93 protein-coding genes and 1 pseudogene (1 of these 94 cut by a window edge) are annotated in these 113,586 nt (G+C 68.3%); 48 read left to right on the forward strand and 46 right to left on the reverse strand.

Annotation, left to right across the window (positions count from 1 at the left end):
- Positions 1-1,776, reverse strand: the 5' portion of a protein-coding gene (locus tag AC07WJ_RS11270) for an NAD(P)-binding domain-containing protein (protein ID WP_494934654.1). Its footprint begins 27 nt before the window's first position; the window shows 1,776 of its 1,803 coding nt (coding positions 1-1,776); the start codon lies at positions 1,774-1,776; its stop codon lies beyond the left edge, outside the window.
- 293 nt (positions 1,777-2,069) lie between these two features.
- Here AC07WJ_RS11270 and AC07WJ_RS11275 point away from each other — a divergent pair, with 293 nt between their 5' ends.
- Positions 2,070-2,483, forward strand: a complete 414-nt coding sequence (locus AC07WJ_RS11275) for a PaaI family thioesterase (RefSeq protein ID WP_494934655.1) — start codon at positions 2,070-2,072, stop codon at positions 2,481-2,483.
- Between the two features lie 19 nt (positions 2,484-2,502).
- Here the strand turns inward: AC07WJ_RS11275 and AC07WJ_RS11280 are convergent, their stop codons facing one another.
- Entirely contained in the window at positions 2,503-4,452 is a 1,950-nt protein-coding gene (locus AC07WJ_RS11280; protein WP_494934772.1) for a sigma-54-dependent Fis family transcriptional regulator, read from the reverse strand.
- Between the two features lie 272 nt (positions 4,453-4,724).
- Here AC07WJ_RS11280 and AC07WJ_RS11285 point away from each other — a divergent pair, with 272 nt between their 5' ends.
- The 5 genes from AC07WJ_RS11285 to AC07WJ_RS11305 all read left to right on the forward strand — a co-directional run bounded on the left by AC07WJ_RS11285 (position 4,725) and on the right by AC07WJ_RS11305 (position 9,564).
- The gene (locus AC07WJ_RS11285) at positions 4,725-5,699 is read left to right on the forward strand and encodes a GAF domain-containing protein (RefSeq protein WP_494934656.1); all 975 of its coding nucleotides are present in this window, start codon (positions 4,725-4,727) and stop codon (positions 5,697-5,699) included.
- Positions 5,700-5,842: 143 nt separating this feature from the next.
- Entirely contained in the window at positions 5,843-7,360 is a 1,518-nt protein-coding gene (adh, locus tag AC07WJ_RS11290; RefSeq protein WP_494934657.1) for an aldehyde dehydrogenase, read from the forward strand.
- Positions 7,361-7,479: 119 nt separating this feature from the next.
- Positions 7,480-7,860: a DUF779 domain-containing protein gene (locus tag AC07WJ_RS11295; protein WP_494934658.1), complete on the forward strand. Its 381-nt coding sequence runs from the start codon at positions 7,480-7,482 to the stop codon at positions 7,858-7,860.
- Between the two features lie 255 nt (positions 7,861-8,115).
- Complete coding sequence (locus tag AC07WJ_RS11300) at positions 8,116-8,607, forward strand: hypothetical protein (RefSeq protein ID WP_494934659.1); 492 nt, start codon at positions 8,116-8,118, stop codon at positions 8,605-8,607.
- A gap of 189 nt (positions 8,608-8,796) precedes the next feature.
- Positions 8,797-9,564, forward strand: coding sequence for a class I SAM-dependent methyltransferase (locus tag AC07WJ_RS11305; protein ID WP_494934660.1), 768 nt, complete (start codon positions 8,797-8,799; stop codon positions 9,562-9,564).
- A 32-nt stretch (positions 9,565-9,596) separates the two neighbouring features.
- On the opposite strand, the gene dosP is transcribed toward AC07WJ_RS11305, so the two are convergent.
- Positions 9,597-12,173, reverse strand: coding sequence for an oxygen-sensing cyclic-di-GMP phosphodiesterase DosP (dosP, locus tag AC07WJ_RS11310; protein ID WP_494934661.1), 2,577 nt, complete (start codon positions 12,171-12,173; stop codon positions 9,597-9,599).
- A 324-nt stretch (positions 12,174-12,497) separates the two neighbouring features.
- Here dosP and AC07WJ_RS11315 point away from each other — a divergent pair, with 324 nt between their 5' ends.
- The 3 genes from AC07WJ_RS11315 to AC07WJ_RS11325 are packed head-to-tail and all read left to right on the forward strand — an operon-like array spanning position 12,498 to position 17,999.
- Positions 12,498-13,301, forward strand: coding sequence for an ImuA family protein (locus AC07WJ_RS11315; RefSeq protein WP_494934662.1), 804 nt, complete (start codon positions 12,498-12,500; stop codon positions 13,299-13,301).
- Entirely contained in the window at positions 13,183-14,748 is a 1,566-nt protein-coding gene (locus tag AC07WJ_RS11320; protein WP_494934663.1) for a Y-family DNA polymerase, read from the forward strand. The genes AC07WJ_RS11315 and AC07WJ_RS11320 overlap by 119 nt, the downstream gene beginning before the upstream one ends.
- The gene (locus tag AC07WJ_RS11325) at positions 14,745-17,999 is read left to right on the forward strand and encodes an error-prone DNA polymerase (protein ID WP_494934664.1); all 3,255 of its coding nucleotides are present in this window, start codon (positions 14,745-14,747) and stop codon (positions 17,997-17,999) included. Before AC07WJ_RS11320 ends, AC07WJ_RS11325 begins: the two co-directional genes overlap by 4 nt.
- 305 nt (positions 18,000-18,304) lie before the next feature.
- Here the strand turns inward: AC07WJ_RS11325 and AC07WJ_RS11330 are convergent, their stop codons facing one another.
- The 3 genes from AC07WJ_RS11330 to AC07WJ_RS11340 form a co-directional block, all read right to left on the reverse strand.
- Positions 18,305-19,153 (reverse strand): acyl-CoA thioesterase, encoded by an 849-nt coding sequence (locus AC07WJ_RS11330; RefSeq protein WP_494934773.1) that lies wholly within the window; start codon positions 19,151-19,153, stop codon positions 18,305-18,307.
- A 108-nt stretch (positions 19,154-19,261) separates the two neighbouring features.
- Entirely contained in the window at positions 19,262-19,570 is a 309-nt protein-coding gene (locus AC07WJ_RS11335) for an EthD family reductase (RefSeq protein ID WP_494934665.1), read from the reverse strand.
- A gap of 101 nt (positions 19,571-19,671) precedes the next feature.
- Positions 19,672-20,376: a helix-turn-helix transcriptional regulator gene (locus AC07WJ_RS11340; protein WP_494934666.1), complete on the reverse strand. Its 705-nt coding sequence runs from the start codon at positions 20,374-20,376 to the stop codon at positions 19,672-19,674.
- Between the two features lie 106 nt (positions 20,377-20,482).
- Between AC07WJ_RS11340 and AC07WJ_RS11345 the strand changes: the two genes are divergently transcribed.
- From AC07WJ_RS11345 to AC07WJ_RS11360, 4 genes are all read left to right on the forward strand, one after another.
- Positions 20,483-21,754, forward strand: a complete 1,272-nt coding sequence (locus tag AC07WJ_RS11345) for an alkyl sulfatase dimerization domain-containing protein (protein ID WP_494934667.1) — start codon at positions 20,483-20,485, stop codon at positions 21,752-21,754.
- 171 nt (positions 21,755-21,925) lie between these two features.
- Entirely contained in the window at positions 21,926-22,690 is a 765-nt protein-coding gene (locus AC07WJ_RS11350; RefSeq protein ID WP_494934668.1) for an ABC transporter ATP-binding protein, read from the forward strand.
- Positions 22,687-24,222 (forward strand): permease, encoded by a 1,536-nt coding sequence (locus AC07WJ_RS11355; RefSeq protein ID WP_494934669.1) that lies wholly within the window; start codon positions 22,687-22,689, stop codon positions 24,220-24,222. Before AC07WJ_RS11350 ends, AC07WJ_RS11355 begins: the two co-directional genes overlap by 4 nt.
- 65 nt (positions 24,223-24,287) lie before the next feature.
- Positions 24,288-25,262, forward strand: a complete 975-nt coding sequence (locus AC07WJ_RS11360) for an alpha/beta fold hydrolase (RefSeq protein ID WP_494934670.1) — start codon at positions 24,288-24,290, stop codon at positions 25,260-25,262.
- A gap of 210 nt (positions 25,263-25,472) precedes the next feature.
- Here AC07WJ_RS11360 and AC07WJ_RS11365 read toward each other — a convergent pair whose 3' ends face one another.
- Both AC07WJ_RS11365 and AC07WJ_RS11370 read right to left on the reverse strand, forming a co-directional pair.
- Positions 25,473-26,747, reverse strand: coding sequence for an alpha-hydroxy-acid oxidizing protein (locus AC07WJ_RS11365; RefSeq protein WP_494934671.1), 1,275 nt, complete (start codon positions 26,745-26,747; stop codon positions 25,473-25,475).
- Between the two features lie 31 nt (positions 26,748-26,778).
- Positions 26,779-27,150: a hypothetical protein gene (locus AC07WJ_RS11370; protein WP_494934672.1), complete on the reverse strand. Its 372-nt coding sequence runs from the start codon at positions 27,148-27,150 to the stop codon at positions 26,779-26,781.
- 181 nt (positions 27,151-27,331) lie between these two features.
- Here AC07WJ_RS11370 and ettA point away from each other — a divergent pair, with 181 nt between their 5' ends.
- Entirely contained in the window at positions 27,332-28,984 is a 1,653-nt protein-coding gene (ettA, locus tag AC07WJ_RS11375) for an energy-dependent translational throttle protein EttA (RefSeq protein ID WP_494934673.1), read from the forward strand.
- 10 nt (positions 28,985-28,994) lie between these two features.
- Entirely contained in the window at positions 28,995-29,492 is a 498-nt protein-coding gene (locus AC07WJ_RS11380; RefSeq protein WP_494934674.1) for a GNAT family N-acetyltransferase, read from the forward strand.
- A gap of 11 nt (positions 29,493-29,503) precedes the next feature.
- Here AC07WJ_RS11380 and AC07WJ_RS11385 read toward each other — a convergent pair whose 3' ends face one another.
- Positions 29,504-30,622: a nucleotidyltransferase family protein gene (locus tag AC07WJ_RS11385; RefSeq protein WP_494934675.1), complete on the reverse strand. Its 1,119-nt coding sequence runs from the start codon at positions 30,620-30,622 to the stop codon at positions 29,504-29,506.
- A gap of 215 nt (positions 30,623-30,837) precedes the next feature.
- On the opposite strand from AC07WJ_RS11385, the gene AC07WJ_RS11390 reads away from it, so the two are divergent.
- The 3 genes from AC07WJ_RS11390 to AC07WJ_RS11400 are packed head-to-tail and all read left to right on the forward strand — an operon-like array spanning position 30,838 to position 33,242.
- A complete protein-coding gene (locus tag AC07WJ_RS11390; RefSeq protein ID WP_494934676.1) occupies positions 30,838-31,674 on the forward strand; it encodes a hypothetical protein in 837 nt (278 codons plus the stop codon).
- Positions 31,671-32,861, forward strand: a complete 1,191-nt coding sequence (locus AC07WJ_RS11395) for a hypothetical protein (RefSeq protein ID WP_494934677.1) — start codon at positions 31,671-31,673, stop codon at positions 32,859-32,861. Before AC07WJ_RS11390 ends, AC07WJ_RS11395 begins: the two co-directional genes overlap by 4 nt.
- Before the next feature lie 45 nt (positions 32,862-32,906).
- Entirely contained in the window at positions 32,907-33,242 is a 336-nt protein-coding gene (locus AC07WJ_RS11400) for a hypothetical protein (protein ID WP_494934678.1), read from the forward strand.
- A 90-nt stretch (positions 33,243-33,332) separates the two neighbouring features.
- Here AC07WJ_RS11400 and AC07WJ_RS11405 read toward each other — a convergent pair whose 3' ends face one another.
- Complete coding sequence (locus tag AC07WJ_RS11405; protein WP_494934679.1) at positions 33,333-35,627, reverse strand: DUF6165 family protein; 2,295 nt, start codon at positions 35,625-35,627, stop codon at positions 33,333-33,335.
- A 206-nt stretch (positions 35,628-35,833) separates the two neighbouring features.
- Positions 35,834-36,535, reverse strand: a complete 702-nt coding sequence (locus tag AC07WJ_RS11410; protein WP_494934680.1) for a GntR family transcriptional regulator — start codon at positions 36,533-36,535, stop codon at positions 35,834-35,836.
- 340 nt (positions 36,536-36,875) lie between these two features.
- On the opposite strand from AC07WJ_RS11410, the gene AC07WJ_RS11415 reads away from it, so the two are divergent.
- The 11 genes from AC07WJ_RS11415 to AC07WJ_RS11465 all read left to right on the forward strand — a co-directional run bounded on the left by AC07WJ_RS11415 (position 36,876) and on the right by AC07WJ_RS11465 (position 48,569).
- Entirely contained in the window at positions 36,876-37,745 is an 870-nt protein-coding gene (locus AC07WJ_RS11415; protein ID WP_494934681.1) for an isocitrate lyase/PEP mutase family protein, read from the forward strand.
- 11 nt (positions 37,746-37,756) lie between these two features.
- On the forward strand, positions 37,757-38,455 hold the full coding sequence (locus AC07WJ_RS11420; protein WP_494934682.1) for an isochorismatase family protein: 699 nt from the start codon (positions 37,757-37,759) through the stop codon (positions 38,453-38,455).
- Positions 38,456-38,523: 68 nt separating this feature from the next.
- Positions 38,524-39,687 carry an ABC transporter substrate-binding protein gene (locus AC07WJ_RS11425; RefSeq protein ID WP_494934683.1) on the forward strand — a complete coding sequence of 388 codons (1,164 nt, stop codon included), beginning with the start codon at positions 38,524-38,526 and terminating at the stop codon, positions 39,685-39,687.
- Between the two features lie 58 nt (positions 39,688-39,745).
- On the forward strand, positions 39,746-40,684 hold the full coding sequence (locus tag AC07WJ_RS11430) for a branched-chain amino acid ABC transporter permease (RefSeq protein ID WP_494934684.1): 939 nt from the start codon (positions 39,746-39,748) through the stop codon (positions 40,682-40,684).
- Positions 40,685-40,686: 2 nt separating this feature from the next.
- Positions 40,687-41,583, forward strand: coding sequence for a branched-chain amino acid ABC transporter permease (locus AC07WJ_RS11435; protein WP_494934685.1), 897 nt, complete (start codon positions 40,687-40,689; stop codon positions 41,581-41,583).
- Positions 41,567-42,325, forward strand: coding sequence for an ABC transporter ATP-binding protein (locus AC07WJ_RS11440; protein WP_494934686.1), 759 nt, complete (start codon positions 41,567-41,569; stop codon positions 42,323-42,325). Before AC07WJ_RS11435 ends, AC07WJ_RS11440 begins: the two co-directional genes overlap by 17 nt.
- A 4-nt stretch (positions 42,326-42,329) precedes the next feature.
- Positions 42,330-43,013: an ABC transporter ATP-binding protein gene (locus tag AC07WJ_RS11445; RefSeq protein ID WP_494934687.1), complete on the forward strand. Its 684-nt coding sequence runs from the start codon at positions 42,330-42,332 to the stop codon at positions 43,011-43,013.
- On the forward strand, positions 43,013-44,422 hold the full coding sequence (locus tag AC07WJ_RS11450) for an MmgE/PrpD family protein (RefSeq protein ID WP_494934688.1): 1,410 nt from the start codon (positions 43,013-43,015) through the stop codon (positions 44,420-44,422). The genes AC07WJ_RS11445 and AC07WJ_RS11450 overlap by 1 nt, the downstream gene beginning before the upstream one ends.
- Positions 44,422-45,789 (forward strand): FAD-dependent oxidoreductase, encoded by a 1,368-nt coding sequence (locus AC07WJ_RS11455; protein WP_494934689.1) that lies wholly within the window; start codon positions 44,422-44,424, stop codon positions 45,787-45,789. The genes AC07WJ_RS11450 and AC07WJ_RS11455 overlap by 1 nt, the downstream gene beginning before the upstream one ends.
- Positions 45,786-47,159 carry an MmgE/PrpD family protein gene (locus tag AC07WJ_RS11460; protein ID WP_494934690.1) on the forward strand — a complete coding sequence of 458 codons (1,374 nt, stop codon included), beginning with the start codon at positions 45,786-45,788 and terminating at the stop codon, positions 47,157-47,159. The genes AC07WJ_RS11455 and AC07WJ_RS11460 overlap by 4 nt, the downstream gene beginning before the upstream one ends.
- 15 nt (positions 47,160-47,174) lie before the next feature.
- Positions 47,175-48,569, forward strand: coding sequence for a dihydroorotase (locus tag AC07WJ_RS11465; protein WP_494934691.1), 1,395 nt, complete (start codon positions 47,175-47,177; stop codon positions 48,567-48,569).
- Here AC07WJ_RS11465 and prmB read toward each other — a convergent pair.
- Positions 48,542-49,492, reverse strand: coding sequence for a 50S ribosomal protein L3 N(5)-glutamine methyltransferase (prmB, locus tag AC07WJ_RS11470; RefSeq protein WP_494934692.1), 951 nt, complete (start codon positions 49,490-49,492; stop codon positions 48,542-48,544). The two genes, AC07WJ_RS11465 and prmB, sit on opposite strands and share 28 nt — an antisense overlap.
- Before the next feature lie 255 nt (positions 49,493-49,747).
- Between prmB and AC07WJ_RS11475 the strand changes: the two genes are divergently transcribed.
- Together AC07WJ_RS11475 and AC07WJ_RS11480 are read left to right on the forward strand one after the other, a co-directional pair.
- The gene (locus tag AC07WJ_RS11475) at positions 49,748-51,541 is read left to right on the forward strand and encodes a tetratricopeptide repeat protein (RefSeq protein ID WP_494934693.1); all 1,794 of its coding nucleotides are present in this window, start codon (positions 49,748-49,750) and stop codon (positions 51,539-51,541) included.
- A gap of 102 nt (positions 51,542-51,643) precedes the next feature.
- A complete protein-coding gene (locus tag AC07WJ_RS11480) occupies positions 51,644-52,534 on the forward strand; it encodes a 4-(cytidine 5'-diphospho)-2-C-methyl-D-erythritol kinase (RefSeq protein ID WP_494934694.1) in 891 nt (296 codons plus the stop codon).
- 136 nt (positions 52,535-52,670) lie between these two features.
- Here the strand turns inward: AC07WJ_RS11480 and queC are convergent, their stop codons facing one another.
- Both queC and AC07WJ_RS11490 read right to left on the reverse strand, forming a co-directional pair.
- Positions 52,671-53,408, reverse strand: a complete 738-nt coding sequence (queC, locus tag AC07WJ_RS11485; protein WP_494934695.1) for a 7-cyano-7-deazaguanine synthase QueC — start codon at positions 53,406-53,408, stop codon at positions 52,671-52,673.
- 3 nt (positions 53,409-53,411) lie between these two features.
- A complete protein-coding gene (locus tag AC07WJ_RS11490) occupies positions 53,412-54,419 on the reverse strand; it encodes a polyprenyl synthetase family protein (protein ID WP_494934696.1) in 1,008 nt (335 codons plus the stop codon).
- A 109-nt stretch (positions 54,420-54,528) separates the two neighbouring features.
- On the opposite strand from AC07WJ_RS11490, the gene AC07WJ_RS11495 reads away from it, so the two are divergent.
- From AC07WJ_RS11495 to AC07WJ_RS11515, 5 genes are all read left to right on the forward strand, one after another.
- Positions 54,529-54,765 (forward strand): putative signal transducing protein, encoded by a 237-nt coding sequence (locus AC07WJ_RS11495; protein WP_494934697.1) that lies wholly within the window; start codon positions 54,529-54,531, stop codon positions 54,763-54,765.
- Between the two features lie 108 nt (positions 54,766-54,873).
- Positions 54,874-55,623: a tRNA1(Val) (adenine(37)-N6)-methyltransferase gene (locus AC07WJ_RS11500; protein WP_494934698.1), complete on the forward strand. Its 750-nt coding sequence runs from the start codon at positions 54,874-54,876 to the stop codon at positions 55,621-55,623.
- Between the two features lie 339 nt (positions 55,624-55,962).
- Positions 55,963-57,099, forward strand: coding sequence for a helix-turn-helix transcriptional regulator (locus AC07WJ_RS11505; protein WP_494934699.1), 1,137 nt, complete (start codon positions 55,963-55,965; stop codon positions 57,097-57,099).
- A gap of 231 nt (positions 57,100-57,330) precedes the next feature.
- Positions 57,331-58,470 (forward strand): helix-turn-helix transcriptional regulator, encoded by a 1,140-nt coding sequence (locus AC07WJ_RS11510; protein WP_494934700.1) that lies wholly within the window; start codon positions 57,331-57,333, stop codon positions 58,468-58,470.
- Between the two features lie 321 nt (positions 58,471-58,791).
- Complete coding sequence (locus AC07WJ_RS11515) at positions 58,792-62,883, forward strand: autotransporter domain-containing protein (protein WP_494934701.1); 4,092 nt, start codon at positions 58,792-58,794, stop codon at positions 62,881-62,883.
- 104 nt (positions 62,884-62,987) lie between these two features.
- On the opposite strand, the gene AC07WJ_RS11520 is transcribed toward AC07WJ_RS11515, so the two are convergent.
- The 11 genes from AC07WJ_RS11520 to AC07WJ_RS11570 all read right to left on the reverse strand — a co-directional run bounded on the left by AC07WJ_RS11520 (position 62,988) and on the right by AC07WJ_RS11570 (position 71,611).
- The gene (locus tag AC07WJ_RS11520) at positions 62,988-63,278 is read right to left on the reverse strand and encodes a hypothetical protein (RefSeq protein ID WP_494934702.1); all 291 of its coding nucleotides are present in this window, start codon (positions 63,276-63,278) and stop codon (positions 62,988-62,990) included.
- Between the two features lie 5 nt (positions 63,279-63,283).
- A complete protein-coding gene (locus AC07WJ_RS11525; protein ID WP_494934703.1) occupies positions 63,284-63,628 on the reverse strand; it encodes a hypothetical protein in 345 nt (114 codons plus the stop codon).
- 332 nt (positions 63,629-63,960) lie between these two features.
- Positions 63,961-66,063: a glycine--tRNA ligase subunit beta gene (gene glyS / locus AC07WJ_RS11530; protein ID WP_494934704.1), complete on the reverse strand. Its 2,103-nt coding sequence runs from the start codon at positions 66,061-66,063 to the stop codon at positions 63,961-63,963.
- A 165-nt stretch (positions 66,064-66,228) separates the two neighbouring features.
- The gene (locus AC07WJ_RS11535; RefSeq protein ID WP_494934705.1) at positions 66,229-66,705 is read right to left on the reverse strand and encodes a DUF3828 domain-containing protein; all 477 of its coding nucleotides are present in this window, start codon (positions 66,703-66,705) and stop codon (positions 66,229-66,231) included.
- A gap of 18 nt (positions 66,706-66,723) precedes the next feature.
- Positions 66,724-67,191 (reverse strand): hypothetical protein, encoded by a 468-nt coding sequence (locus tag AC07WJ_RS11540; protein ID WP_494934706.1) that lies wholly within the window; start codon positions 67,189-67,191, stop codon positions 66,724-66,726.
- A 424-nt stretch (positions 67,192-67,615) separates the two neighbouring features.
- Complete coding sequence (locus tag AC07WJ_RS11545) at positions 67,616-68,113, reverse strand: DUF3828 domain-containing protein (RefSeq protein ID WP_494934707.1); 498 nt, start codon at positions 68,111-68,113, stop codon at positions 67,616-67,618.
- 64 nt (positions 68,114-68,177) lie between these two features.
- Positions 68,178-69,125, reverse strand: a complete 948-nt coding sequence (locus AC07WJ_RS11550) for a glycine--tRNA ligase subunit alpha (protein ID WP_494934708.1) — start codon at positions 69,123-69,125, stop codon at positions 68,178-68,180.
- Between the two features lie 147 nt (positions 69,126-69,272).
- Positions 69,273-69,437 carry a hypothetical protein gene (locus tag AC07WJ_RS11555; RefSeq protein WP_494934709.1) on the reverse strand — a complete coding sequence of 55 codons (165 nt, stop codon included), beginning with the start codon at positions 69,435-69,437 and terminating at the stop codon, positions 69,273-69,275.
- Between the two features lie 80 nt (positions 69,438-69,517).
- Positions 69,518-70,288 carry a hypothetical protein gene (locus AC07WJ_RS11560; protein ID WP_494934710.1) on the reverse strand — a complete coding sequence of 257 codons (771 nt, stop codon included), beginning with the start codon at positions 70,286-70,288 and terminating at the stop codon, positions 69,518-69,520.
- Between the two features lie 327 nt (positions 70,289-70,615).
- Positions 70,616-71,038 (reverse strand): OsmC family protein, encoded by a 423-nt coding sequence (locus AC07WJ_RS11565; protein ID WP_494934711.1) that lies wholly within the window; start codon positions 71,036-71,038, stop codon positions 70,616-70,618.
- Between the two features lie 135 nt (positions 71,039-71,173).
- The gene (locus tag AC07WJ_RS11570) at positions 71,174-71,611 is read right to left on the reverse strand and encodes a nuclear transport factor 2 family protein (RefSeq protein ID WP_494934712.1); all 438 of its coding nucleotides are present in this window, start codon (positions 71,609-71,611) and stop codon (positions 71,174-71,176) included.
- Positions 71,612-71,737: 126 nt separating this feature from the next.
- Here AC07WJ_RS11570 and AC07WJ_RS11575 point away from each other — a divergent pair, with 126 nt between their 5' ends.
- The gene (locus tag AC07WJ_RS11575; protein ID WP_494934713.1) at positions 71,738-72,448 is read left to right on the forward strand and encodes an ArsR/SmtB family transcription factor; all 711 of its coding nucleotides are present in this window, start codon (positions 71,738-71,740) and stop codon (positions 72,446-72,448) included.
- A 25-nt stretch (positions 72,449-72,473) separates the two neighbouring features.
- Here AC07WJ_RS11575 and AC07WJ_RS11580 read toward each other — a convergent pair whose 3' ends face one another.
- The gene (locus AC07WJ_RS11580; protein WP_494934714.1) at positions 72,474-73,193 is read right to left on the reverse strand and encodes a B3/B4 domain-containing protein; all 720 of its coding nucleotides are present in this window, start codon (positions 73,191-73,193) and stop codon (positions 72,474-72,476) included.
- A 154-nt stretch (positions 73,194-73,347) separates the two neighbouring features.
- On the opposite strand from AC07WJ_RS11580, the gene AC07WJ_RS11585 reads away from it, so the two are divergent.
- The gene (locus AC07WJ_RS11585) at positions 73,348-73,740 is read left to right on the forward strand and encodes a hypothetical protein (protein ID WP_494934715.1); all 393 of its coding nucleotides are present in this window, start codon (positions 73,348-73,350) and stop codon (positions 73,738-73,740) included.
- Here the strand turns inward: AC07WJ_RS11585 and AC07WJ_RS11590 are convergent.
- Both AC07WJ_RS11590 and AC07WJ_RS11595 read right to left on the reverse strand, forming a co-directional pair.
- Entirely contained in the window at positions 73,737-74,429 is a 693-nt protein-coding gene (locus AC07WJ_RS11590; protein WP_494934716.1) for an NAD(P)H-binding protein, read from the reverse strand. The genes AC07WJ_RS11585 and AC07WJ_RS11590 overlap by 4 nt on opposite strands.
- Positions 74,430-74,496: 67 nt before the next feature.
- Positions 74,497-76,188 carry an electron transfer flavoprotein-ubiquinone oxidoreductase gene (locus tag AC07WJ_RS11595; RefSeq protein ID WP_494934717.1) on the reverse strand — a complete coding sequence of 564 codons (1,692 nt, stop codon included), beginning with the start codon at positions 76,186-76,188 and terminating at the stop codon, positions 74,497-74,499.
- Between the two features lie 393 nt (positions 76,189-76,581).
- Between AC07WJ_RS11595 and AC07WJ_RS11600 the strand changes: the two genes are divergently transcribed.
- From AC07WJ_RS11600 to AC07WJ_RS11610, 3 genes are all read left to right on the forward strand, one after another.
- Positions 76,582-77,094: a transglutaminase-like cysteine peptidase gene (locus AC07WJ_RS11600; protein WP_494934718.1), complete on the forward strand. Its 513-nt coding sequence runs from the start codon at positions 76,582-76,584 to the stop codon at positions 77,092-77,094.
- Between the two features lie 102 nt (positions 77,095-77,196).
- Positions 77,197-78,045 carry a uracil-DNA glycosylase gene (locus AC07WJ_RS11605; protein ID WP_494934719.1) on the forward strand — a complete coding sequence of 283 codons (849 nt, stop codon included), beginning with the start codon at positions 77,197-77,199 and terminating at the stop codon, positions 78,043-78,045.
- A gap of 787 nt (positions 78,046-78,832) precedes the next feature.
- Entirely contained in the window at positions 78,833-81,175 is a 2,343-nt protein-coding gene (locus AC07WJ_RS11610; protein ID WP_494934720.1) for an autotransporter outer membrane beta-barrel domain-containing protein, read from the forward strand.
- Between the two features lie 157 nt (positions 81,176-81,332).
- Here the strand turns inward: AC07WJ_RS11610 and AC07WJ_RS11615 are convergent, their stop codons facing one another.
- The 3 genes and pseudogenes from AC07WJ_RS11615 to AC07WJ_RS11625 form a co-directional block, all read right to left on the reverse strand.
- Entirely contained in the window at positions 81,333-81,896 is a 564-nt protein-coding gene (locus AC07WJ_RS11615; RefSeq protein ID WP_494934721.1) for a dihydrofolate reductase family protein, read from the reverse strand.
- A complete protein-coding gene (gene rnhB / locus AC07WJ_RS11620) occupies positions 81,893-82,510 on the reverse strand; it encodes a ribonuclease HII (protein WP_494934722.1) in 618 nt (205 codons plus the stop codon). The genes AC07WJ_RS11615 and rnhB overlap by 4 nt, the downstream gene beginning before the upstream one ends.
- A 263-nt stretch (positions 82,511-82,773) precedes the next feature.
- A pseudogene (locus AC07WJ_RS11625) lies at positions 82,774-83,995 on the reverse strand (PA0069 family radical SAM protein).
- A gap of 162 nt (positions 83,996-84,157) precedes the next feature.
- Between AC07WJ_RS11625 and AC07WJ_RS11630 the strand changes: the two are divergent.
- From AC07WJ_RS11630 to AC07WJ_RS11645, 4 genes are all read left to right on the forward strand, one after another.
- The gene (locus AC07WJ_RS11630) at positions 84,158-85,192 is read left to right on the forward strand and encodes an ArsR/SmtB family transcription factor (protein ID WP_494934723.1); all 1,035 of its coding nucleotides are present in this window, start codon (positions 84,158-84,160) and stop codon (positions 85,190-85,192) included.
- A complete protein-coding gene (metF, locus tag AC07WJ_RS11635) occupies positions 85,192-86,109 on the forward strand; it encodes a methylenetetrahydrofolate reductase [NAD(P)H] (RefSeq protein ID WP_494934724.1) in 918 nt (305 codons plus the stop codon). The genes AC07WJ_RS11630 and metF overlap by 1 nt, the downstream gene beginning before the upstream one ends.
- Positions 86,110-86,160: 51 nt before the next feature.
- Positions 86,161-89,925 (forward strand): methionine synthase, encoded by a 3,765-nt coding sequence (gene metH / locus AC07WJ_RS11640; protein WP_494934725.1) that lies wholly within the window; start codon positions 86,161-86,163, stop codon positions 89,923-89,925.
- 217 nt (positions 89,926-90,142) lie between these two features.
- A complete protein-coding gene (locus AC07WJ_RS11645) occupies positions 90,143-91,723 on the forward strand; it encodes a glycosyltransferase family protein (protein ID WP_494934726.1) in 1,581 nt (526 codons plus the stop codon).
- 64 nt (positions 91,724-91,787) lie between these two features.
- On the opposite strand, the gene AC07WJ_RS11650 is transcribed toward AC07WJ_RS11645, so the two are convergent.
- From AC07WJ_RS11650 to AC07WJ_RS11660, 3 genes are all read right to left on the reverse strand, one after another.
- Positions 91,788-93,740, reverse strand: a complete 1,953-nt coding sequence (locus tag AC07WJ_RS11650) for a potassium transporter Kup (protein ID WP_494934774.1) — start codon at positions 93,738-93,740, stop codon at positions 91,788-91,790.
- Between the two features lie 335 nt (positions 93,741-94,075).
- Positions 94,076-95,035 carry a DUF2865 domain-containing protein gene (locus tag AC07WJ_RS11655; RefSeq protein ID WP_494934727.1) on the reverse strand — a complete coding sequence of 320 codons (960 nt, stop codon included), beginning with the start codon at positions 95,033-95,035 and terminating at the stop codon, positions 94,076-94,078.
- A gap of 659 nt (positions 95,036-95,694) precedes the next feature.
- Positions 95,695-96,396, reverse strand: a complete 702-nt coding sequence (locus AC07WJ_RS11660) for an SDR family NAD(P)-dependent oxidoreductase (RefSeq protein ID WP_494934728.1) — start codon at positions 96,394-96,396, stop codon at positions 95,695-95,697.
- Between the two features lie 220 nt (positions 96,397-96,616).
- Here AC07WJ_RS11660 and AC07WJ_RS11665 point away from each other — a divergent pair, with 220 nt between their 5' ends.
- Positions 96,617-97,249: a TetR/AcrR family transcriptional regulator gene (locus AC07WJ_RS11665; protein ID WP_494934729.1), complete on the forward strand. Its 633-nt coding sequence runs from the start codon at positions 96,617-96,619 to the stop codon at positions 97,247-97,249.
- Positions 97,250-97,459: 210 nt separating this feature from the next.
- On the opposite strand, the gene AC07WJ_RS11670 is transcribed toward AC07WJ_RS11665, so the two are convergent.
- The 6 genes from AC07WJ_RS11670 to AC07WJ_RS11695 all read right to left on the reverse strand — a co-directional run bounded on the left by AC07WJ_RS11670 (position 97,460) and on the right by AC07WJ_RS11695 (position 100,968).
- On the reverse strand, positions 97,460-98,032 hold the full coding sequence (locus tag AC07WJ_RS11670) for a hypothetical protein (protein WP_494934730.1): 573 nt from the start codon (positions 98,030-98,032) through the stop codon (positions 97,460-97,462).
- Between the two features lie 145 nt (positions 98,033-98,177).
- The gene (locus AC07WJ_RS11675; RefSeq protein WP_494934731.1) at positions 98,178-98,597 is read right to left on the reverse strand and encodes a PilZ domain-containing protein; all 420 of its coding nucleotides are present in this window, start codon (positions 98,595-98,597) and stop codon (positions 98,178-98,180) included.
- Positions 98,598-98,627: 30 nt separating this feature from the next.
- Positions 98,628-99,368 (reverse strand): aspartate/glutamate racemase family protein, encoded by a 741-nt coding sequence (locus AC07WJ_RS11680; RefSeq protein WP_494934732.1) that lies wholly within the window; start codon positions 99,366-99,368, stop codon positions 98,628-98,630.
- An 86-nt stretch (positions 99,369-99,454) separates the two neighbouring features.
- Positions 99,455-99,622: a hypothetical protein gene (locus AC07WJ_RS11685; RefSeq protein ID WP_494934733.1), complete on the reverse strand. Its 168-nt coding sequence runs from the start codon at positions 99,620-99,622 to the stop codon at positions 99,455-99,457.
- 300 nt (positions 99,623-99,922) lie between these two features.
- Positions 99,923-100,459: a nucleoside-diphosphate kinase gene (locus tag AC07WJ_RS11690; RefSeq protein WP_494934734.1), complete on the reverse strand. Its 537-nt coding sequence runs from the start codon at positions 100,457-100,459 to the stop codon at positions 99,923-99,925.
- A 203-nt stretch (positions 100,460-100,662) separates the two neighbouring features.
- Positions 100,663-100,968, reverse strand: a complete 306-nt coding sequence (locus tag AC07WJ_RS11695; RefSeq protein ID WP_494934735.1) for a hypothetical protein — start codon at positions 100,966-100,968, stop codon at positions 100,663-100,665.
- Between the two features lie 715 nt (positions 100,969-101,683).
- Between AC07WJ_RS11695 and AC07WJ_RS11700 the strand changes: the two genes are divergently transcribed.
- On the forward strand, positions 101,684-104,386 hold the full coding sequence (locus AC07WJ_RS11700; RefSeq protein WP_494934736.1) for an autotransporter domain-containing protein: 2,703 nt from the start codon (positions 101,684-101,686) through the stop codon (positions 104,384-104,386).
- A 253-nt stretch (positions 104,387-104,639) separates the two neighbouring features.
- On the opposite strand, the gene AC07WJ_RS11705 is transcribed toward AC07WJ_RS11700, so the two are convergent.
- The 5 genes from AC07WJ_RS11705 to AC07WJ_RS11725 all read right to left on the reverse strand — a co-directional run bounded on the left by AC07WJ_RS11705 (position 104,640) and on the right by AC07WJ_RS11725 (position 110,307).
- A complete protein-coding gene (locus AC07WJ_RS11705) occupies positions 104,640-105,629 on the reverse strand; it encodes an ABC transporter ATP-binding protein (protein WP_494934737.1) in 990 nt (329 codons plus the stop codon).
- 13 nt (positions 105,630-105,642) lie between these two features.
- Entirely contained in the window at positions 105,643-106,650 is a 1,008-nt protein-coding gene (locus AC07WJ_RS11710) for an ABC transporter ATP-binding protein (protein ID WP_494934738.1), read from the reverse strand.
- Entirely contained in the window at positions 106,647-107,549 is a 903-nt protein-coding gene (locus AC07WJ_RS11715; RefSeq protein ID WP_494934739.1) for an ABC transporter permease, read from the reverse strand. Before AC07WJ_RS11715 ends, AC07WJ_RS11710 begins: the two co-directional genes overlap by 4 nt.
- Positions 107,550-107,553: 4 nt before the next feature.
- Positions 107,554-108,507, reverse strand: coding sequence for an ABC transporter permease (locus AC07WJ_RS11720; RefSeq protein ID WP_494934740.1), 954 nt, complete (start codon positions 108,505-108,507; stop codon positions 107,554-107,556).
- A gap of 114 nt (positions 108,508-108,621) precedes the next feature.
- Positions 108,622-110,307 carry an ABC transporter substrate-binding protein gene (locus AC07WJ_RS11725; RefSeq protein ID WP_494934741.1) on the reverse strand — a complete coding sequence of 562 codons (1,686 nt, stop codon included), beginning with the start codon at positions 110,305-110,307 and terminating at the stop codon, positions 108,622-108,624.
- 515 nt (positions 110,308-110,822) lie between these two features.
- Between AC07WJ_RS11725 and AC07WJ_RS11730 the strand changes: the two genes are divergently transcribed.
- Positions 110,823-111,317: a DUF6653 family protein gene (locus AC07WJ_RS11730; protein ID WP_494934742.1), complete on the forward strand. Its 495-nt coding sequence runs from the start codon at positions 110,823-110,825 to the stop codon at positions 111,315-111,317.
- A 129-nt stretch (positions 111,318-111,446) separates the two neighbouring features.
- Here AC07WJ_RS11730 and AC07WJ_RS11735 read toward each other — a convergent pair whose 3' ends face one another.
- Complete coding sequence (locus AC07WJ_RS11735; RefSeq protein ID WP_494934743.1) at positions 111,447-113,033, reverse strand: ABC transporter substrate-binding protein; 1,587 nt, start codon at positions 113,031-113,033, stop codon at positions 111,447-111,449.
- Positions 113,034-113,586: the final 553 nt, after the last annotated feature.

Consider the following 113,586-nt stretch of genomic DNA (forward strand, 5'->3'; position numbering starts at 1 on the left):
GCCGTAGACGGGCGTGGCTATGCCTTCCTGCCGGGCCTTGATCTGCAGCGCCAGATATTGGGAATAATGGCGCGACTGGTGCAGGTTGCCGCCGTGGAACCACAGCGCCTCCTGCTGCGTCGGCTTCCACATGTTGCGCTGCTCGCCTTCCCAGGGACCGGGGTCCTTGGTGGTGGCCGAACCGAGGCCCCAGCACTTGCCGACCTTGTCGGCGACCTCGCGGGAGATGAGGTCGGCGGCCCAGCCGTTCATCGAGCCATAGCCGGTGGCATAGACGACGAGATCGGCCGGCAGTTCGGTGCCGTCGGAGAGAATGACGGCCTTGCGGGTCAATTCCCTGACGCCGACACCGCTTTTCAGCTTGATCCGGCCGTCGGCGACGAGCTCGCAGGCGCCGACATCGATGTAGTAACCGGAGCCGCGCCGGAGATATTTCATGAACAGGCCCGAGCCGTCATCGCCGAAATCGAGCATGAAGCCGGCCTTTTCGAGCCGGTCGTAGAATGCCGCGTCGCGGGCGCGGATGGCGTCGTAAACCGGCGTCTGGAATTGATGCATGATCCGGTAGGGCAGGGACGCGAAGATCAGGTCCGCCTTGCGGGTGGTGATGCCGGCTTCGACCGCCTTCTCGGAATAGAGCGAACCGAGGCCGAGCTCCATCAGCGAGTCCGATTTGACGATATGGGTCGACGAGCGCTGGACCATGGTGACGTCGGCGCCGCCTTCCCAAAGTGCGGCGCAGATGTCGTGGGCCGAATTGTTGGCGCCGATGACCACCACGTTCTTGCCGGCATAGGCCTCGGGGCCGGGATGCTGCGAGGAGTGCTGCTGCTCGCCCTCGAAGATGTCCATGCCCTTGAAATCGGGCCTATTGGCCTTGCCCGACATGCCGGTGGCGAGCACCAGCTGCTTCGGCCTCAGCACGATCTCCCGGCCGTCGCATTCGACCACGACCGTCCATTCCCCGGCCGCTTCGTCATAGGAGGCGCGCTTGGCGGTGGTCGAGCTCCAGTAGTTCAGCTCCATCACCTTGGCATACATTTCCAGCCAGTCGCCGATCTTGTCCTTGGGGGCGAAGACCGGCCAGTTCCTGGGAAAGTCGATATAGGGCAGGTGGTCGTACCAGACGGGGTCGTGCAGGCAGAGCGACTTGTAGCGCTTGCGCCAGCTGTCGCCGGCCCGGGCATTGCGCTCGATGATGATGGTGGGCACGCCGAGCTGGCGCAGCCGCGCGCCGAGCGCGATGCCGCCCTGGCCGCCGCCGACGATCAGGCAATAGGGCTGGCGCGAGAAGCCGAGCTCGGCCGCCTCCTCCTGGCGCTCCTCCATCCAGGTCTTGCGGTTCCTGGCCGCGCCATGCTTGGCGCCGAGCGGGCGGGCATGGCCGAGCGGTTCCTCGTGGCCCTTGAGTTCGGCCATGGTGGTGAGCAGCGTCCAGATCCGACCGTCCTTCAGTCGGATATGGCCGAAGCCGCGCGCCACCCCGGTTTCGAATTCGATCCAGCTCTCGGTCACGCCATCGGCGTGGGTCGCATCCTCGCCGGCGGCAATGGCGAAATTCGCCGGCTGGGTATGGCCGAGCTGGGCGGTGAGCATGTCGCGGACCTGGTCGCGGCCTTCGACGGTCTTGATGTTCCAGGTGAAGGCGACGAGGTCGCGCCAGTAGCAATCGTCCTGGAACAGGTCGACGGCGGCTTCGATGTCGCCCTTTGCCAGCGCCGCCGAGAACCTGTCGAGAAGCTGGGTGACCTGGCCATTGGGTGATGTGTCGAGCATTGTTTCCTCCTGCGGACCGAGCCCTTCGTTTGCCGAGGGCGGCTGCGGCGAGTTGCGCAAGCGCCGTGCCAGCAGCGGCGCGCAGGAGAACTCGCTGGAATAGTGAGACTTTCCGGGGAGGCAAGGCGCGTGCGCCCGCGGTCGCCACGTGGCAGGCTGTGGCGGATGCCACATGTGGCCTGCCGCGCCGCCGGGCGCGTGGCATGCGACCTAAGGCCGATGGTCTGCGGGCGCGGCAGCGGCCGCGCCAGGTGTTATCACCGCATGCCGGGAGCCGTGCCGAGGAGCCAGTCTTGACGCCATTGCCACACGCATTGATGTTCCATCCCTTCGCCGAGACGATCCAGCTGCGCATCGACGAGCAGGGCCCGGGTCACAGCATCTGCTCCATCACGATCGCCCCGGATCTTCATCACAATCCGCACCGGGTCACCCATGGTGCGGTGATCTATGCCCTTGCCGATACCGGCATGGGCGTGGCGCTCTACCCGACCCTGGAAAAGGGCGAGACCTGCGCCACCATCGAAATCAAGATCAGCTATTTTCGCCCGGTGCCCTCAGGCCTCATCCGCTGCACCACGGTCATGCTCAACCGCGGGCGGACCATCGCCAATCTCGATTCCCGGCTCCATGTCGACGACAAGCTGATCGCGCAGGCCAATGGCAATTACGCGATCCTGAAGCCGCGGGCGCAGGCCGCTTCATAGTGGGGCAGGGACTTGACATCTAGCGCGTGACGGCGAGGCCCTGGCGCTTCATCCGGCGGTAGACGGTGGTGCGGTCGACGCCCAGGCGGCGGGCGACTTCCGACAGGTTGCCGCGGCACGCGGCCAAGGCGGTTTCCAGCGCCTCGGGGCCTCTCGCGGGCCGAGGCCGTGGCAGCGCCGGCGCCGCGACCTTGTCGGTCCCTGCCGGTTTCGCGCGGCGGAACGGCGGCAGGTCGTCCGGCGTGATGACGCCGCTGTCGCCGAGCGCCAGGGCGACGTCGAGCACATTGGCCAATTCGCGAATGTTGCCGGGCCAGTCATGGCCGGCGAGCCTGAGGCGTGCCGCCGGCGCGAGCGTCACGTGGCGGTCCTGCGCCCGTGCCCGCTGCTGCACGAGGCGGTCGAGCAGCCAGTCGAAATCGTCGCGCTCGCGCAAGGCTGGCAGGTCCAGCACCGCCGCGTTCAGGCGATAATAGAGATCCTCGCGAAACCGGCCCTGCGCAACGAGATCGGCAAGATCGCGGTGCGACGCCGAGATGATCTTGACCCGCACCGGCCGGGGCCTCGAACCGCCGACCGGGACGATCTCGCGTTCGGCGAGCACGCGCAGCAGGCGCGACTGGAGGCCGAGCGGCATGTCGCCGATCTCGTCGAGAAACAGCGTGCCGCCGTCGGCCTCCTCGATCAGGCCCCTCTTGCCGCGCGCCAGCGCGCCGGTGAAGGCGCCGGGCGCATAGCCGAACAGTTCACTCTCGATGAGATGTTCGGGAATGGCCGCGCAATTCACCGCGATGAACCGCCCGTCGCCCGGGCGGCAGTCATGGACCGCGCGGGCCAGATATTCCTTGCCGGTGCCGGTCTCGCCCTGGATCAGGATGGGAATGTCGGTGACCGCGAGTTTCGCGGCGCGGGCCTGCAAGGCCTCCATGGCGCGATCGCCACCGCTGAGGCCGGCGAGCGATTTCGGCCAGGCCGGAATGGCGGTACGCCGGCCCGCCGGCCGCCGCTCCGGCTCGATGGCATGGGCGAAGACCGCGCTGGCATTGCGGGCGAAGACGACGCGCTCCTCGGTCGGCCGGGCGCGGGTGAAGCTCGGCAGGTCGTCGACGCTCATGTCGAAGAAGCGCGACAGCGGCTGGCCGATGAGCCCGTCGGTGTGGCGCCAGTCCATGCCGGTGACGCCGGCTAGCAGCATGGCGCCGCCATGGGTCATGCCGAGGATGCGGCCGGATCCGTCGAGGGCGACCGCGGCCTCCGGATCGACATCGAGGAAATCCGGCGAGCGGGAAAAGCGCAGCACCCAGTCGGAGCGCATCTGCGCCATCAGGTTGGCGAGCTCGATACGGCGGGCCGAGGCGGTGACCAGATGCAGCGCCAGGTTCTGGCTGACCTTGGGCTGGGGCGAGCGCAGCAGCGAGATGTCGAGCACGGCGGTCAGCTTGCCGCCGGTGTCGAAGATCGGCGCCGCGGTGCAGCTCAGCGGCGTATGGGTGGTGTCGAAATGGTCGCTCTGATGGATCGTCATGGCCTCGCCGGTGACGATGCAGGAGCCGACGCCGCAGGTGCCGGTGCGGGCTTCCGACCATTCCGACCCGAGATAGAGCCCGGCCTGGCGCAGGTGGTCCATGAAGACCTGGTCGCCCAGGAAATCGACCGTCACGCCCTTGGCGTCGGCGAGCAGCAGCACGTAGTTCTGGCCGGCGACCTGGCGGAACAGGTTCTCCAGCCCGGTGCGCGCGATGCCGATCAGCCGCTCGGATTGCTCGCGATGTTCGCGCAGCTGGGTGTCCGGCACGATATAGGCTTCCGTCGGCCGGGCCGGATCGAGCTTGTGTTCGTCGACACAGCGCAGCCAGGAGCGGACGACCGTGCCGTCGCGGGCCGAGGCCGCGCCCGAGAGAACACGCTCGATCTCCCTGATATGGTCGCTCTCCAGGCTTCTTGCAGACGACGTTCCCGAGCTCGCCATCATCCGCGATCTCCTCCCTGTCTCGTCATGCAGCTCTGTCGGTGGCTCCGTGAAGAGGAGCACCGCCTGCGCTTGGAACCAGAGAATAGCGAGCCCGGGCGGGGCCGCAAGGCGGCCCGCACGACCCCTGGGGCGAAGCGGGTGCGTCTATTGTCGCGATTGACTTTCCCCGAAATGTGGTCGGAAACTAGGCAAAACCGCATGTTGGCGATGAGACGTTTGACGTTCATCGCTCAAAACAACGCGGAATCGGGCGGAAACGGATGGCGGGCATGGTTGCAACGGGCAGGCCGCATCACGCCGATCTGATCTATTCGACGCTGAGTGACGGCGCCGCGACCGCGCAATCGGCTGTTGCCGCCTCCTGGTCACGGTCGCTGAAGACCCATGGTCTCGACCCCGATCACGGCCGCCCGCCGCGGCGTCTCGACCATGCCGCGTTCAGTGCGGCGCTGGAGCGGATGGAGCTGCTGGTGCGGCTGTCGCAGGCGACCATCGACCGGCTGTTCCAGGCGGTCGGCGAGGCCGGTTGCTGCGTCATGCTGACCGACCGGGACGGCGTGCCGCTCGACCGCCGGGGCGTCGCCGGCGACGATGCCGATTTTCTCAGGCTCGGCCTGTGGACCGGCATGGTCTGGAGCGAGGCGAGCGAAGGCACCAACGGTGTCGGCACCTGTCTTGCCGAGGCGCGCGCCCTGACCATCCACCGGGATCAGCACTTCCTGACGCGCAATATCGGGCTGAGCTGCACGGTGGCGCCGATCTTCGATGCCGAGGGCAAGCTCTGCGCCGCCCTCGACGTCTCCACCTGCCGGTCCGACCTGACGCCGGCCATGCTGAAACTGATCGCGGCCGCCACCAACGAGGCGGCACACCGGATCGAGGCGAGCCATTTCCGCGAGAGCTTCCGCCACGCGCGCATCCTGGTCGGTCAGGATAGCGGCCGCGGCACGGGCGGCCTGCTGGCGGTCGACCGGGAGGACCTGGTGATCGGCGCGAGCCGCGCGGCGCGCCTCGCCTATGGACTGACCGACGCCCATCTCGCCCGGCCGTTCCCGGCCGAGGATCTGCTGGCCGGCGAGCCGGCGAGCCCGGCCGAGGACCTCGCCGGGGCCGAGCGCGGCGCGGTGCAGCGGGCGCTGTCGAGAGCCCATGGCAATGTCTCCGCCGCCGCCCGGCTCCTCGGCGTCAGCCGGGCGACGCTGCACCGCAAGCTCGCCCGTCTCGGGCTGGAGCGTCCGCGCTGAGGCCGGCCGCGGATGGCTTTCCGATGTGTCGCAATCCTGCGACACATCGGGTGCGCAAACCGTTCGGGCCATCCTGACAGGCCGGGCACTCCCGCCGATCCTCCTCTTCGCTCCGCCGCGATGGCGCAAGTCTGGAGGAAACAATGAACAAGCCGGAACTCATCCGCACGACGGCGACGCCGTTCAAGGCGCGCTACGGCAATTTCATCAATGGCCGCTGGGCCGAACCGGTGGGTGGCCGCTATTTCGAGAACACCTCGCCGGTCACCGGCCGGCTGCTCTGCGAGGTCGCCCGGTCCGACGCGGCCGACATCGATGCGGCGCTGGACGCCGCCCATGCCGTCAAGGACAGCTGGGGCCGCACCAGCCCGGCCGAGCGGGCGGTGCTGCTCAACCGGATCGCCCAGGTGATCGAGGACAATATCGGGGTCCTGGCGCTCGCCGAGACGCTCGACAACGGCAAGCCGATCCGCGAGAGCACGGCGGCCGACCTGCCGCTCGCCGTCGACCATTTCCGCTATTTCGCCGGTGCGATCCGCGCCCAGGAAGGCGGCATTTCGGAAATCGACCACGACACGGTCGCCTATCATTTCCATGAGCCGCTCGGCGTCATCGGCCAGATCATTCCCTGGAACTTCCCGCTGCTCATGGCGGTGTGGAAGCTGGCGCCGGCGCTCGCCGCCGGCAATTGCGTGGTGATCAAGCCGGCCGAGCAGACGCCGGCCTCGATCCTCGTCCTTGCCGAGCTCATCGCCGACATCCTGCCGCCCGGCGTCCTCAATATCGTCAACGGCTTCGGCCTGGAGGCGGGCAAACCGCTGGCCTCGAGCAACCGGATCGCCAAGATCGCCTTCACCGGCGAGACCACGACCGGCCGGCTGATCATGCAATATGCCAGCCAGAACCTGATCCCGGTGACGCTGGAGCTCGGCGGCAAGTCGCCGAACATCTTCTTCAAGGATGTCGCCGCGGAAGATGACGATTTTCTCGACAAGGCGATCGAGGGCTTCGTCATGTTCGCGCTCAACCAGGGCGAGGTCTGCACCTGCCCGAGCCGCGCGCTGATCCATGAGAGCATCTATGACCGCTTCATGGAAAAGGCGCTGGCGCGGGTGAGCGCGATCACCCAGGGCGACCCGCGCGATCCCGCGACCATGATCGGCGCGCAGGCCTCCTCCGAACAGCTGGAGAAGATCCTGAGCTATTTCGACATCGGCCGCCAGGAAGGCGCCGAGGTCCTGGCGGGTGGTGCCCGCAACACCTTGCCGGGCGAGCTCGCCGGTGGCTTCTACGTCCAGCCGACCGTGTTCAGGGGTCACAACAAGATGCGGATCTTCCAGGAGGAGATCTTCGGCCCGGTCGTCTCGGTCACCACTTTCAAGGATGACGAGGAAGCCCTGTCGATCGCCAATGACACGCTTTACGGCCTGGGTGCGGGCGTGTGGAGCCGCGACGGCAATCGCGCCTACCGCTTCGGCCGGGCGATCCAGGCCGGGCGCGTCTGGACCAATTGCTACCACGCCTATCCGGCCCATGCCGCCTTCGGCGGCTACAAGCAATCGGGCATCGGGCGCGAGAACCATCGCATGATGCTCGACCACTACCAGCAGACCAAGAACCTGCTGGTCAGCTATTCGCCGAAGAAGCTCGGCTTTTTCTGACCCCCGCCGCCCGGCGCTTCCCCGCCGGGCGACCCTTCCCGGCATGGCCCCGCACCGCTCCGTGCCGGCGGCCGTGCCGGGCCTTTATTTGCCGTTCTCCGGCGGACGAGAGGTCCATCATGACCGAGGCTTCCCTCGATCGCGTCACCGCGACGCCGGCCGCGCTCGACCTGATCCGACGGCTCAGGGGCGAGCACGGCCCGATCCTGTTCCACCAGTCGGGGGGCTGCTGCGACGGCTCGTCGCCGATGTGCTATCCGCAGGCCGATTTCATCGTCGGCGACCGCGACGTCCTGCTCGGCGAGATCGGCGGCGCGCCGGTCTATATCAGCGCCTCGCAATTCGCCGTCTGGCGCCATACCCAGCTGATCATCGATGTCGTGCCCGGGCGGGGCGGCATGTTCTCGCTCGACAACGGTACCGAGCAGCGCTTTCTCACGCGCTCGCGCGCCTTCTCCGGCGACGAAATGTGCCGTCTCGACCCGCCGCGGGGCAGCTAGCTCGGACGCCGGAGGGGATTTCCCTGACGCGCGGGCGGTTCAATTGCCGGGACCTTCTGCAGCTATTGCCGAGCCTCGCCGGTCGTCTTTCCGGATAGGAGGGCTCGTTTCTTCCGTCAAGATTGCGCGGTTCGGCGCTCCAGACCAGCGCCACGACGGACGGTCGGGCCTCAAGCAAGACGATGGTCTTGCCCGGCCTCATCGTCCGCGGCCGGCGCCTTGGACGCCGGTTCGCAGCCTCAAGGAGACAGGGCCATGCGGTTGAACGGCGTTACCTTAGGAATTTTCGGGCTCGGCGCCCTGATCTTTGGTGGGCTGGAACCGGTGCGGGCGGCGCCGGTCGCCGACCCGGTCGCCGTCGCGCGCAGCGATATTAGCGCGCCCGGGGAAATGCAGCGCCGCCGGGCCGTCGCCGGCCGCACAGTGGTGCGCGGGCCGCGCGGCGGGGTGGCGGTCAGGAGCGGCGTCGCCGTCGGCCGTCCCGGCTATCGCCCGGGTTATCGTCCGGGCTTCGGTCCCGGCTACCGGCCGGTGCCGGTCAGGCCCGGCTATCGTCCGGGCGGCTGGGTCCGTCCGGGCGGCTACTGGTGGCGTCCGGGCGGGGCCATCGCGGCGGGCGCGGCGATCGGCTTCGTCTCGGCGGCGGCCGCGGGCGCCTATGCCGCCAGCCGGCCGCCGGCGCCGGGCTATTGCTGGTATTATACCGATCCGAGCAGGACCCGCGGCTTCTGGGACGTTTGCCCATGACGCTGCGGTCCGGCTGAATTCGGGGCGCGCCGCGGCTTGCCTGGCGCGCCCTGCACCCGGCCGGAGCGATCGACCGCCTGCCGTCCGGTCACAGTCTGGACAAGAAGTGACCCGAGGCTCGCTCGCCGTGAGCCGGCGGCCTGTCATTCCTCGATGGCGCCGTTGGGCCTTGACGGGGATCCTCTTGCAATGAGCCGTGAAGTGACGTCCGGTATGCCGCCCGCGCCGCAGAACATCTATGACGACGCGACTTTTTTCGAAGGCTACCGGGCTCTCAGGCGCGCGGATTCGGGCCTCAACGGCGCACTTGAAACACCGGCGCTGCGCCGGCTCCTGCCGGCCCTGAAGGGGCTTCATATTCTCGACCTCGGCTGTGGTTTCGGCGACTTTGCCCGTTTCGCCCGGGCGCAAGGCGCCGCCCACGTCACCGCCGTCGATATCTCGCAGCACATGCTCGACGAGGCCGCCAGCCTCACCGACGACGCCGCCATCACCTATCGGCGCGCCGCGATCGAGGACTATGCGGCCGACGGGCCGGCATTCGATCTCGTGATATCGTCGCTGGCGCTGCACTACGTCGCCGATTATCCAGCCGTGCTCGGCCGGGTCTTCGATGCGATGAAGCCGGCGGGCCACTTCATCTTCTCGGTGGAACATCCGCTGTGCACGGCGAACCCGGTGGGCTGGGTGCGCGACGACGGCGGCCATGCCCTGCACTGGCCGGTGGACCGCTATCGGGACGAGGGGAGGCGGGATACGCGCTGGTTCGTCGATGGGGTGATCAAGTATCACCGCACGGTCGAGAGCTACGTCAACGGGCTGATCGCGAGCGGCTTCCGGATCGCCCATCTGGGTGAGCCCGCGCCGACGGCCGCTGCCCTGGCCTCCCGGCCGGCGCTGCAACTGGAGTGCCGCCGCCCACCCTTCCTCTTGCTGGCGGCCACGCGGCCGACTTGATCCAGGTGGAAGCGCGGTGGGCGCGCTGCGGTTCAGGCCACCCGCGCGTGTGACCGCAGCCGTTCGCGGCGGCCGAGCCAGCTCTCCAGTTCGCTCGCGGGCAGGGCCGGCGCGAACAGGAAGCCCTGCAGGACATGGCAGCGCAAAGCTTGCAGGAAGCGCCGCTGGGCATCGGTCTCGACGCCTTCGGCAACCACGTTGAGCGCCAGGCTGTGGCCGATGCGGATGACCGCGGACGCCACGGCGCGGGCATTCTGGTCGGTCTCCAGGTCACGCATGAAACTGCGGTCGATCTTCAATTCCTCGATCGGCAGGCGGGTGATGGAGGACAGGCTGGAATAGCCGATGCCGAAATCGTCGAGCGACAGGCGAACGCCGAGCGCGTGCACGGCCTGGACCGTCGCCGCGGTTTCCGGACAGTCGTCCATCATGACACTTTCGGTGATCTCCAGCGTCAGTGCGCCGGGCGCGAGGCCGTGGCGCTCGAGGGCGCCGGCAATGAGCTGGGGCAGGCGGTTGTTGCGGAAATGCAGCGGCGACAGGTTGACCGAGACGATGGGGATGGCGATGCCACGGCGGCGCCATTCGGCCATCTGGCGGCAAGCCTCGCCCAGCGCCCATTCGCCGATCGCCTCGACCAGCCCGCATTCCTCGGCGATCGCGATGAACTTGGCCGGCGGCACCTGGCCGTGGACCGGATGGTGCCAGCGGGCGAGCGCCTCGACGCCGTGCAGGCCATCGTCCTCGGAGCGGATCTGCGGCTGATAATGCAGCTGCAGCATGCCATGGCACAGGGCGTCGCTCAGCGCGGCGCCGAGGATCAGGCGCTCCTGGGCGATCAGGTTCATGTCCTGGCTGAAGAAGCGATGGGTGCCGCGGCCCGCGGCCTTGGCTTCATACATGGCGGTGTCGGCATGTTTGAGCAGGGCCTCCTTGTTGGGCCCGTCACCCGGATAGAGGCTGATGCCGATGCTGGCCGAGACCGGCAGCGCCATGGCGTCGACCAGGATCGGCGCGGCGAGCGCCTCGAGGATCCGGCCGGCGACGCTTGCCGCGTGCTCGACGCCGCAGTCGAACAGCATGACGACGAATTCGTCGCCGCCCAGCCGGCTGACGATATCGCCGGCCCGCAGCTGGCCCTGCAGGCGCCGGCCGATCTCGATCAGCAGCGTGTCGCCGGCGGAGTGGCCGAGCGTGTCGTTGACGTCCTTGAAATTGTCGATGTCGAGAAACAGCAGGGCCACTTCCTTTTGGCCCGCGGCGGCGGCGGCGATCGACTGGTCGATCTTGTCGCCGAGCAGCAGGCGGTTCGGCAGGCCGGTCAGCGTGTCGTAATAGGCCAGCTGGTCGATATGGGCCTTGGCGTCGTGGCGCTCGATCGCCAGCGCGCAGAGATGCACGCAGGCCTCGACCAGGCGTTCGTGCCAGGCGCTCGGGCCACGCTTCTCGCGGAAATAGAAGGCGAATGTGCCGGCGACGCGGCCGTCCTTCAGCTTGATCGGGCTCGACCAGCAGGCGAGCAGGCCAAGCGGCAGCGGCAGCGACTTGTAGGGCTGCCACAAGGGGCTGGTCTCGATATCGTCGACCAGGACGGGCGCGCCGAGATAGGCGGCGGTGCCGCAGGAGCCGACGTCCGGGCCGATCTTCAGGCCATCGAGCGCCTGGGAGTAATGGTCCGGCAGGCTCGGCGCCGCCAGCGGATGCATCAGCCCGTTCGGGTCGATGGTGAGGATCGAACAGGCGACGCCGGGGGTGATCGCCTCGACCTGCCGGCAGATCAGGTCGGCGACCTCGATCAGCGGGCGATCATTGGCCAGGGCCTCCAGGACATGCTGTTGCAGCACCTGGGTCTGCTTGGTCTCGGTGATGTTGGCGATCACCGAAACCGCGTGCTGGAACCGGCCGGCCGGATCGAAGATCGGGTTGATGGTGGCCGAGAGCCAGATTTCCTTGCCCGACTTGGTGTAGCCGAGCACTTCCTCATGCAGCCCGCGTTCGCGGCTGGCGAGTTCGTTCAGGCGCGCCAGCGAGCGCGGGTCGGTGTGCTGGCCGCGCAGCAGCGCGGTCGGCGACTGGCCCATCACTTCCGAACGCTCATAGCCGAACATGTCGGTGAAGGCGCGGTTGCAATAGACGATCCGGCGCCGGCTGTCGGTGATGATCACCGCGCGGTCGGTCTCGTCGGCGACCAGCGACAGGAGGTAGAGTTCCTCGCGCCGTTTCACCTCTTCGGTGACATCCTTGATGAAGGCCGAGAAGAGCATCTTGCCGTCGGCCCGGATCCTGGACAATGACAGCGATCCCCAGGCCGCCGTGCCGTCCTTCCTGGCGATCGGCACCTCGACGGATTTGCCGACCAGCGTGTCGGCGCCGCCGGCGCGGTTGCGGTTGATCTGGCTGTCATGGGCGGGGCGCATGGCCTGGGGCACCAGCAGCCGGACATTCTTGCCGAGGACTTCCGCGCGGCTGTAGCCCCAGAGCTTTTCCGCCGCCGTGTTGAAGAAGATGACGTTGTTGAGCTCGTCGATGATGACGACGGCGTCGATCGCCTGTTCCAGGACAGGGATGAGAATAGCGCCGGAACTTTCTGCTATCTGGCTGCCGCGCATTGCAAGACCTGGAGAATTTTCGCACCGCCGCCGCGTCGCGGCACTGCGCTGAATTGAGCGATGGTGCCCAGTAACCGCCAAAAGTGTAAATATTCCATCATGCTCGCGGACGCTTTATCTGAGAGCTGTCAAGTATCTTTTTTACCTTAGGTAACCATAGTAAGCGTTTTTGCTCACCCTTGCGCTGCCTCTACCGCTGCGCCGCTCGGCCAAGGCCGGGCCTGCGCGTCAGGGCGGGCTTTCTGCTTTCAATCGGATGGTTTCCGCCGGCCTTGACTCTGTCGCGCCGGCGTTGTTTGATGAGAACGAAATAGGAACATGCATATGAGCGCGGCTCCGGAAACCGTCCGCGCGCTGAGGTTGAAGCTGGCGGCTCTGGAGCGGCCGGCCTGTCTCGGCGCGTCCGATCTTTTTGCCTTGGGCCTACCGGCGGTGGATGAGCCGCTGGGCGGCGGGCTCGAGCGGGCGGCGGTGCACGAGGTGTTCGCGCAAGCCGCGGTGGATGCGACGGCGGCGTCAGGCTTCGCGCTGGCGCTGGCGCTCAGGGCCGCCGATGGCGGCAGGATCGTCTGGGTGCGCCAGGACTTCGCCGATCTGGAAGCGGGCCGGCTCGATGCCAGCGGTCTCGCCGAGCTCGGCCTCGATCCGGGCCAGCTCATCCTGGTCAAGGCCAGGGATGCCGCCGATGTGCTCAAGGCGGGCGGGGAGGCGACGCGCTGCGCGGCGCTCGGCGCGGTGCTGATCGAGCCCTGGGGCGACGCGAAAGTGTTCGACCTCAGCACCACGCGCCGCCTGTCGCTGACCGCGGCGGCCTCGCGGGTGACCACCTTGATGGTGCGGGTCGCCGCATCGCCCGTGCCGAGCGCGGCCTCGACCCGCTGGTCGGTGCGCGCCGCGCCTTCCAGGCCGCTTGAAGCCAATGCGCCGGGCCTGCCGGCCTTCGCCATCCGTTTGTTGCGTCACCGTGCCGGCGTGTCCCCCCGGCAATGGCGTGTGGAGTGGGATCGTGATGTCGGTCATTTCAGGAGTGGAGACTGGTCCATCGCAGCGCCGCTACCTGGCCGTCTGGCTGCCGTTCCTGCCAGCCGACCGGTGGCGGAGGTTCAACCCCTCCGGCGCGCCGGTTGACCGGCCGCTGGTGTTCACCGAGAAGGTCAGGGGCGCGCTGCGGCTGGCCGCGGTCGACCGGCGGGCGCAGGCACTCGGGCTGACACCCGGCCTGACGCTCGCCGATGCACGGGCCCGCGTGCCCGACATCCTGGCGATCGAGAGCGATCCGGCCGCCGATGCGGCCTTCATGGCGCGGCTCGGCGAGGCCTGTGACCGCTACACGCCACTGGTCGCCTTCGATCCGCCCGACGGGCTGACGCTCGACGTCACCGGCTGTGCGCATCTGTTCGGCGGCGAGGCGGCGCTCAGGACCGATCTCGGTCGCCGGCTCGCCGGCATCGCGGTCCAGGCGCGGGCCTCGATCGCCGGCACGCCCGAGGCGGCGCGGGCGCTCGCCCGCTTCGGCCGGCTGGCCATCGTCGCGCCCGGCGGCGAGGCGGCGGCGGTCGAAGCGCTGCCGGTCGCGGCTCTCGGCCTGCCCGCCGAGACGATCTCGGCCCTGTCGCGGGCCGGGCTCAAGACCATTGGCGATCTTGCGGCACGGCCCTCGGCCCCGCTCGCCGCCCGTTTCGGCGCGGTCCTGGCGGCTGAGCTCAACCGGGTGCTGGGGCTGGAGGATATCCGCATCACGCCGCGCCGGCCGGTGCCGGCCTGCATCGTCGAGCGGCGCTTCGCCGAACCGATCGCACGCGCCGAGGATATCCAGGGCACGCTCGCCTTGCTGATGGCCAAGGCCGGCGCGCTGCTGGAACAGCGCGGCGAGGGCGGGCGCGCCTTCGAGGCGAGCTTCTTCCGGGCCGACGGCGCGGTCCGGCGCATCGCGGTGGAGACCGGTCGGCCGACCCGCGACCCCAGATCGGTGATGCGGCTGTTCGCCGAGCGGCTGGAGGCGCTGGCCGATCCGATCGATCCGGGTTTCGGTTTCGACCTGATCCGCCTGTCGGTGCCGGCGACCGAGCCCTTCGCGGTGGCCCAGACCAGCCTCGACGGCCATGCGGTCGAGGACGACGAGATGGCCGAGCTCATCGACCGGCTGGTCGCCCGTTTCGGCGCCGACCGGGTGCTGCGCTTCGCGGCGCGCGACAGCCATGATCCCGACCGCGCGGCCCATCTCGTCCCGGCGCTCGGCGCGGCGGCCGAAGAGGCGGCCTGGCGCCAGGCCGAAGCGGACGAGCCGCCGGCGCGGCCCTTGCACGTGTTCGACCCGCCGCAGCCGATCGAGGCCATCGCCGAGGTGCCGGACGGACCGCCCATGAGCTTTCTGTGGCGGCGCTGCCGGCATGACGTCACCCGCGCCGAGGGGCCGGAGCGGATCGCCGCGGAATGGTGGCGGCAGGCCGACCGGCCGGCGCGCGATTATTACCGGGTCGAGGATAGCGACGGCCGGCGTTTCTGGCTGTTCCGCAGCGGCTTTTATGGCGGCGCGGCCGGGCCGCGCTGGTTCCTGCACGGGCTGTTCGCATGACCGCTTACGCCGAGCTCGCGACCGCGACCAATTTCTCCTTCCTGCGCGGCGCCTCGCAGGCCCAGGACCTGGTCCTGAAGGCGATCGCGCTCGGCCATAACGGCATCGGTATTGCCGATCGCAACACGGTCGCCGGCGTGGTCCGGGCCTATGCGGCGCTCAATAAGGTGAAAGAGGCCATGGGCGAGGCGGCTCTGGCCGGTTTCAAGCTGGCGGTCGGGGCCAGGCTGGTCTTCGCCGACGGCTCGCCCGACATCATTGCCTATCCCGCCGACCGGGATGGCTGGGGCCGGCTCTGCCGGCTGCTCACCCTCGGCAATCGCAAGGCCAAGAAGGGCGAATGCATCCTTGTCCTCGACGACCTCCTGGCCGATCCCCGCGGGCTGTTGCTGATCGTCATGCCGGAACGCAGCCTCGACGGCCTGCCGGCGGTGCTGGCGCGGGTCGCCGAGGCGGCCGCCGGAGCGGTCTGGCTTGGCGCCGCCATGCACCGGCGCGGCGACGACCGGCGCCGGCTTGCCCGCCTGTTCCGGATCGGAGACGCCGCCGGCGTCGCCCTCATCGCGGTCAATGACGTGCTTTACCACGCGCCCGAGCAGCGCGACCTGCAGGACGTCATGTCCTGCATCCGCGAAGGCACGACCATCGAGGCCGCCGGCCGCATGCTCGAGGTCAATGCCGACCGGCACCTGAAGGAGCCGCGCGAAATGGCGCGGCTGTTCCGCGATTGCCCGGAGGCGATCGACGAGACCCAGCACCTGCTCGGCCGCGTCGCATTTTCGCTCAAGCAGCTCAAATATGAATATCCCGATGAACCGGTGCCTCCGGGCTGGACCGCGCAGGGTTGGCTGGAGGAGCTGACCTGGCGGCGGTCCAAGATCCGTTATCCCGAGGGGGTTCCGGATAAGGTCATAGGCCTGGTGAAGCAGGAGCTGCAGCTTATCCAGGAGCTTGATTACGCCCGCTATTTCCTGACGATTCACGACATCGTCCGGGTTGCCGAGGACAAGGGCATCCTCTGTCAGGGCCGGGGCTCGGCGGCCAATTCAGCGGTCTGCTACGTGCTCGGTATCACCGCCGTCGACCCCAATGAACACGACCTCCTGTTCGCCCGGTTCCTTTCGAGCAATCGCGGTGAACCACCTGATATCGATGTCGACTTCGAGCATGAGCGCCGCGAGGAGGTGATCCAGCATATTTACGAGCGTTATGGCCGCGACCGCGCCGGCATTGCCGCGACCGTCATCAGCTATCGGCCGCGCAGCGCCATCCGGGATGTCGGCAAGGCCATGGGGTTGACCGAGGACATCACGGCGCGCCTTGCCGGCATGATCTGGGGCAGTTGGGGCGAGGGCATCAGCGACGAGCAGATCCGCCAGGCGGGCCTCGATCCCGCGAACGCCACCGTGCGCCGGGCGGTCGACCTGGCGGTGCGCCTGCTCGGTTTTCCGCGCCATCTCTCCCAGCATGTCGGCGGCTTCGTGCTGGCGTGTGGGCGGCTCGACGAAATGGTACCGATCGGCAATGCCGCCATGGCCGATCGCACTTTCATCGAATGGGACAAGGACGATATCGACGAATTGCGACTGATGAAGGTCGATGTGCTGGCGCTCGGCATGCTCACTTGCATCCGCAAGGCCTTCGACCTCCTGCGGGAACACGAGAAGAAGGATCTCGGCCTCGCCGATGTCGAGCAGGATGACGGTGAGGTCTACGCCATGCTGCAGAAGGGTGATTCCATCGGTGTGTTCCAGGTGGAAAGCCGGGCGCAGATCAACATGCTGCCGCGGCTCAGACCCAAAAATCTCTATGACCTGGTCATTCAGGTGGCGATCGTCCGGCCCGGGCCGATCCAGGGCGACATGGTGCATCCCTATTTGCGCCGGCGGAGCGGCGTCGAGAAAGTGGACTACCCTTCGCCGTCACCCCTCCACGGGCTGGCCAATGAATTGAGGGGAGTGCTGGAAAAGACGCTTGGGGTGCCGTTGTTCCAGGAACAGGCCATGAAGCTTGCCATGGTGGCGGCGAAATTCACCGACGACGAAGCCAATGGCCTGCGCAAGGCCATGGCGACCTTCCGCAATGCCGGCACGATCCAGAATTTCGAGGAGATGATGGTCGGGCGCATGGTGGCGCGCGGCTATCAGCGCGATTTCGCCCAGCGCTGTTTCGAGCAGATCAAGGGCTTCGGCAGCTATGGCTTTCCCGAAAGCCATGCCGCCTCCTTCGCCAAGCTCGTCTACATCTCCTCCTGGATCAAATGCCATCACCCGGCGGCCTTTGCCTGCGCGCTGCTGAACTCACAGCCCATGGGGTTCTACGCGCCGGCGCAGATCGTCCGCGATGCCCGCGACCACGGCGTCGAGGCCCGGTCGGTCGATATCAACGAGAGCCGGTGGGATAATCATCTGCAGCGCCGGCCGGACAAGGCGCTGGCGCTCAGGCTCGGTTTCCGCCAGGTCGACGGTTTCCATAAAGACTGGGCAACGGCTCTGACGGATGCGCGCGGCGCGGGCTATGCCAGTGTCGAGGAACTCGCGGTGCGCGCCCGCCTGCCGAACCGGGCCATGCATGTGCTGGCCGATGCCGACGCCTTCCGTTCGATCGGGCTCGACCGGCGCGAAGCCCTCTGGGCGGTGCGCCGGCTGCCGGACGACCAGCCGCTGCCGCTGTTCGCCGCGGCCGATGCCCGCGAGCTCGGCGAGGAGGCGGATGTCGGCCTGCCGGTCATGCCGCTCGCCGAACATGTCGCGGCCGATTACCAGACCATCCGGCTGTCGCTGAAGGCCCACCCCATGGACATTCTGCGTGCGCGCTTCCAGGGCGAGGGGGTGACCAGCTGCGTCGACACCAATGCCAAGCCGGACGGCGCCTTCGCCAAGGTCGCCGGCGTCGTGCTGGTGCGCCAGCGGCCTGGCAATGGCAATGCCATTTTCATCACGCTGGAGGACGAGACCGGCATCACCAATATCGTGCTCTGGGCGCGCAAGTTCGAGCAGTTCCGCCGCCAGGTGATGGGAGCCCGCCTGCTGCTGATCGAAGGCCTGGTCCAGAAGAGCCCGGAAGGCGTCGTCCACCTGATGGCCGAGCGCATCATCGACCGCTCCGAGGAGCTCAAGCACCTCTCCGACACCCACAAGACCGAGCCGGTGGTCGGCCGCGCCGACGAGGCGCTGCACCCGCAATATCCGCGCATCTCCGGCCACCCGCGCAATGTCCGCATCCTGCCGAAGTCGCGGGATTTTCATTGAGGGGAGGGGGCGAGGGCGGCTGCGCCTTCGGCCGCAACCGGCCCAACGGAGAAAAGCGCTGATGAATCAACCCTCTCCCAGAGGGAGAGGGTGGCGCCGTCAGGCGCCGGGTGAGGGGCGTAGGCCCCGAGGACTGGTGCCGGCGCTCACGCCGCATACCGCCCTATCCGGAAATGGACGACCCCTCACCCGGCAGCTGACGCTGCCACCCTCTCCCTCTGGGAGAGGGTTGATTCGACTGCGCTTTTCGTCTTGGGGCCGGCCACAACCGGAGTCGCCGACCGACGCGCAAGGCACCCCCACCCTCACGCCTTGAAATAGGCGATCTGCTGGCTGGTCGCGAGCAGGCGGCCGGAGGGTGACCAGAGCTCGGCGGTCTGGTCGGCATAGGATTTGTGGAAGACGTGGGCGTCGGCGACGCCGAGCAGTCCGGTGATGGCTTCGGCCGCCAGATCCGCGGCATCGACGTGGAAATAGGTGGTCATCGACACGGTGCCGAAGGGCACGATGGCGCCCCGGACATGGAAGATGCGGCCGAAAAAGGCATCCGCCATGGCCGACAGCGACAAGGCGTCGACCCGGCGCGGGGGGCTGTCGGCGAGCCAGACGGCGGAGCGGGCGCCGGTCGGCGCCTCGTTCAAGGTCGCGGCGAAGTGCGGGCCGCCCGAGGCAAAGCGGAAATCATATTGCCGGGGCCAGCCCGAAAATTTGTCTCTCGGCAAGGACGGCAGTTGTTCGGCCGGTGTCACCTCCGGCATGGCGCTCGCCTGATGCGACCAGGACGGCCGGCGTTCGGCGAAGACGGCGGTGGCCGTCGCCACCACGCCTTCGTCGCCCTGGAGCAGTTCGATCGACCAATGCTGCGACGACCGGTTGGCACGCACCAGCCGGACCGCGATGTCGAAGCCGCCGCGCGCGATCGGCGCGCAATAGTTGACGGTCAGCGCCAGCGGTTCGCCGCGCCGCTCGTCATGTTCCAGCACCGCCCTGAGCATGGTCGCGGCGGTCGCCCCGCCGAACGGCCCGACAAAGGCCCAATAGAGGTCGCTGGTGGCGCCAGTCCGGCGGGTCCCGTCGGCCAGGACGCGGGTTGCCTGGTCGAACGGATGGAGAGCGGTGATGTCGGACGGCACGGCTGGACTCCTGCGGCGCATGACGCCGGCAGGGTCGGATGCTTCGCCGGTCATTTCAATGACCGGCGAGGTCATCGGCTTCGGCCGTTCGGAGGAGGGCTGGAAACGCTCGTGCTCCGCCCTGTCGCCTCACACCTCGCGATTGTCGAACAGCAACATGTCGACGCCGCCGGTCGCGAAGGTCTGGACGTCGGCGGCCGCCGCCCGCCCCTCGGGGCTCGCAAAGGCCTTCTGGATCGCCGCGACATCCTGGAAATGCAAGGTCGCGATCAGGTGGAAGCCGGAGGCGCCTGCGGGTGTCCCGACGGGGCCCTGGCTGACCTCGTACTTGCCGAGGCCGGGGATCTTCTTGGCGATCGGCACGTGCTTCTCGAAGTAATATGTGTCGAAAGCGGCCGTGTCCTTCGGCGTCTTGTACATCACCACCAGGCGCGCCATGGCATTCCTCCCGCGATCAGGGTTGTCGAGATGGTCCGGCTCTCGCCGCTGCCGGATGAGTGACGCATAACGGACGCCGCGTGTCACTACGGCCGTGCATCTCAGGCGCCGCTCGTGCCCGTCGCCTGGCGGTCGCCATCCTGCTTGAGGAAGTCGAAGGCGGTCCTGCCGGGCTCGGCGCGGAAGCGTTCGTCGAGGATGACGAGATCGGTCATGCGATCGAGCCGGAACACCCGGAAGGCGCCGCGGTCCTCGCACCAGGCGGCGAGCACCCAGACCGGACCGTAGAAGGCCATGACCAGCGGCCGCACCAGCCGTTCGGAAACGAGATCACCGGCGTCCCGGTAGCGGAAGCGGATCTTGCGGTGCTCCCGCATGGCCCGGCGCAGGCCGGCCTGATCGATCGCGATCGGCTCGCGATGGTGATCGGCGGGCGCCCACAAGGTCAGCGCATCCATTCGCCGCCCGAGGGCCTCCGGCAGCACATGGCGCACCTTGGCGATCACGTCGGCGGCGGCCTCGGCCAGTTCCGGATCGGCCCAGGATTGCACGATGCGGGCGCCCAGCAGCAGCGCCTCGACCTGGTCTTCGTTGAACATCAGCGGCGGCAGGTCGAAGCCCGGCCGCAGGATGTAACCGACGCCGGCTTCGCCTTCGATGGGAACGCCCCTGGCGACCATGTCGCGGATGTCCCGATAGATCGTCCGGGGCGAAACCTCCAGGATCCCGGCGATATCGGCGGCTCTCGCCGTCTTTCTCCGACGCAGGATCTGCAGGATCTCGAACAGGCGGTCGGCGCGGCGCATGGCGTGAGACCCTAGGCCATAGCCGCGGCTGTTGACAGTCTCCTGACACAACGCTGGCAAGGGGGCTCGGCTAAGGTCGTCGCGGCGACAATCGAGAATGGCGGCAATGGCGACGGATATGGCGGGACTGGTCGACCGGCTCTGGCAAGGCGAGGCGGCGATGGAGGAATGGAGCGCGGCGGTGGCGGGCGGCGTGATCCGCGAGATCGCCGACGACGTCATGGCCGTCTCGACCGGCTATCTCTTCGGCAACGTCACGGTCATCCGCACGGCCGACGGGCTGGTGATGGTCGATACCGGTAGCCGCGAAACCGCGGCCGAGACCCTTGCCGCGATCCGCCGCTGGGACGATAGCCCGGTCCACACCGTCATCTATAGCCATGGCCATATCGACCATACCTGGGGCGCGCGGCTGCTCGACCAGGAGGCCGAGGCAAAGGGCCGGCCACGGCCACGGATCATCGCGCATCGCAACGTCCTCGATCGCCTGACGCGCTACGATGCAACCCGGGGCCTGAACACCATCGTCATGGGGCGGCAGTTCAATGCATCCGACTATACCTTCCCGGGCGATCATCGGCGCCCGGACGAGGTCTATGACGACAGGCTCGACCTGGCCGTCGGCGGCGTCGAGCTCTCCCTGGTCCATGGCCGCGGCGAGACCGACGACGCCACCTTCGTCTGGCTGCCGCGGCAGCGCATTCTGGTCAGCGGCGACTTCGTCATCTGGGTGTTTCCGAACGCCGGCAACCCGCGCAAGGTCCAGCGCTACGCGCCCGACTGGGCCGCCGCGCTTCGCCGCATGCGGGCGCTGGGCGCGGATATTCTCGTGCCCGGCCACGGCCCGGTCGTCGCCGGCGCTGCGCGCGTCGCCGAAATGCTCGACGACGGTGCCGCCGTGCTGGAGAGCCTGGTTGGCCAGACCCGCGACCTGATGAACCAGGGGCGCTCGCTCGACGACATCCTGCACCAGGTCCGGGCGCCGCGGGCGCTTCTGGCGAAACCCTATCTCCTGCCGAAATATGACGACCCGGAATTCGTGGTTCGCGGCATCTGGCATCTCTATGCCGGCTGGCATGACGGCGATCCGGCCCATCTCAAGCCCGCGCCGGCGGCCGAGCTGGCTCGGGAGATCGCGACCCTCGCGGGCGGAGCCGCGATGCTCGGCCGGCGCGCGGAGGCGCTGGCCGCGGCCGGCCAGCTCCGGCTCGCGGTCCATCTGATCGAAATGGCCGCGACGGCGGATCCGGCCAGCCGCGAGCTCCAGCGGCTGCGCGAGGGCATCTATGCCCGCTGTGTCGACGCGGAGACCTCGCTGATCGGCAAGGCGCTGTTCGCGGTGGCCCGGCGTGACGCGGCGGCGCGCGCGGTGCCCTAAGGACGGGGCGCATCGGCCGATTTGCCCATCTCTTGCCGCGGCGAAGGGATAATCGGCGTCCGGCCGCCATATTCACCATGCGGCTTTACCGCATTTCAATCCCGCTCGGGTCCTCTGGCGGCCTCATCCCTCAAGCGTCCGGCCGAACGGCCGGGCCGAGGAGCCGCACCGATGTCGCCGCCCGCCCTGGTTCTCACCCGTCTCGTCAAGGCCTTCGACCGCCCGGCGGTCGATGGCCTCGACCTCACCGTGCGCGCCGGCGAGTTCTACGCCCTGCTCGGACCGAACGGCGCCGGCAAGACAACCACGCTGCGCATGGTGGCGGGCCTGCTGCGGCCGGATGCCGGCGGCATCTCGGTGTTCGGCATCGATGCGCTCGCCGATCCGGTGGCCGCCAAGCGGCAGATCGCCTGGGTCGCCGACGAACCGATGATCTATGATAAGCTGACGCCGCTCGAATATCTGGCCTTTGTCGCCGGGCTGTGGGGCAGTCCCCCCGCCGGCGCCGAGCGGCAGGCCCGCGCCCTGATCGCGCTTCTCGGCCTCGGCCCGCACGCCAATGAGCGCTGCGAGGGCTTTTCCAAGGGCATGCGCCAGAAGGTGGCGCTGGCCGGCGCGCTGGTGCACGAGCCGCGCCTGATCATCCTGGACGAACCGCTGACCGGGCTCGATGCCGGCTCGGCACGGCTGGTCAAGGACGTGCTGATCGCGCGCGTCGCCGCCGGCGCCACCGTGATCCTGACCACCCATATCCTGGAAGTCGCCGAGCGCATGGCCGAGCGCATCGGCGTGATCGCCCGGGGGCGGCTGGTCGCCGAGGGCACGCTGGAGGAACTGGCGCGCCATGCGGGACGCCGTTCCGGGCAGGCCGGCGGATCGCTGGAGGATGTCTTCCTCGACCTCGTCGCCGCGGATGATCCGGGGCTCGCGGCGTGACCAGCGCCTCGCTGCCGTGGTTCGCCCGCCACGAGCTGCGTCTGGCCTGGCGTGAATGGCTGTGGTGGCTGCGCGGCAAGCGTCACGGCGCGTTGCGCGCCGGGGTGATCGCGACGATCGCGCTCGGCGGCCTGCACATGGTCGCCGGCTTCAGCGTCGCGCCGCTGGCGCGCCTTGACGCCGGCGCCGATCCGGCCGGCCTGCTGATGGTGACCGCCGCCGCCGCCATGGCCTGGATGCTGATGCTGTCGCAGGCGATGGAATCGGTCACCCGGGTGCTCTATGCCCGCGGCGACGTCGACCTGATCCTGTCCTCGCCCGCGCCGGCCCGCACCGTCTTCGCCTTGCGCCTCGGCGGCATCGCCGCCGGCAGCACGGCCATGGCGCTTCTCCTGATCGGTCCCTTCGTCAACATGCTGGCGGTCAAGGGCGGTGCCCACTGGCTCTGGGCCTATGGCCTGCTGGCGGCGATGGGGACATCGGCCGCGGCGCTGGCGATCCTCGCCACGCTCGGCCTGTTCCGCGTCGTCGGGCCGAAGCGCACGCGCTTCGCCGCCCAGGTCATGGCCGCCATCGTCGGCGCCGCCATCGTCATCGGCCTGCAGGTCGCGGCCATCATGGGTCATCAGGGGCTCGGGCGCTTCGCCGTCCTGAGCAGCGAGGCGGTGACCGGCGGGTTGCCTGCGGCGGACAGCCCTTTGTGGTGGCCGGCGCGCGCCGCCCTGGGCGAGGCCTGGCTGACGATCGGCATGCTTGCCCTGGCCCTGGCGCTGCTGGCGCTGGTGATCGCCGCCGCCTCGCACCGCTTCGCCGGCCTGGTCATCGCCGCGGCGAGCACGTCCCGGGCGATGCCGGGCGCCCATGCCCGGTCGGTGCGCTTCGTCGCGGTCAGCCCGGTGCGGGCGCTGCGCGCCAAGGAGCTGAAACTGCTCGCCCGCGACCCCTGGCTGATGTCGCAGACGCTGATGCAGATGCTTTACCTGCTGCCGCCGGCCCTGCTCATGTGGCAGAGCTTCGGCGAGGGCAGCAATCCGGCACCGCTGATCGTGCCGGTGCTGGTGATGGCGGCGGGGCAATTGGCCGGCGGCCTCGCCTGGCTCGCCATTTCCGGCGAGGACGCGCCGGACCTGGTCGCCACCGCGCCGCTCGCGCCGCGCACCGTGCTGAACGCCAAGATCCAGGCGGTGCTGATCGCCGTGGCGCTGCCCATGGCGTCGCTGCTGCTCGCCGTTGCCCTGCTGTCGCCGGCCGCGGCCGCGGTCGCCGCTATCGGCATCCTGCTCGCCGCCGCGAGCGCGACGGCCATTCAGCTGATGTTCCGAATCACGGCCAAGCGCTCGGCTTTCCGCCGCCGGCAGACCGCCTCGCGGGTCGCCACCTTCGCCGAGGCCTTCGCCTCGATCGCCTGGGCGGCCGCGGCGGGACTGGCGGCCGCCGGCTCGCCGATCGCGCTGGTGCCGGCGCTGGCGGCGATCGCGGTCCTCGCCATCGCCAGGGCGCTGGTGCCCGGCCGGGACGGGGCAGGCCGGTAGGTCTTGCACTTTGCCGCGCCGGCCTGTTTGGTCTGGACGTGGCATCAGGCACGCGAGGCTGAGGCATGACCGACGGCGTTGATCCGGCTATCAGGCTTTCGGCCGTCAAGGCCAATGGCATCACCATTCGCTATGCCGAGGCCGGCCAGGGCCCGCTGGTGCTGTTCTGCCATGGCTGGCCGGAGGGCTGGGCGTCCTGGCGCCACCAGTTGAAGGCGGTGGCCGCTGCCGGTTACCGGGCCGTGGCGCCGGACATGCGCGGTTATGGCGGCACCGATGCACCCGCCGAGATCGAGCGCTACACGCTTCTCGACCTGGTCGCCGACCAGGTCGGCCTGGTCAAGGCGCTGGGCGAGACGCAGGCCGTCGTCGTCGGCCACGATTGGGGCGCGCCGGTCGCCTGGCATTGCGCCCTGATCCGGCCGGACGTGTTCCCCGCGGTTGTCGGCATGAGCGTGCCCTGGACGCCGCCCGGCCATGTCGATTTCCTGACCGCGCTGGAAAAGCTCGGGATCCGCGACTTCTACATTCAGTATTTCCAGGCACCGGGCGTCGCCGAAGCCGAGCTGGACCGCGATCCCGAGGACAGCCTGAGACGGCTCTATTTCACCGGCTCGGGCAACCAGCGCGACCGGACCAAGGGCATGACGCATCTCGGGGCCGGCGGCGTGCTCGGCAATACCGTGGATCCCGAGGCGCTGCCGGACTGGCTGCCCGCCGAGCATCTCGCCTATATGGCCGGCGAGTTTCGCCGCGCCGGCTTTCGTGGCGGGCTCAACTGGTATCGCAACTTGACGCGCAATTTCCACCTGACGGCGCCCTGGCGCGGCCAGCCGATCCGCCAGCCGTCCCTGTTCATCGTCGGCGCCAAGGACGGCGTGATGCGCTTTCCCGCGTCCAAGGCGCAGGTCGAGGCCTATCCGCAGACCTTGCCGGGCCTGCGCGGCCTGCATGTGCTCGACATGGCCGGCCACTGGATCCAGCAGGAGCGGCCTGACGAGGTGAGCGCGCTGGTGGTGGATTTCCTGCGCGGCCTTTGAGGGATTGGTGGCGGGAACGTCTGACAAGGCACCACCTGGCGCATCGACCCACACCGCGTCATGGCCGTGCTTGTCACGGCCATCCACGTCTTCGGCGGTCAAGGGAATGCGTGGATGGCCGGCACGAGGCCGGCCATGACGAAGAGGGCGGTGTGGTCACCTTCTCCGGGACGACGAGCGCGGTACCGCCCGCGCGCCTCTCCGCCGATCTCAGCCTTTCACAATTTCCGCCCGAGCGATCTCCGCAATGCTCCGGCAGCCGGTCAGCGCCATGGTGATGTCGAGTTCGGCGATCATGTTCTGGATCACCTCGGCGACCCCCTGTTCGCCGGCCACCGCCAGGCCATAGACATAGGGCCGGCCGAGCAGCACGGCACGGGCGCCGAGCGCCAGGGCCTTGAACATATCGGCGCCCGAGCGAATGCCGCTATCGAACAGAACCGGCGTCGTGCCGGCCGCGGCGACCACGCCGGGCAACGCGTCGAGCGAGCCGACGGCGCCGTCGACCTGACGGCCGCCATGGTTCGACACGACGATGCCGTCGACGCCGCGATTGACCGCCTCCCTGGCGTCCGCGGCACTCTGGATGCCCTTCAGCAGCACCGGCAGCCGGGTCATTTCCTTGAGCCTGGAGACGTCGTCCCAGACCAGGTCCGGGCGCGAATAGATCTGGGTGAAGCGGGCGACCGCCGAGCGCGTGGCCGAAAGGCTGATGCCGAAGCGGCGTGACGCGGCGAGGAGATCGATCAGCGCCGTGACGAGATCGAGCCCCGAGGGCCTGATCGGCGCGGCCGGCGGCGCCGGCGGCAGCTTGGCCAGGAACACCGGGTCGGTCAGATATTGCGCCAGCCCCTGGCCGCGCAGGAAGGGCAGGGACGCGAGGTCCAGATCGCGCGGCCGCCAGCCGAGAATGGTCGTGTCGAGGGTCAGCACGATCGCCTCGCAGCCGGATGTCTCGGCGCGCGCCACCAGCGAACGGGTCAGGTCGTCATCGGTGCTCCAATAGAGCTGGAACCAGCGCGGCGTATCGCCGAGCGTGGCGGCCACGTCCTCCATGGCGACGGAAGCCTGGTTGGAGAAGACCATGCCGATGCCTTCGGCCCTGGCCGCGCGGGCAACCGCGCGTTCGGCCTGTTTGTGCGCCATTTCCAGGACGCCGATCGGAGCCAGCATGAACGGCGCCTTGTGGGTGCGGCCGAACAGCGACACCTGGAGATCCCGGCGCGAGGCATCGGCCAGCATGCGCGGCATGATGGCGACCCGGTCCAGGGCCGCCCGGTTGGCCGCCATGGTCCGCTCCATGCCGGCGCCGCCGGCGACATAACCGAAGGCGTTGCGGGTCATGGCGCGGCCGGCGGCGTCTTCGAGGGCCGCCGGCGCCACCGGCACCGCCGGCAATGTGCCGCCGAGGCCGCGCAGATAGATCGCGGTCTGGCGCGTCCGGCCAGGGCCGGGGGGCGGTGGGCTTCCGGCCATGTCGGTCATCGGGCCTGTCCTGCGGTGATGCCTGCTTCGCTCAGCGGATCGGGGTCAGTCGTTCCTTGCCGACCCCTTCGGTACCGGCAATGCTCCAGGTGCCTTCCAGCACCCCGTTCGGGCCAAGCCGGTAGACGACCAGGCCGATCGCATCGCCGAGCTTGTAGGCCGCCGACAGGACATCGCCCTGGCGCATGCAGAAACCCTGGCTCGGTGGCGTGTTGCGCAGCGCCCAGCGGATGGCGCAATTGCCGCCGGCGGTGCCGGAAATTTCGGCGGTGCCGGAATAGGTCGAGCCGTTGGCGTTCTGGCCCTGGACCTGATAGCGGCCGCCGACCTCCTGGGCGCTGGCGGCGGAGAGGGCGGCCAGGCCGATGACGGTGCTCGAAACAACCATGCGCAAGGCGTTCATGCCGGTCCTCCCCTGGGGCTCGAGACGTCGGGGCTCAAGCGCGAGGGCCAGTGTCGCCCGATCATGTCGCAACGTCACCTCAGGAAATTTCCGGTGTTGCAGCTTGCGCCAGGGGGGAGGGTGACGTTATCTGCGCCCCAAATCCCTATCACCGCTAAAGTCCGACAGGACGCGAGACCCCATGGCCCGTCAATTCGCCTATCACATGTCCGGCCTGACCAAGGCCTATCCGAACGGCAAGAAGGTTCTGGAGAACGTCCACCTGTCGTTCTATCCGGATGCCAAGATCGGCGTGCTCGGCGTCAACGGCGCCGGTAAATCGACGCTGCTGCGCATCATGGCCGGCATCGACAAGGAATATACCGGCGAGGCCTGGGCCGCCGAAGGCGTGCGGGTCGGTTATCTCTCGCAGGAGCCGCAGCTCGATCCGAACCTCACGGTGCGCGAGAACGTCATGCTCGGCGTTGCCGCCAAGAAGGCGATCCTCGACCGCTACAACGAACTCGCCATGAACTATTCGGACGAGTCGGCCGACGAGATGGCCAAGCTGCAGGACGAGATCGAGGCCAAGGGCCTGTGGGATCTCGACAGCCAGGTCGACCAGGCCATGGACGCCTTGATCTGCCCGCCCGACGACTGGGCGGTGGACAAGCTGTCGGGTGGTGAGAAGCGCCGCGTGGCGCTGTGCAAGCTGTTGCTCGACCAGCCGGAAGTGCTGCTGCTCGACGAACCGACCAACCATCTCGACGCCGAGACGACCGCCTGGCTCGAAGGCCATCTGCGCAGCTATCCCGGCGCCATCCTGATCGTCACCCACGACCGCTACTTCCTCGACAACGTCACCGGCTGGATCCTCGAGCTCGATCGCGGCCGCGGCCTGCCCTATGAGGGCAATTATTCGTCCTGGCTCGCCCAGAAGCAGAAGCGGCTGATCCAGGAAGGCCGCGAGGAAGAGACGCGCCTGAAGGCGCTCGCCCGCGAGCAGGAATGGATGGGCGCTTCGCCCAAGGCCCGCCAGGCCAAGAGCAAGGCGCGCATCCAGCGTTACGACGAACTGGTCAAGCAGGCCGCCGAGGCCGGCCCGACCACCGCTCAGATCATCATTCCGATCGCCGAGCGGCTCGGCCAGAACGTCATCGAGTTCAACGACCTGTCCAAGGCCTATGGCGACAAGCTGCTGATCGACGGCCTGTCGTTCCGGCTGCCGCCGGGCGGCATCGTCGGCATTATCGGGCCGAACGGCGCCGGCAAGACCACGCTGTTCCGCATGATCGCGGGCCTGGAAAAGCCCGACCGGGGCGAGATCCTGATCGGCGAGACCGTCAAGCTCGGTTATGTCGACCAGTCGCGCGACGCGCTGGCCGCCGACAAGACGGTCTATGAGGAAATCTCCGGCGGCAACGAGATCCTCTATCTGGGCAAGCGCGAGATCAATGCGCGGGCCTATTGCGGCGCCTTCAACTTCAAGGGTGGCGACCAGCAGAAGAAGGTCGGCCAGATCTCGGGCGGTGAGCGCAACCGCGTGCATCTCGCCAAGATCCTGCAGCGCGGCGCCAACGTCCTGCTGCTCGACGAACCGACCAACGATCTCGACGTCGATACCCTGCGCGCGCTCGAGGAGGCGCTCGAGGACTATGCCGGCTGCGCCGTGGTGATCAGCCACGACCGCATGTTCCTCGACCGCATCGCCACCCATATCCTGGCCTTCGAAGGCGACAGCCATGTCGAGTGGTTCGAAGGCAATTTCCAGGATTACGAAGAAGACAAGAAGCGCCGTCTCGGCATCGATTCGACCATTCCGAAGCGCATTCAGTACAAGAAGTTCTCGCGCTGAGTGACAGCCCATGGCGGATGACGCCCTCGATATCCGGCTCTGCGGCCCCGGGGACCATGCCGACATCGCCTTGATGAACCAGGCGATGGACCGGCATTACAACCCGCAGCTGGAGCCGGACAGGATCGAGGACGTCACCGACCTGCTCGCCCGGATCGAGCGCGACCGGCGCTTCGGCAGCCAGTTCGCGCTCGCCCGCCACGGCGGCCGGCCGGTCGGTTTCGCCGCCTTCGCGGTGATCCATCCGGGACGGCGGCTCAAGGGCCTGATCTTCCTCAAGGACCTGTTCGTCGCGCCGGAGGCCCGCGGGCTCGGCGTCGGCGAGGCGCTGATGCGTTTCCTGGCGCGCTTCGCCATTGACAACGGCATCGGCCGCATCGACCTGACCGCCGAGCCGCAAAACGACGGGGCGATCCGCTTCTACGAGCGCCTGGGCATGACGGTCCGGCCGGCGATCTTCTATCGGCTCGACGGCGAGGGGCTCGAAAAGCTGGCCGGCGGCGGCTGAGGGCTGAGGCCCTACGTCTCTGGACCCGCCGATCGCGAGGCCAGCCAGCGGCTGAACGACGCCTTGATCCTGTGGGTGCGCCGGGCGTTGACCCGGGCATGGGCGCGCCAGCTTCGCTCCGGTCCGAGGTTCAGCGCATAGGCATCGCGTTCCCAGGCTGTCGCCCGCGACAACAAGCCGGCGCCGCGCGATATCCTGGCGAGCACAGGCCAGTGGCGCTGCGTTTCGCAGCGCCAGCCATGCAGGCGGCCTTTTCGGTCGCCGGCGAAAGGGGGCGGCAAAGGGCTCGCGAGGATGCGATGAGCCGTGTGGATCGCGCCCGACAGCACCGGAAACAGGCCGCGGGCGCGCGCCTCGGCGGCGAGCCTTTGCCAGTCGCATGCGGTCTCGCCGCGCGCCACCAGCCGCGCCAGGTCGAGCCCGTCGCGCAGGCTGAACAGGCCGGCGACCCAATCGCCGTTCTCGACCTGGGCATGCACCACGTTATGGGCGATGCGATGATGGATCGCCGGCATCAGCAGGCCGGCTGCGACAGGGGTGGCCTCCGCGAGCAGATCGGCGGCCGGAACGAGGCCTGCCCGATGCGCGAGATCGCGGTGGATTTCGACGCTGGCCTCGCCATCGGGCGGCAAGAGCGGCGTCACATGAAAATGGCCGTCCTCGGTTCCGCCCATGTCGCGATAGCCGATACGCCTGAGCACCTCGACCGCGGTTTCGATGGTTCCGGCGGGCATCAGGAGGTCGATGTCGCGCATCATCCGGTCCGGCTGGACGGGATCGTCGAATAGCCAGGTGGCCCCTTTCAACAGCGTGGCCTGCAATCCCGCCGCGTCGAGCGCCTGGCCGATCGTCCGGCATTGCCGGGCGATCCGCGCGTTGCGCTCGACGTTCTGCTGATGGAGCAGGGCGAGATAGTCCCTGGCATCCGCGGGAATGTCGTCCTGGCCGCCGCAACGGGCGAGCCCGGTCCAGAGCGCCGGCGTGACGAATTCGCGGTTGGCCAGCGCCATGATCGCCAGCCAGTCGAGCCGCGGATCGGTGATGCCGGCAGGGCGTTCACCGCCGCCCGCCGCGCCAACGGCTGCGGTCAGGCACCCGTCAATGGCGGCCCAGTCCGTCCGGGAGGTCATGACCCGGCAACCCGAGGTTTCGCCATGACGATGGATCTTCTCCTGCCGCGCTCGCCCGCGGTAGCCGCGCCGCGCGCCGCTATCGGCTTCATTCTAGCGCAGGCGCCGGCCGGCGGAAGGCCTGTCGGGCCAGGAGCTCGTCCCACGGGAATGCTTGACCCCTTCGGTCGTTTCGGAAACTGTGCGCGCCGAACGGGCTTGTGAATGGCAGGGGCATGGACGTCCAGATCAAGATTATTCTGCAGGGTGGCCATAGCTGGGAGTTCTGCTGCGACGAGGACGATCCCATGGTCTTCGGGCTGGTCTCGGCGCTGCCGGGCGCCAATGTCGGTGGTCCGGCCTCGCCCGACGGCCTGGTGCAGGTGGCGGCGCGCGGCGGCGAACGCATCTACCTGCCGCGCCAGTCGCTGGTGGCGGTGCAGATCGCGCCGTTGACATCGGATGTTCCGGCCGGACAGGCGCGTCGCTTCGCCATCCCAACGGCCGGCTTTACCGGGGGAATGTCGGCGCCGGCGCCTTTTGCCATCGTTGCGGATGCCGTGTCGCGCTCGCTGCACCAGAATTTGCTGGATCATGCCTGTGCACAGGGCGAGGCTGATTCTGCCGGCGAGGGGACGCCGTCCTTCGGGCTCGGCCCCCTCGACGAGGCGGTTCGCCGGGCCTTCACCTTGCAATGGGAAAAATGCCATGCGGCCTTCGGGCTGCCCGGTCCCTCCGACGTCCATTTCGTCTGGCGCATCTTCGCGCTCGGCCAGGCACAGGCGCTGCCGACGGAGGTCGGCGACGATGATGTCGCCACGCTGATCTATCATTTCCACAAGCCGGAAAAAGCCTTTACCGGGGGCGGCATGCGGCTGTTCGACCAGGCGATCGAACCGGGCGCGCAGCGTGCCACCGCGACGTTCCGCGACATCGAGCTCGGCGACAACGGCTTGCTTGCCGTCCCCGCCGATACGCTCGGCGTGGGCTTGCCGGTCTTTTGCACCAGCACCGCCTTTGGCGACAAGCTGTTCGTCCTGCGCGGGGCCGTGCGCAGAGGCTCCGGCGCGTGACCGATAGGCCGCTGGGCATCGCCGGCCGCGCCGACGCCGTGTCGTTCCACGCCGTGGCGGGCGGGGGTGTGCTGTTTCACGCGGGCAATGGCCGGCTCTATGCCTTGAACCCGACCGCCGGGCTGGCCTGGCTTTGCGTCAAGGACGGCCTTTCCGAGGCGGAGAGCCTGCGCGTCATGGCCGAGTCCCTGGCGATCGACCCGGCCACCGCCAGGCAATGGCTCGGCGACAGCATGGCGGCCTTCGACCGGCTCGGGCTGCTGGCCGATAGGTTCGGGAATGAGGGACGTGAAACACCCGCCCCGGGCGAGCGGTCGCCGCGACCCGGCCGGGCGGTGCCATGGGCGGGCCGGCGCTACCGGCTGCTTGACCGGACGATCCAGGTGAATGCGCCGCCCGACCTTCAGGCCGCGATCGCAAGCCTTCTGGGCGCCGTGCGTCTCGCCAATACGCAAGACGCCGGCGACCCGCCGGTCGCCGTTCAGGTCGACCTCGTTCCGGCCGGCGACGCCTGGGAGATCGTCGTGCAAGGCCAGGCCGAGGTGACCTGCGCCCCGTCGGGCGTGGTCGCCGAGGTCGAACGCCTGGTCATCCAGGCCCTCGTGCCGGCGGTGCCGCATTTGCTGACCCTGCATGCGGCCGCCCTGCAGCGGGCCGACCGCACGCTGCTGCTCGCCGGGCCGTCGGGCTCGGGCAAGACCACGTTGAGCGTGGCGCTGGCGCATGCCGGCTGGGGCTTCGGTTCCGACGAGATCGTGCTGGTCGAGCATGGCTTGTCGTTGCGGCCGGTGCCATTGCCGCCCTGCATCAAATCGGACAGCTTCGCGCTGATCGAGAGCTGGTTTCCGCACCTGCGCGATGCGCCGGCCCATGATCGCTACGGCAGGAGCGTGAAGTTCCTGTCGATCGAGGCCCGCCGCTTCCAGCCGAATCGCATCAGCGTCGTGTTTCCGCGGTTTCGCCCAGGCGGCGGCAACCTCCTTCAGCCCATGGACGGTTTTGCCGGGCTGGAGCGCCTGCTCGAGCAATGCGTGTTCGTGCCGCCGGGCTTCGCGCATGACGATGTCGACACCTTGCTGCGCTGGCATGCCACGCTCGACTATTTCGACTTGGCCTTCGACTGTTGCAGCTCTGCCATTGATCTGTTGAGCAAGATCGGCCATGGGTATGATGCCGACTTGCCGTAAGGTTCTTTTGCGGTGCTATTCTTACATTGACCGGCGGAGCGCATGATGACGGATGAGACGCAGGACAGCGAGAGGTTGCGGGCCGAGCGCCGCGCGTTCCTGGAGAAGTGCGGGCGGTTCGCCGCGGTGACCCCGCCGGTGGTGACCCTCATGCTGGCATCGAGCGACAAGGCCAAGGCGGCGCTGGCGACATCGGGCAGCTCGACCACGACGACGACCACCACCACGACCCCGACCACCACGACGACCCCGACCACCGTCACGACCACGACCACCGTCACGACCACGACCACCAACGTCATGCGGATGATGGACGGCGACGGTTCCGCGCAGGACACCGCCTTCATGATCGATTCCATGGGCGTGATGAAGCACGGCTGACGGCAGGGAAACGCGCCTCGCGGCGCGATCCGCGTTTCCCGTCAGGTGTCTGGAGCAGACCCGGGCGCGCTCGCCGGCCGGGCAGAGCGGCTATGACGGCCGGTGACCATAGTCGTGGTACTGCTTCTCTTCGACGAAGGCGGAGTTCATCCGCTGGTTGATCATCCGCTTCAGCCGCCCGCGCTCGTCATTGACGATGTAGACGCTACGGGCGAGCGAAATGAACTCGGCGTCGAAGCGCTGCTCCGCCTCGCAGTTCCGGATCGCGTCCTCGATATCCCAGAGCTTCCGATTGGTGACACGCAGCGCGTCATAGTCCGTCCGGACCTCCGGCGGCAGCCGGTCGGCGCCTGCCGCCATTTCCAGATGCGCCAGCTCGCGCCGGACGTTTGCCAGCGCCGCCGTCGATGTCAGGCGCTCCGCCTTGATCTCCAGGATGGTGATCTTGTCGAGAAGCTCACCCCAGGAAACGTCGACCTGCGGCGTCGGCGCCGCGGCCTCTCCGGGGACCGGGGCAGGGCCCGCATCGAGGCTCGCGGCTGTCCGGCCTGCCAAGTGATCGGTCAGCGCCTGCGCCATTCGCGCGAAGACATCATCCCACGCGCCGGCATGTTTCTGGCGGAACAGCCGCGCGGTCGGATACCAGGCGGTATCGGCGCGATCCCTCAGCCAGCGCCATTCGGAGGCGGTGTGAAGCGCGATCCAGACCGGTCGCCCCAGGGCTCCCGCCAAATGCACCATGGCCGTGTCGCAGCTGATCACCAGGTCCAGCGTCGCCATCACCGCGGCCGAATCGATGAAACCATCCTCGCCCTTGTCGAAATCGGGGCCGAGATCCTCGATCCGCATGCCCTCGGGAAGGGTGTCGAGGGCTTCGCCGGCCGTCTTCAGCTGAAGGCTGATCAGGCGCACACCGGGGATCGCGGCGATCGGCTTCAACGCGGAGAGCGGATAGGAACGCAGGCCGTCGCCGTTCGGATAACGATTGCCCTGCCAGACCACCCCGATGCGAAAGCCGTGATCGCCGATCCGAGGGGCCCATGCCCGGACCCGCTCCGGCTCGGCGGCGAGATAAGGCTCGGCCGGCAGTTGCAGGCCCCGGCGCTCGAACACGCCGGGCAGGCTCATCAGCGAACACTGGTAATCGAAGGTCATGCCATCGGGGACGACGTCGAAAAGCGTCGGCTCTTCCGGCAGGCTGCCGAGCAGCCGATGCAAGCGCTTGCCGACGAGATAGAACGCCGACGCGCCGAGCTTGCCCAGGGCCGGGAGATAGCGCGCGAACTGGATCTGATCGCCATTGCCCTGCTCGGCGAGAACCAGGATCGACTTGCCCTCCAGGGGCTCGCCGGTCCAGGGCGCGGCGCGGATGTCGTCGCGCGCCCATTTCTTGCCGCCCATCGGGAACCTGGACTCATAGGCCCGCCAGCCTTCGCTGAGGTTGCCGCGGGCGAGCTGGGCGCAGGCCAGGTTGAACATCGGAACGGCGGAGCCCGGTTCCAGCACGAGCGCTTTCCGGCAGGCCTCGATCGCCTCGTCGAAGCGGCTGAGACCGAGCAGCGCCAGCGCCATGTTGGCATAGCCGGCCGCGCTCGCCGGTTGCAGGGCCAATGCGCGCCGGTAGGCGTCGAGGGCGAGAGAATGCCGGTGGGTGCCGAGCAGGCCCAGGGCGAGCCCCATCCAGCCGTCGAGGTTGTCCTGGTCGCGATCGATCACGGCTTGGTAGGCGGTGACGGCCGCCTCGAACTGCCTGCTGTCGTTGAGGGCGGCGCCGAGCTTCGCCCAAGTCGCGCCGTCGCCCGGGCGCAGAGCGACCGATTGGCGATAGGCGTCGATCGCCGGTTCGTCCTGCTTGAGCTTGCGCAGCACGGCGCCGAGCTCGGCGGCGGCGGCCGGATCCGCCGGCCTCAGGTCGCAGGCCCGCCGCAGCCATTTCAGGGCTTCGTCATGCCGGTCCATGGCCTGCAGCACGATGCCCTGGTGAAAGCAGACGAGCCCGTCATCGGGAGCGGCGGCGGCCATCTCGCCGAAACAGGCCAGCGCTTCGTCGTAGCGTTTCAGGGTGCCGAGCGTGCGGCCGGCATTGATCTTGGCCGCCGTCAGGGTCGGATCGGCGAGCACGGCGCGCCGGAACCAGTTCAGGCCGTCCTCGTGTTGCCCGAGATCGCAAAGCAGGTTGCCGAGCGTGTCGGCCGCTGCCGCATCGCCCGGCTGGCGCGCGCAGTAGCTGCGCCAGGCCTGGCTGGCCTCCTCGGTCCGGCCGGCGCGCTGCAGGTCTTGCGCCCGTGACTTCAGGATGGCGACATCGATGGCGGGAACGGCCCCGGCCGGATCCGGCAGGCTGTCCGGAGACTGGGATGCGTGCTGCCGAAGCGGCGTGTTCATGGGGTTCGGACCGGACTGCATGGGGTTGCGGCAACAAGGCGCGGGGACCGCATCCTTGGCAAACAATCGAGCGATTGCAAAGCCTTCCGTCATGCGGCGGCGGAAAACGCGTCAATGGATCGCGGTTGCGCGGGATCCGCTGCCGTCCTGCGCGCCATCGTCGCCGAGGATCCCGGGCGGTTCGTGCCCTCGGGCCGATCCCCGGATCAGGCCCGTCGCCGCTGCAAGGGGCGCGCAGGCGTCTGGCTGTCGACCGCCGCGAGTGAACTGAAGCGGGCATTGCGGATGTGCCGGCGCATGGCGCTTTCGGCGGCATCGGGGTTGCGCCCCTGCAGGGCGTTCAGAATATCGCGGTGCTCGTTGAGCGCAGCCTGCGCGCGGCCGGGCCGCGTGCTCGAGCGCAGGCGGTGGATGCGCAACTGGTAATAGACTTCGTCCAGCAGGACCCGCTCGATCCGCTCGCAGCGCGCCGCGCGCACGATGGCGAAATGAAAGTCGTCGTCCTTCGACCGCTGGAGATAGGCTTCGCCTGCGGCCAGCGCCGGTTGGGCCGCGTGGTGCGCGAGCAGGCCGTCGAGCTCGTCCAGTTCGCCGACGGTCATGCGTTCGGTAGCCAGGCGCGCGGCCATGCCTTCCAGCGCCTCACGCACGAAGAACAATTGCTCGAGATCCTCGCGGGCGAACTCGATGACATGCACGCCGATGCGCGGGGTGCGCATGACAAGGCGTCCCTCCAGGCGGCCGAGGGCCTCGCGCAGCGGGCCCCGGCTGATGCCCAGCTGGCGGGCGAGCTCGGCCTCCGACAGGCGCTCGCCCGGCTCGAACTCGCCAGAGGTGATCGCCTCGACCAGTTTCCCGAAGGCCTCGTTGGCCAGGGACGTCCCTGAGATCGGGTTGAGAACACTCATTCCAACGGTCCCGCCATTCGCCGTGAGTCGGCATTATGCATCAATCCGTGCCGCGCGGCGACACCTGATGACTGTTGACAGTATCAGGGGAAATATCCGTTCCAGCACTGTCCTTAGCGCCTATCGACATCGTCCTGTGCTTCCGCTTGAATGTCGAAGGACCGATATTGTCGCATTTTTTGTTGAATTTGTGAGCTTTTCCCGGAGATTGCCTCGGCAGTTTCGATTGTTTTCGATCATTCGGTAAACTGTTGACAGTTTGAATGGCGCGGTTAAGTTCGCGACTTGACACACCCCATCTCTCGTCGAGCCGCGGTTCGGCGCGAAGTCAGGACGATTCATGCGTTCCACCGAAAAATTGAAATCGCTGCTGGCCCGCCGGGCGGCGGTGACCGTTCCCGGCGCCGCGAACGCCATGTTCGCGCGGGTCATCGAGGATCTCGGGTTCGAGGCGGCCTATGTCACCGGGGCCGGCGTCGCCAACATGTATCTCGGAGCTCCCGATATCGGGCTGACGACCATGTCGGAGGTGGCCGAGGCCGTGACGGCGATTTCGGATGCGGTGTCGCTGCCGATCATCGTCGATGCGGATACCGGTTTCGGCAATGCCGTGAACATGGTGCGCACGGTGCGCGCGTTTGAGCGGGCGGGGGCGGCCGGCATCCAGATCGAGGACCAGGTGTTTCCCAAGAAATGCGGTCATTTCAACGGCAAGGACGTGATCCCGCGCGATGAAATGGTGCAGAAGATCCGCGCCGCGGTCGATGCCCGCCGCGATCAGAACCTGCAGATCATCGCGCGCACCGACGCGGCCGCGATCGAAGGTTTCGACCGGGCGATCGAGCGGGCGCGCGCCTATGTCGAGGCCGGTGCCGACGCGACCTTCGTCGAGGCGCCGACCAGCATCGACCAGCTCGCGCGCATTCCCGGCGAGCTCGCCGTGCCGCAGGTCGCCAATATCGTCTTTGGCGGGCGCACGCCGGATCCCGGCCGCGCCAAGCTTGCGGATATGGGCTTCTCGATCGTTCTCTACGCCAATGCGGCGCTGCAGGCGGCGCTGAAGGCCTCCTACGAGGTGCTCGGGGCCCTCAAGGAGGACGGGTCGCTGCAATCGGTGGCGCATCGCCTGGCCTCGTTCGAAGAGCGCCAGCGCGCGGTGGCCAAGGATGAGTGGGACGCGCGCGAAGCGCGTTATCGCGTCGGCACCTGAAGGAGCGGCAGATGGGCAAGCCCTGGGACGGGATCATCTCGGAAGACGAGCAGCGGGCCTATAACGCGGCGGGCTTCGGCCGGGCCACCGGGATCGGCCGGCGGCCGGCGCTGCTGATCATCGACGTGCAGTACCGCACGACCGGCACGCGGCCCATGCCGTTCTGGGAGGCGATCAAGGAGTATCCGACATCCTGCGGCGACGTCGCCTGGGCCGCCGTCGGCAATATCGCCAGGCTGCTGGCGCTGTTTCGCCAGCGCGGGTGGCCGGTGCTCTATCCCTATGTCGCGCCGAAGCAGTCGTTCGATTTCGGCCGGCTGTCCGACAAGGTGCCGGCGATCATGGGCGTCGCAGCCAAGGGTTATGAGTTCGTCGCCGAGATCGCGCCGGCGGCCGACGATATCCTGCTGCCCAAGAAACATCCGAGCGCCTTCTTCGGCACGCCGCTGGCGAGCTATCTGATCAATGCCGGCGCCGATACGCTCGTCGTGACCGGCTGCAGCACCAGCGGCTGCGTGCGCGGCAGCGTCGTCGACGCCTTCGCCTATAACTTCCGCGTGCTGGTGCCGGATGACGCGGTCTACGACCGGTCGGCGACGTCGCATGCGGTCAATCTGTTCGACATGGCGTCCAAATATGCCGACGTCATGCCGACCACCGACGCGGTCGCGGCCCTCGGCGCGATCGACAGCGCCGCCGCGCAGCGGTGAGCCGCGCACCGATCCCGACAATCACGACATGCCAACGCGCAAAACCTGACGGGCCAGAGGAGAACGAGATGGGGGTTATCATGAAGGGAATGTCGCGACGCCGGGTTCTCGCCGCCGCCGGCGGCCTGGCCGCGCTCGGGCTCGGCCGCGCCGGGGCGCAGGGCCAGGAGCCGCTGCGGTTCGGCCTCGCCATGCCATTGTCGGGAGGCCAGGCGCTCTATGGCCAGGACCAGGTGAAGGCGGCCGAATGGGCGGTCGCGGCGATCAACGCGGCAGGCGGCATCAACGGCCGCAAGCTCGACATGATCCTGCTCGACACCCGCGCCGACCCGCAGGTCGGCATCCAGTCGGCGAACCGCCTGGTCTCGGTCGAGAAGGTGCCGGTGTTCATCAGCGCCTGGTCGGCGGTGGTCAAGGCGATCGCTCCGATCGCCAATGACAGCAAGGTCGTCCAGCTTTCGGTCGGCGCCAATTCGGCCGATATCGCCCGGCTCGGCGACTACACCTATACGACCTTCCCGCTCGCCGACATCGACATCACGGCGGTCGCCCGATACTCCGCCACCACCCTGGCCAAGAAGCGCGCCGCCGTCCTCTATATCAACAACGAGACCGGCGTCGTCGCGGCGCAGATCTATCGCGACGTGTTCACCAAGGCGGGCGGCCAGGTCGTGGCCTATGAAGCCTACGACCCCAAGGCATCGGACTGGACCGGCTCGTTGTTGAAGGTGCGGGTCGCCAATCCCGACATCGTCCACATCCAGGGACTGGTGGCCGATACCCCGCAGGTCATTGCCCAGATGCGCCAGCTCGGCCTGGCCCAGCCGGTCTCGTCCTATTCGGCGGTCTATAATCCCAAGCTCATCGAGCAGCTGGGCAGGGCCTCCGAGGGCGTCATCGCCACGTCGCTGGCGCCCGGCGTCGAGCAGCCGGCGGTGAAGGACTATGTCGACCGCTGGATCAAGGAGGTCGGCCGCGAGCCGAACGGCCTGCCCTACACGCAATATCTCTACGACGCCCCCTATATCGTCGCTCGGGTGCTGAAGTCGCTCGACGACAAGAAGATCCCGATCACCGGCGAGAGCTTCCGCGCCGAGATGATGGCGATCAAGAGCTTCGATCTGCCGTTGACCGGCCGCCTGGTGATCAACGAGGACCACACGGTCAGCAAGCCGGTCTTCCTCATGGAGGTCAAGGGCGGCAAGTGGAGCCAGCTGGCGGTCGTCAACTGATCATCTTGGATATGGCCGGCGGCGCCACGGGGCGCCGCCGGCCATGGCGGAGCCTGTCATGCTGTCCTTCGACATCATCGCGCAGATCGTCTGGACCTCCTTCGCCACGTCGAGCTATTTCGTGCTCTTCGCGCTGGCGTTCGCATTGGTGCTGAAGGTCAATCGCGTCTTCAATTTCGCCCAGGCCGCGATGATGATCGCGAGCTTTTATGCCGCCTATTCGGCGGTCGCGCTGGGCGGCACCCCGGGCTGGCTCGGCCTGGTCGCGGCCCTGGCCGCGAGCGTCGCCATGGCGCTGGTCACCGAACTGTTCGGCTTCCGCATGCTGCGCCGCCGGCGCGCGGCCCAGATGTTCGTCTTCATCTTCACGCTGATCGTATCGGAACTGGTCGCCTATCTCGCCATGCTGGTGTTCGGCACCTGGCCCTCCACCATCTTCACCTCGCTGTTCTGGCCGGTCACGCTGGTCGGCAATGTCGCGGTGAGCGCCTGGGACGTGCCGGCCGTCGCCGCCACGGTGGCCTGCGTCGCGGTGCTGTTCGGCTTCCTGCGCTTCGCGCGCATCGGCCAGTTCATGGTCGCGGTCGCCGACAATCCGGATCTCGCCGAGCTCTACGGCATCGCCAAGGAACGGGTCTATCTGGCCGCCATGCTGACGGCGGCGGTGCTGGTCGCGATCGGCATGTTTCTCTATGGCACCCGCGCCCAGGTCCAGCCGACCACGGCGATCGACCTGATGCTGTTCGCCATCGCCGCGACGATCATCGGCGGCATCGGCAATCTGTGGGGCGCCGCGATCACGGCGGTGGTGCTGGGCATCGTCCAGAACGCCAGCGTCCTGTTCATCCCCTCGGAATGGCAGGGCTTCCTGCTCTACGTGTTCCTGTTCTTCGCCATCGTGTTCCTGCCCAACGGCATCAGGCTGCCGAGGCGCCGGCGCCTGGCACGTAAGGCGGCCGCGCCGGATCTCTCCACGGCCGGCACAAAGGAGGCCTGAGGGTGGAATATCTGTTCACGATCGTCATCCTCGTCGGCCTCTATGTGATCCTGGCCTCGAGCTTCAACCTGATCATCGGCTATGGCGGCCTGATCTCCATCGCGCATCCGATCTTCTACGCGATCGGTGCCTATGCCTCGGCCATCCTGGCGCGCGATTGCGGCTTGCCGATCTATGCGGCCATGGTCGGCGGAGCGCTGATCGCGGTGGCCGCCTCGATCCTGGTCGCCCTGCCGTCGCTGCGCGTTTCCGGCGACTACCTGCTGATCGCCAGCATCGGCTTTCAGCTCGGGCTGATCGAGATCTTCAAGAACGTGTCCTGGACCGGCGGGGCGGGCGGCCTGACCAACATCCCCGCGGCGGCCACCTCGATCGGCGGCCGGAGCGTCTATGTCGGCCTGGTCATCGTGGTGGCGATCCTGGCGGTGCTGCTGGTCCGCTCGATCGCCCATGGCGCCTATGGCCGGGCGATGAGCGCCATGCGCGACGACGAGCTCGCCTTCGCCGCGCTCGGCCGCAACGCCGTCGCGATCAAGGTCGGCACCTTCGCGCTGGGCTCCGGCCTGGCGGGCTTCGCCGGGGCGCTCTACGCGCATTATTTCCGGTTCCTGGCGCCCGAGCAGTTCGAGATCCTCCAATCCTCCGCCATCCTCACCATGGTGGTGGTCGGCGGCATCCGCACCACCTGGGGACCGATCGTCGGCGCCGTGCTGCTGCAGGCGCTGCCGCAGGCGATCACCTTCATGGACCTGCCGCCGAGCCTGCTCGGCCCGGCGCAGGGCCTGCTGTTCACCGGCCTGGTCCTGGTCTTCATGTTCGTCCGGCCCCAGGGGCTGATCTCGGCCGGCGCCGTCTGGAACGCCTCGCGCAAGGAGGCCAAGCATGTCGCCGGTTCTTGAGATCAAGGGGCTCAACAAGAGTTTCGACGGCATCGTGGTGGCCGACGACATCGACCTGACGCTGCGGGCCGGCCGCGTGGTCGGCCTGATCGGTCCGAACGGCGCGGGCAAGACCTCGCTGTTCAACCTGATTTCGGGTGTCTTCAAGCAGGATGCCGGCTCGATCCATCTCGACGGGCAGTCGCTCGACCGGCGCAAGACCTATCAGCGGGCAAGGCTCGGGCTGAGCCGGACCTGGCAGAACCTGCGGCTGTTTCCGTCGCTGAGCGTGCTCGACAATCTCCTGGTGGCGCCGCGCGACTATGCCGGCGAGAGCCTGATGCGGCTGATCTTCGCGCCGGGCGCCGTCCGCCGCTCGGAGGCCGCGGATCGGGACAAGGCGCTGGCGGTGCTTGAGCGCACCGGCCTGTCGTCCGTGGCCCGGATCCCGGCCGCCGACCTCACCTACGGCCAGCAGAAGCTCGTCGGGGTGGCGCGCGCCCTGATGAACGATGCGCGCTGCCTGCTGCTCGACGAGCCGATGGCGGGGGTCGAGGGCCAAGCCTACCAGACCATCCAGAAAGTGGTGCGCGACATCGCGCAGGGCGGCGTCGCCGTCTGCGTCGTCGAGCATAACGTGGCCTTCATCCGCGACCTCTGCGACGAGGGCGTGTTCATGTTCGCCGGAAAGATCCTGGCGCGTGGCCCGGTCGAGCAATTGATCGCCGACCCGCGCCTCACCGAACTCTATTTCGGAACGTGACGCGATGCTCGAGATCGATCATGTCACCGCCGGCTACGGCACCCTGGTCGCGCTCCGCGACGTGTCGCTGGCGCTCGAGCCGGGCGCGCGCATGGGGGTGTTCGGCCATAACGGCGCCGGCAAGACCACCTTGCTGCGCTGCATCGTCGGGGCGCACGCCGCCTCGGCCGGCACGGTGCGCTTCAATGGCGAGCCGGTGCCGCCCGGCAAGGTGCCGGAGACGGTCCGGCGCGGCCTGGCCTTCGTGCCGCAGGGGCACAACGTGTTTCCGAACCTCACGGTGGAACGCAACCTGCACGTCGCCGGCCTGCTGTTCGACCAGGGTTTCGTCAAGGAGGTGGTGAAGGTCTTCCCCGTGCTGGAGGAGCGCCGCGCCCAGCGCGCCGGCTCCATGTCGGGTGGCGAGCAGCAGATGCTGGCGCTCGGCATGGCCTTGATGACGCAGCCGAAATGGCTGCTGCTGGATGAGCCGTCGACCGGCCTGGCGCCGGTGATCGTGCGCAACGTCATGGCGCAGATGCGCCGGGTCAACGAAAGCTTCGGAACCGGGCTGATCATCGTCGAGCAGAACGTGCCGGCGACGCTCAAGCTGGTCGATCGCGCGCTGATCCTGAAGTCGGGGCGGGCGGTGTTCCAGGGCGAGGCGGGCGAACTGTCGGCCAAGCCCGACCTGTGGGAATGGTTCTGATGGCGGCCGAGACGGGAACCGATCGCGGCCGTTCCGCCGAGGCCTTCCGCGCGCTTGCCGCCTGGGCCGCCGCGGCGGTGCGAGGGCCCTTGCCGGAGCCGGTCCGTCGCCGTGCCGCGCTGATCCTCGCCGATGATCTCGGCGCCATGGTCGCGGCCGCCGGCGAACCGCAGGTCGCCGCCGCCCGCGCGGCCTTTTTTCGGTCGTCGGGCCCGGCCGAGGCGACGGTTTTCGCCGCCGGGGCGCCCGCCCTCGACCGCTACGCGGCCGCCGCCGCCAACGGTATGGCCGCCACCTGGTGCGAACTCGACGAGGGCTTCCGCGCCGCGCCCTGTCACGCCGGCGCCTATGCCCTGCCGGCGCTGCTGGCCGAGGCCGAGGCCCGGGATGCGACGGTCGACGCGGTGCTGGCGGTCCTGGCGGTCGCCTACGAGGTGACGGCCCGCCTCGCGCAGGCCTTCCCGTTCGCGACCATGACGGTGCATCCGCACGCGGCCTTCGCCACGATCGGGGCCGCCGCGGGCGCCGCCCTGATGCGCGGCGCCGACGCGGAACGGCTGCTGGATGCCGTGTCTGGCGCTGCCAGCATGACCTTCGCCGGCCCGTTCGGCCATGCCACCGAAGGCGCGCTGGTGCGCAACGGCTGGACCTCGGCGGGCGCCTGGATCGGCATGCGCGCCGCCGACTGGGCCGAGACCGGCATCGCCGGCCTGGCCGAGACGCCCCATGACGTCTTCGTCACCGTGTTCGGCACGGGCTGTCTGCCGGCCGCCCTGACCGAGGGGCTGGGCCAAGCCTGGGCGGTGGCCGGTGGCTATCACAAGATCTTCGCCTGCTGCCAATATGCCCATTCGGCGATCGAGGCGACGCTCGACCTGCAAGGCCGGCTCGCCGGCGCCGGGCGCGACGCGGCCGATCTCGCCGAGATCGTGGTCGAGACCCATCCGCGCGGGCTGAACCTGACGACCGTCGAGCCGGCCACCGTGCTGGCGGCCAAATTCTCCATGCCGCATGCCGCCGCGGCGGTCGCGGCGCTCGGCACCGGCGGCCGGTCCGCCTTCGCCAGCGCGACGCTCGCCGACCCCGCGATCGCCGAACTCCGGCGCCGGGTCCGCCTTGCGCCGCATCCGGCGATCGGCGAGGCGCCGCGCGACCGGCCGGCCCGCGTGTCCTGGCGCTTCGCCGATGGCGAGACCTGGGTCGCCGAATGCGCCAGCGCGCGCGGTGGCGCCGACCAGCCGTTCGGCGAGGCGGTCCTGCTGGAGAAGCTTGCCGAGAACTGCCGCGACGACTTCCCCCTCATGGCCGCGACGCTGGCGCGCCTGGTGACGGGGGACGGCGCCTCGGCGCGTGGGACGGCGTCGTCCTGGCGCGCCTTCGTGGCGACGATGCTCCGAGGAGACGCATGATGAGCGACGATATCGATATCCTGATCATTGGCGCGGGTGCCTGCGGCCTCGCCGCCGCGATCGCCGCCCAGGACGCGGGCATGTCGGCGGCGGTGGTCGAGAAGCTCGACCGTCCCGGCGGCAATTCCTCGCTGTCCACCGGGTCGGTGCCGGCGGCCGGCAGCCGCTTTCAGCGCGAGGCGGGGATCGTCGACGATCCCGCGACCTATGTCCGCGATCTCATGGGCATCGCCAGGGAGACCGACGACCTGGCGCTGGTGAAACGGTTGGCGGAGGTGTCCGCCGACACGGTCGAATGGCTGGTCGACGCGGTCGGCGCCCGGATCAAGCTGGTCACCGCCTACAAGCATATCGGCCATTCCGTACCGCGCCTGCACGCGCCGGTGTCGCGGCGCGGCCAGGACCTGGTCGACGACCTGGTCGCCGCCGTCGAGGCGCGCGACGTGCCGATCGCGGTCGGCAACACCGTGCGCGAACTGATCGTCGAGGACGGCGGCGTGAGGGGAGCCGTCATCGACACGGATGGTGCCGAGACCACGATCCGCGCCCGCAAGACGATCCTGGCGCTGAACGGTTTCGCCGGCAATGCCGGCCTGGTGAAGCGCTTCTGCCCCGAAATTGCCGGGGCGCAATATTTCGGCGCGCTCGGCTCGACCGGCGAGGCGGTGCTGTGGGGCGAAAAGCTCGGCGCCGACCTTCAGAACATGGCCGCCTATCAGGGCTATGCGGTGGTCGCCCATCCGCATGGCAGCCTCCTGTCCTGGACCACGATCGAGAAGGGCGGCTTCCTGGTCGGTCGCGACGCCCGGCGTTTCGGTGACGAGAGCCTCGGCTATTCGGGCTTTGCCCGCGTCGTGCTCGAACAGGGCGAATTCGCCTATGCGATCTTCGACCAGAAGATCTTCGACATCGCGGCCGAGGAGGAGGAGTTCGCCGAACTCGCGCGCTTCGGCGGATTGAAGACGGCCGATAGCGCGGAAGCGCTGGCGGCGGCGCACGGACTGGCGCCCGACGTGCTGGCGGCCGAGCTCGGGCGCTATAACCTGGCGGCCGAAGGCCAGGCGGCGGACCGCTTCGGCCGCGGCAATTTCGGTCTCGGGCCGCTGGCCGCGCCGTTCTATGCTTGCCGGGTGGTGCCGGGACTGTTCCATACCCAGGGCGGCCTGCGCATCGACGGCGACGGGCGGGTGCTGCGCAAGGACGGCACGCCGATCGCCAATCTGTTCGCCGGTGGTGGTGCGGCCGCCGGGATCAGCGGCCGTGCGGGCGCGCTCGGTTATGCCTCGGGCAACGGGCTGCTGTCGGCGATCGCGCTCGGCCGGCTGGCCGCGCTCGCCGCGGCCCGCGACATCGGGGCCGCGCGATGACGCTCGCCCGCGCCCTGGTCCGTCGCTGGCGCGAGACCACCGATGCGGCCTTGCCGATGCCGGTCGCCGAGATCGCGCGGCTGCACCTGATCGATGCCGTCGGAGTGGGCCTGGCGGCGGCGGGTAGCGCGGTCGGCGCGCCCTATCGGCGTTTCGCCGCCGAGGCCGCGGCCGGCGGACCGGCGAGCATTTTCGGCCTCGCGGCCGGCGCCGGCGCTGCGGATGCGGCCATGGTCAATGGCGGCCTGATCCACAGTCTCGAATATGACGATACCCATACCGCCTCCATCGCCCATGGCAGTGCCGTGCTCGCGCCGGCCGCGCTGGCGGCGGGTGCGGCGTCGCGCTCCGGCGGCGCCGCCGTGCTGGGCGCCTATACGCGCGGCTGGGAGCTGCTGATCAGGATCGGCCGGGCATCGCCCGGGACGTTCCAGGCCGTGGGCTTTCAGGTCACCTCGGTCGGCGGTGCGCTGGTGGCCGCGCTGATCGCCGCCGATCTCGCCGGCCTGGACGACGAAGGCTGTGTCGCGGCCGTCGGCATCGCGCTGAGCCAAGCCTCGGGCGTGTTCGAATTTCTCAGCAATGGCGCCACCGTCAAGTCGCTGCATCCGGGCTGGGCGGCCCATGCCGGCATCGTTGCCGCCGGGCTCGCGCGTGCCGGCCTGACCGGTCCCGAGACCAGTTTCGAAGGGCGTTTCGGCCTGTTTCGCGTCTTTGCCCGGGACGCGGCCGGGGCCGATCGCTTCGCCGCCGAAATCTCCGACCTCGGCCGGCGCTGGCATTTGCCGGAGGCGGCGTTCAAGTTCCATCCCTGCTGCCACTACCTGCACCCCTTCGTCGAGGCGGCGGCCTTGCTGGCCGAGCGCGGCGTGGCGCCCGAGGCCGTCGCTGAGATCACCTGCCGGGTGCCGGCCGGTGCCGCCGGCATCATCTGCGAGCCCTGGGACGGCAAATGCGCGCCGGTCTCCGGTCACGCGGCGCGCTGGAGCCTGCCGATCGTCGTGGCGACCCGGCTTGTCGAGGGACAGGTGGGCCTCGAGACGTTCGAACGGCCGGCCTCGGCCGAGGTGCGCGCATTGACCGCGAAGATCGCGTGGGAGCCGCTGGCGGACGCACGCTTCCCCGAGCGTTTCGAGGCGGAGATCGCCTGCCGTCTGCGCGACGGAACGGTGCACACGGTGCGGGTCGACGATGTCTACGGCAATCACAGCCGCCCGGCGAGCGCGGAGGCGGTGCGAACGAAGTTCCGCGCCAATGCCGGCCGCCTGCTGCCGGCGGCGCAAATAGCGGCGCTCGAGCGCGCGCTCGACGATCTCGACCGCGCGCCCGATCTCGATGCATTGACGGCGGCCCTGCGCGGCGCCGGCTGAGACGAGGAGATGACGATGGGTGATTTCGATCTGGTCATCCGCGGTGGTGACGCCATCCTTCCCGGACAGGGCCGAACGGCCTGCGACATCGCGGTCCGAGCCGGCCGCGTCGCGGCCATCCTGGCGCCGGGCGAAGCGGCCGGGGCGCGCGACACGCTCTCGGCCAAGGGGCTGGTGGTCATGCCCGGCGCCATCGACGTCCATCTCCACCTCGGCCATGGCAAGGACATTTCGCGGCCGCGCGTCGCGGCGGACGCCGATCGCGAGACGGCGGCGGCGGCCAAGGGCGGGGTGACGACCTTCGTGCCCTATCTGCTGGCGACCGAGCCGTTCGAGACGATCTTCGACGAGGTCGTGGGCGTCACCGAACAGGGCGCCCGTATCGATTTCGGCTATCACTTCATCATCTCGACCGAGGCGCAGCTCGCCGGCGTTCCGGCCTATGCGCGCGATTTCGGCGCGCCGAGCTTCAAGATCTTCATGAACAACCGGGGCGGCGAGGGCGCGCGCCTCGGCCTGCCCGATATCGACGACGGTTTTCTGTTCCGCCTCAGCGAGGCGGCGTCCGCCCATGGCGGCATGGTCTGCCCGCATCCCGAGACGATCGAGCTCGCCTGGGTGCTGCGCGACCGGGTCAAGGCTCAAGATCCCGACGGCACCGGGGGGCTGGCGACCTGGAACGCCACGCGCCCGCCTTTCGTCGAGGCCGACGCGGTACAGCGCGCCGCCTATATCGCCCATAGCGCCGGCGCGCCGCTCTATGTCGTGCACACCTCCTCGGCGGAAGCGCTGGAGGCGGCGCTGCGTCATCGCCGCGCCGGCGCGACCGTTCATATCGAGACCTGTCCGCATTACCTGACCCACGATATCGGCTGGGCCGGGGGCGACATGGCCAAGATCAATCCGCCGCTGCGCCAGGCCAGCGACCGCGAGCGGCTGTGGCGCGGCCTTGCCGAAGGCGAGATCGACACCGTCGGCACCGACCATGTCCATCGCGACCTGAGCGCCAAGCAGGGCGGCATCTGGGCCGCCTCGCCCGGCTGCCCGGGGCTCGAGACATTGCTGCCGGTGCTGCTCAGCGAAGGCCATCACAAGCGCGGCCTGCCGCTGGAGCGCATTGCCGCGCTCGTCGCCGGCAATCCCGCGCGGATCATGGGCCTCGGCCATGCCAAGGGGGCGATCGCGCCAGGGCTCGACGCCGACCTCGCGCTGGTCGATCTCGACGCGGCCTGGACCATGGAGCGCGCCGACGTCGTGTCGAGCGCCGGCTATTCGATCTACGAGGGCGAGACCTTCAGGGGACGCATTCGCCACGCCTTCGTCCGCGGCCGGGCGGTGCTTCGCGACGATGCCCTTGTCGATGCGGCGGTCGGTACCGGCCGCTATGTCCGGCGCCGGCTGCCGGCTTGACCACGCTGGGCGAGGCTCTCGGCGCTCAGCCAGAACACCTCGCCTTCGCTCTCCTCGGTGTCGATCCAGAGGAAGGGCAGATGCGGAAACTCAGCCTCCAGGATGTCGCGGCCGGTGCCGATCTCGCACAGCAGGCCACCGTCGGCGGTCAGATGGCCGCCGGCCTGGCTTAGAATGCGCCTGACGATATCGAGCCCGTCGGGCCCGCCGACATGGGCCATGACCGGTTCGCTGGCATATTCAGGCGGAAAGGCCGCCACCTCCGCCTCGGCGACATAAGGCGGGTTGGTGACGATCAGGTCGTAGCGGCGGCCGGCGAGCGGAGCGAAGAGGTCGCCCTGGTGCAATTTCACGTGATCGCCGGCGTCGTGATCGGCGACATTGAGCCTGGCGACCTCGAGCGCATCGGCCGACAGATCGACCGCGTCGACCGCGGCGGCGGGGAAGGTCATCGCGGCGAGGATGGCCAGGCAGCCGGAGCCTGTGCACAGGTCCAGCACGGTCTCGACCGCATAGGGATCGGCGATCAGGCCGAGACCGTCCGAAGACAGGGCGCCGGTGACGATCAGCTCGCCGAGATAGGACCGCGGGATGATCACCCGCTCGTCGACGCGGAAGCCAATGCCCTGGATATAGGCCTTGCCGACCAGGTAGGGCGCGGGTTTGCGGGTGGTGATGCGGGCCTCGAACAGATCCAGCAGCTTCCGCCGCTCGGCCAGCGTCAGGCGGGCGTCGAGCCAGGGGTTGAGGTCGTCGATCGGCAGCGCCAGGCTTTCCAGCACCAGGAAGGCGGCCTCGTCGAGCGCGGTCGTGGTGCCGTGGCCATAGCTCAGCCGGGCGGCGCCGAATCGGCTGACCGCATAACGGACGAGATCGCGGACGGTCAGGAGCTCTTCGGCGGGCGAAGGCGAGGCGGAGGCCATGGTGCGGAGATTCCGGGGATGTGCTAAAAGGGCATCGATATCAGGTGCTAGCGGCTCGCAACGCGCGGTTCAAGCGCTGCCTCATATTCGGGCGCCGCGCCGGCAACCTTGCCTTGGCATCGCCGCAGTCCGGCACCATGGTCGCCTTGCGGATCACGGTCTTCCTAGGCATTGTGGTCCGATCAACGGCTGCGCCGGCCGACCTGTTTTCGTATGCCGTGCGGCCCTCCCGGCCGGGATGACGAGAGAGCGATAGTGACCTTGAGAACTCTGTTTCGAGCGCTCGTGCTCGCCGCGGGCGCGACTGCGGCTTCCTTCCCGGGCAGCGAGGCACGCGCCGCCGCCAATATCGTCGAGCCGCTCGGCCCGACACCGACATTCCGCGAAGCCTTGCGGGTGACGGTCTATGGCAACGTCCTGGCCGCGCGCCTGGCCGCCACCGTTCGCGACACATCGGCCGCCTCGGTCTATTGGCGGGCGGCGCTGCGCCAGGATCCGCGCAACAACGAGATTCTCGAGCGCGCCTTCGTCACCACGCTCGCCGACGGCAATGTCGAGGAGGCGATGCCGCTGGCCGAGCGGCTGATCCAGGTCGACCGCCAGCATCGCCTGGCGCGCCTGGCGCTTGCCGTACGCGCCATGAAGGCCCGCCAGTTCCAGACCGCGCGCTCGCATCTGAATGCCGCGCCGCGGGCCAATGCCGACCTGACCTCGGCGCTGCTGACCGGCTGGACCTTTCTCGGTTCGGGTGATGCCCCGGCCGGTGTCGCCGCCGTCGACCGGCTGACCGGCGCCGACTGGTTCCAGTTGTTCAAGCAATTCCATGCCGGGCTGATTCTCGATGCCGCCGGTCGCCGCGCCGATGCCGGCCGTCGGCTCGAAGAGGCTTATAAGCAGGACCCGACGATCCTGCGCATCGTCGATGCCTATGGCCGCTGGTCGTCGCGGGCGCGCAATATCGAGGAGGCCCGCCAGGTTTATGCGGCCTTCGACAAGGTCGTGCCCAACCATCCGATGGTCGAGGACGCCCAGCGCCGGCTGCGCGAGGCGCAGACCCTGCCGCCGCTGGTCCGCAATGCCCAGGGCGGCGCGGCCGAAGTGCTCTATGGCCTCGGCTCGGCGCTGTCGCGCCAGGGCGGCGAGGATCTGGCGCTGATCTATCTGCAGCTTGCCCGCTGGCTGGATCCGGAGCACGAGCTGGCGACCCTGTCGCTGGCCGATCTCTACGAGTTCCTCAAGCTGCCGCAGCGGGCGATCGCCGTCTATGACGACATCCCGCAGACGTCGCCGCTCTACCGCAACGCCCAGATCCAGCGCGCGCTCAACCTCGACCTGCTCGACAAGACCGACGATGCCCGCAAGGTGCTGCAGGACCTGATCGCCAAGAAGCCGAACGATCTGGAGGCGCTGCAGGCGCTGGGCAATGTGCTGCGCACGCGCAAGATCTTCGCCGAAGCGGCCGAGGTCTATACCAAGGCGATCGCGCTGATCCCCAATCCGGACCGCCAGCACTGGGTCTATTTCTACTTCCGTGGCATTTCCTACGAGCGCTCGCAGCAATGGGCCAAGGCCGAGGCCGACCTGAAGCGGGCGATGGAACTGGTTCCCGAGGGCAATACCCGCGGCCGCGCCCAGGTGCTCAACTATCTCGGCTATTCCTGGGTCGACCAGGGCATCAATCTCGACGAGGGCCTGCGCCTGGTGCGCCGGGCCGTCGAGCTGACGCCGGAAGACGGCTATATCGTCGACAGCCTCGGCTGGGCCTATTACCGCATGGGTCGCTTCGACGACGCGGTGACCGAACTCGAACGCGCCATCGAGCTGAAACCGGAAGACCCGGTGGTCAACGATCATCTGGGCGATGCCTATTGGCGGGTCGGCCGGCAGATCGAGGCGCATTTCCAGTGGAATCACGCCCGCGACCTGAAGCCCGAGCCGGACGATCTGCCGCGCATCCTCAACAAGATCGCCAATGGCCTGCGCGACGACGCAGGCCCGGCCGGCCGGACCACCGGCCAGGCGGCGCAGACCCAGACCGCGCCGAACTGATCGGCGCGGCGGCCGTCGGCGTCGAAACCCGTCAAGCCCGGCCTGTGATCCGCGCCGGGCTTTCCGGCGCGCCAATACCAGCCTTGTGATCCCCGTTCCGTCATGGCTTCCGTCGATCGCGCGCCCGCCAAGGTGAACCTGACGCTCGCGGTGCGGCGGCGCCGCGCCGACGGCTATCACGACCTGGAAAGCCTGGTGGTGTTCGCCGCCGTCGGCGACGAGTTGCGCTTCGCGCCCGGAGGTGTGGGCCATTCGCTCGACGTGAAAGGCCGTACGGCCGCCCAGGCCGGCACGATCGGCGACAATCTCGTGCTGAAGGCGGCGGGGCTTCTGGCCGCGCGGGTGCCCGGCCTGCCCGCCGGCCGCTTCACGCTGATCAAGCGGCTGCCGGTGGCGGCAGGCCTCGGTGGCGGCTCGTCGGATGCCGCGGCGGCGTTGCGTCTCCTGGCGGAGCTGGCCGGGCTTGCGCTGGATGATCCGCGGCTCGTCGAGGCGGCGCGGCTGACCGGCTCGGACGTGCCGGTCTGCCTTGCCGGCAGGTCCCGTATCATGCGCGGCACCGGCGCGGAGCTCGGGCCTGCGCTCACCTTGCCGCGGCTGCCGGCTCTGCTGGTCAATCCGGGTATCGCGGTGGCAACCCCCGCGGTCTTCGCCAAACTCGGCCTTGCGCCGGGCACCGAGCGTGAGCCGGATCCGGCGGCGGCGCTTGAGCAGGGCGGGGGCAGCCGGTCGGCGGGCACCCGACCGGCGCTTGTCGCCTTGCTTCATGCCGCGCGCAACGACCTGGAGGCGCCGGCTCTGGCGCTGGCGCCCGGGATCGGCGCGGCGCTCGGCCATGTCGCGGCGACCGAGGGCTGCCGGCTTGCCCGCATGTCCGGCTCGGGGGCGACCGTTTTCGGGATTTATGACACCTGCCGGGCGGCAGCCGCCGCCGGCAAGGCGATCAAGGCGAGGGAGCCGGGCTGGTGGGTCAAGCCGACCATGCTCGGCTGAGATGCGGCTCCTGCGGGGCTGCGACGTCCATTTAGGCCGCAGGACGCGGGCTCTGTCGGAGTGGGCTGTGCGATCGCCGGCATTCTATATCCGGCCTGGTCTCTCGCCCACGTCAATTCCGGGCAATCGGAATTCATCAAACCGCCGAGGCGGTGAAGCGGCGGTAACCCTCGGCGCGCAATTGGCAGGCCGGGCAGGTGCCGCAGCCGAAGCCCCATGAATGGTGATGGGTGCGGTCGCCGAGATAGCAGGAATGCGACTGCTCGCGGATCAGGTCGATCAGCGGCTCGCCGCCGAGCTTTCTGGTCAGCGCCCAGGTCTCGGCCTTGTCGATCCACATCAGCGGCGTGTGCAGTACGAAGCGCTTGTCCATGCCGAGATTGAGCGCCACCTGCAGCGCCTTGATGGTGTCGTCGCGGCAGTCGGGATAACCGGAATAATCGGTTTCGCACATGCCGGCGACAATGTGCTTCAGGCCGCGCCGATAGGCGAGCGTGGCGGCGAAGGTCAGGAAGATCAGGTTGCGGCCGGGCACGAAGGTGTTGGGCAGGCCGCCTTCGGTCATCTCGATGGCGACGTCGCGGGTCAGCGAGGTGTTGGAGATCTCGCCGAGGGCTGCGAGGTTGATCGTGTGGTCCGGCCCGAGCCGCGCGGCCCAGCCGGCATCGAGCGCGCTCAGCCCCTGGCGCAGGGCGTCGCGGCAGTCCAGTTCGACCCGGTGGCGCTGGCCGTAGTCGAAGCCGAGCGTCTCCACCGTGCCGAAGCGGTCGAGTGCCCAGGCCAGGCAGGTCGAGGAATCCTGGCCGCCGGAGAAGAGCACCAGCGCGCCGGCCTTGGCGGCGGCGCCGGCCTGTTCGCTCTCGAGCGTGGCCATGGCTCAATAGGCTCGCGAAATGCAGAAGGCGACGGCCTCCATCAGCGCATGTTTCATCGCGCCGTCGGGGAACAGGGCGAGCGCGTCATTGGCCTTGTCGCCATAGTGGCGCGCGCGTTCGACGGTGTCGGCGAGCGCGCCGTGCTTGGTCATCAGGCCGATGGCGGTCTCCAGGTCGCCCTCGGCGATCTGGCCCTCGACCAGCGTGCGTTTCCAGAAGGCGCGGTCCTCTTCCGGACCGCGGCGGAAGGCCAGCACCACCGGCAAGGTGATCTTGCCCTCGCGGAAGTCGTCGCCGACATTCTTGCCGAGCTTCTGGGCCTTGCCGCCATAATCCAGCGCATCGTCGATGAGCTGGAAGGCGATGCCGAGATTCATGCCATAGGCGCGGGCGGCGGCCTGCTCGGCCTTGGGCCGCTCGGCGATCACCGGGCCGACTTCGCAGGCGGCGGCGAACAGCTCGGCGGTCTTGCCGCTGATGACGGCGAGATATTCGTCCTCGGTGGTCGCGGTGTTCTTGGCGGCGGCGAGCTGCATCACCTCGCCTTCGGCGATCACCGCGGCGGCGGTCGACAGGATGTCGAGGGCGCGCAGCGAGCCGACCTCGACCATCATCTTGAAGGCTTGGCCGAGCAGGAAGTCGCCGACCAGCACGGAAGCCTCGTTGCCCCAGACCATGCGGGCCGCCGGCTTGCCGCGGCGCATGTCGCTCTCGTCGACCACGTCGTCATGCAGCAGGGTCGCGGTATGCATGAACTCGACGGCGGCGGCGAGCCGCACGTGGCCGTCGCCGCGATAACCCGAGAGCGCCGCTGTCGCCAGCGTCAGCATGGGCCTCAGCCGCTTGCCGCCGGACGAGATCAGGTGGTTCGCCACTTCCGGAATCATGGTCACGTCGGATCCGGTGCGCGACAGAATCATCGCGTTTACCCGCTCCATGTCGGCCTTGGTCGCGCGGACCATGGCGTCAATGGAGGCATTGACCTTCTCGAAGGGGACGACGACTGCCACGCCATGCTCCGGGTTCGATTGCATTTCGCCGGACCATAGAAAGAAGGTGCTACCATCTCAAGTCGTTCTGACTACACGAAAAGTCGCATGGGCTTGGGCTGGGGGTAACGTGGAAGAGATCATACGCACGCCGGACCCGGTTCTGGTCACGGCCATCGAGGTCCTGCTCGGCAGCGCCGGCATCGCGATTTTCGTGGCGGACCGGCATATTTCGGCGATCGAGGCGCGTATCAGCGCCTTTCCGATGCGTATTCTGGTGCCGAGCGATGTCGCCCGCCGGGCGCGCCGGCTGATCGAAGAGGCCGGCTTCGGCGACGAATTGCGGCCGGCGGCTCCATCGCCCTGAGGCCGGCAAGGCCTGATCGACCGAAATAGGACGCGCTTCCGGATGGGCGCCGCGGCCGTTCCATGGCACCTATGCGCCATGGAACCGACAATCGCGACGCCAGGGGACGTGACCCACGACACCGTGCTCGACGGCAAGGTGCGGCTGATCCAGCCGCAGCGCGGCCATCGCGCCGGCCATGACGCGGTGCTGCTCGCCGCCGCCGTCCCGGCGCTCGCCGGCGACCGGGTGCTGGATCTCGGCTGCGGCGTCGGTACCGCGGCCTTCTGCCTGGCGGCGCGCGTCGCGGTCGGCTTCCTGACGCTGGTCGAGATCGATCCGGACCTCGCCGCCCTGGCCGAACGCAATGCCGCCGCCAATGGGCTGACCAACCGCACCCGGGTGATCGTCGCCGATGCGCGGGCGCGGGGCGCCATGCGCGAGCGGGCCGGCCTGCTGCTCGGCCAGATCGACTGCGTGATGACCAATCCGCCGTTTCACGACGCGCCGCGCCATCGCGGCTCGCCCTCGGTGCCGAAACGGCTGGCGCATCAGGCCGAGGAGGGCCTGCTCGCCGCCTTCCTGCGCACGGCGGTGGCGGTGCTGCGTCCCGGCGGTACGCTCACCATGATCCACCGGGCCGACCAGCCCGAAGCGCTGCTCGCCGCCATGGCCGGCCGCTTCGGCGGCGTCACGCTCAGGCCGGTCCATTCCAAACCGGATATGGCCGCCGGTCGGCTGCTGGTGACCGGCATCAAGGGCTCGCGCGCGCCGGTCGGCATCCTGCCGGGCCTGGTGCTGGCCGATCGCGAAGGGCGGCCGACGGCGGAAGCCGAGGCGGTCCTGCGCGGCGGCGAGGGATTGGCGGGAGCGGGGTGAGGGGGCGAGGGCAGGATCTGTGGCCCCGCCCGCGATCGCGACGAAAAGCTCAACGCGATCAACCCTCTCCCTCTGGGAGAGGGTGGGTTCGTCGGCGCTTCTTTCCGCGGGACCGAGCCCGGTTCGCGCACTCAAGCTTCCAACCCGACCTCTTCCGCGTCCATCATCGCCACAAGACAACTCCGACAAACCGGGCCGCTCCAGCCGAATCTTGCCTCGGCGCGCAATGCCGCTTACGCTCGGGCATCCGTGGTTTTGCTTAAAGACCCGGTGATCGGCCCTCCAGCCCGTCGAAGCCGCCGTCTCATGCCAGTCGCCTCCCATTGGAGCCGCTGAGGAATGAACAGAGCATTCGAAGCCTTTTCGTCGATCGTCGAGAGCATCTATCTCTCCGCCTATCAGCCTGAACATTGGCACATGATGCTGGGTGAGCTGACCCGGTTTTTCGATGGTTCGCGCGCCTGCCTGGTGATGACCGACCCGCTCCTGGAGCAGCTTTCCGTCGCATCCGTCTACGACCCCGATCTCAATTCGGACAGCGCCCGGGAGCTGTTCATGCGCGATCCGCTGGTGAGCGTCTGGGTCACACCGGAACCCGGTACGGTGCGCCAATATAGCGAGGTGGTCGACCTGGATGAGCTCCGGCAACGGGATTTGTCGCGCGTCTTGCTGGCTCCGCGCGACATGGACAACGGCCTGGTTTGCATCCTGCATGCCAATACGCGCCAGCGCTGGGTGCTCGATATTACGCGCGGCAAGGGGCAAGGCGAATTCTCGCCGGCGGATATCGCGACGGCCCGGCTGCTGGCGGCGCATATGCGGCGTGCCGGCGAAATCGAGCGGGCTCTCCGCTCGGCCAGATCGCCGCTCGTCCGCTTCCCGCATGCCTATTTCGTCGTCGACGCCCAGGCCCGGGTTCTCGACATGAATGCGGCCTCCGAGGCGGTGGTATCGGAGCCGGAGGCAGGGTTGCGGCTGATCGCCGGTCATATCAGGGCGTCTGCACAGGCCGACACCGCGCGGCTGTCCCGGTTGATCAACGATTGCTGCGCGGCGGCGCCGAACGATGTCGCAAGCGCCGGCGGCATGATGATGATCGCCTCGGCCGACAACACGGTGATGGCGTCGCGGCTGCTCGTCTCGGTGGTGCCGATGCCTGTCGGCCGCTTGCTGGGCATGCCGCTGGAACGCGGTGCCCTGGTCCTGGTGCGCAACGTGCTGGCGGGAGCCGAAAGCGATTTCACCGACCTGCTCACCTCGCTTTTCGCGCTGCCGCCGTCGAATGCGCGGCTGGCTTCGGCGCTCGCCGGCGGCATCTCGCTGCGCGACGCCGCGGAAAGCCAGGGCCTGAGCTACGGGACGGCGCGCCGGTATCTCGAAGACATCTTCTCGAAGACCAATACGCGCCGCCAGCCCGAACTGGTGGCGCTGCTGAAGTCGATCGAGCAGGCGAGAGCCATGCAATGGCATGGCTGAAAGGGAGGCCGTCGCTGTGACAGGCTGTATCTTGCCGATCCCGCCGAGGCTCGCACGGCATGCCGGTCGCTCATGCCGTCGACCCCACGCTTTGCCGCGCCGACACGGAACGCTGCCAGCTCTCCGGCAAGCGTGGTTTCCGTGGGCAGGCCTGGTGACCGGCACCGATACCTTCAAATTCGGTCGAAGCAGCCGCCTCATGTCATCCGGCTGCTCTGGGGGGGCCGAGACATGAGCAGGGAACTCGAAGCATTCTCCTCGATCGTCGAGGGCATCTATCTCTCGGCCTATCAACCCGATCACTGGCAGGCGACGCTCGGTGAGCTCGCCCATTTTTTCGACGGTTCGCGCGCCTGCATGGTGATCAGCGACCCGGTCATCGGACTGAGGGCGGTCGAATCGCTCGATGATCCCAACCTCACGTCGGATGGCTCCCAAGCGCCGTTTTGGCGCGATCCCCTGGTCAGCGCCTGGGCGACGCTGGAAGCCGGTGCAATGCGCCAGTATCGCGATCTGGTCGACCTGGATGAGCTGCGGCAACGGGATTTGTGGCGCATCTTGCTGGCCCCGCGCGACATGGATAACGGCTTGATTTGCGTCCTGCGCGCCAACCCTCGCCAGCGATGGTCGCTCAATCTCTCGCGGGGCAGCGGCCAAGGCGAGTTTTCGCCCTCGGAGGTCGCGACAGTCGGGCTGCTGGCGCGGCATGCGCTGCGTGCCGGCGAGATCGAGCGAGCGCTTCATCCGGCCAAACCGCCTTACCTCGCGCGCTTTCCCCATGCCTATTTCGTCGCCGACGCACGCGGCAAGGTTCTCGAGATGAATGCCGTCTCGGAAGCGCTCATATCGCAGCCGGGGGCGGGGCTTCGGCTGATCGCCGGCCACATCCGCGCCTCCAGCCAGGCCGATTCGGTCCGGCTCGGGCAGTTGATCAATGATTGCTGCGTGGCGGCGCCCGACGACGGCGCCGGTGCCGGCGGCATGATGATGATCGTCCCGGGCGGCGAGACGACGATGGCGTCGCGGCTGCTGGTCTCGGTGGCGCCCATGCCGGTGGCCCGCTTGCTGGGTCTGCCTCTGGAGCGCGGCGCCCTCGTCCTGGTGCGCAATGTGCTGGCGGGAGCCGAAAGCGACTTCGCCGAGCTGCTCGCCTCGCTGTTCGGGCTGTCGCCCTCCCATGCCAGGCTGGCGTCGACGCTCGCCGGCGGCATCGCGCTGCGCGACGCGGCGGAGAGCCTTGGCCTGAGCTACGGAACCGCGCGCCGCTATATCGAAGACATCTTTTCGAAGACCCATACGCGCCGGCAGCCCGAATTGGTGGCGCTGCTGAAGTCGATCGAGCAGGCCAGGGCATCGCAGCGGCAAGGCTGAGGCGGCGGCCTTCCCGGCGGCCATGCCGGACCGGGCGCCTGTGGCAAGACCGACACGGCCGTCTCGTGGATTTGTTGCCCGGCCGCAACAGGCGTGGCGTGGCGGCATCGGCCCCCTGGCAAATGCCAGTTGTTGGCCACCCCTTGCGCGATTCACATGGCGATGTCGCATCGTTTTCGATTGCCGGGACATCGCATGACCAGGAAATTCGCAGAGCACGCCCAGGCGCACACCACCTTGGCGCATGCCCGTTCCGGCCAGCGACCGTTGACCAGGGCCAACGAACTCCCGCCGTTCAGCCGAGCCATATGGCGCTTGCTGATGCCCTCGGAGAGCGCGGCCCTGCTCGGCATGGCCTTGGCGATCTCACCGGCGCTGCTGTCGCGCGACAGCGCATTGGCGCAATGCGCCAATGTCGGCGCCGAGAATTTCCTCTGTTCCGGCGCCGTGACCAGCCCGCAGGTCATTGCGGCCGATCTGGCGGCCGTCACCACCGCGCCGGGCTTCAGCGTCAATACCGGTATTGGCGGCACCACCGCGCTCGACATCTTCGGCGGCGGTCCGATCAGCTATATCGACCTCAATGCCTCGTCGCTGACCGGCGGCCTGTCCGTCGTGGGGACTGCCGACTACAGCCCGATGCAGCCGTCCTCGGTGGTCATTCAGACCGGTGGCACGATCACCGGCTCGATTGGAATCATTGCCAATCTCACCGCCGGCGCCTCCGGTGGGTCCCTCGTGGCAGTGACCGGCACGGTGACCGGCACCGTCACCGACGGTATCAGCTCAGGCAATGTCGACGGGGCGGGCTTGACGGTGAGCGCGGCGGCGGTCAACGGCGCCCGATCCGGCATTGTCGCCCTCAATGGCGGGGTCAACCAGACCCGGGTCCTGGCGAGCGGGCCGGTGGTCGGCACCACCGCCTATGGCATCCTCGCGGTCGGCGGAGATGCCGTCATGAACACCGACGGCACGGTCGCGAGCGTGACGGGGAGTGGCGGGCAAGACGTCTACGTGACGGCCTCGGCGGCGGTGACCGGCGGCATCGGCGGTATTCGCACCATGAACTATGGCACCGGCCTGACCACCGTGTCGGCGGGCGGCCAGGTGACCGGCACCGGTCCCATCAGCGTCGGCATCGACGCCTTCAACGCTGCCACGGCCACCGGCATGACGGTGAGCGCGGCCGGGGTCGCCGGCGGTTTCATCGGTATTCAGGCCGTGAACCTCGGGTCCGGCGCGACCAGCGTGACGGCGAGCGGCCCGGTGACGGCGCTCGGGCCGGCCTCCGCCCCCGTGGGCATCTATGTCAGGAGCAATGCGACACTGGCCGGCCTCGGCGTCGCGACGGTCGGCCTTTCGGTCGATGCGGCGGTGGTGACCGGAAGCGCCCATGGCATCGATGCCTCCAATCTCGGCAGTGGCGCGACCAGCATCATCACCCACGGACCGGTGATCGGCATCACCGGCAACGGCATCTCCGTCTTCAACAATACCGCTGCGACCGGCCTGACGGTCCAGGCGGGCGCCGTCCAGGGCGGCACGACGGGCATCGATGTGCTCAACAGGGGCAGCGGCGCAACCCTCGTGGATGCGAGCGGCACGGTGACCGGTACCGCCGGCCGCGGCATTTTCGCCGCCAATGGCGCGACGGCGACCAGCCTGACGGTAACGGCCGTTGATGTCGTCGGCGGGACCGGCGGTATCTATGCCGAAAACCAGGGCGTCGGCGCGACCAGCGTGGACGCGCGCGGCACGGTGACCGGCACCGGTGCCACGTCCTCCGGCATCGAAGCCTTGAACACCGCCACCGCGACGGCCCTGACGGTGACGGCGGTGAACGTCTCCGGCGGGCTTTTCGGCATCCGTGCCGAAAACCAGGGGACCGGCGCGACCAGCGTGACCTCGACCGGCGCTGCGACCGGGACCGGTGCCGGTTCCTACGGCATCTTCGCGACCAATGCCGCCACGGCGAAAGCCCTGACGGTGAGCGCGGCGACCGCCAGCGGTGTGCTCGGCGGCATCACTGCCGACAATTCCGGGACCGGCGCGACCAGCGTGACCGCCAGCGGCGCGGTGACCGCCACAAACATCAATTCCATCGGGATCAACGTCACCAGCAACGCGACGCTGGCCGGGCTGGGTGCGGCGACGATCGGTCTGAGCGTCGACGCCGCCGCGGTGTCAGCGGGCTATAATGGCGTTCGCGCCACCAATAACGGCCACGGCGCGACCAGCATCATCCTCAGAGGCACCGCGACCGCCGAATATGGCGTCTCGGCCTTCAACGACACAACGGCCACCAGCCTGACCGTGACAACGGTCGATGTCGTCAGCCGGAACACCGGCATCCTCGCCCGCAACGCCGGCTCGGGCGCGACGACCGTGACGGCCAACGGCACGGTGACGGGCACCGGCGTCGGTTCCTACGGCATCGACGCCTCCAGCGATGCGACGGTGGCGGGGCTGGGCCTTGCGGTCAACAGCATCACCGTGCGCGCGCAGGCGGTATCGGGCGGGTTTGCCGGCGTCTTTACCGAAACCCATGGTGCCGGCGGGACCGATATCGAAACCAGCGGCCTTGTCGTCGGCGGTTACGCCGCCATCGTGGCGCGCTCGGCCATTCAGCCGATCAGCATCACCACCAGAGGCCTGGTCCACAACCAGTCGCGGCTGTCGACGGATCTGGCGATCGAGGCCGACAGGGGCGGCGCGGTGACCTTCACCAATCGCGGCGGACTGATCGGCACGGTCAAGCTCGGTGCGGGGGCCAACAGCTTCACCAATGAGCTGTTCTGGAACACCGCCGGCGGCGTCAACGAATTCGGCGGCGCGGCGGGGACCCAGCTCGTCAACACCTTTGGCAACATGATCAACGCGGCGAGCAATGGCGCCGTGGCGGAAACCACCAGCTTCAACGGATTGGCCAATTTCACCAACCGTGGTCACATCGTGCTGGCCGATGGCGGCGCCGGCGACCGCGCCACGACCAGTGGCAATCTGCGCTTCGAGAGCGGTTCGGCGCTCGCTGTCGATATCAATGCCGCCGGCCAGTCCGACCGCATGATCGCCCTGGGCGCGGTGACCCTGCTGGCCGGAACGAACCTGACCGTCGCCGTCCAGGATGGCCTGCGGATCGGCACCCGCTACACGGTGCTGACCGCCGATGGCGGCCTGACCGGAACCTTCAGCACGATCTCCGGCCCCACCAGCACAGCCTTCCTGACCCTTCAGGACAATTACGACGCCAACAACGCCTATCTCGACGTCATCCAGTATCGCACCTTCGCCAATGTGGCCCTGACGCCCAACCAGACCGCCACCGCCGGCGGCCTCGACACCCTGCCGGCGGGTCCACTGGTCAATGCGGTGCTCGGTCTGGCGACCGACGTGCAGGCCCGTGCCGCCTTCGACCTGCTCTCGGGTGAGCTGCACGCCACGATCAAGGGCGTGATGATCGACGACAGCCGGTTCCTGCGCGAAGCCGCCCTGGACCGCCTGCGCTCGGCCTTCGCAGGCGTTGGCGCGGTGACGGTACCGGTCATGGCCTATGCCGATGGCGGCCCTCTCCTGACGCCGGCCACGACCGACCGCTTCGCGGTCTGGGGCCGCGCCTTCGGCGCCTGGGGCCAGCGCAACGGCAATGGCAATGCCGCCACCGCCCGGCACGATGCCGGCGGCTTCTTCATCGGCGCCGATGGCCTGGTCGCCGAGACCTGGCGCGTCGGCCTGGTCGGCGGCTACAGCCGCTCGAACGTGCGCGTGCCGGCACGGGCGTCGTCCGGTGGCAGCGACAATTATCATGTCGGGCTCTATGGCGGCACGCAGTGGGGCGATCTCGCGCTGCGCACCGGCCTTGGCTATACGCGGCACGATGTCACGACCGGCCGCCAGGTCACCTTCGCCGGCTTCGGCGAGACGCTGAAGGGCCGCTACAACGCGACGACGATGCAGGCCTTCGGCGAACTCGGCTATCGCATCCGGGCCGGCGGCATGGCGTTCGAGCCTTTCGCCAATCTCGCCTATGTCAGCCTTCGCTCCGAGGCTTTCGGCGAGACCGGCGGCACGGCCGCGCTGGCCAGCCGGGCGACGACCACCGGCGTCACCTTCACCACGCTCGGTCTGCGCGGCGCCAGCGACGTCGTGCTCGGCGACGTGACGGCGACGGTGCGCGGCTCGCTCGGCTGGCGCCATGCCTTCGGCGCGACGACGCCGGTTTCGACCTTTGCTTTCGCCGGTAGCGCGGCCTTCGGCATCACCGGCGTGCCGATCGCGCCGGACGCCGCGGTGGTCGAAGCCGGCCTGGATCTGAAGCTCGCGCCGGCCGCGACCCTCGGCCTGACCTATGGCGGCCAATTCGCCGGCGGCGCCATCGACCAGAGCCTGAAGGTCAATCTCGATTTCCGGTTCTGATCCGGAGGTTCGATCCGGCGGCCGGTGTCGTGGGCGGCGCACTGCGGCTCGTCCCGTCATGGCCGCGCGTGCGGCGGCCATCCATGTCTTCGGCGGCGCAGGCTCTACTGTGCCGGCCTGCCGGCGCCCCGCCGGCGCCACAGCAGGACGCCGACGAACCAAGCCAATCCGCCGCCGGTGATCCAGCGTGCGAGCGCGTAGATCTCGCCGGAGCGCTCGACGGCCTGGCGATAGCGCAACGCCATGGCCGGCGGCATGTCCTGCGCCGGCCAGAGCGGATCGAACCAGATGAAACCGATGGGAAAGAGGATGAGGCCGAGCGCCAGGGGCGCAAGATGCGCCCATAGCGGCAAGGTCGATCGACCGCCCGCATCGGGCGGCATCGGCTGGTCCATTCAGCTCACTCGTTCAGGGTGTAGCGGCCCAGCCGGCAGACATTGATCCGGCGCTTCTCGACCACGTCGCCATCGGCGAACTTGAACTTGAAGTCGTAGATGCAGTCCGGCCGGCCGTCGGACATGTTGATGCTCATGGTGCGGCCGGCGCCCAGCGTGCGGTCGCCGAGAATGTCGTTCTCCCAATCATTGACGCTCGGCGGCGAGGCCCAGAACGATTCGAGCTCGACGCTGGTATTGTTGAACAGCTGGAAGGAACAGACCTCGTCGCCGCGGTCGCAGGCCTGGGCGGCGCCGGCGCCGAGCATCAGGGCGGTGCCGGCGGCAAGGGCCAGGATGAGCTTCTTCATGGTGGTCTCCTCGGTACAGGCACTGGGAAGCGAGATTTTCCACCGGATGTCGATCAAGAACAATCCAGCAGAATGATCGGTTCCGCGCTTATCGCCAGCCTTTGTTTCCGGTTGATGTCGAAATCCTTCGTTCCGGCGACACGAAGGCGCGTGCTTGCCGTGAGCCTGGGTAAAGGCTGATTCCCGTGGCGATCCCGGTCTCGTGCTCGACCGGACAGCGGCCGCCGCGTTCGGCGGCCGGGCGGGGGCACCGCGGCGACCAGCTTGTCTTGGCGCTCATCGAAGCGCTCGCTCGCCGCGGTCAGCGCCGTGGCGCCGGCCTACTCGCCGCCTCAGCCCTCGATGCGCGAGAAATCGGCGACCGCGGCGGTCGCCGTGCGCAGTTCGGAGAGCAGCCTCAGCCGGTTGACGCGCACCGCCGGATCCTCGGCATTGACGGTGACCTTGTCGAAGAAAGCGTCGACCGCCGGGCGCAGCTCGGCGAGCACCTTCATCGCACCGGCGAAATCCTCGCGCGCCACGTGGTCGCGGGCATGGCCGGCAGCTGATTGCAGCAGGCCGAACAGGGCGCGCTCCTCGGGCAGGCCCCGGTCGTGGATCAGCGCCGCGTCGGGCGCGCCGACATAGCTGATGCCGTCCTTCTTTTCTTCGATGCGCAGGATATTGGCGGCGCGCTTGGTGCCGGCGAGCAGGTTCCGGCCGTCCTCGGTCGCCAGCAGGCCGGCCAGCGCCTCGACGCGGCGAACGATCAGCAAGAGGTCGTCATTGCTGTCGCCGGAGGCCAGCACGGCGTCGACCAGGTCGTGGCGCTGGCCCTGGTCGCGCAGCGAGACCTTCAGGCGATCGTGGAAGAAGGCGAGCAGGTCGGCGTTGAAGCCGGCGATCTGGCCGAGCGGGAATTTCAGATTGTTTTCGACGATCAGCCTGATCACGCCGAGCGCGGCGCGGCGGAGCGCGAAGGGATCCTTCGAGCCGGTCGGCTTCTCGTCGATGCGCCAGAAACCGGTGAGCGTATCGAGCTTGTCGGCCAGCGCCACCGTCACCGCCACCGGGTCGGTCGGCACCCGGTCGTTCGGTCCCTGCGGGCGATAGTGATCCTCGATGGCCACGCCGACGCTTTCGGCCTCGCCCTGGAGCAATGCGTATTTGCGGCCCATCAGGCCTTGCACTTCGGGGAACTCGCCGACCACTTCGGTCATCAGGTCGGCCTTGGCGAGTTCGGCGGCCCGTTCGGCGAGCGCCGGGTCGGCGCCGACCAGGGGTGCGATGTGGCGCGCCAGCACCTTGATGCGGTCGACCCGCTCGCCCTGGGTGCCGAGCTTTTCGTGGAACACCACGTTGAGCGCGCGCAACTTGGCCATGCGCTGGTCGAGCGGCTTGCCCTTGTCCTCGAAGTCCGGCAGCGGCCGCTGGTCGGTCTGGTAGAAATAGAGCGCGTCGGACAGGCGGGCGCGGATCACCCGCTCATTGCCGGCAATGATCGCCTTGCCGCCGTCGGTCGCCTCCAGATTGGCGGTCAGCATGAAGCGGTTGGCGAGCCGGCCGGTCTTCGGGTCGCGCACCACGAAGCATTTCTGGTTCGCCCGGATGGTGGCGCGGATCACCTCGTCGGGGATCGCCAGGAAGGCCTCCTCGAACGCGCCCATCAGCACGACGGGCCATTCGACCAGGCCGGCGACCTCGTTCAGCAGGCCCTCGTCCTCGACCAGCTCGAACCCTTGGGCAAAGCACAGGTTCTGGGCGTCGGCGAGGATGCGCCGCTTGCGGTTCTCCGGGTCGGCGACCACCTTGGCCGCCTCCAGCCTGGTGACATAGTCGTCGAGCCGCTTCACCTTGATCGGACCGCCGGCCATGAAACGATGGCCACGGGTGACGTCGCCGGAGACGATGCCGTCGATGTCGAAGCCGATGACGTCGGGATCCTCGGTTTCCGGGCCGAAGGTGCAAATGATCGAATGCAGCGGCCGGACCCAGCGCAGCGACGCGGTCGAGGCCGAGGCCTGGCCCCAGCGCATGGATTTCGGCCAGGGGAAGGAGCGGACGATGGCCGGCACGATCTCGGCGATCACCTCGGCCGTCGGCCGGCCCGGCTTGTCGATGACGGCGACGTAGAACTCGCCCTTTTTCGGATCGCTCTCGATCTTGGCCTGGTCGATCGAGGCCAGGCCCGCGGCCTTCAGGAAACCCTGAATGGCGCCGTCGGGCGAACCGACGCGCGGCCCCTTGCGCTCTTCCTTGACGTCGGGGGTTGCGACCGGCAGGCCGTGGACCGACAGCGCCAGCCGGCGCGGCGTCACCAGCGCCTTGGCGCCATCATAGAGACAACCGCGCTCGACCAGGGCATTGGTCACCGCCTTCTGGAGGTGAGCGGCGGCGTCGGCCTGCATGCGGGCCGGAATTTCTTCGCCGAAAAGTTCGAGCAGGAGGTCGGGCATTGGCAAACGCCTGGCTGTCTTTGAGCTTCGCCTTTGCGGGCGAGGCGCGGGTGTCGGCATGACGCGCGGACGCGCATCGTCTCTCGGCAGGCGTGATAGAGGGTCTGTCTCACCCCGTCGAGAGCTTCCGAAACGGCCGGGCCCGGGAATGGCGGCTCCGCCCGGCTATTCGCGCCGCTGCAGGGTGCGGGAGATTGGTTCGCCGCCCTGGTACTGGATGTCGTCGACCAGCCATTTGCCGTTTTCCAGCACCAGGCTGTAGGTCGCCTCGCGCTCCTCGAAATTCTTGAACGTGACGGTGACGCGGGCGGTCCGCTCGGCGCGCGCGGCGACGGCATAGCGCAGCGTCTGTTTCCAGTTGTCCTCCTCCTCCTGGCAGTTGCAGCGGAAGTCGAAGTCGAGGCCGGGCAGGGGGCCGTCGGCGCGGCGCGCGCGCTGGCGCTGGGTGGCGAACAGGCGCTTCAGGCGGGTGGACAGGAAGGCCGCCTCGCGGGCCTCCTGGGTGGTGGCCAGCAGTGCCTTGACGGTGTCGACCGGGTCGGTCGCGCTCTGGGCAAGCAGTGGCGACGTCGCGGCGAGCGCCGTGGCCAGGCTGGAAACGGAAAGGGCCAGCACTTGCCGGCGGGAAAGGGGCTCTGTCATCTCGATGTTTCCTTTAGATTACCAATCCGCCTGGAGCAGTTGCGACATGGGCTGGCTGTTGTCGGGCGCGATATCGTCGATCAGCCAGCGGCCGTTCTCGAAGATCAGGGTGAAGGTGGTCCGCCGCGGCGCCGCATTGGTGAAGCGCGCGACCACCTGGGCCGTCCGGTTCACGCGGCGGCCCTCGTCGTAGCGCAATGTCCGGCGCCAATTGCCCTCATCGTCCCTGAGAAGGCTGAGATAGTTGAAGCCGAGGCCGGGCATCGGGGTGCCGCGCGCCGCGGCGCGCTCGCGCTGGGCCGCGAACAGTTCGCGCAGGCGCGCCGACATATAGGGAGCGTCGGGCGCTTGCCTGGCCTTGGCATAGAGCGCCTTGACCGTGTCGAGCGGGGTGATGGCGCTTTGGGCGGCGGCCACTGGGGGCATGATCGATCCGGCGGCGAGGGTGAGCGCCAGGACGGACCGGCGCGGCAGGCGGGATGTCATGCGGTCTTCCTCGCTGGGCAATGCAGGAGGCGGTCTTGAGGGGCCGAGGTTTCAGTTTCGCGCCGCCACGGCGCGCCGTATTTGTCGATCCGGCCGCTGCCGGGCTGCCGGGCGTCAGAGGCCGCGGCGATGGCCCCCGAGGGCAGCCGCTTCCAGTCCGAGTACCGCGGCATAGTGATCATGATCGGTTGATTTTGGTGCAAACAATTCGTGGATATCAGGGACAAGTCCGGCCAGGACGATGTGTTGGCCTCACTGTGTACAGAGCCACGGCGCGGGTTCCTGCCGGGTCGATCCAGCACCCGTCGCTCCAGGGACAATCCTCGTCTTGGCCGGGCTTGGCCCTGATAACCACGACTTCAGCACAGCGAAAGGCGTTGCCGCGTCTGCCCAATCAAAGAGTCATGATCACAGTGCAGCGGCCTCAGTGCATCCTGAGCAGGCGTGACATCACCCAGTCATGGCCGGGCCCCGCGCTGCCGGCGATGTCGTCGATCAGCCATGTGCCGTTCTCGCGGATCAGGCTGTAGGCGACCTCGCGGCCGGCACCGAACAGCGTGAACTTCGCCGTCACGGTCGCGCTGCGCGCCGTCCGGTTCGTCTCGGCATAGGTCAGCGACTGCTTGAAGGCATCGTCATAGTCCTGGCAGCTGCAGGCATAATCGAAATCCAGGCCGGCCATGGCATCGCCGGTCCGGCGGCCGCGCGCCCGCTGGGCGGCGAACAGCCGTTTCAGGCGGGCGGACAGGAACGGGGTGTCGGCGAAGCTCTGGGGCCTGCCGTAAAGCGCCTTCACCGTGTCGACCGGTTCGGCGGCGCTCGGGCCGAAATGGATGGTCTCGGCACGTGCCGCGCCCAAAGGCACCGCGGCGATGGCAAGGCCGAGAGCCAGCAGCCGGCGGCGGGCGAGGTCAGGCGTCATGGAGGTCTTCCCCGCGTGGGCGCAGGACCATGTCATCGCGCATGCAGGTTTCAGTTTCGCGCCGTCAGGCGGCGAGGCCGCCGCCTTCGGTTTTCAGCCAGGCCTCGCCGCAGGCCTTCGAGAGGTCGCGGACACGCAGGATATAGCTCTGCCGCTCGGTGACCGAAATCACGCCGCGGGCGTCGAGCAGGTTGAAGGTATGGCTCGCCTTGATGCACTGGTCATAGGCCGGCAGCACCATCTTGTGGCGCTGGTCGTTGCCGCCGGCAGCCGGGGCACCCGCCGCGAGATATTTCTGGCAGGCCTTTTCGGCCATCCTGAACTGCTCGAACAGCATGGCGGTGTCGGCATGTTCGAAATTGTGCCTGGAATATTCCTGCTCGGCCTGCAGGAAGATGTCGCCATAGGTCACCTTGTCGGCGCCCTCGCGGCCGTTGAAGTTGAGGTCATAGACCCGCTCGACGCCCTGCACATACATGGCAAGCCGTTCCAGCCCATAGGTGAGCTCGCCGGAGACCGGCGCGCATTCGAACCCGGCGACCTGCTGGAAGTAGGTGAATTGCGAGACTTCCATGCCGTCGCACCAGCATTCCCAGCCGAGACCCCAGGCGCCGAGCGTCGGGCTCTCCCAGTCGTCCTCGACGAAGCGCACGTCATGGACCCGCGGATCCAGCCCGATGGCTTCGAGCGAGGCGAGATAGAGCTCCTGGAGGTCGGGCGGGTTCGGCTTCAGGATCACCTGAAACTGATAATAGTGCTGCATGCGGTTGGGGTTTTCGCCGTAGCGGCCATCCTTCGGGCGGCGCGACGGCTGGACATAGGCGGCCTTCCAGGGCTTGGGGCCCAGCGCGCGCAGCGTCGTGGCGGGATGGAAGGTGCCGGCGCCGACTTCCATGTCATAGGGCTGCAGGATGGCGCAGCCCTTGTCGGCCCAGAAGCTCTGCAGCGTCAGGATCAGGCCCTGGAACGAACGTTCGGGCCGCATATGGTCGGGCAGGTCGGAAGGGGACATCGGTCAACGGCTTTGCTTGAGGGCAAGGCGAGCAATAAGGACCGATGCCTGGAGGGTCAACCGCCCGGGCGCGCGCTCAGCGGAGCTTTTGGCGGCAGGGCAGCCCATAGACGGGGCCGGGCCGGAAGTTCCGGCCCTTGGCCAAACTCAATAGGGGCGATATTCGCCGGTGACCGGATCACGCCTGAGGCGGCGGATCGGCGCCTGGGCACGAACCGGCTGCGGCTCCAGCGCCGCGAGGCTCTTGCGCAGCAGCGCGTAGGCGGCAATCGCAATGGCCGCCAATGCGGCCCCGATCAGAAACGGCGGCATGTTTGTCTCCATCGCACGTGGTTCATCAAGTCTTAACATTCCGGCGAAAGCGGGGCGCTCGCGCAACATCATGCAGGCGATCACGCACAGGAGGGCAGCGCCAGGCGCACGCCCTGGAACAGGCCTTTCACCTCCGGCGAGCGGTCGAGGCCGAAGTCGTCGGGCGCGAGCGCGCCGCGCTCGGCGAGATCGACCGCGGCACGGCGGACCATGCTCGGCTCGGTACGGCTCCAGAACGCTGCATTGGCGGGGGCCTCCGTCTTGATCGGTGTCCTGGGTGAGAAATAAGCAGCGACGAAGAGATTGATATTGGCTGCGGCGACATAACGCAGATGCTGGTCGCAAGGGGTGTTGGCGAGCATCCTGAGCGCGGTGGCGAGGCTCGCGGCATGGTCCAGCATGCGGCGCGACGGCCCGACCGGCGGCGGCATCAGGCGCGGGCCGTCGATCTGGACGAGGCTCGTCGGCGTGCGGATGATCACCGGCCCGGCCGGGACATAACTCATGGCGAGCGGGCGCGTGTCGCCGGGCAGGATGCCGACAGGGGCCTCCAGCGCGGTTTCCTGCACCCCGGGCACGGCCGAGATGATGCGCGGTCCGGCGAATTTCGCCGGTGGGGCGGCAGCCGGCGGCAGGTTCGGCGCCGCGATCGCCCGGACCAGCGTGGTGCCGGCGCCCTTGCCGAAAGCGCCGAGCAGGTCACGCCCGCCGGTCAGGGCGCCGAACAGGCCGAACCCGACCGCAGCGGCAGCCAGGCCGAGCAGCCAGAGCGGCGTGCCGCTCCGGTCCGATGCCCGTGACGACGGCGCCACCCGGGTCTTGCGAAAGTTGATCGCGAAATCGTCGGCCATGGGCTCCGGGCGAGGTCTGTCGCATCAGTCGGATATCTCAGCCCGCCATCATGACCGTCGAGATGTAAGAAGCGGTTTATGGAAATTGCTTGCTTGCAAGACAAAGACGCTACCGATGGTTCACCACGATATCGGGCGGCTGGAGCCATTCTCCGCTCGCGGCCAGGGCGCTTGGGCCACATGCATCACGCTTCTTGTCTTGGCCGGCCTTGGGCCGGCCATCCGCGCCATGGCCTTTGGCGCGGGCACGCGCGCATGGCCGTGACAGGGACGGCCATGACGAATGGGGCGGTGAAGGCTGCGGCGACGCGGCGACCGACGGTCTCCTCAGGCCAATGTCCAGTCCAGCGTGATCTCGGCGGTGAACAGCTTGGAAATCGGGCAGCCGGCCTTGGCGGCGGCGGCGATCTCGCCGAACTTCTCCTTGGTCACCCCGGGGACGGTGGCCGAGAGCGTCAATGCCGATTTCGACACCTTGAAGCCGGCGCCGTCCTTGTCGAGGGACACGGCGCAGGCCGTCTTGAGCTCGGTCGGGGTCAGGCCCGCGGCCTGCAGGGCGAAAGCCAGCGCCATGGTGAAGCAGCCGGCATGGGCGGCCGCGACCAGCTCTTCCGGATTGGTGCCCTTCTCGTTCTCGAACCGGGTGTGGAAAGAATAGGGGCTGTTGTCGAGCACGCCGGATTGGGTGGTGATCGACCCTTTGCCGTCGCGGCCGGTGCCGGTCCAGACGGCTGTCGCGGTGCGGATCATGAGTGCCTCCTTGGTGTCGGGGCCGTGACGATAGGCCAGGCCCGCCGATCAGGCGAGGGGCAAGGCTTCACCCCGGCGTGATCGGAATCGGCCGAAAGGGGCCGCTGATCACGCGGCCCCCGAAATGCACGGGGCTCACGCCGCCGGCCCGTTCATGGCGGCGACCAGCGCCTTGAAGCCGACCCAGCCCCAATAGACCCGGTGATGAATGATCAGGCCGTCGGCGATGTCCATGACTTCGACGAGGTCGATCTGGTCGCCGTCGGGGGCCGCGCGCGGATATTCCCAGACCAGCTGACGGCCGTTGGCGAAGAAGGTGCCGGTCCGGTACCAGCGGGCGAGCCCGCCCGGAAGCTTGCGCAGGCCGGCATTGCCGGCGAAGAACGCGCGGATCGCGGCATGGCCCTTGAGAATGCCGTTGGCCTTGTCGGGCAGGGCCACCACGACGAGCGGCGTTTCAAAGACGGCGTCTTCGGCATAGAGCGCGATCAGGCCGTCGATATCGCCGGTGCGAATGGTCTCGTGCCAGCGCTCGTAGATGTGGCGGATGGCGGCGTCGGTTTCGTCGGTCATGGTCGGGTTTCCCTGTGAACGCGTCCGGACCGTAGCGTGCCGCGGGGCCCCGATGTTTCGATCGCGGTCGAAGCATCCGGCCTCGCATTGGTCTATCCTCTCGAGGTGCCGCAGGAGGTTCGGGCCATGAATTCGCAGCCGGGCGTCGCCGCCGCCGCCTTCCTGATCGGCGACCCCGCGCGGGCCGCCATGCTCGGCGCGCTGGTCGACGGGCGGGCGCGGCCGGCCGGGGAACTCGCCTATGCGGCCGGCGTCACTGCCCAGACTGCCAGTTCGCATCTCGGCAAGCTGTTGGCCGGTGGCCTGCTGGCGGTGGAAACCGAAGGGCGGCACCGCTATTGCCGGCTGGCCGGCCCGCATGTCGCCCAGGTGCTGGAAAGTCTCGCCGCGATCGAGCCGGCCGGCCCGGCACGTCGCAGGCCGCTTGGCCGGGAGGCCCAGCGACTGCATTTCGCCCGCTGCTGTTATGACCATCTGGCCGGCTGGGCCGGTGTCGCGGTCACCCAGGGCCTGCAGGAGCGCGGCTTGCTGATCTCGGCTCCGGACAAGCGGTTCGAGGTGACGGCGGCAGGTGCCACATGGTTCGGCGGCATGGGCGTGGATGTCGGCCAGCTGAAGCCCGGCCGGCACGGTCTGGCGCGGCAATGCCTCGACTGGACCGAGCGGCAGCATCATCTCGCCGGGCCGCTCGGCACCCGGTTGATGGCGGAGTTCTGTTCGCTCGGCTGGCTGCGGCGCTCGACGCTGTCGCGGGCCGTCGAGGTCACGCCGAAGGGCTGGCTCGGGCTCAAGCAGCAGCTCGGCGTGGACCGGCCGTCGCTCAGGACGGCGGCCTGACCCTCCGGGCCGCCGGGCGAACGCCTCAACGGCCGCCGACGACGATATCCGGACGGCCGGCCTCGGCGATGCCGGTGGCGACATGGCCGCCACAGAAGCGGCCGATGAGGACGACCGCGTCGGCGACCGCCGCCTCGAGATCGCCTGAGCCGTTGGTCTGAATGGTCACGACGGCGCGCCGGGTCGACGGGGTGATGATCGAGCGGGCGTCCTGGCGCCAGTTCCAGCGCCGGCACAGCACATGGCGCGCGTCGGCATAAACGACTTCGCCGTCCTTCGGCGGGTCGTTCGGGTCTTCTCCCGGCTCCGCGCCCATGTCGACGAAAGTGTCGGCGGCGCGGGCGAAGCGGAAGGCGAGTGGCGGGGCGATGCGGTCGCCGTCGTCGGCGCCGATACAGGCGACGGCGCCGAGCGAGACGGCGTTATAGGCGTCGACGAAGCCGTTGATGCGCGGCAGCGGCCGTTCGGCCAGCGCGTTCTTCATCAGGCGCTCGACCGAGCAGCGATAGCTGGTCTTCTTGATGCCGAAGCCCTTATAGGCGGTGCGCCAGGCGGCAATGCCGGCGATCTCGGCGAGCTCGGTGCCGCCATAGGCCGCCCGCGCCGCCTGCTCGCGCTCGGCGATCAGGGCGTCGAGGCCGGCCGGCCGCTCGGCCGGAATGGCCAGGTCGTCACAAACCAGGAGAGCTGCGCGGAAGTCGGGGAAACGTTCGACGAGTTCGGCGATCGACAGGCTGACGGACATGATGCGACCTTGGCACGACCCTGGTTTTGCGTTCCGGCTTAAGCCGTCGGGCCCCATTCCGGCAAGGCCGGGCTGGTTGCGGTCGCGCTTCGGGCGCCGACAGGCTAGGCTCGCCCATCACGGATTCGCCGCAAGGCCGCGCCAGGTTGACCTCATGATCATTCGCTTCGCTTGCCTCGCCGGTTGTGTCGCCCTCATGCTTTCGGCCGTTCCGGCCCTGGCCCAGCCGGGCGGCGCGCCGCGCGCGGCCGATTTCTCCGGCCAATGGGCCGCCCAGCCGGGCGGCGCGGCGACGGTCGAAATGCGTGTCCGTGGCGACCGGGTCGAGGCGCGCGAGCTGTTCACCACGCCCGGGCAGGACCGCTGCGGCACGCAGGGGCGCGGCCGGGCGCAGGGCGCAACCGCGCGCATGCAGTTCCAGGGCCGCTGCGCCAATGGGCGGACGACGCCCGCAACCCAGTGCACCGTGACGCTGGAGAACCGCGATCGCGCCCGCACCCGCTGCCAGAACGGCCACCAGGCGGTGATGCACCGGGTCGGGCGCTAACCGACCGAGGCTTGCGCCGGCGCCCAGCCGGCGGCCGCCGCCGCGAAATCCCGGTTTTCGAGAATGCGCTTCGACGAGCCGTGCCGGGCGAGCGCGATCATCGCCCGGCCGATCTCCTGCGTTGTGGTGACATAGGCGGGAAACAGCCGCCGGAGCAGCGGCGCCAGCGGCGCCAGCACGGTGTAGAGCACTTGGTAGGCCGGCGTGCGCGAGCGGATGCCGCCGAGCGGCTGCACCGCCAGCGGGCGGACCACGAAGGTCTTGATCGGCAGGCGGGCCAGGTCGTTCTCGGTCCGGCCGCGGACGCGGGCCCACATCCGGCTGCCCTGCTCGGTGCTGTCGCTGCCGGCCGCTGAGACATAAACGAAGGTCATGGCGGGGTTGAGCCTGGCGAGCGTTTCGGCGGCGGCGAGCGTCATGTCATGGGTGATGCGGGCATATTTCGCCTCGTCCATGCCGACCGAGGTGGTGCCGAGGCAGAAGAAGCAGGCGTCGATACCGGTGAGCCTGTCTTCGATGGCCGCATAGTTCCAGAGATCGCCATGCACGAGGTCGGTGAGCTTCGGATGGCTGGCGCCGCTCGGTCCGCGGCCGATGGCGATCACGCTGTCGATGCCAGGATCGTCGAGACATTCGCGCAGGGTTCCCTGGCCGATCATGCCGGTTGCGCCGAAAATCAGCACCTTCATAGCCGGATGTCCTCGTGGGGCTGCCGAACAATAAAAAAGGGCGCCTCCCGAGGCGCCCTTGGCTTCATCACATGCCCGGATAGTTCGGGCCGCCGCCGCCCTCGGGCGTCACCCAGTTGATGTTCTGGGCCGGGTCCTTGATGTCGCAGGTTTTGCAGTGGACACAGTTCTGCGCGTTGATGACGAATTTCGGATCGGTCTTGGCGACCGCATCGGCATAAACGACCTCGTAGACGCCCGCCGGGCAATAGAGCCGGGCCGGCTCGCCATAGACCGGCAGGTTCTTGGCGATCGGAACGCTCGGGTCCTTCAGCGTCAGGTGGACCGGCTGGTCCTCTTCGTGATTGGTGTTCGAGATGAACACGCTCGACAGCTTGTCGAAGGAGATGACGCCGTCGGGCTTGGGGTAGACGATCGGCGTGACCTCGGCGATCGGCTTCAAGGTGGCATAGTCGGGCTTGCCGTGCTTCAGCGTGCCGAACAGCGAGAACTTGAACAGCTCGTTGGTCCACATGTCGATGCCGCCGAGCACAACCCCGCCGATCGTGCCGAATTTCGACCAGAGCGGCTTGACGTTGCGCACCTTGTGCAGGTCCTGGCCGATGGCGCTCGAACGCCAGGCCAGTTCATAGGCGCGCGGTTCGTCATTGGCGCGGGCATCCGCGATGGCGTCGGCGACATGTTCGGCGGCCAGCATGCCGGACAGGATGGCGTTATGCGATCCCTTGATGCGCGGCACGTTGACGAGACCGGCGGCGCAGCCGATCAGCGCGCCGCCCGGGAAGGTCAGTTTCGGCACCGACTGGTAGCCGCCCTCGGTAATGGCACGCGCGCCGTAGCTCAGCCGCTTGCCGCCCTCGAGCACCGGGCGAACCATGGGATGCTGCTTGAAGCGCTGGAACTCGTCGAAGGGCGACAGCGTCGGGTTGGTGTAGTTCAGGTGGACGACGAAGCCGACATAAACCAGGCCGCCGTCGGCGTGATAGAGGAACGAGCCGCCGCCGGTCTTCATGTCGAGCGGCCAGCCGAAGGAATGCTGGACCAGGCCGGGCTTGTGGTTTTCCGGCTTGACCTGCCAGATTTCCTTCAGGCCGATGCCGAATTTCGGCGGCTCCTTGCCCTCGTCCAGCTTGAAGCGGGCGATCAGCTGCTTGCTCAGGCTGCCGCGCGCGCCCTCGGCGAACAGGGTGTATTTACCGCGCAGCTCCATGCCGCGGGTGAAGCGGTCGGTGATCTCGCCTTGCCTGTCGATGCCCATGTCGCCGGTGGCGATGCCGAGCACCTCACCCTGGGCGCCGTAGAGCACCTCGGCCGCGGCAAAGCCCGGATAGATCTCGACGCCGAGCGCCTCGGCCTGGGCCGCCATCCACTTCGCCACATTGCCCAGGGAGCCGATGAAGTTGCCGTGATTGCTCATCAGCTTGGGCATGCCGAAATTGGGCAGCCTGAGCGCGCCGGAATGACCGAGGAAATAGAACCGGTCGTCGGTCACCTCCTGCTTCAGCGGCCGGTCCGGATCCTTGCGCCAGTCGGGCAGCAGCTTGTCGAGGCCGACGGGGTCGATCACCGCGCCTGACAGGATGTGGGCGCCGACCTCGGAGCCCTTCTCGACCACCACGACGGTGAGGTCGGCATTGATCTGTTTCAGCCGGATCGCCGCGGCAAGGCCGGCGGGGCCGCCGCCGACGATGACGACGTCGTAGTCCATGGCCTCCCGGGCGGGCAGTTCGATCTCAGCGGCGGTTGCTTCGGCGGCCATCCGGGTCCCTTCCGACATCCTCGCGCGGTCCAGGCGCGTGTTCGACTTTCGTCAGGTTCTAAAGCACGGCCCCGCGCGGATGACAACGCGGCCGGCCGGCGGATGAAGGCCGGCTCAACGTTAACGATTGAATCGTTCGCGTTAACGATTTGGTAACACCCGTTAACGATGTCTTAACATCGTGCTTGAGCGAAATGGTGAACAATGGATTAATGGCCGTGGGTCGCAGGGCAGTCATCGTTGGGTTTCGGGGGTTTTTTACCCATGCGTCGCGTTGCGTCCTGTTTGTTTTTGCTTGCGTTTTCCACCTTGGCTGCGGGTTCGTTCGGCTTGTCCGAAGCGCAAGCCCAGCCTCAGGCACAGCGCCGGACGGCGTCGCTCGCCGGCGGTGCCGTGACGTCCGCACCGATCGGCTGGGTGCAGTTCTGCACCGATAATGCAGCCGATTGCCGCCAGCGCTCGCCGCAGGCGCGCAGCCTGACGCTGACCTCGGCCGCCTTTTCGCAATTGGTCAGGGTCAATCTCCAGGTCAACCGGGAGATCGAGCAGGTCAGCGACCTCGAACATTACGGTGTCGAGGAATACTGGGCCTATCCGACCGACGGCAAAGGCGATTGCGAGGATCTGGTGCTGGAGAAAAAGCGCCGGCTGATCGCGCTCGGCGTGCCGCGCGAGGCGCTGCTGATCACCGTGGTGCGCGATCTCAACGGCGACGGCCATGCCATCCTCACCGTGGTGACCGATCGCGGCGACTACGTGCTCGACAACTTCTCCAATGAGGTGAAGCTCTGGCACGAGACCGGCTATCGCTTCATCAAGCGCCAGGCGCAGACCGATGCCAACCAGTGGGTGTCGTTGAACGGCGGCGGCTCGAGCCCGGTGCAGGTGGCCATGCCGCGCCGCTGAGCGCAGGCAGGGGATCACAGGATTTCTCCCCCGGTCGCAGGGGGTTGAGGACGGAGGCCGGGACGAGTCGCAGCGTCCCGGCCTTTCGCTTATGATGGCGTCATGGTTCAGCAACTCACCCCAGACGCCATCGAGGCGCTGCTCGTCTTCTATCGGGATGCCGGTGTCGACATGGCGCTCTGCGAAGAGGCCGTCGACCGCTTCGCCGAGGGCGAGGCGGAGCTGGCGGCGCGCCAGGCCGCGATCAGCGCGCAACGTTCGGCGGCGCGCGACGAGCCGGGCAATGGGCGCGCGTCGGCGCCGGCCATCCGGCCGGTCCCGGTCAGCGCGGTGGGATCGCCGCCGGCCCCCGACGCGGCGGTCTATGCGGCGCGCGAGGCGGCGCGTTCGGCCGCCGATCTCGACGAACTCAAGGGCATTCTCGAATCGTTCGACGGTTGCGCGCTCAAGGCGACCGCCTCGCGCACCGTGTTCGAGGACGGCGCGCGCGACGCGCGGGTGATGTTCGTCGGCGAGGCGCCGGGCCGGGACGAGGACCTCGCCGGCAAGCCCTTTGTCGGCCGTTCCGGGCAATTGCTCGACCGGATGCTGGCGGCGATCGGGCTCGACCGCAAGACCAATGCCTATATCGCCAATATCATTCCGTGGCGGCCCCCCGGCAATCGCACGCCGACGCCTCAGGAAATCGCTATTTGCGAGCCTTTCATCCGCCGCCAGATCGAGCTGAAGGCGCCCGACCTGCTGGTCTGCGTCGGCGGCCCCTCGACCGAGACGCTGATGGGACTGAAGGGCATCATGAAATCGCGCGGCCGGCTGCAGCCCTTTGCCGTCGGCGACCGCCAGATCCAGGTGATCGCCACCTTGCACCCGGCCTATCTGCTGCGCAGTCCGATCGCCAAGCGCCAGGCCTGGCGCGACCTCTTGACCATCAAGGCCGTGCTGGGGCTGTAGGCGCGAGTGGTCATGGCCGGGCGTGTCACGGCCGGGGCCCGATCATCCCGGATCGCAGAACCGCGGCGAGGCGCGAAAGACGGAAGAGCTTTGCGCGACCTGTTTCACTCCGAAACGATCGCAAGCCGGCACGTCTCTCCCGACCAAGACAATGCATGGGCGGCTGGGACAGGCCCGGCCAAGACGAAGAAACGGGCGCCCGTCGCGCCGCCGAGGCCGGCGTCGAAACCGTCATGCCCCATCCGTCATGGCCGTGCTCGTCACGGCCATCCACGACTTCCTCTGCCGCGACGGGGCCGGGGGATCTGATTATGCGTTTTTCTCATTGAATTTTGATCTCAGTGAATTTGACTCATTGCCGGAATGATTGTCATCACTTTGCACGGATTGAGACTCAAGTTCCACGACATCAGGAAACCAAGCGACCGTCGCAGCCGCAACCGCGGCCCGGTGGCGGTTGCGCGAAAGGGCGGACGCCGCCGAATGCGGTTTCCGGGCATTGATCAGCATGACTTCGAACGGAACACGGGCGCGGAGCCGGGCGGCTGCGGGGACCACGGCATGGCTGCCCCGGAGGCTGGGAACCGGGCACGATGAGGGGCGCGTTTCTTCCCGCAGCGGTCTGCGCGCCCTGGCTCTTGCGGGCTGCTCGATCCTGGCCCTGGGGCTCGGCTGCCTCGACCGGGCAGGGGCGCAAAGCGTCAGCATATCGGGCGAAGTCGACCCGGGCGCGCCGACCTCGCCCGTCTGGACCGTTTCCGGCCCGCTCACGTTCGGCAACGGTTCGATGACGATCGCCGGCGGTGGCCGTGTCCTCTCGGACGGCGCTTTCCTCGCTTATTATATGGACACGACCAGCGCCGCGACCGTCACGGGGGCGGGCTCGACCTGGACCGACTCGAACGAGATCATGGTCGGCATCTGGGGACGCGCCAGCATGACCGTTTCGGCGGGCGCGACTGTGGTCAGCGACGCGGCGAGCATCGGTCTCTATAGCGGTTCCAACGGCGTCGTGACGGTAACCGGTCCCGGCTCGACATGGACCATCGCCAATTTCCTCATGATCGCTCCGAGTGGCGACGGCACACTGACGATCAGCCATGGCGGTGCCGTTTCGAGCGGCGATACCGGCGTCGGTGACGGTAGCGCTACCGGCAGGGTCGTCGTCAGCGGCGCGGGTTCGACCCTGACGGCCAGGACGCTCGGTATAGGCGGCTTTGGGACCGGCATCCTGACCATTGCCGATGGCGGCAAGGTGTCGGTCGGGACTGCCGGTTCGGGTGTCGTCACCCTTGGTTCCCATGGGGGCACCGGCACGGTGAATATCGGCGCGGCGGCCGGCTCGGCCGCCGTCGCGGCCGGCACGCTGGAAGCCGCGGGGCTGCGATTTGCCGGGGGCGCCGGCACGCTCAATTTCAACCACACCGACAGCGCCTATGTCTTCGCGCCGCAAATCATCGGCGCGGGCACGATCGAACAGCGGTCGGGTACGACCATCCTGACCGCCGACAATTCCGGCTTCACCGGCCAAACCTCGGTGTCCGGCGGCAAGCTGGTCGTCAACGGCTCTCTCGGCGGAGCGCTGGCGCTCGGCGCCGGCGGCACGCTGGGCGGCAGCGGCACCGTGTCAGGGGTGACGGTCGGCGCCGGCGCCACCTTGGCGCCGGGCAATTCGATCGGCACGCTCAATGTCGCGGGCAACGTGGCCTTCGCCGCCGGCTCGCGTTACCAGGTCGAGATCGATACGGCCGGACGGAGCGACAGGATCGCCGCCACCGGCACCGCGACGCTGGCCGGCGGCACGGTGGATGTCGTCAAGGCCCCGGGCACCTATTTGCCGGGCACACGCTACACCATCCTGACCGCCGCGGCCGGGGTGACAGGCACCTTCTCGGGCGTCACACAGGACCTCGTCTTCATCAGCCTCGGCCTGAGCACCGACGCCAACAACGTCTATCTCGACATCGGCCGCAACCAGCTGGCCTTCGCCTCGGCCGGCGTCACGCGCAACCAGATCGCGACGGGCGGCGCGGTCGAGGCGCGCGGCGCGGGCAACGGTCTCTACGACGCGGTGGTCCAGCAGGCGAGCGCCGCCGGTGCCCGCGCGGCTTTCGACGGCCTGTCCGGCGAGATCCATGCCAGCGCCAGGGGCGTGCTGATCGAAGACAGCCGGTTCGTGCGCGACGCGGCGATGGGCCGCCTGCGCGCGGCCTTCGGGGCCGCCGGCGCGGGGCGTGGCCAGGTCACCGCCTATGCCGCCGATGGGCCGGCGAGCGCGTCCGCCACCACCGACCGCTTCGCGCTGTGGGGCCAGGGCTTCGGTTCCTGGGGGCGGAGCAATGGCGATGGCAATGCCGCCCGTCTCAACCGCTCGACCGGCGGCTTCCTGATCGGCGCCGACGGCCTGGTTCTCGACGCCTGGCGGCTCGGCCTCGTGGCCGGCTACAGCCGGTCGAGTTTCAACGCGCGCGAGCGCGCCTCGTCGGGGGCGAGCGACAATATCCATCTCGGCGCCTATGGCGGCGGCCAATGGGGCGCGCTGGCGCTCCGCGCCGGTGCCGCCTATACGTGGCACGACGTCACGACGAGCCGCACCGTCGCCCTCTCAGGCTTCGGCGACAGCCTGAAGGCCGGCTATAAGGCCGCCACCACCCAGGTCTTCGGCGAGCTCGGTTACGGCATCGCACTCGGAGCAACGCTGGTCGGCCGGCTGGCCTTCGAACCCTTCGCCAATCTCGCCTATGTCCACCTGTCGGCGGATGGGTTCGGCGAGAAGGGCGGGGCTGCCGCCCTGACCGGCCGTGGCGAGGCGAGCGGCGTCACCTTCTCGACACTCGGCCTGCGCGCCGCGTCGGACTTCATGCTGGGCGCGGTGGCCGTGACCGCGCGGGGCACGCTCGGCTGGCGCCATGCGTTCGGCGATACGGTGCCGGCGGCAAGTCTCGCTTTCGCTGGCGGCGGCGCATTCTCGGTCTCCGGGGCGCCGATCGCCGGGAATGCCGCGGTCGTCGAGGCCGGCCTCGACGTCAGGCTGACGCCGGCGGCGACGCTCGGGCTTTCCTATGGTGGCCAGTTCGGCTCCGGTGTCACCGACCAGACGGTCAAGGGGACCTTCGGCCTCCGGTTCTGACGGGGCGGAGGGCCGGGGCCAGGCGCAGCGCTTGTTCGTCTTGGCCGGCCTCGGGCCGGCCATCCACGAATTGCCTTGCCCACGGAAAGACGTGGATGGCCGTGACAAGCACGGCCATGATGGATGGGGCGGCTGGCTCGGCCTCGGCGCCGTGGCCTCACGCCGCGACGCTGACCTCCGGCGGCCGATAGCGCAGGCGCACGATGCCGGCGCCGAGGACCTTGGAGCTGACCAGGTCGAGGCGGGCCCGCGCGGCAAGGCCACGGCTGAGCGGGACGCCGTCGCCGAGCAGCATGGGAATGACGAAGAGGTCGAGCTGGTCGATGCCGCCGGCCGCGATCAAGGCGTTCTGCAGGCAAGGGCCGCCGGCGATCCAGGCCGGACGGGTGGAAGCTGCGCTTGCCCGCAAATGCCGGATCAGCGCCGGTACGCCGGAGGTCCAGGCGGCGACGCGCGGCTGCGGCATGGCGAGCGGCGCCGAGGTTACGACCAGCACGTCGTGGCGGGCGAAGGGAAAGCCGCCGGCCAGCGCCAGGCTGCGCTCATAGGTGGCCCGGCCAATGACCACGGTGCCGACGCCCGCGAGGAACCGGCCGTGGCCGGGATCCGGTGTTTCGAAGGGCCGGGGCCAGTCACCGCCATCGCCGGCGACGAAACCGTCGAGACTGACGTTCATCGAACCGACGATCTGCGGGGTGGACGGGTCGCCCGGCTGGGTCATCGATTCCTGAGGCTCCCGAAGGTCATGCGGTGATGGGCGGTCGGCCCGTGCGCCGCGATCGCTTCGCGGTGGATGCGCGTGCCGTAACCCTTGTGCACTTCGAAGCGATAGGCCGGGTAGGTTGCACCAACATGGCGCATCAGCCGGTCGCGGTGGACCTTGGCGATGATCGAGGCGGCGGCGATCGAGACCACCAGGGCATCGCCGTCGATGATCGCTTCCCCGGATATGCCGAGCGGCAGGGCGGGCAGGTCGCGGCCGTCGACCAGCACGTGGCGGGCGGCCACGCCGAGCCGGCAGACGGCTTCCGCCATGGCGTGAAGCGTCGCCTTGCGAATGTCGGTGCGATCGATCCGGGCGGGCGAGGCGGAGGCGATGGCGACCGCGCGGGCGGACGCCATGACGGCGACATAGAGCGTTTCGCGGGCGGCTTCGTCGAGCTGCTTGGAATCGGCAAGGCCGTCGGGAATGGCATCGGGATCGAGAATGACGGCGGCGGCGACCACCGGCCCGGCCAGCGGTCCGCGACCGGCTTCGTCGACGCCGGCCACCGGCACGAATCCCTGGGCGATGGCGCGCCGCTCGATCGAGAAGGACGGGATCTGGATGGCCATGCGGAACTCGGAATTCGGTCGTGTCGACAGGTTGGATGAAGCAGCCGGCGGCGGGGACGGGAGCGTTCCGCCGCTTGCGGGACTGGTTCAGCTTTGCGGCTGAAACCGCGTCCGATCAAGCCGTTGAGTCGAAGAATTCAGAGAATGATTCGGGCTGTTTCGTGGGCGAGACTATGATTCAGCCGCTTCACAGATTGATTCAAGATCCGCGGCTGGGGGCGTCGCACATCACCGGGCGGATGGCCGGCTGCCGCCGTCGTGGCTCAGAACAGGCTCAGCTGCTTGGCCGCCGCGGGTCCTTTTCGCTCGGGAGGTGTGAACAATTCGGTTACGAGCCGCAAGCGCCGCTTGTCGAAACCGAGGCGGCGCGAGGCTACCTCGAAGCGGCGGCCGATCATCCAGGCGATCGGCCCTTCGCCCTTCTGCCTGAGGTGGAAGGTCGCGTCATAGTCCTTGCCACCCCTGACGTCGCGGATCAGGGAGAGGGCATGGCGGGCCGCGTCCGGCCGGTTGGCCACCAGCCATTCGCGGAACAGGTCGCGGATTTCCAGCGGCAGGCGCAGCATCACATAGCCGGCCTCACGCGCCCCCATATGGTAGCAGGCATCCAGGATGCGCTCGATCTCGGCATCGTTGACCGCCGGAATGATCGGCGCCACCAGCACCGCGGTGGGAATGCCGGCCTCCGACAACAGCCGGATCGCCTCCAGCCGCTTGGCCGGGGTCGCGGCGCGCGGCTCCATCGAGCGGGCGAGCTTGCGGTCCAGCGTGGTCACCGACAGCGCCACCTTGGCCAGCCCCTTCGCGGCCATGCGGGAGAGGATGTCGATGTCGCGGGTCACCAGGTGGCTCTTGGTGACGATGCCGACCGGGTGATTGGTCCGCTCCAGCACCTCCAGGATCCGGCGGGTCAGCATCCAGCGCTTCTCGATCGGCTGATAGGGGTCGGTATTGGTGCCCATCGCGATGGTGCGCGGCTGGTAGCCGGCTTCGGCCAGCTCCTTCTCCAGCAGTTCGGGCGCGTTCGGCTTGACGAACAGCCGGGTCTCGAAGTCGAGGCCGGGCGACAGGCCCATATAGGCGTGGGTCGGCCGGGCGAAACAATAGGTGCAGCCGTGTTCGCAGCCGCGATAGGGATTGATCGAACGGTCGAAGGACAGGTCCGGGCTGTCATTGCGCGTGATGATCCGCCGCGCCTTCTCCTCCTGGACGGTGGTAGCGAGCTCCGGCAGGTCGTCGAGCGTGCCCCAGCCGTCGTCATAGGCCTCGCGCTCCTGCTTCTCGAAACGGCCGCTGGCATTGGTCAGCGTGCCCCGGCCGCGCCGCCGGTCCTCGCCGATCGCCGGGCCGGAGGCGAGGTCGAGCGCGCGCGCCGTGCGCGTGCCGAACAAGGCCGCCGCGGCCGCCTCCATGCCGCCGGCGTTCAGCTTGTCCGCGAGGCCGGGGTCCAAGCGTGCCGAGTTGCGTGCCGCGCTGCTTGCCGATGTGCGTCCCATGCCCCGACAGGTACCATTCGTTAACGGCCAAAACAAGAACAAAGAGGGATCAAATGGGAATTTGCTCCTGCCGGAAAGACACCCTTCGCGAAAGCCTCTTGTCAGTTTCGCGATAACGGCATAAAGATATCTTTATATGTGAGTGACGCCCGTGCCGAAGTCTCCCAGCGCCGCTATCCGCGCCCATTCATTCGACGACGCCGTTGCTGTTCTCAGGGCGGTGGGCGAGCCGACACGCCTGCGGCTCCTGGCGCTCGCGGCGGAAGCCGAGCTCACGGTCACCGATATGGTGGATATTCTCGGTCAGTCGCAACCGCGCATTTCACGGCACCTGAAGCTGCTTCTCGAAGCCGGTCTGGTCGAGCGTGTCAAGGAAGGTTCCTGGGCTTTTTTCCGGGCGAGCGGCGAGGGTGCCGGGGCGCGGGCGGTGGAAGCCCTGGTGACGCTGGTCGACCCGACCGATCCGATCCTGACCAGCGACCGCGAACGGCTGGCCGAGGTGCGCGCCAAGCGCTCGGAGGAGGCCCAGGCCTTCTTCCGCCGCCATGCTGCCGAATGGGACAAGCTGCGCGCGCTGCATGTCGCCGAGGAACGGGTCGAGCGCGCCGTCAAGGACGCGCTGTCGGGCCGGCCGGTCCGCGCGCTGCTCGATCTCGGCACCGGCACCGGGCGCATGCTGGAATTGTTCGCCGGCGAGATCGACCGCGGCCTCGGCATCGACGCCAATCCGGAAATGCTGACGCTGGCGCGCGCCGCCCTCGACCGTGCCGGCATCCGCCATTGCTCGGTCCGCGCCGGCGACATCTATGCCCTGGCGCTGCCGCGCGACGCCTATGACGCGGTCATCATTCACCAGGTGCTGCATTTCCTCGACGACGGCGCCCGCGCGGTGCGCGAGGCGGCCCGCGTGCTGCGCCCCGGCGGCCGGCTGGTGATCGTCGATTTCGCCCCGCATGACGTCGAATTCCTGCGCGAGAGCCAGGCGCACCGCCGCCTCGGCTTCGGCCGCGACGTTGTCGAGGGCTGGATGAGCGCGGCCGGCCTGGAGCCGACCGCCTTCCGCAGCCTGGCGCCCGATCACAAGGGCGACGACCAGCTCACCGTTTCCATCTGGGTCGCCCGCGACCCGCGTCTTGTGACCGATGCCCCGGCGCTGCCGGGCGTTCCAGCCGTCGAGGTCGTCTGATGTCCACCTCCTACAGGCCCAGCCGCTACGTTTCGCGCTCTAGGCTCAAGGTCTCCTTCGAATTCTTCCCGCCGAAGAACGACGAGATGGAGGCGACGCTGTGGGAATCGATCGAGCGGCTGGCGCCGCTCGCGCCCTCCTTCGTCTCGGTGACCTATGGCGCCGGCGGCTCGACGCGCGAGCGCACCCATTCGACGGTTCAGCGGATCATCAAGGAGACCGCGCTGAAGCCGGCGGCGCACCTGACCTGCGTCGCCGCCACCAGGACCCAGGTCGACGAGGTCATTCGCGACTATTGGGCGGCGGGCGTGCGCCATATCGTGGCCTTGCGCGGCGATCCCGCCGGCGGCCTCGGCACGGCCTACGCGTCCCATCCCGGCGGCTATGAGGGCTCGCCGGAGCTGGTCGCCGGCATTCGCGCCATCGGCGATTTCGAGATCTCGGTCTCGGCCTATCCGGAGAAGCATCCGGAAAGCGGTTCGATCGACACCGATATCGAGATGCTGAAGCGCAAGGTCGATGCCGGCGCGACCCGGGCGATCACCCAGTTCTTCTTCGATAACGAGGTCTATCTGCGCTATCTCGACCGGGCGCGCGCCGCCGGCATCGCCATCCCGATCGTGCCCGGCATCGTGCCGGTGCAGAATTTCAAGCAGACCGCCGGCTTTGCCGCGCGCACCGGCGCCAGCGTGCCGGACTGGCTCGCCCGCCGCTTCGAGGGGCTGGAGAACGATCCGGCGACCCGCAAGCTGATCGCCGCCTCGGTGGCCGCCGAGCAGGTGCTGGACCTGGTCGATCGCGGCGTCACCGAGTTCCATTTCTACACGATGAACCGTGCCGATCTCGTCTATGCGGTCTGCCATCTCCTGGGGCTGCGGCCCGAGGGCGAGGCGGCAAGCACCGCCGCCGCGGCCTGAACTGCCTTCGCCTTCCGCGCCTTTAGTGCCTCAAAGCTTTGAGTGTCCGAAATGACCCAGTTTCCGCCGCGCCATGCCAACGGACCCGACGTGCTGGCCGCCCTGACCAAGGCGGCCGCCGAGCGCATCCTGGTGCTCGACGGCGCCATGGGCACCATGATCCAGCGCTACAAGTTCGACGAGGCGGATTTTCGCGGCGAGCGCTTCGCCCATTGGGCCCACGACCTGAAGGGCAATAACGACCTCCTGATCCTGACCAAGCCCGACGTCGTGGAGGCGATCCACCTCGAATATTTCGAGGCCGGCTCCGACATGGTCGAGACCAATACCTTCTCGTCGACCTCGATCGCCCAGGCCGATTACGGCATGGAGGATCTGGCCTATGAGCTCAATTACGAGGGCGCGCGTCTGGCCAAGTCGGCGGCGAAAACCGCCGAGAGCCGCGACGGCCGGCGCCGCTTCGTCGCCGGCGCGCTCGGGCCGACCAACCGCACCGCCTCGATCTCGCCCGACGTCAACAATCCCGGCTTCCGGGCGGTGACCTTCGACGGATTGCGCGACGCCTATGCCGAACAGACCCGCGGCCTGATCGACGGCGGCGCCGACATCATCCTGATCGAGACCATTTTCGACACGCTGAACGCCAAGGCGGCGCTGGTGGCGGTCGACGAGGTGTTCGAGGAAAAGGGCGTCAAGCTGCCGGTGATGATCTCCGGCACCATTACCGATCTCTCCGGCCGCACGCTGTCGGGCCAGACCACCGATGCCTTCTGGTATTCGCTGCGCCACGCCAAGCCGTTCTCGATCGGGCTCAACTGCGCGCTCGGCGCGAAGGAAATGCGTGCCCATATTCACGCCCTGTCGAAGGTCGCGGATACGCTGGTCTGCGCCTATCCCAATGCCGGCCTGCCCAATGAATTCGGCCTCTATGACGAGAGCCCGGAAGCGATGGCCGAGCTGGTCGGCGAATTCGCCACCTCCGGCTTCGTCAATATCGTCGGCGGCTGCTGCGGCTCGACGCCCGACCATATCGCGGCCATCGCCAGGGCGGTGAAGGGGCTCAGGACCCGCGCCATTCCGGTGATCGAGCCCAGGCTTCGGCTGTCCGGCCTCGAGCCCTTCGTGCTGACCCCGGAAATCCCCTTCGTCAATATCGGCGAACGCACCAACGTCACCGGCTCGGCCCGCTTCCGCAAGCTGATCACCAATGGCGACTACAATGCCGCGCTCGCCGTCGCCCTCGACCAGGTGCAGAGCGGCGCCCAGATCATCGACGTCAACATGGATGAAGGCCTGCTCGATTCCGAGAAGGCGATGATCGACTTCCTCAACCTGATCGCCTCCGAGCCCGACATCGCCAAGGTGCCGGTCATGGTCGATTCCTCCAAGTTCGGGGTGATCGAGCAGGGCCTGAAGCGGCTGCAGGGCAAGGGCATCGTCAATTCGATCTCGCTCAAGGAAGGCCGCGAGAAGTTCATTGCCGATGCCAGGACCGTGCTGCGCTACGGCGCGGCGGTGGTGGTCATGGCCTTCGACGAGCAGGGCCAGGCCGACACGTTCAAGCGCAAGACCGAGATCTGCAAGCGCGCCTACGACATCCTGGTCGACAAGGTCGGCTTCCCGCCCGAGGACATCATCTTCGATCCCAACGTGTTCGCGATCGCCACCGGCATCGAGGAGCACGACAATTACGGCAACGATTTCATCGAAGCCACCGAGTGGATCCGCAAGAACCTGCCGCATGCCCATATCTCGGGCGGCGTGTCGAACCTGTCCTTCTCGTTCCGCGGCAACGAGCCGGTGCGCGAGGCCATGCATTCGGTGTTCCTCTACCACGCGATCAAGCGCGGCATGGACATGGGCATCGTCAATGCCGGCCAGATGCAGGTCTATGAGAACCTCGACGCCGAACTGCGCGACGCCTGCGAGGACGTCGTCCTCAACCGCAGCAAGGAAGCCACCGAGCGCATGCTGGCGGTGGCCGAGAAGTTCCGTGGCCACGGCAAGGGCGAGGCCAAGGTGGTCGATCTGGCCTGGCGCGAGAAGCCGGTCGGCGAGCGGCTGACCCATGCGCTGGTCAACGGCATCACCGAGTTCATCGAGCAGGACACCGAGGAGGCGCGCCAACTGGCGGCCCGGCCGCTGCACGTCATCGAAGGCCCGCTGATGGACGGCATGAACCATGTCGGCGACCTCTTCGGCGCCGGCAAGATGTTCCTGCCGCAGGTGGTCAAGTCGGCGCGCGTGATGAAGCAGTCGGTGGCCTATCTCCAGCCGTTCCTGGAGCAGGAGAAGCGCGACCTCGGCCTGGTCGACAAGCCGGCCGCCGGCAAGATCCTGATGGCGACGGTGAAGGGCGATGTCCACGACATCGGCAAGAACATCGTCGGCGTCGTGCTCCAGTGCAACAATTACGAGGTCATCGATCTCGGCGTGATGGTGTCGGCGCAGCGCATCCTGGACGAGGCGAAAAAGCACGAGGTCGACATTATCGGCCTGTCCGGGCTGATCACGCCTTCGCTCGACGAGATGTGCCATGTCGCCGCCGAGATGGAGCGCCAGGGTTACGACGTGCCGCTGCTGATCGGCGGCGCCACGACCTCGCGCGTCCATACCGCGGTGAAGATCCACCCGAACTATGCCCGTGGCCAGGCGGTCTATGTGGCGGATGCCTCGCGCGCGGTGGGCGTCGCCTCGACCTTGCTGTCGAGTGACAACAAGCCGAAATTCGTCGCCGACATCCGGGCCGAATACGCCAAGATCGCCGATGCCCATTTGCGCGGCGAACAGACCAAGCAGCGCCTGGCGCTGAGCGATGCGCGCGCCAACAGCCTGAAGCTCGACTGGGCGAACTACCAGCCGCCGAAGCCGAGCTTCACCGGCACCCGGGTGTTCGACGACTACGATCTCGCCGACCTGGTCGCCGCCATCGACTGGACACCGTTCTTCCAGACCTGGGAGCTGAAGGGCCGCTACCCCGCCATTCTCGACGACGAGAAGCAGGGCGAGGCGGCGCGCGGCCTGTTCAAGGACGCGCAGGTCATGCTCCAGCGCATCGTCGGCGAGAAGTGGTTCACGGCGCGTGCCGTGGTCGGCTTCTGGCCGGCCAATGCGGTGGGCGACGACGTGGCGGTGTTCACCGACGAGACGCGCACCGTCTCGCATGCGACCTTCCACACGCTGCGCCAGCAGATCGCCCGGCGCGAAGGCCGCGAGCGCGCCCATATCGCGCTTGCCGATTATTTCGCGCCGAAGGGCAGCAAGCCCGACTGGATCGGCGGCTTCGTGGTCACCGCCGGCATCGGCGAGGACGAGGTTTCCAAGCGCTTCGAGGCGGCCAAGGACGATTACTCCTCGATCCTGGCCAAGGCGCTGGCCGACCGGCTGGCGGAAGCCTTCGCCGAGCGCATGCACCAACTGGTGCGCAAGGAGCTGTGGGGCTACGTGCCCGACGAGGGCCTGTCGAACGAGGAGCTGATCCTCGAGCAGTACCAGGGCATCCGGCCGGCACCGGGCTATCCGGCCCAGCCCGACCACACCGAGAAGGACACGCTGTTCCGCCTGCTCGATGCCGAAAAGGCGATCGGCGTGCAATTGACCGAGAGCCGCGCCATGTGGCCGGGCTCGTCGGTCTCGGGGCTCTATGTCTCGCACCCGGACAGCGAATATTTCGGCGTCGGCAAGGTCGAGCGCGACCAGGTCGTCGACTATGCCGCGCGCAAGGGCTGGACGGTGGAAGAGGCCGAGCGCTGGCTGGCGCCGGTGCTCAATTACGACCCCGGCCTGATGCGTTCGATGAGCCAGGCGGCCGAATAGGGGCGGGGGCCCGGTGAAGCGGGCCCGCGCGAACCCTTGCCCGCGTCTTCACGGATGAGGGGGCTGCGTCGGAGCGTGCCGTGCATTTCGGCGCGAATTGACGGGCCGGCCTCCGTTCAGCCCCTGCCCGGCGCCGCAAGCGGGCGAGGGCTGGCGCGCCAGACGGTCGCGGCAGGCGATGGTTGCTTCGCGCGGTGCCGATGCCGCAGGTTAAGCCGTGCCGTCCGATTCGCGGGTCGACGGGTCATCGCTGCGGGGCCGGGCCTTGTTCATCACCTCCGAAAACGACAAGGCGCCGCCGCTCGGCGTCATGGTCATGGTGTTTCTCGGCGCCTGGCTTCTGCGGGTGGTGCCGGCGGTCTTCCTGCCCAACATTCATCAGCCCGACGAGATCTTCCAGACGCTGGAGCAGGCCCATCGCCTCGTCTACGGCTACGGTTTCGTGCCCTGGGAATTCGAGCACGGCGTGCGCTCATGGCTGCTGCCGGGCTTCCTCGCCGGCGTCATGCAGGCGGCGCGCCTCGTCGGTGACGGGCCGGCCATCTACCTGCCGGCGATCGCGGGGGTGCTCAGCGCCTTGGGCGCGGCGGCGGTCGTCTGCGCTTTCCTCTGGGCCTATCGGCTGTTCGGGCTGACCGGCGCGCGCGTCGCGACGGCCCTGACGGTGTTCGGGCCGGACCTGGTCTATTTCGGTGCCAAGGCGCTGACCGAAGTGGTCGGCGGCCATCTCCTGATCATCGCCATTTTCCTGGCTTTTCCCGGTCGCGAGGTGACCAGCCGCGCGCGTCTGGCCGCGGCCGGCTTCCTGCTGGTGCTGGCCATGGCCATTCGGCTGCAACTGGCGCCGGCCGTCGCTTTCGTCGGTATTTGGGCGCTGGTCCGCTGGCCGCTCGGGCGCGTCGTGCCCTTCGTCATCGGCGGCATCGTCGCCATGGCCGCGGCCGGCGCGGTCGATTGGGCGACCTGGGGCACGCCCTTCGTTTCCTACTGGAACAACTACACCTATAACGTGACCCACGGCGTGGGCATTTTCTTCGGCGATAATCCGCCGTCCTTCTATGCGGTCAACCTGATCATCGCCTGGGGTGGTGCCAGCGCGGTGCTGCTGTTCCTGGTCGTAATGGGCTGGCGCTTCAACCCCTTGCTGCTGGGCGCGGCTCTGGCCATTGTCCTGGCCCACCAGCTGATCGCCCATAAGGAGCTGCGCTTCCTCTATCCGGCGCTGTTCCTTCTGCAGATCCTGGCGGGTTTCGGGCTGGTGCGCTGCGTCGACTGGCTGATCCGGCACGGCGCCTTCGGCGGCGGTGACGGACGGCCCCTGTCGCGCGCCAGGACAGGGGCGGGGATCGGGCTGCTGGTCCTGTTCCTGCTCGGCCGGTTCGCGGGCTATGTCGCGCTGGCGCCGGACGGGCTGGCCTGGTTCGCCAACCGCGACGAAGCGCAGGCCTCGCTGGCGGTGTCGCGGCTGCCGTCGGTCTGCGGTATCGGCACCTATGGCCTGGGCTGGTCCGACACGGGCGGCTATGTCTCGTTCCACCAGCGCGTGCCGTTCTATCAGGCCGCGACCGGGGAGGACTTCGCGGCACAGGCGCCGGCGTTCAACACGGTAATCTATCGCGAGGCCCTGGCGAGCCATGTGCCGATGCCGACGCTCGGCTGCTTCGGCAAGGTCTGCATCGCCCAGCGCAGCGGCACATGCGCGGCCCTGCCGATGAAACCGCTCGCCGCGCCGCCGTCGCTGGCCGGCATCGCGCCCATCAGGCCGTCCTGGCCGCCGGACCCGTCCACCTGGCGCTAGGCCTCAGGGAGACGGCCGGCGCCGGCCGTGCGCGTTGCGCGGTCCTCAGGGGCCTCGTCCGGCTTCAGATCGTCACCTGGGTGCCGACCTCGACCACGCGGCCGGTCGGCAGGTGGAAATAGTCGGTCGCGGAATTGGCGTTCACCGCCATGCCGATAAACACATAGTCCTGCCAGAGCGGCATGCCGAGCTTGCCGGAGGCCTTCAGGTGCCGCCTGGACAGGAAAAACGAGGTCGACATCATGTCGAACTTCACGCCGATCTTCTTGCAGGCGATCAGCGCCTTGGGCACATGCGGCGTTTCCATGTAACCGAACTTGATGACCAGCTTGGAGAAGCTGTCATTGAGCTTCTCGTAGGAGACGCGCTGGGCATCCGGCACGCGTGGCAGGCCGACGCTCTTCACCGCCAGGAACACGTTGTGTTCGTGCAGCACCTTGTTGTGCTTGAGGTTGTGCAAAAGCGAGGCGGGGGCATAGGCGTGTTCCGAGGTCAGGAACACGGCGGTGCCCGGCACCCGGTGCGGCGGGCGCTTCTCAAAGCTCTTCATCAGGTCGGCGAGCGGCACCTCGATGCGCCGGGTCTTGTCGGCCAGGATCCGGGTGCCCATGCGCCAGGTCAGCATCAGGAACATGATCGAGCCGCCGAACAGCAGCGGCACCCAGCCGCCCTCGAGCAGCTTCAGCAGGTTGGCGCCGAGGAACACCCACTCGATGATCAGGAACGGCACGATCAGGCAGGCCGTGGCCAGAAGGCTCCACTTCCAGACGTGGCGGATGACCACGAAGGCCATGATCGAGGTGACCACCATGGTGCCGCTGACCGCGATGCCATAGGCCGAGGCCAGATGCGACGAGGTCTTGAACGACAGGACCAGCAGCAGCACGGCGACCAGCAGCATCCAGTTGATGAAGGGCAGGTAGATCTGTCCGGCATGTTCCTCGGACGTGTACATCACCTTGAGGCGCGGCAGCAGGCCGAGCTGGATCGCCTGGCGCGACAGCGAGAACGCGCCGGTCAGCACCGCCTGGCTGGCGATGATGGTGGCCATGGTCGCCAGGACGACCATGGGCAGGAGGCCCCAGCTCGGCACCAGCAGGAAGAACGGGTTCTGCACGGTCGAGGGGTCGGCGAGCACCATGGCGCCCTGGCCGAGATAGTTCAGGGTGAGCGAGGGAAAGACCACGCCGAGCCAGGCGTTCTGGATCGGCCGGCGGCCGAAATGGCCGAGATCGGCGAACAGCGCCTCGCAGCCCGACACCGCCAGGAACACCGCGCCGAGGGCGACCAGGCCGAGCGTGCCGTGAGTCAGCAGGAAATGGACGCCGTGGACCGGATTGAAGGCCCAGAACACGCCGAAATCGTCGCGGATGTGAATGAGCCCGGCGAGCCCGATGCAGATGAACCAGGTCATCATGATCGGCCCGAAGAAGCGTGCGACATGGGCGGTGCCGTGGCTCTGCACCGCGAAGAACAGCACGATGACGACGGTGGTGATCGGCAGGATATAGGGGTCGAAGACCGGGGTGACGAGCTTGAGGCCTTCCAGGGCCGACAGCACGGAAATGGCGGGGGTGATGGCCGCGTCGCCATAAAACAGCGCGGCGCCGATCACGCCCATGACCACGATGGAGGTGCGGCCGCGGCCGAGCGCCTTCTGGGCCAGCGCCATCAGGGTCAGCGTGCCGCCTTCGCCCTCGTTGTCGGCGCGCAGCAGGATCAGCACATATTTGATCGTCACCAGGATGATCAGCGCCCACAGGATGAGCGACAGGACACCAAGCACCGTCTCGCGCGGGATCGCGGTGAGCGGTCCGGTCGGATGGCCGAGCGCGCCGCCGAGCGCTTCGCGAAACGCATAAAGCGGGCTCGTGCCGATGTCGCCATAGACGACGCCGATCGAGCCGACGAACAGCGCGGCGAAGCTCGCCTGCGGCACATGACCGGAGGTTTCGGCTACGCTGCCGTTGATCGCGTCGGGCGCCTTTGCCGGGTTGCCGGCATCCGCCGGAACCATGCTGCCGGCTGCCGCCGTTTCGTTTGCCATGGATAAGACCTTGAGACGGTCGGATGTTTCATCCGGCCCCGTTTGACACAGGCTTCAAGCGCGGATCGAGGCCCCCGTGGTTCACCCTTCGCCGATCCATCGGTCGGCCGTCGCGCTGCCTCGTTGCGGCGCGCGTCATACAGCATTGCACGGTTGATGATCAACTGGCCATCGTAGAAAAGCCGCAAATCGACGCAGGCCGGACTTGAATTGGGCATTGTTTCCGCCCGCCGCAAGTGGGGTGGAGGCGTCGCGCCGCGGCGCCGGACCCGGCCGCTCATCCGATGGCGCGCGCCCGGCTGATGCTAGCGAATGCTGGTGTCGGTGCGGCGGGTGATGTCGAGGATCCGCACGCCTTCGGTCGAGGTGGTGCCCGCCGACAGCGGCAGCGACGCGGCGGCGTCGGCCATGCCGGCGCGGCGCGCCGAGACGCCGACGGGATGGCCGTGGGTGCGTGCGACCGGCGCCACCGCGCCGGTGTCGCGGGCCTGGATGCCGGCCTGGATCTCGACCACGCGGCGGCGCATGTCGGCGGGCAGGCGGCCATAGGAGCGGGCATCGACGAAGTCGGCCTGGCGATAGGGGAAGCGGGAGGAGCCGGCAAAGACCCGCACGCCGTTGTCGGTGACCACGACATCGCCGGCCCGCAGCGTGAAATCATGGGTGATCGGCAGGCGGGCGAGCCCGTTGGTGGCCAGGCCCGAGCAGGTGCAGGTGGCGTCCGCCCTCTCGCGATAGCGGAAGGCGGTGGCGAGCCTGGCATAGGTCTGGCCGCGCGGGCCGCTGGCCTCTTCGATGCTGCCGCCGCCGCGGACCGAATAGAGCGCGACCTCGGCGCCGGGACAGAGGCTGTTGCAGGTGGCTTGCTGGCCGGAATGGCCGTCGGCGCCGGCCGGAGCCGGGAAGAAGAAGCCGTCGCAGAGCCTGACGCAATAGGCGCGGGCGCCGCCCGGCATGCGGAAATTGCCGCCCTGGCCGGGGCGTTGCCCGGCCGATGCCTGGCCCGGCCGGCCGGAGCCGTCATGCGGACGGACGGTGATCTCGGGCACGTCGCGCCGGGCGCCGAACAGCGAGAAACCCGGCAGGGAGAAGCCGCGCGCCGCGCCCTGGCCGATTTCGCCGCGCCGTGCCGCGCGCATTTCGGCGTCGCGCCGGTTCACCGCGTAGATCTGGTCATTGTCCTGGGCCGCCGCCGGGCCGGACGTGGCTCCAAGGAGCAGACAACCGGTCAGTGCGGTGGCAAGACAGAACGTCCGGGCAATCATCAAAGCCTACCTCCGCACGCGCTATGTCACTCGACGTCGATTGATTGCAGGGGACAAGTCTTGAGCATGCGGATCGTCTCTTGGGCATGCGGATCGTCTTGGCGGCTCGCCGGCGCGGCTTGCCGCCACTTCCCAGGATGGCATGTCGCATAGGACTGTTGCAGTTCGATGTCGTCAATTGTGAAATTTCGACCGAACTCGCCGCGGGGTTGTGGCGCGGACCGGGCAAATGCCGCCCGGCCGCGGTGGTGCGAAAACGGCGGTTCCCGGATGAGGCGATGCCAAGAAAAAGCCGGGCATGGGCCCGGCAGAAGTTGCATCGAGCAAGCCATGTTCCGTAGCGGATGACGCATCCGCCTCACCGCACCGCTGGTGAGCCGGATCAAAAGGCGCCGAACAGAATGGCTCCGAAAAACGCGAATGCGGCACATACGGCGACAACGTTCACGTGTCGGACGAGTTCCACGGCTGACCTCCCTTTCAGGAACCGCGAGGGATGAGGCTAGACAATCCGCGCAAGCCTTGGAAAGCGGATTTCTTGCCGCTTCCGACTGCCGCGACGGCCTTTCGCGCAGACCGCTTTGACAAGTCAGGTGAATTTACCTGCGGCGGCTGTGGACGATAGGTGAAGCGCCCTGTCCTATCAGGTGTCCTATGAGTTACCATGGTACGGAGCGGCCGGACCAGTCGTGAAACGAGCAAGGTTCGCCCGCGGTCATCCGGTCGATCAGCCCGACCAGCCCCTGGGCGCTGTCGGCCGGGGCAACCGCCGCCGCCTGGCCGCCCATGTCGGTGCGCACCCAGCCGGGATGGGCGACGGCAACCGCGATGCCCTTCGGCGCCAGGTCGGTGCCGAGCCCCTGCATCAGCTTGTTCACCGCCGCCTTGGAGGTGCGATAGGCGATCCGGTCGGAGGTCGTGTGGCTCATCGAACCCATGGCGCTGGTGATGGTCAGGATCCTGGCCCCATGCCCGGCCTTCAGCAGCGGCAGCACGGCCTGCACCACCCGCAGCGGCCCGAGCGTATTGACCGCGAGCGTTTCGGCGAACCCGTCGAAGTCCATGTCCAGGGTCGACTGGCGTGCGGGCCCGATGATGCCGGCATTGTTGACCAGCACGTCGAGCGCGGTGACCCCGGCGCCGGCCAGCCGCCCGGCGAGGCTTGCGACCGAGGCCGCGCTCGCCACGTCGAGCGCGACCACCGAGAGCCGCCCCGGCGTCTCGCCGGCCTTGGTGTTGAGTTCTACCGCCTTGGCCGGGTCGCGGGCGGTGGCCACGACCCGGTCGCCCCGGTCGAGAAAGGCCTGGACCAGGGCCAGGCCGATGCCACGGTTGCCGCCAGTGACGAGAACGGCGCGCATGATGATATCCTTCCGGAGGTTTATGGGAATCGCGAGACCGGCATCAGGGGCCGCCGGCGGCCCGAAGCCAAGTCACAAAATTTTCAGGCGCGGGCGGCGGCGGATGTCCCTGGCCCGGATCTTGGCGAGGATCTTGGCGGGGGATCTTGGCCCGGATCTTGGCCGGGGTCTTGGCCCGGTCCCCTTGACCGGCCCGGCCGCAGATGTCACGGCTATTTACATGGTCACCCGTCCTCCCGCTTCCAACCTCGCCGCCCGGCGCGGCTATCACCACGGCAATCTCAAGGAAGCGCTGATCGAGGCGGCGCGGCGGCTGATCGCCGAGCGCGGCCCGGCGGGGTTCACCCTGTCGGATGCGGCCAAGCTCGCCGGCGTTTCGCCGGCGGCGCCCTACCGGCATTTCAAGGACCGGCAGAGCTTGCTGCGCGAGGTCGCGCGCCTCGGTTTCGCGGTGCTCGGCGAGCGGCTGGGCGCGGCGGCCGCGGCCGGCGGCGGGGCGTCCGGGTTCAATGCCATGGGCCGGGCCTATCTCGCCTTCGCCCGCGACGAGCCGGCCTATTATGCCGCGATGTTCAACACCGGCACGGCGGCGGACGAGACCAAGGCCACGGGTGAAGATCCGGGCTTCGCCATGTTGCGCAAGGCGGTCGGGCAGGTGCTCGGCACCGACGATCCGGAAACCGTGCGCACCGCGGCGGTCCTGGTCTTCGCCCTGACCCACGGCCTCGCCGGCCTGTCGGCGCCCGGCTCGGTCGCCCGCCCGCGCGATCTCGTCGATGCCGAGCGCATGCTGGATATCGGCGTCGGCGCCATGCTGCGCGGCCTGCCGGCCGAGTTGGGCGGGGGCCGTTGAGCCGGGATCGGGCGCCGAGAATTTCGGAGTTCACGTGAACACAAGGGAAGGGGGCCGGGAGTCGCTTGGCCGCGATCTGAGCGCATGGCGTCGAACTGATGTCGCTGCGTCAAACGATTTGCTCCGCAACCCCTGGACCCCTTCCTTCGCTTCGCTCGCCGGGGGTGACACCGAACCCTTTTCCAACCGATCGACGCCTGGCCGCGAGCGTCACTCCGGCGGCGGGCCGAGCACCGGGCGCGCCAGGCCGAGCAGCACGCTGGTCACGGCGCTGGCGGCGATGAGCGCGAATTTCAACGAGGAAGCCCAGGGCACGAGGACACTGGTGTCGGCGAGGCCGGAATAGGCCAGCGCCAGCAGCGCGTCCTCGACGAGGTCGGTGGCCGCGTAGGCGAAGGGCAGCAGGAACAGCAGGCGGAAGGTGCGCGCCGACAAGGGCAGGCCGCGGATCGCCATGCCGGCGCCGGTGAGCAGCGCCGTCGCCAGCGCGGCGATCAGCGGCAGGTCGGCGAGGAGCGCCAGGAGTGCCTGGCCGCGCCGGGCGCCGATCTGGGCCAGGAAGGCGCGGAAATCCTCCGCCGTATAGCCGGCCTGGCGCGTCTCGGGCCTGAGCGGCCGCAGGCATTCGAGCAGGCTGCAATCGTGCTGGCGCAGCAATTGCTCGATACCGGCGTTGAAATAGGCGCTGACCATGAAGGCGGCGAGCGCCGCGGCGAGCGCCAGCGCCAGCCGTAGCGGGGTCGCCGCGAGCGCGAACCGCACGATCGCCGCATAGGCCTTCAAGGCTGCCGCCCATGGCGACGGCCGGCATTGCTGCGGGCGATTGCGTGCGGCGAAGCTTGGGGAGGCATGCGACGAGGTTCCTGCGGCGGCCGCGGCGAGAGATACCAGTTCGCCCTGCGGCATGTCGCCGGAAAACCGCCCGTGGTCAGAGCGTCTCGGCGTCGCGCTCGTTCATCTGGCGCAGCAGCTTCTTGTTCTGGGCGGCCAGTGCCTTGAGCTTCTCGTTGATCACGGTGACCGCGCCGTCGGCCTGATCGACGATGAAGTGAGCGCCGATCTCATTCCCGCGCCGCCAGGCGACCTGGCACTTGAAGGAGGCGTTGCGCTGCGGGATCTTCAGGTCGAAATGGTCGGGGATATCCAGGGTCGAGCCGCAGTCCAGGCGCGCGCCGGTCTCGGAGAAGTTGCGGACGGTGCATTCGACCGAGCGCAGGCCTCCAGGGAACAGGATCGTTCCCTTCCAGAATGTGCGGGATCGCGGCGCGATACGGCGTTCACTCATGGTTGGCCAGGCCGAGACGTGCGAGACGAAGGTGACCGACGGGAGCGCTCGCCCGGCGGACATGTTTGGGTTCCATGTTCTATGCGCTGACACTTAACGGGGCGTTGACAACGACCCGCCGCCGGCCTCGGCAGCCACGGTTTTTTTCGCGCGCGGCGCGGCGTAACCGCCGATCTTCGAGGTTTTGAGGCCAAGCGAAACCAGCCCTTCCGCCAGTTTCACCGCCGCCGCGACGCCGTCGATGACCGGCAGCCCGTGTTCGTCGGCAAGGCTCCGGGCGAGATCGGCCATGCCGGCGCAGCCGAGCACGATGGCCTCGGCGCGATCCTCGGCCATGGCCCTGACGATCTCGGCCGAGATCTTGGCGCGGGCGCCTGAGGCAGGGTCTTCCAGCGCCAGCACCGGCACCTCGCAGGCGCGCACCCGGGCGCAGCGATGGGCGAAGCCGTATTTCAGCACGTTATGCTCGAGCGCCGGCACCGACACCGCGAGCGTGGTGACCACGGTGAACCGGCCGGCGACCAGCATGGCCATGTGCATGGCCGCCTCGCCGATGCCGATCACCGGCACGGGCACGAGGGCACGCGCCGCGTCGAGGCCGGTATCGTCGAAACAGGCGATGACGAAGGCATCGGCGCCCGGTGCCTTGCGCATTTCGTCGAGCAGCCCGGGCACCGACAGCGCCTCGTCGTAATAACCTTCGATCGAGGCCGGGCCGTGCTCGGGATTGACCGCCTGGACCAGGGTGCCGGCAGCGGCGGCCGCGCGGGCGGCCTCGCCGATGGCGCGGGTCATCGAGGCCGTCGTGTTCGGGTTGACGATGGTCAGGCGCATGACGGCTCGGCGGCTGTGAGCGGGGCGGGCAGGCGGCCGTGCCGCCGGTTCTCAGGGGTGGGCCGGCGTGGCGCCGCGCCCGCGGCCTAGCGCCCCTTGTATTCGGGGGTGCCGAGATGGCTGGTATAATTCTTCTCGCGCTCGTCCTTCTGCTTCAGCAGGTCCTCGTAGGCCTTCTTGGCTTCCGCCGACAAGGTGACGTTGCGCACCGGCTCCTTCTTGCGCGGCACCTTCTTCTTGAACTGCATGTCCATGGGCGTCGGCTTTCCTGGTTTTCGGGTCGCCCGTGCCTTGCCCGGGCGATGCTGGGGAAGCGAGCCGCGCCGGTCGGGCAGGCTCGCGCGGCGCGTTGGTCCATGGCGATCGTGGCAGATGCCGCGACTGGCAGCGACGGACGCCAGGACCTTAGCGCATCTCGGCGCGCTTGAGGACGCGGAGCGGAGGAAAAACGTCAGGCCGGTCGACCGAAGCGCGCTGGTGGATTCGCGGCCTCTCTCGAACCGGCCTGAACGACCCCTCCATCCGTTCTGGCGGGGACAGGCCCGGCGCCGGCGCTAGGCAGCCGCCGGTCCCGGGTCGTCGTCCTCGGGCACGTCATGCCGCAGGGCCGCCGCCGCCAATGGGCCGGCCGGCCGCGGGCGGAAGCTGAGGACGGCCGGCGCGGGCGCTTGCGCGCGCCGCGCGCTGGCGCGCGACGCGGCTTCGGGCTGGAAGATGACCTCGGCGACGAACAGCCTCTCCCGGCCGCCGCCGGCCGCGCGCTGGATCTCGATCGATTCACCTTCGGCGAGGCCGAGCAGCGCCAGCCCGCGCAGCGTGCGCAGGGACAAGGCGGAACCGGGGAAGTCCTTGCCGACCGCCTGGACGATCAGGCCGGCCATCGCCGGGCCGTCGTCGATGCGATAGGCGACCCGGCTGTTGAGGGTCACCACCCCCGGTGCGACGTCGTCCCGGAACACGACCCATGCGCCTCTGATCTTGTGCCGCAGCAGGCATTCGAAGGCATCGTCGTGGTTTTCGCCGCGCTCGAGCATCACCTCGAGAATGGCGAGGTCCTTGGTGGTGAGCTGGCAGGTTCTGGTGATGGACATGGCAAATCTCCCGTTGGCGCGGCGGTTGTCCGCGTCCGGCGATCAGGGCTGACGGTGAGGGTGGCGCGCGCTCCCCTGGCCGAAACCGGTGCGGCCAGGGGTCAGGAGCCCGGAGCCGGACGACCTGTCCGTCTCCGCTGGGGGCGGCGGCGCCGGAGGCCCCGCGCGCTCCGGCCTTGCTCAGGGTCGCTCATCCCGGCCACTCAGGCGCTGACGGCGACGAGCAGGCAGATGAGCGCCACGGAGATGACCAGCACCGTGGCCCAGGCGGCCCGCCGTGGCCCGGTGCAGGAGAAAACCAGGCCGTAGAGCGCGACCACGCTGAGGAAGAACACCAGGCCGGACAGTTCCGGCAAGGTGAAGGGCCAGCCGAACAATCCCGCCTGGCGGGTGCCGGCCGCGCCGGCGAGAAGGGGCCGACCGAGCGGCGCGCCGTCAAACCAGGCGACGGCCTCGCCAGCCGTTGGCCAGGTGATGAATTCGGTGAACATGCGACAGGGCTTGAACATCGGAGTCTCGTCGATTCCATCGGGAGTTAAACGGGGGGCGCCCTTGCGATCACCGGCGGCGGGCGGGTCACGGACGCGTCTGGGGTGAATGATCGGGCTGTGGCGCATGGCCGCGCCGAGGCCGCGGAACGGCATGATGCCGTCCGGCGGCGCGTGTCGCGGCCATGGGCGCGTGGGTTCCAGTCCAGGATATCCATGCCTCGGTCGCGTGCGGCGCGAGGGCGCGGCTTCGCGTGTTCAATCAGCCTGATCGTGTCATCCCGGGGTCAAGTGCCAGAAAAGCACGGCCCCGGGTCAGCCGCGTGCGGTAAACGGCCCCGCGGCGAATGACAAACCGATCGATGATTGCGTTGTGTACATGGCTTGATGAAGATGGCTTCGGAAGGCCGGAAAGTCAACGCCGGGAGTTTGCTGTCGGCTCATGCCGGTCATCCCGGACTTATTTCGCCGGTGGCGCGGTTTTTCCTGGCGCCGAACAATTCAAGGCGATGCGCATCGGCAAAAGTGGCAGGGGCACGCCGGCGGCGTGAGCCGGCTCGGGGCGTGAGCACATGGCCCGGGCTCGATCGCTTTTCGAGCTGTCCCCTCTGTTCGGCGGGGATACGGCCTTGGGGCCGCCGCCTAGGATTCCCGAGGGAATCGCAGGGATCGCGGGGGCATGGCATTGGCCGGTATCGGGAATGGACGGCGCGGTGGCGCGACCCATGGAACGGGCATGACGCGAAGGCCAGGCGCGGCGACCATCAGCCTGGCCGGCCTCTGCCTGGCGCTTGCCGGCGGCGCCCATGCCCAGACCTCCGGCACCGTCTCGACCTTGCCCGTGCCCGCAGGTGCGACCAGCGGCTCGGCCTCGCTGATCAATGGCGACGGTACGGTGGTGGTCGGCAATGCCAGCTATCCCAGCATCCTCTACACGCCGCCGCCGCCGTTCTCACCGGGAAACTACACGCCGAACCGGCCCTGGCGCTGGACCGGCGGGGTGACTTCGACCGATCTGGGCGCCGCCGGCGGCCACGTCTTCAATGCCGCCGCCGGCATCAGCCTCGACGGCACGGTGCTGGCCGGCACCTCGAGCAGCCCGTTCACCGCGGCGGTCGGCTGGCGCTGGACCGAGGCCGGCGGCTACCAGATGCTGGCGCTGCCGGTGGGCACCACCGATTTCGGCGCGACCGTCGGCGGCATCACGGTGCGCGGCCTGAGCGGCGACGGCAATACGCTGGTCGGCGTCACCAGCGTCAATATCCAGCGCGCCTTCCGCTGGACCCAGGCCGGCGGTTACGAAAATATCGGCCTGCCCGGCGGCAATGCGCCGAACGGTCTGCCCTGGTCGGGCTCGACCGCGGCGGCGGCGAGCTATGACGGGTCGGCCGTCGCGGTGACGCTGTCCGGTACGGTCAGCACGACCACCCAGCGGGCCGCGCGCTGGACCTCGGCGGGCGGCTTCGAGATCATCGAGCCGACGGCCGGTTTCCAGCGCACCAATGCCCTCGGCATCAGCCGCGACGGGACCGTCATCGCCGGCGACCTGCTCGGCACGGGCGGCGCCCAGCAGGCGTTCAAATGGACCTCGGCCGGCGGCATCCAGCAGCTCGGCTATGTGCCGGGCGCGACCTTCAGCTTCTATACGGGCATGTCGGGCGATGCCGAGCGGGTCGTGGGAAACAGCGGCAAGGACGGCGCCGGCGCCTTCCAGGTGCCGTTCCTCTGGACCACCGCCGACGGCATGCGCACGCTGGACGCGGTGGTGACGGCGGCCGGCGTCAATCTCGGCGGCCTGACGCTGACGCGGGCCAACAATATCTCGAGCGACGGCTCCACGATCATCGGCAATGCGCGCAATGCCGCCAATCAGGCCGTGCCGTTCGTGCTGGTGCTGGATTTCGACGTCCAGCCGATCCTGTCGACCTCGTTCTCGACCACCACCAACCGCACGCTGGTCAACCAGTCGGCGGTCAGCCAGACCTATGCCACCACGGTGGTCGGCGTGCTCAACGGCAGCCCGGTGTTTTCGCGCGTCACCGCCGAGGCGATTGCGGGCGGCGCCAGCGTGACGGCGCTGGCCGATGCCCGCGCGGCCATGCAGGCGAGCGTCGGGCTGCGACAGGTCATCGTCGATGCGCCCGTGCGCGTCGCCGCGCAGACCGTCACGCTCGGTAGCCATTCGACGACCCAGGACGTGGTCACCGGCCAGTCGCAGACCGTGTTCAGCTATACGACCAGCGGACCGACCGTGATCGCGACCGGCGATCTCGGCGAATGCACGACGGCCGGCACCGCCGGTGCCGGCCCGAGCGGATGCAGCAAGCCGGGCGCGGCGCTGATCATCGCCTCGAACCGGACCAGCACCAACACCCATACCAATACGCTGATCGACGTCACCACGACGACCACGACGACGACCGACCAGCGCCTCGACGAGACCTATGAGGTGCGCGGCCGGCTCGGCAACCAGCTCGGCACGGCGCATGCGCTCGCCGGTTTCGCCGCGATCGAGCAGGGGGACCGCTTCATTCGCCGGATGCTGGAGGAGCGCGACGCGCCGCAAGCCGCGCCGGCGGCGACCGAGATGTCCGGCGGCGGCCGGCCGGCGCGCTTCGAGACGCCTTGGCTGCAGTTCGGCGAAGCCTTCGGCCAGCGCAACGGCACCGGCGCCGATGCCGGGCGCGGCATTGCCCGCACCAGCGGCGACCTCGCCGGTCTTGCCGGCGGCATCGGCTACCAGGTCTCGCCGGGCTTCCTGGTCGGCGCCGCCCTGCAATGGGGCGTATCGAGCCTGCGTGTCCAGGACCCGGTCGCGCCCGAGAGCCTGAATGTCGATCTCACCCAGATCGGCCTGTTCAGCCGGCTGCGCCAGGGCCCGCTGTCGGTCGGTTTCAGCCTCGCCTATGGCACCGGCCGCGCCCGCACCACCATCGCCGGCGGCACGGCGAGCCGTACCATCGAGACGCTCTCGGCCGGCGGCCGGATCGGCTACGACCTGCCGCTCGGCGGGGTGCTGCTGACGCCCGAACTGGGGCTCCGCCACGTCTCGGTGCAGGTCGGCGGCTTCGCCGAGACCGGCGGAGCTTCGCCGCTCACCGGGCTCGGCAATGGTTACGACAACACCCGCGCCTGGCTCGGCCTGGCGCTCGCCGCGCCGTTCCGGCACGAGGGCCTGGTGTTCGCGCCGCGGCTCTATGCAAGGCTCACCCATGACTGGGGCGAGGCGAGCGGCCGGGCCGACGTCACCTTCTCATCCCTGCCGACGCTGCCCTTGCAGGCGCTGGGGCCCGATGTCGGGCGGCTGGGTGTCGATCTCGGCGCCTCGGTGGAGGCGCGATTGACGCGTTCGGTGGGGCTCTTCGCGGCTTATGACGGGCGTTTCCGTGAGCGGTCGCAGTCGCATACAGCGACAGGCGGGGTGAAGATCGTGTGGTAGAGAGTTTAGGTATTGATCTTATCGGTTATAAGTATTGCATTGAGGAAAAGCCGTCCTTCGAGGCTCGCAAGAGCTCGCACCTCGGGATGAGGTTTGTGGGGAATGGCACTAGGGGCGGTGTCGGATGCGCGCTGGCGGCTGCGCTTCATGAGCAACGAGAATGCAACTCTCCAACTAACCTCATCCTGAGGTGCGAGCTCTTGCGAGCCTCGAAGGACGGCTGACCTCGGTGCAATGCTCCGTTTTCCAATAATCAAACCGCTGCCGTCTGATCCGTCCGGAAACACCGCGCCTCATGGCCGGCTCCGACCGCCACCGGATCCGGCGTCGACACCCCGCAAGTCGGCAAAGCCAGCTTGCAGCGCGGCGCAAAGGAGCAGCCGGGCGGCAGGTTGGCGAGATCCGGCGGCGAGCCGGGGATGGCGTCGAGCCGGGTACCCTTGGCGAGCGCATCATGCGCCCGGCTCTTCATCAGGCCGATCGTATAGGGGTGGCGCGGGGTGCGGATGATGTCGCGGATCGGGCCGGTCTCGACGATGCGGCCGCCATACATGACCGCGACGCGATCGGCGACCTCGACGGCGACGCCGATATCGTGGGTGACGAAGATCACCGCGAGGCCGAGCTCGCGCTGCAGGTCGCGGATCAGCAGGAGGATCTGGATCTGCACGGTGGCGTCGAGCGCGGTGGTCGGCTCGTCGGCGAGCAGCACCTTGGGATTGCAGGCGAGCGCCAGCGCGATCATCGCCCGCTGGCGCATGCCGCCGGACATTTCATGGGGGAAATTGTCCAGGCGGCGCTCGGGCGAGGGGATGCGCACCCGCTCGAACAGGTCGAGCGCACGTTTGCGCGCCTGCGCCATCGAGCCGCCCTCGTGCTTGACGATGGTCTCGGCGATCTGCCAGCCGAGCGTATAGACCGGGTCGAGCGCGAGCGCCGGCTCCTGGAAGATCATCGAGACCGTGCGGCCGCGAAAGGCCTGCAATTCCCGCGGCTTCAAGGCCAGCACGTCCTCGTTGCCGACCCGGATCGTGCCGGTGGTCTTCGTCCGCCGCTCGGGATTGAGCCTGAGCATGGCGCGCAGCGTCACCGACTTGCCCGAGCCGGATTCGCCGAGGATGGCGAGCGTCTCGCCGCGGCCGAGCGTCAGGTCGACGCCGTTGACGGCCGAGATCGGCTTCGGCCCGCCGGTGAAGGTGACGTGCAGGTTCTGGATGTCGACGGTGGGCGGAACGCTCAGCATGATCCCGATCTCCTCAGGCCGCGACGCGCACGGGCGGCGCCTTGGAGTGGCCGGAGCCCGGCTCGGCCATCAGGCAGGCGACGTCGTGATGCAGGCCGGCGCCGATCAGAGCCGGCTGGTGGCCGCTGCAGAGCGCCTCCGCGAAGGCGCAGCGGGTGTGGAAGCGGCAGCCGGGCGGCGGGTCGATCGGGTTCGGCGGATCGCCCGAGATCGGCGCCACCTCGGTGCGGTTGTCCGGATTCATTGTTGGCATGGAGCGGGTGAGCGCCGAGGAATAGGGATGCAGCGGCTGGCCGAAGATCGCTTCGGAGGGACCGATCTCGGCGACCTTGCCGAGATACATGACCATGACCCGGTCCGACATGTAGCGCACCACGTTGAGGTCATGGGAAATGAAGATATAGGTGAGGGCGAACTCGTCCTTCAGGTCGATCAGCAGGTTCAGCACCTGGGCCTCGACCGATTTGTCGAGCGCCGAAACCGCCTCGTCCAGGATCACCACCTTGGGCTGGAGGGCCAGCGCGCGGGCGATATTGACGCGCTGGCGCTGGCCGCCGGACAGCTCGTGCGGATAGCGGCCGGCGAAGCGCTGGGGTTCCAGGCCGACGCGCGCCAGGAGATCACGGGCGCGGTCGATGGCGGCTTGTTTGGGCAGGCCGTGAACCTGCGGGCCGAAGGCGATGGAGGCCTCGATGGTGAGCCTCGGGTTCAAGGAGGCGTAGCTGTCCTGGAACACCATCTGCACCTGGCGGCGATAGGCCGAGAGGCTGAGATCCGGCGAGCCGACCTTGGCGGCGTCGAACAGGATCTCGCCCGCCGTCGGCGCGATCAGATGCATCAAGAGCCGGGCGGTGGTCGACTTGCCGCAGCCCGATTCGCCGACAATGCCGAGCGTCTCGCCGTTGAGCACGTCGAAATCGATGCCGTCGACGGCGCGCACCACCTTTTTCGGTCCGAACAGGCCGCCGGCGACCGGGAAATGCTTGATCAGGCCACGAATGGTCAGGAGCGGCTGTTTCATTGCTTCACGTCCATCGCCGAGCGCAGGCCATCGGCCAGAAGGTTGAACGAGATCGAGGTGAAGAAGATCATCATGCCGGGCAGGGCCGCCACCAGCGGCTGGGTGTAGATCGCCGTCCTCAGCGTGTTGAGCATCAGGCCCCATTCGGGTTCCGGCGGGCGCACGCCGAGGCCGAGGAACGAGAGGCCGGAGGCGAGGATCATCGACACCGAGATGAGGCCGGTGGCGTAGACGAAGATCGGCCCCAGCACATTGCCCAGCACATGGACGCGAATAATGGTCAGGGCGTTGGCGCCCGAGGCACGCGCCGCCTCGACATAATCGCGGTTGCGCACCTGGGTGGTCACCGCCTCGGCGACCCGGGCGATCGGCGGAATGAACACCACGGTGAGCGAGACCAGCGCGTTCTGGATGCCGGCGCCGAGCGCGCCCGAGAGCGCCACCGCCAGCAGCACCGAAGGGAAGGCGTAAAACACGTCGATGGTGCGCATCATGATCGTGTTGGTCTTGCCGCCGACATAACCGGCGACCACGCCGATCAGGCTGCCGGTCACGAAGGCCATCAGCACGGGCGTGACGCCCATCATGAGCGAATAGCGCGCGCCATAGATGAGGCGTGAGAGCATGTCGCGGCCGAGCTCGTCGGTGCCGAGCGGGAACCCCGCCGTGCCGACCGGGCGCAGCCTGCGGATGGTGCGGCCGAGATAGGGATCGGCCGGGGCGATCCAGGGCGCGAAAATGGCGATGAGGAAGAGGGCGAGCACCAGGCAACCGGCGAACATCGCCACCTTGTCCTTGCGCACCCGGCTGAACACGCCGGACCAATAGCCGGGCGAGCGTTCGATGGCCGATGCCGTCTTGGCCGGATCCTGCGGCAGCAGCGAAGCGACTGAGGTCATGGCGTCAGCTCCGCTGGATGCGCGGGTCGATGGCGGTCTGCACCACGTCGACCAGCAGATTGAGGCCGACGAAGAACAGGGCGAGCACCAGGATCGTGCCCTGGAGAAGCGGCAGGTCGCGCTGGAAGATGGCGGCGTTCAGGAGGAAGCCGGTGCCGGGCCAGGAAAACACCGTCTCGATCAGGATCGAACCGCCCAGGAGATAGCCGAGCTGCAGGCCCATGACGGCGAGCGCGGTGGGCGCGGCATTCTTCACCACATGGCCGAAAATGCCGAATTCGGAGAGGCCCTTGGCGCGCAAGGCCGGCACGAAATCCTGGCTCAGGATGTCCGCCACCAGCGCCCGGATGGTGCGCGCCACGATGCCCATGGGAATGACGCTCATGGTCACCGCCGGCAGAATGAGATGGCGGACATGCTCCCAGTTGAGTTTCCATTCGGCCGAGCCGCCGGGCCCGGCGCCGGTCGGCGGCAGCCAGTTGAGCTGGGCCGAGAAGATGATCACCAGCACCATGCCGAGCCAGTAATGCGGCACGGAGACGCCGACGACCGACAGGAGGGAAGCGATCTTGTCGATCGCGCTGTTCCGGAAATAGCCGGCGACGAAACCGAAGAGCAGGCCGAAAAAGAAGCCGATCATGGTGGCGACGCAGGCGAGCAGCAGCGTGTTGCGCACCGCGCCGAGCACCTCGCCCGTCACCGCGCGGCCGGAGGCGATGGAGGTGCCGAGATCGCCCTGGACGGCGCGCAGGCACCATTTGAAGAATTGCTCGTAATAGGGCCGGTCGAAGCCATAAGCGACCATCATCTGCTGCTTCAGCGCCTCGGAGGCGTCGGGCGGAAGCACGGAAACGAGCGGGTCGCCGGGCGCGATATGGACCAGCGCGAAACAGACGAGCGAGACGCCGATCACGATCGGGATCGTGTAGACGAGCCGCTTGGCCAGATAGACGAGCATCGGCAGGACCTCAGGCAGGTGGCGCCCGGGCCGTCCGCGCGGGCGGGCGGCGGCGGGCCGTCATCCGGAAGGGGCCGGCGACCCCGAGGGGCCGCCGGAGGATGTCGCCTGGGCTCACGAGCCGGCGCGAATGTCCATCGGCGCGATGTCGATGAACCAGGAGCGCGGCTGGACGACGCCGGTGACGCGCGGCGAGATGGCGCGCGGCCCGACGTCATGGGCGACCCACAGGAAGGGCGCTTCCTCGACGATGCGCTTGTGCAGGGCGGCGAGCGCCGTGTCGCGGCCGGCCGCGTCGAAGGTGGTGCGGGCGGTGTTGACCAGGCCGTCGAACTCGTCGGAATTGACGAAACCCCAATTGTTCGAGGTCGGCGGATTGGCCGCGCGCGTCACGAAGCGGCCCATGGCGAAGAACGGGTCCATGGCGGCAAAGGAGACGTTGATGGCATTGGAGCCGCGCGCGCCGGCCGAGCCCGCGCCCTCGCGCCAGTTGGTGAACACCGAATTCCACTCGGCGACCTCCAGCTCGACATTGAAGAAGCACTCCTTCAGCGCCTGCTGCAGCCATTCGTTCATGACGATCGGCTGCATCTGGCCGGAGCCCGAGGCCGAGGTCAGCACCTTGACGGTGACCGGGCGCTGGGCCGAGAAGCCGGCCTCGCGCATCAGCCGCTGCGCGCTGGCGAGATCATATTTGATGTCGAAAGTGGGGTTGCCCCACCAGGGATGGCCGGGCGGAACCGTGCCCTTCGGCACTTCCATCAGGCCGTTGAGCAATTGCTTCAGCTCGTCGCGGTTGATGCAGAGATTGGCCGCCTGGCGCACTCGCCGGTCGGCCCAGGGTGACCCCTCGCGGAACGAGAATTGCCAGGGCCAGACATGCGGCTGGGCATTGGTATACATCTTGAAGCCGCGCGAGGTGATCTGCGGCACGGCGTCGGGCGAGGGCGCCTCGATCCAGTCGACCTGGCCGGCGAGCAGCGCCGCGGTGCGGGCATTGGCCTCGGGCAGCGGCAGGAGCACCACCCGGTCGATCTTCGGCCGGCGGGCGACGTCCCAATAGTCCCGGTTGGCGACCATTTCGAAACGCTCGCGCGGCACCAGCCGCACGCCGCGGAAGGCGCCGGTGCCCGAGGGATTGCCGGCAAAGGCGGTCCAGGCGGCCTGGGCGCGCTGGCGCGGATCGGTGACGCTGGCCGGCACCTCGGAGAACAGCTTCTGCCAATGGGCGGGTGACGCCATGAACAGGTTGGTCAGGTTGATCGGCAGGAACGAATCCGGCGCCGAGGTGGTCAGCTCCACCGTCATGTCGTCGATGACGCGGGCCGATTTCAGGTTCGGCATGCGCGAGACGGTGACGCCGACCTGGCTCTGGTCGAAATGGGCGGCCGTCTGGTCCAGCACCTTCTGGACGTTCCAGACCACCGCCGCGGCATTGAACGGCGAGCCGTCATGGAAACGCACGCCCGGCCGGAGCTTGAAGATCCACTTGGTCTTGTCGGTGGCATCCACCGCCCATTCCAGCGCGAGGCCCGGAATGATCACCGAGGCGGCGTCGGCCTTCGACAGGTCCCAGTTGACCAGCGCGTCATACATGGGGATGCCGGTAAAGCGATTGCCCTCGAAACCCTGGTCCGGCTGGCCATGGGTGCGCGGAATATCGGCCGCGGTCATGCCGATGCGCAGCACCTTTTCCTGCGCGAGAGCCGAAGTGCTGGTGAGGAGCGTGCCGGCCAAGGCCAGAACGGTGCCGGCCAGGATGGCGCCGGTCATGACTGCCGGTCGAAAGCGGGACCACATGCGTTTTTCTCCCTGATGCCCGGTGATCGATGCTGGCAAGCGACATGCCAGCCCGGCGAAGCAGCCCGTCTGCGCGGCCTTGTTGAGCTTTGCCCGATCCGACGCCCGGCCCCATGCCGGGCGGTGGAGCATTGTGATCAATCCTTGTGCAGTTTTACGGATGCCGCAAGACTGTTCGCGGGGCTTTCGGGGGGAGAATGATCGGCAGAGGGGCGCTGGATTGACGCATGTATGCAAGCGGGAGGCGAATGGTGAGTGGCGAATAGCGAATAGGGCATGAAGCGTCGAGCGCGCCGACCCTCGCCCACGTCTTCGTGGGAGAGCGTGGCCCCGCATCGCGAGCGCGAACGAGTAACGCGCATTGGGCGCCAGTGCTGCTGCAACTCGCTACAATCCTCATCCCCGCGACAAAAGTTGCGCTGGAGGCGGGAGCGAAGCGAGCCTCGAAGGACGGCTATACTTGATGCAACATTCCAGTCCGGACCGCCCGAATCCCAGCGAAAAAGGCACCCCGCATGCGCCCCCTGGCCACAATCGCCAAAGCCTTCGGCATGACCGACGAAGCCTGGCGCCGCCACGCCAATCCCTGGAGCGTCTACACCCGCTTCGCCGCCATCCCCGCGATGATCCTGGCCATCTGGAGCCGGGCCTGGCTCGGCTGGTGGGCGCTCTTGCCCGTCGCCCTGGTGATCGCCTGGCTCGCCCTCAACCCGCACGTCTTCGCCCCTATCGACACGCCGCGCTCATGGGCGGCCAAGGGCATCTATGGCGAGAGGCTCTGGCTGGAACGCCCGGACCTGGTGCCGCCGGGCGACCGCGTTGCCTTCCGCTGGCTGGCGGTGCCGGGTGTGGTGGGTGCCGGGCTGCTCGTGTGGGGGCTGGTGGTGCTGGAGATCTGGCCGACGGTGTTCGGGGCGAGCCTGGTGGTGATGGCGCAGCTGTGGCGGATCGATCGGTTGGGGAGGATTTATGAGGGGAGGGTGAGACAAATAAAACAGGGAAATAGATAGATGCCACCGTCATCGCGGCCGGGGGAATGACGCCCCCCGGGCGGCCGAGGCACTTTGGATTGCGCCTCGGGATATTGGTTGCCGGCCGGTCCGCCCGCATGGCCCATGCAGGCGGACCGGCCGCTTTGCTCAGCGCTCGATGTTCCAGATCACGGGGAAGCCGAAGTCGATGACCCCTCTGAGCTCGGAGCGCCAGACGGCCGGGCTGCGGAACTGACCCGCGATCGGGAAGGTGGCGTCTTCGGTCGCGAGCTTCTGCAACTCGGCCGCGAGTGCCTTGCGCTTGTCCGGATCGCTCTCGGACTCGAAGCGGTCGAGAACCGGCGTGATCCTCTGGTCACAATAACCCCAGGGCTGGCTGCCGGTGCAATTGTAGCCGATGCCCATGTTGGACAAGGGGTCGGACATATCGAAGCCCGTATAGACCACCGGAATGACGCTCCATCCGCCTTGATCAAGCGGGTTTCGCTGGAACCAGCGCTGGGCGATCGCGGCCCACTCCAGGCCCTGCACGTCAACATTGAAGCCGGCCTGTTTCATGCGCTCGATGAGGACACTGCCGAACGGGTTGAGCAGCGGACTGTCCAACGGGTGCAACAGTACGATCCTCTCGTTCTTATAGCCGGCCTCGGCCAGCAAAGCCTTGGCCTTCTCGATACTCGGGCTGCCGATGATGTTGCTGCCGGCCGTGCTCTCGAAGGGCGCGCCGCACATCAGCATGGACGTGCAGTCGGGCCGGCCGAGTTCATTGCCAAAGCCTGCGCCGCCCAACACGTCGTTCCGGTCAAGACACTGTTGGATCGCCCGTCGAATGAGAACGTTGTCCATCGGCGCCTGGAAGTGATTGATCGACACCGCGTAGATCAATTCGGCACGGCCGTCGGCCTTGGCGAAGGTCAGATTGCGGTCGCGCTGCATGCGCGGGATCAGATCGACGGGAGCATATTCGAGATAGTCGACCTCGCCGCGCGTCAGCGCCGCGTAGCGCACCGCGACTTCGGGCAGGGTCAGCATCTCAACGCGGTCGAGCTTCGGGATCTTGCCGCCGGCAAGGCCGTCGGCCGGCTCATTGCGTGGTACGTATTTCTCGTTTCGCCGGAACGATGCACGATCGCCGGGCACCCACTCGTTGCGCAGGAAAACGAACGGGCCGGATCCAACGATCTCCGAAACCTGTTGGGTCGGCGGCGTCGCACCGGCGATGCGGGCCGGCATGATCATCGGCGCGTGCACCGACGGCTTGCCGAGCGCTTCGAGCACACCGCCGAATGGGCGCGACAACTTCAGCTTGAAGCCCTTCGGGCCGTCCGCGACGAGTTCCGCGGTAGCGGCCATGAGGCGGCGACCGATGGGATCGCGCGCGCCCCAACGTTTCAGCGAGGCGATCACGTCCTCTGAAGTCACTGGGTTGCCGTCATGGAATGCGAGCCCGTCTCGCAGCTTGAACGACCAGGCGAGCTTATCGGCGCTGACCTCCCAGCCTTCGAGCATCTGAGGCCGGTAGTGGCCCTGGCCGTCCAGGGCAACCAGCGTGTCAAAGACGAGGTAGCCGAAGTTGCGCGTCACAAATGACGGTCCGGCAATGGGGTCGAGGTTTTGAAGGCCGACATTCACGACAAAGCGGAAGGGACGCTGCTGCGACTGTGCGCGGCCCAGGCGCGGCGCAGCCATCGCGGCGGCGGCCGCAGCGAGGGTCTGTCGGCGGGAAATGATCATGTTGGTGCTCCTTCATCGCAAATGACTATGGGTAGCGGGCCCATCGAGAACCAAGAGTCCCGAGACGGGAGGAGCAATACAGACAGGCAGCTGACCTCAATCTTGCGGGGACCGTCGGATTGGACACAGTGCATTGTCGATTGCGGCCTCATCTGGCTGTATTGCGTAGCAATATCATCGTTTCGAATATGCTAGGGGCGGTGCTCAGAGACCGCAAGTCCAAAACACCCCGGCCGAGCACGAACGAGCCAGGCGCCGACTGGACGCAAAGCGTCCCTCGAATGCGAACGAAATCGGAGCGCTCTCCGGGCTGATACTCCGACAAAGTCGCTGGCATCGCGGCCGAGAAGCCAGCGCTTCGCGTCGTCCAGAACGATGAGGGACTTCGACCTAAGGGGAGGACGGATGACGCTGACAGGGCATTGAATTGGACAGCGCGTCGCGTTGGCGTGGACCCCCGAAGCGAGGCTGGAATGGCCCCGGAAGGCAACGCCGCCATTGCATCAAGCCGGTTCGGCCGGGCTATATAAGGGCTTGCGGAAGACCGATATCG

The organism is Phreatobacter sp. GW821-FHT04C01, assembly GCF_059420385.1.

Coding starts and splice junctions, on each gene's coding strand:
- dosP (WP_494934661.1), bottom strand. CDS start 12,173: ATGCGCGGCAGCCAGATAGCAGAAAGTTCCGGCGCTATTCTCATCCCT.
- AC07WJ_RS11350 (WP_494934668.1), top strand. CDS start 21,926: ATGTCGCCGCCCGCCCTGGTTCTCACCCGTCTCGTCAAGGCCTTCGAC.
- AC07WJ_RS11605 (WP_494934719.1), top strand. CDS start 77,197: ATGGTTCAGCAACTCACCCCAGACGCCATCGAGGCGCTGCTCGTCTTC.
- rnhB (WP_494934722.1), bottom strand. CDS start 82,510: ATGGCCATCCAGATCCCGTCCTTCTCGATCGAGCGGCGCGCCATCGCC.
- AC07WJ_RS11510 (WP_494934700.1), top strand. CDS start 57,331: ATGAGCAGGGAACTCGAAGCATTCTCCTCGATCGTCGAGGGCATCTAT.
- AC07WJ_RS11560 (WP_494934710.1), bottom strand. CDS start 70,288: ATGGCCGACGATTTCGCGATCAACTTTCGCAAGACCCGGGTGGCGCCG.
- AC07WJ_RS11705 (WP_494934737.1), bottom strand. CDS start 105,629: ATGCTGAGCGTTCCGCCCACCGTCGACATCCAGAACCTGCACGTCACC.
- AC07WJ_RS11390 (WP_494934676.1), top strand. CDS start 30,838: ATGGACGTCCAGATCAAGATTATTCTGCAGGGTGGCCATAGCTGGGAG.
- AC07WJ_RS11370 (WP_494934672.1), bottom strand. CDS start 27,150: ATGAACGCCTTGCGCATGGTTGTTTCGAGCACCGTCATCGGCCTGGCC.
- AC07WJ_RS11535 (WP_494934705.1), bottom strand. CDS start 66,705: ATGACAGAGCCCCTTTCCCGCCGGCAAGTGCTGGCCCTTTCCGTTTCC.
- queC (WP_494934695.1), bottom strand. CDS start 53,408: ATGGCCACGCTCGAGAGCGAACAGGCCGGCGCCGCCGCCAAGGCCGGC.
- AC07WJ_RS11340 (WP_494934666.1), bottom strand. CDS start 20,376: ATGCGCCGCGCCGACCGCCTGTTCGAGATCCTGCAGATCCTGCGTCGG.
- AC07WJ_RS11465 (WP_494934691.1), top strand. CDS start 47,175: ATGGGTGATTTCGATCTGGTCATCCGCGGTGGTGACGCCATCCTTCCC.
- AC07WJ_RS11455 (WP_494934689.1), top strand. CDS start 44,422: ATGAGCGACGATATCGATATCCTGATCATTGGCGCGGGTGCCTGCGGC.
- AC07WJ_RS11700 (WP_494934736.1), top strand. CDS start 101,684: ATGACGCGAAGGCCAGGCGCGGCGACCATCAGCCTGGCCGGCCTCTGC.
- AC07WJ_RS11405 (WP_494934679.1), bottom strand. CDS start 35,627: ATGAACACGCCGCTTCGGCAGCACGCATCCCAGTCTCCGGACAGCCTG.
- AC07WJ_RS11735 (WP_494934743.1), bottom strand. CDS start 113,033: ATGATCATTTCCCGCCGACAGACCCTCGCTGCGGCCGCCGCCGCGATG.
- AC07WJ_RS11575 (WP_494934713.1), top strand. CDS start 71,738: ATGAATTCGCAGCCGGGCGTCGCCGCCGCCGCCTTCCTGATCGGCGAC.
- AC07WJ_RS11710 (WP_494934738.1), bottom strand. CDS start 106,650: ATGAAACAGCCGCTCCTGACCATTCGTGGCCTGATCAAGCATTTCCCG.
- adh (WP_494934657.1), top strand. CDS start 5,843: ATGAACAAGCCGGAACTCATCCGCACGACGGCGACGCCGTTCAAGGCG.
- AC07WJ_RS11385 (WP_494934675.1), bottom strand. CDS start 30,622: ATGACCTCCCGGACGGACTGGGCCGCCATTGACGGGTGCCTGACCGCA.
- AC07WJ_RS11570 (WP_494934712.1), bottom strand. CDS start 71,611: ATGACCGACGAAACCGACGCCGCCATCCGCCACATCTACGAGCGCTGG.
- AC07WJ_RS11680 (WP_494934732.1), bottom strand. CDS start 99,368: ATGCGCCTGACCATCGTCAACCCGAACACGACGGCCTCGATGACCCGC.
- AC07WJ_RS11695 (WP_494934735.1), bottom strand. CDS start 100,968: ATGTTCAAGCCCTGTCGCATGTTCACCGAATTCATCACCTGGCCAACG.
- AC07WJ_RS11685 (WP_494934733.1), bottom strand. CDS start 99,622: ATGGACATGCAGTTCAAGAAGAAGGTGCCGCGCAAGAAGGAGCCGGTG.
- AC07WJ_RS11460 (WP_494934690.1), top strand. CDS start 45,786: ATGACGCTCGCCCGCGCCCTGGTCCGTCGCTGGCGCGAGACCACCGAT.
- AC07WJ_RS11520 (WP_494934702.1), bottom strand. CDS start 63,278: ATGGACCAGCCGATGCCGCCCGATGCGGGCGGTCGATCGACCTTGCCG.
- AC07WJ_RS11295 (WP_494934658.1), top strand. CDS start 7,480: ATGACCGAGGCTTCCCTCGATCGCGTCACCGCGACGCCGGCCGCGCTC.
- AC07WJ_RS11665 (WP_494934729.1), top strand. CDS start 96,617: ATGGTCACCCGTCCTCCCGCTTCCAACCTCGCCGCCCGGCGCGGCTAT.
- metF (WP_494934724.1), top strand. CDS start 85,192: ATGTCCACCTCCTACAGGCCCAGCCGCTACGTTTCGCGCTCTAGGCTC.
- AC07WJ_RS11525 (WP_494934703.1), bottom strand. CDS start 63,628: ATGAAGAAGCTCATCCTGGCCCTTGCCGCCGGCACCGCCCTGATGCTC.
- AC07WJ_RS11660 (WP_494934728.1), bottom strand. CDS start 96,396: ATGCGCGCCGTTCTCGTCACTGGCGGCAACCGTGGCATCGGCCTGGCC.
- AC07WJ_RS11725 (WP_494934741.1), bottom strand. CDS start 110,307: ATGTGGTCCCGCTTTCGACCGGCAGTCATGACCGGCGCCATCCTGGCC.
- AC07WJ_RS11325 (WP_494934664.1), top strand. CDS start 14,745: ATGACCGCTTACGCCGAGCTCGCGACCGCGACCAATTTCTCCTTCCTG.
- AC07WJ_RS11615 (WP_494934721.1), bottom strand. CDS start 81,896: ATGACCCAGCCGGGCGACCCGTCCACCCCGCAGATCGTCGGTTCGATG.
- AC07WJ_RS11610 (WP_494934720.1), top strand. CDS start 78,833: ATGACGATCGCCGGCGGTGGCCGTGTCCTCTCGGACGGCGCTTTCCTC.
- AC07WJ_RS11590 (WP_494934716.1), bottom strand. CDS start 74,429: ATGAAGGTGCTGATTTTCGGCGCAACCGGCATGATCGGCCAGGGAACC.
- AC07WJ_RS11565 (WP_494934711.1), bottom strand. CDS start 71,038: ATGATCCGCACCGCGACAGCCGTCTGGACCGGCACCGGCCGCGACGGC.
- AC07WJ_RS11315 (WP_494934662.1), top strand. CDS start 12,498: ATGAGCGCGGCTCCGGAAACCGTCCGCGCGCTGAGGTTGAAGCTGGCG.
- AC07WJ_RS11305 (WP_494934660.1), top strand. CDS start 8,797: ATGAGCCGTGAAGTGACGTCCGGTATGCCGCCCGCGCCGCAGAACATC.
- AC07WJ_RS11425 (WP_494934683.1), top strand. CDS start 38,524: ATGGGGGTTATCATGAAGGGAATGTCGCGACGCCGGGTTCTCGCCGCC.
- metH (WP_494934725.1), top strand. CDS start 86,161: ATGACCCAGTTTCCGCCGCGCCATGCCAACGGACCCGACGTGCTGGCC.
- AC07WJ_RS11450 (WP_494934688.1), top strand. CDS start 43,013: ATGGCGGCCGAGACGGGAACCGATCGCGGCCGTTCCGCCGAGGCCTTC.
- AC07WJ_RS11320 (WP_494934663.1), top strand. CDS start 13,183: ATGTCGGTCATTTCAGGAGTGGAGACTGGTCCATCGCAGCGCCGCTAC.
- AC07WJ_RS11505 (WP_494934699.1), top strand. CDS start 55,963: ATGAACAGAGCATTCGAAGCCTTTTCGTCGATCGTCGAGAGCATCTAT.
- ettA (WP_494934673.1), top strand. CDS start 27,332: ATGGCCCGTCAATTCGCCTATCACATGTCCGGCCTGACCAAGGCCTAT.
- AC07WJ_RS11400 (WP_494934678.1), top strand. CDS start 32,907: ATGACGGATGAGACGCAGGACAGCGAGAGGTTGCGGGCCGAGCGCCGC.
- AC07WJ_RS11480 (WP_494934694.1), top strand. CDS start 51,644: ATGGCTTCCGTCGATCGCGCGCCCGCCAAGGTGAACCTGACGCTCGCG.
- AC07WJ_RS11430 (WP_494934684.1), top strand. CDS start 39,746: ATGCTGTCCTTCGACATCATCGCGCAGATCGTCTGGACCTCCTTCGCC.
- AC07WJ_RS11365 (WP_494934671.1), bottom strand. CDS start 26,747: ATGACCGACATGGCCGGAAGCCCACCGCCCCCCGGCCCTGGCCGGACG.
- glyS (WP_494934704.1), bottom strand. CDS start 66,063: ATGCCCGACCTCCTGCTCGAACTTTTCGGCGAAGAAATTCCGGCCCGC.
- AC07WJ_RS11440 (WP_494934686.1), top strand. CDS start 41,567: ATGTCGCCGGTTCTTGAGATCAAGGGGCTCAACAAGAGTTTCGACGGC.
- AC07WJ_RS11555 (WP_494934709.1), bottom strand. CDS start 69,437: ATGCCGCCGTTTCTGATCGGGGCCGCATTGGCGGCCATTGCGATTGCC.
- AC07WJ_RS11445 (WP_494934687.1), top strand. CDS start 42,330: ATGCTCGAGATCGATCATGTCACCGCCGGCTACGGCACCCTGGTCGCG.
- AC07WJ_RS11335 (WP_494934665.1), bottom strand. CDS start 19,570: ATGGCGCGCCTGGTGGTGATGTACAAGACGCCGAAGGACACGGCCGCT.
- AC07WJ_RS11690 (WP_494934734.1), bottom strand. CDS start 100,459: ATGTCCATCACCAGAACCTGCCAGCTCACCACCAAGGACCTCGCCATT.
- AC07WJ_RS11545 (WP_494934707.1), bottom strand. CDS start 68,113: ATGACGCCTGACCTCGCCCGCCGCCGGCTGCTGGCTCTCGGCCTTGCC.
- AC07WJ_RS11595 (WP_494934717.1), bottom strand. CDS start 76,188: ATGGCCGCCGAAGCAACCGCCGCTGAGATCGAACTGCCCGCCCGGGAG.
- AC07WJ_RS11730 (WP_494934742.1), top strand. CDS start 110,823: ATGCGCCCCCTGGCCACAATCGCCAAAGCCTTCGGCATGACCGACGAA.
- AC07WJ_RS11360 (WP_494934670.1), top strand. CDS start 24,288: ATGACCGACGGCGTTGATCCGGCTATCAGGCTTTCGGCCGTCAAGGCC.
- AC07WJ_RS11585 (WP_494934715.1), top strand. CDS start 73,348: ATGATCATTCGCTTCGCTTGCCTCGCCGGTTGTGTCGCCCTCATGCTT.
- AC07WJ_RS11345 (WP_494934667.1), top strand. CDS start 20,483: ATGGCGACGGATATGGCGGGACTGGTCGACCGGCTCTGGCAAGGCGAG.
- AC07WJ_RS11380 (WP_494934674.1), top strand. CDS start 28,995: ATGGCGGATGACGCCCTCGATATCCGGCTCTGCGGCCCCGGGGACCAT.
- AC07WJ_RS11330 (WP_494934773.1), bottom strand. CDS start 19,153: ATGCGCCGCAGGAGTCCAGCCGTGCCGTCCGACATCACCGCTCTCCAT.
- AC07WJ_RS11550 (WP_494934708.1), bottom strand. CDS start 69,125: ATGTCCCCTTCCGACCTGCCCGACCATATGCGGCCCGAACGTTCGTTC.
- AC07WJ_RS11515 (WP_494934701.1), top strand. CDS start 58,792: ATGCCCTCGGAGAGCGCGGCCCTGCTCGGCATGGCCTTGGCGATCTCA.
- AC07WJ_RS11580 (WP_494934714.1), bottom strand. CDS start 73,193: ATGTCCGTCAGCCTGTCGATCGCCGAACTCGTCGAACGTTTCCCCGAC.
- AC07WJ_RS11410 (WP_494934680.1), bottom strand. CDS start 36,535: ATGAGTGTTCTCAACCCGATCTCAGGGACGTCCCTGGCCAACGAGGCC.
- AC07WJ_RS11720 (WP_494934740.1), bottom strand. CDS start 108,507: ATGCTCGTCTATCTGGCCAAGCGGCTCGTCTACACGATCCCGATCGTG.
- AC07WJ_RS11280 (WP_494934772.1), bottom strand. CDS start 4,452: ATGGCGAGCTCGGGAACGTCGTCTGCAAGAAGCCTGGAGAGCGACCAT.
- AC07WJ_RS11415 (WP_494934681.1), top strand. CDS start 36,876: ATGCGTTCCACCGAAAAATTGAAATCGCTGCTGGCCCGCCGGGCGGCG.
- AC07WJ_RS11715 (WP_494934739.1), bottom strand. CDS start 107,549: ATGACCTCAGTCGCTTCGCTGCTGCCGCAGGATCCGGCCAAGACGGCA.
- prmB (WP_494934692.1), bottom strand. CDS start 49,492: ATGGCCTCCGCCTCGCCTTCGCCCGCCGAAGAGCTCCTGACCGTCCGC.
- AC07WJ_RS11675 (WP_494934731.1), bottom strand. CDS start 98,597: ATGTCCGCCGGGCGAGCGCTCCCGTCGGTCACCTTCGTCTCGCACGTC.
- AC07WJ_RS11540 (WP_494934706.1), bottom strand. CDS start 67,191: ATGACATCCCGCCTGCCGCGCCGGTCCGTCCTGGCGCTCACCCTCGCC.
- AC07WJ_RS11285 (WP_494934656.1), top strand. CDS start 4,725: ATGGTTGCAACGGGCAGGCCGCATCACGCCGATCTGATCTATTCGACG.
- AC07WJ_RS11420 (WP_494934682.1), top strand. CDS start 37,757: ATGGGCAAGCCCTGGGACGGGATCATCTCGGAAGACGAGCAGCGGGCC.
- AC07WJ_RS11650 (WP_494934774.1), bottom strand. CDS start 93,740: ATGGTTCCGGCGGATGCCGGCAACCCGGCAAAGGCGCCCGACGCGATC.
- AC07WJ_RS11300 (WP_494934659.1), top strand. CDS start 8,116: ATGCGGTTGAACGGCGTTACCTTAGGAATTTTCGGGCTCGGCGCCCTG.
- AC07WJ_RS11655 (WP_494934727.1), bottom strand. CDS start 95,035: ATGATTGCCCGGACGTTCTGTCTTGCCACCGCACTGACCGGTTGTCTG.